The 105,897-nt window shown below is 70.9% G+C and carries 129 protein-coding genes, 2 tRNA genes, 2 pseudogenes and 1 CRISPR repeat array (2 of these 134 cut by a window edge); of the genes and pseudogenes, 97 read left to right on the forward strand and 36 right to left on the reverse strand.

Annotated elements, in window-relative coordinates; all coding sequences use genetic code 11:
- The 3 genes from ACFFF6_RS05750 to ACFFF6_RS05760 all read left to right on the forward strand — a co-directional run.
- A protein-coding gene (locus ACFFF6_RS05750) for an ATP-dependent helicase (protein ID WP_376979038.1) crosses the window boundary here: on the forward strand, positions 1–1,037 show its 3' portion. 3,721 nt of this gene lie to the left of the window's left edge; 1,037 of the gene's 4,758 nt are visible here — the last part of the coding sequence; the start codon falls outside the window, past its left edge; the stop codon is at positions 1,035–1,037.
- 2 nt (positions 1,038–1,039) lie between these two features.
- Entirely contained in the window at positions 1,040–1,906 is an 867-nt protein-coding gene (locus ACFFF6_RS05755) for a DNA-formamidopyrimidine glycosylase family protein (RefSeq protein ID WP_376979040.1), read from the forward strand.
- 28 nt (positions 1,907–1,934) lie between these two features.
- Positions 1,935–2,007: transfer RNA gene (locus ACFFF6_RS05760), tRNA-Arg, on the forward strand.
- 181 nt (positions 2,008–2,188) lie between these two features.
- Here the strand turns inward: ACFFF6_RS05760 and ACFFF6_RS05765 are convergent.
- Positions 2,189–3,571 (reverse strand): annotated as a pseudogene (locus ACFFF6_RS05765) (IS1380 family transposase); the annotation flags it as partial.
- Between the two features lie 214 nt (positions 3,572–3,785).
- Between ACFFF6_RS05765 and cas3 the strand changes: the two are divergent.
- The 6 genes from cas3 to cas6e are packed head-to-tail and all read left to right on the forward strand — an operon-like array spanning position 3,786 to position 10,527.
- Positions 3,786–6,182 (forward strand): CRISPR-associated helicase Cas3', encoded by a 2,397-nt coding sequence (cas3, locus tag ACFFF6_RS05770; protein ID WP_376979042.1) that lies wholly within the window; start codon positions 3,786–3,788, stop codon positions 6,180–6,182.
- Positions 6,183–6,190: 8 nt separating this feature from the next.
- Positions 6,191–7,645 (forward strand): type I-E CRISPR-associated protein Cse1/CasA, encoded by a 1,455-nt coding sequence (locus ACFFF6_RS05775; protein ID WP_376979044.1) that lies wholly within the window; start codon positions 6,191–6,193, stop codon positions 7,643–7,645.
- Entirely contained in the window at positions 7,642–8,184 is a 543-nt protein-coding gene (locus tag ACFFF6_RS05780) for a type I-E CRISPR-associated protein Cse2/CasB (protein ID WP_376979046.1), read from the forward strand. The genes ACFFF6_RS05775 and ACFFF6_RS05780 overlap by 4 nt, the downstream gene beginning before the upstream one ends.
- Positions 8,185–8,189: 5 nt before the next feature.
- A complete protein-coding gene (locus ACFFF6_RS05785) occupies positions 8,190–9,245 on the forward strand; it encodes a type I-E CRISPR-associated protein Cas7/Cse4/CasC (RefSeq protein ID WP_376979047.1) in 1,056 nt (351 codons plus the stop codon).
- The gene (cas5e, locus tag ACFFF6_RS05790) at positions 9,242–9,928 is read left to right on the forward strand and encodes a type I-E CRISPR-associated protein Cas5/CasD (RefSeq protein WP_376979048.1); all 687 of its coding nucleotides are present in this window, start codon (positions 9,242–9,244) and stop codon (positions 9,926–9,928) included. The genes ACFFF6_RS05785 and cas5e overlap by 4 nt, the downstream gene beginning before the upstream one ends.
- Positions 9,919–10,527 carry a type I-E CRISPR-associated protein Cas6/Cse3/CasE gene (gene cas6e, locus ACFFF6_RS05795; protein WP_376979050.1) on the forward strand — a complete coding sequence of 203 codons (609 nt, stop codon included), beginning with the start codon at positions 9,919–9,921 and terminating at the stop codon, positions 10,525–10,527. The genes cas5e and cas6e overlap by 10 nt, the downstream gene beginning before the upstream one ends.
- Before the next feature lie 107 nt (positions 10,528–10,634).
- Positions 10,635–14,568: a CRISPR direct-repeat array (repeat unit 28 nt; unit sequence CCGTTCCCCGCACACGCGGGGGTGAACC).
- Between the two features lie 78 nt (positions 14,569–14,646).
- On the opposite strand, the gene ACFFF6_RS05800 is transcribed toward cas6e, so the two are convergent.
- Positions 14,647–15,408, reverse strand: coding sequence for a hypothetical protein (locus ACFFF6_RS05800; RefSeq protein ID WP_376979052.1), 762 nt, complete (start codon positions 15,406–15,408; stop codon positions 14,647–14,649).
- Positions 15,409–15,699: 291 nt separating this feature from the next.
- Here ACFFF6_RS05800 and ACFFF6_RS05805 point away from each other — a divergent pair, with 291 nt between their 5' ends.
- Positions 15,700–16,170, forward strand: coding sequence for a hypothetical protein (locus tag ACFFF6_RS05805; RefSeq protein WP_376979054.1), 471 nt, complete (start codon positions 15,700–15,702; stop codon positions 16,168–16,170).
- Between the two features lie 71 nt (positions 16,171–16,241).
- Here the strand turns inward: ACFFF6_RS05805 and ACFFF6_RS05810 are convergent, their stop codons facing one another.
- The 5 genes from ACFFF6_RS05810 to ACFFF6_RS05830 all read right to left on the reverse strand — a co-directional run bounded on the left by ACFFF6_RS05810 (position 16,242) and on the right by ACFFF6_RS05830 (position 19,878).
- Positions 16,242–16,742 carry a mycothiol transferase gene (locus ACFFF6_RS05810; protein ID WP_376979056.1) on the reverse strand — a complete coding sequence of 167 codons (501 nt, stop codon included), beginning with the start codon at positions 16,740–16,742 and terminating at the stop codon, positions 16,242–16,244.
- Between the two features lie 7 nt (positions 16,743–16,749).
- Positions 16,750–17,430 carry an RIO1 family regulatory kinase/ATPase domain-containing protein gene (locus ACFFF6_RS05815; RefSeq protein ID WP_376979058.1) on the reverse strand — a complete coding sequence of 227 codons (681 nt, stop codon included), beginning with the start codon at positions 17,428–17,430 and terminating at the stop codon, positions 16,750–16,752.
- Positions 17,431–17,444: 14 nt separating this feature from the next.
- Complete coding sequence (locus ACFFF6_RS05820; protein WP_376979060.1) at positions 17,445–18,284, reverse strand: DUF899 family protein; 840 nt, start codon at positions 18,282–18,284, stop codon at positions 17,445–17,447.
- Positions 18,285–18,371: 87 nt separating this feature from the next.
- Entirely contained in the window at positions 18,372–19,385 is a 1,014-nt protein-coding gene (locus ACFFF6_RS05825) for an NADP-dependent oxidoreductase (protein WP_376979062.1), read from the reverse strand.
- A 106-nt stretch (positions 19,386–19,491) separates the two neighbouring features.
- Positions 19,492–19,878 (reverse strand): DUF1304 domain-containing protein, encoded by a 387-nt coding sequence (locus ACFFF6_RS05830; RefSeq protein WP_376979064.1) that lies wholly within the window; start codon positions 19,876–19,878, stop codon positions 19,492–19,494.
- Between the two features lie 100 nt (positions 19,879–19,978).
- Between ACFFF6_RS05830 and ACFFF6_RS05835 the strand changes: the two genes are divergently transcribed.
- Positions 19,979–20,647: a TetR/AcrR family transcriptional regulator gene (locus tag ACFFF6_RS05835; RefSeq protein ID WP_376979066.1), complete on the forward strand. Its 669-nt coding sequence runs from the start codon at positions 19,979–19,981 to the stop codon at positions 20,645–20,647.
- A gap of 55 nt (positions 20,648–20,702) precedes the next feature.
- On the opposite strand, the gene ACFFF6_RS05840 is transcribed toward ACFFF6_RS05835, so the two are convergent.
- The gene (locus tag ACFFF6_RS05840; protein WP_376979068.1) at positions 20,703–21,779 is read right to left on the reverse strand and encodes an acrylyl-CoA reductase family protein; all 1,077 of its coding nucleotides are present in this window, start codon (positions 21,777–21,779) and stop codon (positions 20,703–20,705) included.
- Between the two features lie 114 nt (positions 21,780–21,893).
- On the opposite strand from ACFFF6_RS05840, the gene orn reads away from it, so the two are divergent.
- Together orn and ACFFF6_RS05850 are read left to right on the forward strand one after the other, a co-directional pair.
- Positions 21,894–23,795: an oligoribonuclease gene (gene orn / locus ACFFF6_RS05845; protein WP_376979070.1), complete on the forward strand. Its 1,902-nt coding sequence runs from the start codon at positions 21,894–21,896 to the stop codon at positions 23,793–23,795.
- A gap of 197 nt (positions 23,796–23,992) precedes the next feature.
- The gene (locus ACFFF6_RS05850; RefSeq protein WP_376979329.1) at positions 23,993–25,219 is read left to right on the forward strand and encodes an MFS transporter; all 1,227 of its coding nucleotides are present in this window, start codon (positions 23,993–23,995) and stop codon (positions 25,217–25,219) included.
- Positions 25,220–25,292: 73 nt separating this feature from the next.
- Here the strand turns inward: ACFFF6_RS05850 and ACFFF6_RS05855 are convergent, their stop codons facing one another.
- A complete protein-coding gene (locus ACFFF6_RS05855) occupies positions 25,293–27,020 on the reverse strand; it encodes an MFS transporter (RefSeq protein WP_376979072.1) in 1,728 nt (575 codons plus the stop codon).
- Positions 27,021–27,150: 130 nt separating this feature from the next.
- Between ACFFF6_RS05855 and ACFFF6_RS05860 the strand changes: the two genes are divergently transcribed.
- Both ACFFF6_RS05860 and ACFFF6_RS05865 read left to right on the forward strand, forming a co-directional pair.
- Complete coding sequence (locus ACFFF6_RS05860) at positions 27,151–27,555, forward strand: ArsR/SmtB family transcription factor (protein WP_376979074.1); 405 nt, start codon at positions 27,151–27,153, stop codon at positions 27,553–27,555.
- 31 nt (positions 27,556–27,586) lie between these two features.
- Positions 27,587–28,174 (forward strand): GNAT family N-acetyltransferase, encoded by a 588-nt coding sequence (locus ACFFF6_RS05865; protein WP_376979076.1) that lies wholly within the window; start codon positions 27,587–27,589, stop codon positions 28,172–28,174.
- A gap of 57 nt (positions 28,175–28,231) precedes the next feature.
- On the opposite strand, the gene ACFFF6_RS05870 is transcribed toward ACFFF6_RS05865, so the two are convergent.
- Positions 28,232–28,579 (reverse strand): thiamine-binding protein, encoded by a 348-nt coding sequence (locus tag ACFFF6_RS05870; protein ID WP_376979078.1) that lies wholly within the window; start codon positions 28,577–28,579, stop codon positions 28,232–28,234.
- Between the two features lie 104 nt (positions 28,580–28,683).
- On the opposite strand from ACFFF6_RS05870, the gene ACFFF6_RS05875 reads away from it, so the two are divergent.
- A complete protein-coding gene (locus ACFFF6_RS05875) occupies positions 28,684–29,859 on the forward strand; it encodes an anhydro-N-acetylmuramic acid kinase (protein ID WP_376979080.1) in 1,176 nt (391 codons plus the stop codon).
- 49 nt (positions 29,860–29,908) lie between these two features.
- Here the strand turns inward: ACFFF6_RS05875 and ACFFF6_RS05880 are convergent, their stop codons facing one another.
- Positions 29,909–30,520, reverse strand: a complete 612-nt coding sequence (locus ACFFF6_RS05880) for a CueP family metal-binding protein (protein WP_376979082.1) — start codon at positions 30,518–30,520, stop codon at positions 29,909–29,911.
- A gap of 103 nt (positions 30,521–30,623) precedes the next feature.
- Between ACFFF6_RS05880 and ACFFF6_RS05885 the strand changes: the two genes are divergently transcribed.
- Entirely contained in the window at positions 30,624–31,607 is a 984-nt protein-coding gene (locus tag ACFFF6_RS05885) for a diaminopimelate dehydrogenase (RefSeq protein ID WP_376979084.1), read from the forward strand.
- Between the two features lie 39 nt (positions 31,608–31,646).
- On the opposite strand, the gene ACFFF6_RS05890 is transcribed toward ACFFF6_RS05885, so the two are convergent.
- The 3 genes from ACFFF6_RS05890 to ACFFF6_RS05900 all read right to left on the reverse strand — a co-directional run bounded on the left by ACFFF6_RS05890 (position 31,647) and on the right by ACFFF6_RS05900 (position 35,008).
- Positions 31,647–33,107 (reverse strand): chlorohydrolase family protein, encoded by a 1,461-nt coding sequence (locus ACFFF6_RS05890; RefSeq protein WP_376979086.1) that lies wholly within the window; start codon positions 33,105–33,107, stop codon positions 31,647–31,649.
- A gap of 31 nt (positions 33,108–33,138) precedes the next feature.
- Complete coding sequence (locus ACFFF6_RS05895; RefSeq protein ID WP_376979087.1) at positions 33,139–34,275, reverse strand: ring-opening amidohydrolase; 1,137 nt, start codon at positions 34,273–34,275, stop codon at positions 33,139–33,141.
- Between the two features lie 190 nt (positions 34,276–34,465).
- Positions 34,466–35,008, reverse strand: a complete 543-nt coding sequence (locus ACFFF6_RS05900; protein WP_376979089.1) for a MarR family winged helix-turn-helix transcriptional regulator — start codon at positions 35,006–35,008, stop codon at positions 34,466–34,468.
- A gap of 81 nt (positions 35,009–35,089) precedes the next feature.
- Between ACFFF6_RS05900 and ACFFF6_RS05905 the strand changes: the two genes are divergently transcribed.
- The 3 genes from ACFFF6_RS05905 (at position 35,090) to ACFFF6_RS05915 (ending at position 39,177) form a co-directional block, all read left to right on the forward strand.
- On the forward strand, positions 35,090–36,070 hold the full coding sequence (locus ACFFF6_RS05905) for a quinone oxidoreductase family protein (protein WP_376979091.1): 981 nt from the start codon (positions 35,090–35,092) through the stop codon (positions 36,068–36,070).
- 190 nt (positions 36,071–36,260) lie between these two features.
- Complete coding sequence (locus ACFFF6_RS05910; RefSeq protein ID WP_376979093.1) at positions 36,261–37,865, forward strand: ABC-F family ATP-binding cassette domain-containing protein; 1,605 nt, start codon at positions 36,261–36,263, stop codon at positions 37,863–37,865.
- 10 nt (positions 37,866–37,875) lie between these two features.
- A complete protein-coding gene (locus ACFFF6_RS05915; protein ID WP_376979095.1) occupies positions 37,876–39,177 on the forward strand; it encodes an MFS transporter in 1,302 nt (433 codons plus the stop codon).
- On the opposite strand, the gene ACFFF6_RS05920 is transcribed toward ACFFF6_RS05915, so the two are convergent.
- On the reverse strand, positions 39,165–40,139 hold the full coding sequence (locus ACFFF6_RS05920) for a zinc-dependent alcohol dehydrogenase family protein (RefSeq protein WP_376979097.1): 975 nt from the start codon (positions 40,137–40,139) through the stop codon (positions 39,165–39,167). The two genes, ACFFF6_RS05915 and ACFFF6_RS05920, sit on opposite strands and share 13 nt — an antisense overlap.
- Before the next feature lie 267 nt (positions 40,140–40,406).
- Here ACFFF6_RS05920 and ACFFF6_RS05925 point away from each other — a divergent pair, with 267 nt between their 5' ends.
- The gene (locus ACFFF6_RS05925; RefSeq protein ID WP_376979099.1) at positions 40,407–40,949 is read left to right on the forward strand and encodes a CPBP family intramembrane glutamic endopeptidase; all 543 of its coding nucleotides are present in this window, start codon (positions 40,407–40,409) and stop codon (positions 40,947–40,949) included.
- A gap of 360 nt (positions 40,950–41,309) precedes the next feature.
- Here the strand turns inward: ACFFF6_RS05925 and ACFFF6_RS05930 are convergent, their stop codons facing one another.
- A complete protein-coding gene (locus ACFFF6_RS05930) occupies positions 41,310–41,912 on the reverse strand; it encodes a histidine phosphatase family protein (protein ID WP_376979100.1) in 603 nt (200 codons plus the stop codon).
- A gap of 12 nt (positions 41,913–41,924) precedes the next feature.
- Positions 41,925–43,106, reverse strand: coding sequence for a PEP/pyruvate-binding domain-containing protein (locus ACFFF6_RS05935; RefSeq protein ID WP_376979330.1), 1,182 nt, complete (start codon positions 43,104–43,106; stop codon positions 41,925–41,927).
- An 89-nt stretch (positions 43,107–43,195) separates the two neighbouring features.
- Here ACFFF6_RS05935 and ACFFF6_RS05940 point away from each other — a divergent pair, with 89 nt between their 5' ends.
- The 4 genes from ACFFF6_RS05940 (at position 43,196) to ACFFF6_RS05955 (ending at position 45,945) form a co-directional block, all read left to right on the forward strand.
- Positions 43,196–43,609 carry a DNA-binding protein gene (locus ACFFF6_RS05940; RefSeq protein ID WP_376979102.1) on the forward strand — a complete coding sequence of 138 codons (414 nt, stop codon included), beginning with the start codon at positions 43,196–43,198 and terminating at the stop codon, positions 43,607–43,609.
- Entirely contained in the window at positions 43,606–44,244 is a 639-nt protein-coding gene (locus ACFFF6_RS05945) for a transcriptional regulator (RefSeq protein ID WP_376979104.1), read from the forward strand. Before ACFFF6_RS05940 ends, ACFFF6_RS05945 begins: the two co-directional genes overlap by 4 nt.
- A 419-nt stretch (positions 44,245–44,663) precedes the next feature.
- Positions 44,664–44,739 (forward strand) — tRNA-His (locus ACFFF6_RS05950).
- Positions 44,740–44,823: 84 nt separating this feature from the next.
- A complete protein-coding gene (locus tag ACFFF6_RS05955; RefSeq protein ID WP_376979106.1) occupies positions 44,824–45,945 on the forward strand; it encodes a tyrosine-type recombinase/integrase in 1,122 nt (373 codons plus the stop codon).
- Between the two features lie 47 nt (positions 45,946–45,992).
- Here ACFFF6_RS05955 and ACFFF6_RS05960 read toward each other — a convergent pair whose 3' ends face one another.
- The 5 genes from ACFFF6_RS05960 to ACFFF6_RS05980 are packed head-to-tail and all read right to left on the reverse strand — an operon-like array spanning position 45,993 to position 48,159.
- Positions 45,993–46,538 carry a hypothetical protein gene (locus ACFFF6_RS05960; RefSeq protein WP_376979108.1) on the reverse strand — a complete coding sequence of 182 codons (546 nt, stop codon included), beginning with the start codon at positions 46,536–46,538 and terminating at the stop codon, positions 45,993–45,995.
- 32 nt (positions 46,539–46,570) lie between these two features.
- Entirely contained in the window at positions 46,571–47,050 is a 480-nt protein-coding gene (locus ACFFF6_RS05965; protein ID WP_376979110.1) for an ImmA/IrrE family metallo-endopeptidase, read from the reverse strand.
- 31 nt (positions 47,051–47,081) lie between these two features.
- Positions 47,082–47,234 (reverse strand): hypothetical protein, encoded by a 153-nt coding sequence (locus ACFFF6_RS05970; RefSeq protein ID WP_376979112.1) that lies wholly within the window; start codon positions 47,232–47,234, stop codon positions 47,082–47,084.
- Positions 47,231–47,671 (reverse strand): hypothetical protein, encoded by a 441-nt coding sequence (locus ACFFF6_RS05975; RefSeq protein WP_376979114.1) that lies wholly within the window; start codon positions 47,669–47,671, stop codon positions 47,231–47,233. Before ACFFF6_RS05975 ends, ACFFF6_RS05970 begins: the two co-directional genes overlap by 4 nt.
- Entirely contained in the window at positions 47,668–48,159 is a 492-nt protein-coding gene (locus tag ACFFF6_RS05980) for a hypothetical protein (RefSeq protein WP_376979116.1), read from the reverse strand. Before ACFFF6_RS05980 ends, ACFFF6_RS05975 begins: the two co-directional genes overlap by 4 nt.
- Positions 48,160–48,347: 188 nt before the next feature.
- Here ACFFF6_RS05980 and ACFFF6_RS05985 point away from each other — a divergent pair, with 188 nt between their 5' ends.
- The 31 genes from ACFFF6_RS05985 to ACFFF6_RS06135 all read left to right on the forward strand — a co-directional run bounded on the left by ACFFF6_RS05985 (position 48,348) and on the right by ACFFF6_RS06135 (position 61,253).
- Positions 48,348–48,617, forward strand: a complete 270-nt coding sequence (locus ACFFF6_RS05985; protein ID WP_376979117.1) for a helix-turn-helix domain-containing protein — start codon at positions 48,348–48,350, stop codon at positions 48,615–48,617.
- A gap of 67 nt (positions 48,618–48,684) precedes the next feature.
- Positions 48,685–48,975: a hypothetical protein gene (locus ACFFF6_RS05990; RefSeq protein WP_376979119.1), complete on the forward strand. Its 291-nt coding sequence runs from the start codon at positions 48,685–48,687 to the stop codon at positions 48,973–48,975.
- Entirely contained in the window at positions 48,972–49,802 is an 831-nt protein-coding gene (locus tag ACFFF6_RS05995) for a hypothetical protein (protein WP_376979121.1), read from the forward strand. The genes ACFFF6_RS05990 and ACFFF6_RS05995 overlap by 4 nt, the downstream gene beginning before the upstream one ends.
- Complete coding sequence (locus tag ACFFF6_RS06000) at positions 49,799–50,137, forward strand: hypothetical protein (protein ID WP_376979123.1); 339 nt, start codon at positions 49,799–49,801, stop codon at positions 50,135–50,137. The genes ACFFF6_RS05995 and ACFFF6_RS06000 overlap by 4 nt, the downstream gene beginning before the upstream one ends.
- A 67-nt stretch (positions 50,138–50,204) precedes the next feature.
- A complete protein-coding gene (locus ACFFF6_RS06005) occupies positions 50,205–50,393 on the forward strand; it encodes a hypothetical protein (RefSeq protein WP_376979125.1) in 189 nt (62 codons plus the stop codon).
- Positions 50,386–50,622, forward strand: a complete 237-nt coding sequence (locus ACFFF6_RS06010; RefSeq protein ID WP_376979127.1) for a helix-turn-helix domain-containing protein — start codon at positions 50,386–50,388, stop codon at positions 50,620–50,622. Before ACFFF6_RS06005 ends, ACFFF6_RS06010 begins: the two co-directional genes overlap by 8 nt.
- Complete coding sequence (locus ACFFF6_RS06015; protein WP_376979129.1) at positions 50,619–50,744, forward strand: hypothetical protein; 126 nt, start codon at positions 50,619–50,621, stop codon at positions 50,742–50,744. Before ACFFF6_RS06010 ends, ACFFF6_RS06015 begins: the two co-directional genes overlap by 4 nt.
- Complete coding sequence (locus ACFFF6_RS06020; RefSeq protein WP_376979131.1) at positions 50,741–50,944, forward strand: hypothetical protein; 204 nt, start codon at positions 50,741–50,743, stop codon at positions 50,942–50,944. Before ACFFF6_RS06015 ends, ACFFF6_RS06020 begins: the two co-directional genes overlap by 4 nt.
- Complete coding sequence (locus tag ACFFF6_RS06025; protein WP_376979133.1) at positions 50,941–51,459, forward strand: hypothetical protein; 519 nt, start codon at positions 50,941–50,943, stop codon at positions 51,457–51,459. The genes ACFFF6_RS06020 and ACFFF6_RS06025 overlap by 4 nt, the downstream gene beginning before the upstream one ends.
- Positions 51,456–52,403, forward strand: a complete 948-nt coding sequence (locus ACFFF6_RS06030; protein ID WP_376979135.1) for an AAA family ATPase — start codon at positions 51,456–51,458, stop codon at positions 52,401–52,403. Before ACFFF6_RS06025 ends, ACFFF6_RS06030 begins: the two co-directional genes overlap by 4 nt.
- A complete protein-coding gene (locus ACFFF6_RS06035) occupies positions 52,400–52,762 on the forward strand; it encodes a hypothetical protein (RefSeq protein ID WP_376979137.1) in 363 nt (120 codons plus the stop codon). The genes ACFFF6_RS06030 and ACFFF6_RS06035 overlap by 4 nt, the downstream gene beginning before the upstream one ends.
- Positions 52,759–53,112: a hypothetical protein gene (locus ACFFF6_RS06040; protein ID WP_376979139.1), complete on the forward strand. Its 354-nt coding sequence runs from the start codon at positions 52,759–52,761 to the stop codon at positions 53,110–53,112. The genes ACFFF6_RS06035 and ACFFF6_RS06040 overlap by 4 nt, the downstream gene beginning before the upstream one ends.
- Positions 53,109–53,459, forward strand: a complete 351-nt coding sequence (locus ACFFF6_RS06045) for an HNH endonuclease (protein WP_376979140.1) — start codon at positions 53,109–53,111, stop codon at positions 53,457–53,459. The genes ACFFF6_RS06040 and ACFFF6_RS06045 overlap by 4 nt, the downstream gene beginning before the upstream one ends.
- A complete protein-coding gene (locus tag ACFFF6_RS06050; RefSeq protein ID WP_376979142.1) occupies positions 53,456–53,611 on the forward strand; it encodes a hypothetical protein in 156 nt (51 codons plus the stop codon). Before ACFFF6_RS06045 ends, ACFFF6_RS06050 begins: the two co-directional genes overlap by 4 nt.
- A gap of 2 nt (positions 53,612–53,613) precedes the next feature.
- Positions 53,614–54,168, forward strand: a complete 555-nt coding sequence (locus ACFFF6_RS06055; RefSeq protein ID WP_376979144.1) for an HNH endonuclease family protein — start codon at positions 53,614–53,616, stop codon at positions 54,166–54,168.
- Positions 54,161–54,649, forward strand: a complete 489-nt coding sequence (locus ACFFF6_RS06060) for a single-stranded DNA-binding protein (protein WP_376979146.1) — start codon at positions 54,161–54,163, stop codon at positions 54,647–54,649. The genes ACFFF6_RS06055 and ACFFF6_RS06060 overlap by 8 nt, the downstream gene beginning before the upstream one ends.
- A gap of 47 nt (positions 54,650–54,696) precedes the next feature.
- Positions 54,697–55,110: an HNH endonuclease signature motif containing protein gene (locus tag ACFFF6_RS06065; protein WP_376979147.1), complete on the forward strand. Its 414-nt coding sequence runs from the start codon at positions 54,697–54,699 to the stop codon at positions 55,108–55,110.
- Between the two features lie 265 nt (positions 55,111–55,375).
- Positions 55,376–55,600: a hypothetical protein gene (locus ACFFF6_RS06070; protein WP_376979149.1), complete on the forward strand. Its 225-nt coding sequence runs from the start codon at positions 55,376–55,378 to the stop codon at positions 55,598–55,600.
- Positions 55,601–55,766: 166 nt separating this feature from the next.
- Complete coding sequence (locus ACFFF6_RS06075; RefSeq protein WP_376979150.1) at positions 55,767–56,108, forward strand: hypothetical protein; 342 nt, start codon at positions 55,767–55,769, stop codon at positions 56,106–56,108.
- 9 nt (positions 56,109–56,117) lie between these two features.
- Positions 56,118–56,282, forward strand: coding sequence for a hypothetical protein (locus ACFFF6_RS06080; RefSeq protein ID WP_376979151.1), 165 nt, complete (start codon positions 56,118–56,120; stop codon positions 56,280–56,282).
- The gene (locus ACFFF6_RS06085; RefSeq protein ID WP_376979152.1) at positions 56,279–56,425 is read left to right on the forward strand and encodes a hypothetical protein; all 147 of its coding nucleotides are present in this window, start codon (positions 56,279–56,281) and stop codon (positions 56,423–56,425) included. The genes ACFFF6_RS06080 and ACFFF6_RS06085 overlap by 4 nt, the downstream gene beginning before the upstream one ends.
- A gap of 28 nt (positions 56,426–56,453) precedes the next feature.
- Positions 56,454–57,173: an EAL domain-containing protein gene (locus ACFFF6_RS06090; RefSeq protein ID WP_376979153.1), complete on the forward strand. Its 720-nt coding sequence runs from the start codon at positions 56,454–56,456 to the stop codon at positions 57,171–57,173.
- 70 nt (positions 57,174–57,243) lie between these two features.
- Complete coding sequence (locus ACFFF6_RS06095) at positions 57,244–57,546, forward strand: hypothetical protein (protein WP_376979154.1); 303 nt, start codon at positions 57,244–57,246, stop codon at positions 57,544–57,546.
- On the forward strand, positions 57,543–57,848 hold the full coding sequence (locus ACFFF6_RS06100; RefSeq protein ID WP_376979156.1) for a hypothetical protein: 306 nt from the start codon (positions 57,543–57,545) through the stop codon (positions 57,846–57,848). The genes ACFFF6_RS06095 and ACFFF6_RS06100 overlap by 4 nt, the downstream gene beginning before the upstream one ends.
- Before the next feature lie 187 nt (positions 57,849–58,035).
- Positions 58,036–58,437 (forward strand): hypothetical protein, encoded by a 402-nt coding sequence (locus tag ACFFF6_RS06105; RefSeq protein WP_376979158.1) that lies wholly within the window; start codon positions 58,036–58,038, stop codon positions 58,435–58,437.
- A complete protein-coding gene (locus ACFFF6_RS06110) occupies positions 58,430–58,711 on the forward strand; it encodes a hypothetical protein (protein WP_376979160.1) in 282 nt (93 codons plus the stop codon). The genes ACFFF6_RS06105 and ACFFF6_RS06110 overlap by 8 nt, the downstream gene beginning before the upstream one ends.
- Positions 58,704–59,234: a hypothetical protein gene (locus tag ACFFF6_RS06115; RefSeq protein ID WP_376979161.1), complete on the forward strand. Its 531-nt coding sequence runs from the start codon at positions 58,704–58,706 to the stop codon at positions 59,232–59,234. Before ACFFF6_RS06110 ends, ACFFF6_RS06115 begins: the two co-directional genes overlap by 8 nt.
- Positions 59,231–59,407: a hypothetical protein gene (locus ACFFF6_RS06120; protein ID WP_376979163.1), complete on the forward strand. Its 177-nt coding sequence runs from the start codon at positions 59,231–59,233 to the stop codon at positions 59,405–59,407. Before ACFFF6_RS06115 ends, ACFFF6_RS06120 begins: the two co-directional genes overlap by 4 nt.
- On the forward strand, positions 59,407–59,616 hold the full coding sequence (locus ACFFF6_RS06125; protein ID WP_376979165.1) for a hypothetical protein: 210 nt from the start codon (positions 59,407–59,409) through the stop codon (positions 59,614–59,616). Before ACFFF6_RS06120 ends, ACFFF6_RS06125 begins: the two co-directional genes overlap by 1 nt.
- Positions 59,613–60,071: a hypothetical protein gene (locus ACFFF6_RS06130; RefSeq protein WP_376979167.1), complete on the forward strand. Its 459-nt coding sequence runs from the start codon at positions 59,613–59,615 to the stop codon at positions 60,069–60,071. The genes ACFFF6_RS06125 and ACFFF6_RS06130 overlap by 4 nt, the downstream gene beginning before the upstream one ends.
- A 378-nt stretch (positions 60,072–60,449) precedes the next feature.
- Positions 60,450–61,253, forward strand: a complete 804-nt coding sequence (locus ACFFF6_RS06135; RefSeq protein WP_376979169.1) for a hypothetical protein — start codon at positions 60,450–60,452, stop codon at positions 61,251–61,253.
- Positions 61,254–61,302: 49 nt separating this feature from the next.
- Here the strand turns inward: ACFFF6_RS06135 and ACFFF6_RS06140 are convergent, their stop codons facing one another.
- The gene (locus ACFFF6_RS06140) at positions 61,303–61,515 is read right to left on the reverse strand and encodes a DUF3263 domain-containing protein (RefSeq protein ID WP_376979171.1); all 213 of its coding nucleotides are present in this window, start codon (positions 61,513–61,515) and stop codon (positions 61,303–61,305) included.
- A 78-nt stretch (positions 61,516–61,593) separates the two neighbouring features.
- Here ACFFF6_RS06140 and ACFFF6_RS06145 point away from each other — a divergent pair, with 78 nt between their 5' ends.
- The 33 genes from ACFFF6_RS06145 to ACFFF6_RS06305 all read left to right on the forward strand — a co-directional run bounded on the left by ACFFF6_RS06145 (position 61,594) and on the right by ACFFF6_RS06305 (position 87,698).
- Positions 61,594–61,968 (forward strand): hypothetical protein, encoded by a 375-nt coding sequence (locus ACFFF6_RS06145; protein WP_376979172.1) that lies wholly within the window; start codon positions 61,594–61,596, stop codon positions 61,966–61,968.
- 10 nt (positions 61,969–61,978) lie between these two features.
- Positions 61,979–62,782, forward strand: coding sequence for a phage replication protein O (locus ACFFF6_RS06150; RefSeq protein ID WP_376979173.1), 804 nt, complete (start codon positions 61,979–61,981; stop codon positions 62,780–62,782).
- The gene (locus ACFFF6_RS06155; RefSeq protein ID WP_376979175.1) at positions 62,779–63,345 is read left to right on the forward strand and encodes a hypothetical protein; all 567 of its coding nucleotides are present in this window, start codon (positions 62,779–62,781) and stop codon (positions 63,343–63,345) included. The genes ACFFF6_RS06150 and ACFFF6_RS06155 overlap by 4 nt, the downstream gene beginning before the upstream one ends.
- On the forward strand, positions 63,342–64,019 hold the full coding sequence (locus tag ACFFF6_RS06160; RefSeq protein WP_376979176.1) for a helix-turn-helix domain-containing protein: 678 nt from the start codon (positions 63,342–63,344) through the stop codon (positions 64,017–64,019). The genes ACFFF6_RS06155 and ACFFF6_RS06160 overlap by 4 nt, the downstream gene beginning before the upstream one ends.
- A 514-nt stretch (positions 64,020–64,533) precedes the next feature.
- Positions 64,534–65,067: a hypothetical protein gene (locus ACFFF6_RS06165; protein ID WP_376979177.1), complete on the forward strand. Its 534-nt coding sequence runs from the start codon at positions 64,534–64,536 to the stop codon at positions 65,065–65,067.
- A 5-nt stretch (positions 65,068–65,072) separates the two neighbouring features.
- On the forward strand, positions 65,073–66,572 hold the full coding sequence (gene terL / locus ACFFF6_RS06170) for a phage terminase large subunit (protein ID WP_376979179.1): 1,500 nt from the start codon (positions 65,073–65,075) through the stop codon (positions 66,570–66,572).
- Between the two features lie 13 nt (positions 66,573–66,585).
- Positions 66,586–66,744, forward strand: coding sequence for a hypothetical protein (locus ACFFF6_RS06175; protein WP_376979181.1), 159 nt, complete (start codon positions 66,586–66,588; stop codon positions 66,742–66,744).
- Positions 66,745–66,762: 18 nt separating this feature from the next.
- Positions 66,763–68,355 carry a hypothetical protein gene (locus tag ACFFF6_RS06180; RefSeq protein WP_376979183.1) on the forward strand — a complete coding sequence of 531 codons (1,593 nt, stop codon included), beginning with the start codon at positions 66,763–66,765 and terminating at the stop codon, positions 68,353–68,355.
- A complete protein-coding gene (locus ACFFF6_RS06185) occupies positions 68,352–69,371 on the forward strand; it encodes a phage minor head protein (RefSeq protein WP_376979184.1) in 1,020 nt (339 codons plus the stop codon). The genes ACFFF6_RS06180 and ACFFF6_RS06185 overlap by 4 nt, the downstream gene beginning before the upstream one ends.
- A complete protein-coding gene (locus ACFFF6_RS06190; RefSeq protein WP_376979185.1) occupies positions 69,371–69,520 on the forward strand; it encodes a hypothetical protein in 150 nt (49 codons plus the stop codon). The genes ACFFF6_RS06185 and ACFFF6_RS06190 overlap by 1 nt, the downstream gene beginning before the upstream one ends.
- A gap of 112 nt (positions 69,521–69,632) precedes the next feature.
- Positions 69,633–69,884, forward strand: coding sequence for a hypothetical protein (locus ACFFF6_RS06195; RefSeq protein WP_376979187.1), 252 nt, complete (start codon positions 69,633–69,635; stop codon positions 69,882–69,884).
- A complete protein-coding gene (locus ACFFF6_RS06200; RefSeq protein ID WP_376979189.1) occupies positions 69,881–71,065 on the forward strand; it encodes a hypothetical protein in 1,185 nt (394 codons plus the stop codon). Before ACFFF6_RS06195 ends, ACFFF6_RS06200 begins: the two co-directional genes overlap by 4 nt.
- A gap of 3 nt (positions 71,066–71,068) precedes the next feature.
- A complete protein-coding gene (locus ACFFF6_RS06205; RefSeq protein ID WP_376979191.1) occupies positions 71,069–71,428 on the forward strand; it encodes a capsid cement protein in 360 nt (119 codons plus the stop codon).
- A 14-nt stretch (positions 71,429–71,442) separates the two neighbouring features.
- Entirely contained in the window at positions 71,443–72,474 is a 1,032-nt protein-coding gene (locus tag ACFFF6_RS06210) for a phage major capsid protein (RefSeq protein ID WP_376979193.1), read from the forward strand.
- A gap of 59 nt (positions 72,475–72,533) precedes the next feature.
- A complete protein-coding gene (locus tag ACFFF6_RS06215) occupies positions 72,534–72,875 on the forward strand; it encodes a hypothetical protein (RefSeq protein ID WP_376979195.1) in 342 nt (113 codons plus the stop codon).
- The gene (locus ACFFF6_RS06220) at positions 72,863–73,252 is read left to right on the forward strand and encodes a DUF6093 family protein (RefSeq protein WP_376979196.1); all 390 of its coding nucleotides are present in this window, start codon (positions 72,863–72,865) and stop codon (positions 73,250–73,252) included. The genes ACFFF6_RS06215 and ACFFF6_RS06220 overlap by 13 nt, the downstream gene beginning before the upstream one ends.
- Positions 73,249–73,614: an HK97-gp10 family putative phage morphogenesis protein gene (locus ACFFF6_RS06225; RefSeq protein ID WP_376979198.1), complete on the forward strand. Its 366-nt coding sequence runs from the start codon at positions 73,249–73,251 to the stop codon at positions 73,612–73,614. Before ACFFF6_RS06220 ends, ACFFF6_RS06225 begins: the two co-directional genes overlap by 4 nt.
- The gene (locus tag ACFFF6_RS06230; protein ID WP_376979200.1) at positions 73,614–74,012 is read left to right on the forward strand and encodes a hypothetical protein; all 399 of its coding nucleotides are present in this window, start codon (positions 73,614–73,616) and stop codon (positions 74,010–74,012) included. Before ACFFF6_RS06225 ends, ACFFF6_RS06230 begins: the two co-directional genes overlap by 1 nt.
- Position 74,013: 1 nt before the next feature.
- Positions 74,014–74,274, forward strand: coding sequence for a hypothetical protein (locus tag ACFFF6_RS06235; protein WP_376979202.1), 261 nt, complete (start codon positions 74,014–74,016; stop codon positions 74,272–74,274).
- Positions 74,271–74,834 (forward strand): phage tail tube protein, encoded by a 564-nt coding sequence (locus tag ACFFF6_RS06240; RefSeq protein WP_376979204.1) that lies wholly within the window; start codon positions 74,271–74,273, stop codon positions 74,832–74,834. Before ACFFF6_RS06235 ends, ACFFF6_RS06240 begins: the two co-directional genes overlap by 4 nt.
- 67 nt (positions 74,835–74,901) lie before the next feature.
- The gene (locus ACFFF6_RS06245; RefSeq protein ID WP_376979206.1) at positions 74,902–75,432 is read left to right on the forward strand and encodes a hypothetical protein; all 531 of its coding nucleotides are present in this window, start codon (positions 74,902–74,904) and stop codon (positions 75,430–75,432) included.
- Between the two features lie 59 nt (positions 75,433–75,491).
- Complete coding sequence (locus ACFFF6_RS06250) at positions 75,492–75,731, forward strand: hypothetical protein (protein ID WP_376979208.1); 240 nt, start codon at positions 75,492–75,494, stop codon at positions 75,729–75,731.
- A gap of 13 nt (positions 75,732–75,744) precedes the next feature.
- Positions 75,745–79,089 (forward strand): phage tail tape measure protein, encoded by a 3,345-nt coding sequence (locus ACFFF6_RS06255; protein ID WP_376979210.1) that lies wholly within the window; start codon positions 75,745–75,747, stop codon positions 79,087–79,089.
- A 10-nt stretch (positions 79,090–79,099) separates the two neighbouring features.
- Positions 79,100–79,882, forward strand: coding sequence for a phage tail family protein (locus ACFFF6_RS06260; RefSeq protein WP_376979212.1), 783 nt, complete (start codon positions 79,100–79,102; stop codon positions 79,880–79,882).
- Positions 79,873–80,988 (forward strand): hypothetical protein, encoded by a 1,116-nt coding sequence (locus ACFFF6_RS06265; RefSeq protein WP_376979213.1) that lies wholly within the window; start codon positions 79,873–79,875, stop codon positions 80,986–80,988. Before ACFFF6_RS06260 ends, ACFFF6_RS06265 begins: the two co-directional genes overlap by 10 nt.
- Positions 80,989–80,992: 4 nt before the next feature.
- Positions 80,993–81,733: a hypothetical protein gene (locus ACFFF6_RS06270; protein WP_376979214.1), complete on the forward strand. Its 741-nt coding sequence runs from the start codon at positions 80,993–80,995 to the stop codon at positions 81,731–81,733.
- A gap of 43 nt (positions 81,734–81,776) precedes the next feature.
- Positions 81,777–83,942: an SGNH/GDSL hydrolase family protein gene (locus ACFFF6_RS06275; RefSeq protein WP_376979215.1), complete on the forward strand. Its 2,166-nt coding sequence runs from the start codon at positions 81,777–81,779 to the stop codon at positions 83,940–83,942.
- A gap of 2 nt (positions 83,943–83,944) precedes the next feature.
- Entirely contained in the window at positions 83,945–84,865 is a 921-nt protein-coding gene (locus ACFFF6_RS06280) for a hypothetical protein (protein ID WP_376979216.1), read from the forward strand.
- A gap of 1 nt (position 84,866) precedes the next feature.
- On the forward strand, positions 84,867–85,655 hold the full coding sequence (locus ACFFF6_RS06285; protein ID WP_376979218.1) for an SGNH/GDSL hydrolase family protein: 789 nt from the start codon (positions 84,867–84,869) through the stop codon (positions 85,653–85,655).
- Positions 85,656–85,724: 69 nt separating this feature from the next.
- On the forward strand, positions 85,725–86,624 hold the full coding sequence (locus tag ACFFF6_RS06290) for a peptidoglycan recognition protein family protein (RefSeq protein ID WP_376979219.1): 900 nt from the start codon (positions 85,725–85,727) through the stop codon (positions 86,622–86,624).
- Positions 86,621–87,037 (forward strand): hypothetical protein, encoded by a 417-nt coding sequence (locus ACFFF6_RS06295; protein ID WP_376979220.1) that lies wholly within the window; start codon positions 86,621–86,623, stop codon positions 87,035–87,037. Before ACFFF6_RS06290 ends, ACFFF6_RS06295 begins: the two co-directional genes overlap by 4 nt.
- Positions 87,034–87,435: a hypothetical protein gene (locus ACFFF6_RS06300; protein ID WP_376979222.1), complete on the forward strand. Its 402-nt coding sequence runs from the start codon at positions 87,034–87,036 to the stop codon at positions 87,433–87,435. Before ACFFF6_RS06295 ends, ACFFF6_RS06300 begins: the two co-directional genes overlap by 4 nt.
- On the forward strand, positions 87,432–87,698 hold the full coding sequence (locus ACFFF6_RS06305) for a holin (protein ID WP_376979224.1): 267 nt from the start codon (positions 87,432–87,434) through the stop codon (positions 87,696–87,698). The genes ACFFF6_RS06300 and ACFFF6_RS06305 overlap by 4 nt, the downstream gene beginning before the upstream one ends.
- A gap of 65 nt (positions 87,699–87,763) precedes the next feature.
- Here the strand turns inward: ACFFF6_RS06305 and ACFFF6_RS06310 are convergent, their stop codons facing one another.
- The 8 genes and pseudogenes from ACFFF6_RS06310 to ACFFF6_RS06345 all read right to left on the reverse strand — a co-directional run bounded on the left by ACFFF6_RS06310 (position 87,764) and on the right by ACFFF6_RS06345 (position 91,588).
- On the reverse strand, positions 87,764–88,453 hold the full coding sequence (locus ACFFF6_RS06310) for an SOS response-associated peptidase (RefSeq protein WP_376979226.1): 690 nt from the start codon (positions 88,451–88,453) through the stop codon (positions 87,764–87,766).
- Between the two features lie 41 nt (positions 88,454–88,494).
- Complete coding sequence (locus tag ACFFF6_RS06315; protein WP_376979332.1) at positions 88,495–88,620, reverse strand: hypothetical protein; 126 nt, start codon at positions 88,618–88,620, stop codon at positions 88,495–88,497.
- Between the two features lie 633 nt (positions 88,621–89,253).
- Positions 89,254–89,352: pseudogene (locus ACFFF6_RS06320) on the reverse strand (MucR family transcriptional regulator); the annotation flags it as partial.
- Entirely contained in the window at positions 89,336–89,476 is a 141-nt protein-coding gene (locus ACFFF6_RS06325; protein ID WP_376979228.1) for a hypothetical protein, read from the reverse strand. The gene ACFFF6_RS06325 and the pseudogene ACFFF6_RS06320, both read right to left, overlap by 17 nt.
- 230 nt (positions 89,477–89,706) lie before the next feature.
- Positions 89,707–90,228 carry a hypothetical protein gene (locus ACFFF6_RS06330; RefSeq protein ID WP_376979230.1) on the reverse strand — a complete coding sequence of 174 codons (522 nt, stop codon included), beginning with the start codon at positions 90,226–90,228 and terminating at the stop codon, positions 89,707–89,709.
- A gap of 59 nt (positions 90,229–90,287) precedes the next feature.
- Positions 90,288–90,635 carry a hypothetical protein gene (locus ACFFF6_RS06335; RefSeq protein WP_376979231.1) on the reverse strand — a complete coding sequence of 116 codons (348 nt, stop codon included), beginning with the start codon at positions 90,633–90,635 and terminating at the stop codon, positions 90,288–90,290.
- 57 nt (positions 90,636–90,692) lie between these two features.
- Positions 90,693–91,055 (reverse strand): hypothetical protein, encoded by a 363-nt coding sequence (locus ACFFF6_RS06340; protein ID WP_376979233.1) that lies wholly within the window; start codon positions 91,053–91,055, stop codon positions 90,693–90,695.
- Positions 91,056–91,168: 113 nt separating this feature from the next.
- On the reverse strand, positions 91,169–91,588 hold the full coding sequence (locus ACFFF6_RS06345) for a hypothetical protein (RefSeq protein WP_376979235.1): 420 nt from the start codon (positions 91,586–91,588) through the stop codon (positions 91,169–91,171).
- 428 nt (positions 91,589–92,016) lie between these two features.
- Between ACFFF6_RS06345 and ACFFF6_RS06350 the strand changes: the two genes are divergently transcribed.
- Positions 92,017–92,955, forward strand: coding sequence for an aminoglycoside phosphotransferase family protein (locus ACFFF6_RS06350; protein WP_376979237.1), 939 nt, complete (start codon positions 92,017–92,019; stop codon positions 92,953–92,955).
- A 32-nt stretch (positions 92,956–92,987) separates the two neighbouring features.
- Positions 92,988–93,614 (forward strand): hypothetical protein, encoded by a 627-nt coding sequence (locus ACFFF6_RS06355; protein ID WP_376979238.1) that lies wholly within the window; start codon positions 92,988–92,990, stop codon positions 93,612–93,614.
- Positions 93,615–93,700: 86 nt separating this feature from the next.
- On the opposite strand, the gene ACFFF6_RS06360 is transcribed toward ACFFF6_RS06355, so the two are convergent.
- Positions 93,701–94,462 carry a lytic polysaccharide monooxygenase gene (locus ACFFF6_RS06360; protein ID WP_376979239.1) on the reverse strand — a complete coding sequence of 254 codons (762 nt, stop codon included), beginning with the start codon at positions 94,460–94,462 and terminating at the stop codon, positions 93,701–93,703.
- Positions 94,463–94,690: 228 nt separating this feature from the next.
- On the opposite strand from ACFFF6_RS06360, the gene ACFFF6_RS06365 reads away from it, so the two are divergent.
- Together ACFFF6_RS06365 and ACFFF6_RS06370 are read left to right on the forward strand one after the other, a co-directional pair.
- Complete coding sequence (locus ACFFF6_RS06365) at positions 94,691–95,941, forward strand: amidohydrolase family protein (protein ID WP_376979241.1); 1,251 nt, start codon at positions 94,691–94,693, stop codon at positions 95,939–95,941.
- A complete protein-coding gene (locus tag ACFFF6_RS06370) occupies positions 95,938–97,182 on the forward strand; it encodes an amidohydrolase family protein (protein ID WP_376979242.1) in 1,245 nt (414 codons plus the stop codon). The genes ACFFF6_RS06365 and ACFFF6_RS06370 overlap by 4 nt, the downstream gene beginning before the upstream one ends.
- Positions 97,183–97,203: 21 nt before the next feature.
- Here the strand turns inward: ACFFF6_RS06370 and ACFFF6_RS06375 are convergent, their stop codons facing one another.
- Together ACFFF6_RS06375 and ACFFF6_RS06380 are read right to left on the reverse strand one after the other, a co-directional pair.
- Positions 97,204–97,830, reverse strand: coding sequence for a response regulator (locus ACFFF6_RS06375; RefSeq protein WP_376979244.1), 627 nt, complete (start codon positions 97,828–97,830; stop codon positions 97,204–97,206).
- Entirely contained in the window at positions 97,827–99,020 is a 1,194-nt protein-coding gene (locus ACFFF6_RS06380; protein ID WP_376979246.1) for a sensor histidine kinase, read from the reverse strand. The genes ACFFF6_RS06375 and ACFFF6_RS06380 overlap by 4 nt, the downstream gene beginning before the upstream one ends.
- Positions 99,021–99,167: 147 nt before the next feature.
- On the opposite strand from ACFFF6_RS06380, the gene ACFFF6_RS06385 reads away from it, so the two are divergent.
- Positions 99,168–99,755 (forward strand): DUF4822 domain-containing protein, encoded by a 588-nt coding sequence (locus ACFFF6_RS06385; RefSeq protein ID WP_376979248.1) that lies wholly within the window; start codon positions 99,168–99,170, stop codon positions 99,753–99,755.
- Positions 99,756–99,935: 180 nt separating this feature from the next.
- Entirely contained in the window at positions 99,936–102,437 is a 2,502-nt protein-coding gene (locus ACFFF6_RS06390) for a GcvT family protein (RefSeq protein WP_376979250.1), read from the forward strand.
- A gap of 22 nt (positions 102,438–102,459) precedes the next feature.
- Here the strand turns inward: ACFFF6_RS06390 and ACFFF6_RS06395 are convergent, their stop codons facing one another.
- Complete coding sequence (locus ACFFF6_RS06395; protein ID WP_376979251.1) at positions 102,460–103,260, reverse strand: IclR family transcriptional regulator; 801 nt, start codon at positions 103,258–103,260, stop codon at positions 102,460–102,462.
- A gap of 110 nt (positions 103,261–103,370) precedes the next feature.
- Between ACFFF6_RS06395 and ACFFF6_RS06400 the strand changes: the two genes are divergently transcribed.
- Together ACFFF6_RS06400 and ACFFF6_RS06405 are read left to right on the forward strand one after the other, a co-directional pair.
- Positions 103,371–104,564 carry a glycine cleavage T C-terminal barrel domain-containing protein gene (locus tag ACFFF6_RS06400; RefSeq protein ID WP_376979253.1) on the forward strand — a complete coding sequence of 398 codons (1,194 nt, stop codon included), beginning with the start codon at positions 103,371–103,373 and terminating at the stop codon, positions 104,562–104,564.
- Between the two features lie 31 nt (positions 104,565–104,595).
- Positions 104,596–105,459 carry a methylenetetrahydrofolate reductase gene (locus ACFFF6_RS06405; protein WP_376979255.1) on the forward strand — a complete coding sequence of 288 codons (864 nt, stop codon included), beginning with the start codon at positions 104,596–104,598 and terminating at the stop codon, positions 105,457–105,459.
- A gap of 18 nt (positions 105,460–105,477) precedes the next feature.
- On the opposite strand, the gene ACFFF6_RS06410 is transcribed toward ACFFF6_RS06405, so the two are convergent.
- Positions 105,478–105,897, reverse strand: the end of a protein-coding gene (locus ACFFF6_RS06410) for an NAD-dependent epimerase/dehydratase family protein (protein WP_376979257.1). Its footprint extends 477 nt past the window's final position; the window shows 420 of its 897 coding nt (coding positions 478–897); its start codon lies beyond the right edge, outside the window — the gene reads right to left on this strand; its stop codon occupies positions 105,478–105,480.

The raw sequence follows: 105,897 nt of genomic DNA on the forward strand, positions 1-105,897 counted from the left end.
TGCGCGGCTCCCCCGGTGCGCTGCGGCACACCGAGATTCTGCGGGCGCTCGCCGCCGATCCCGAGGGCGGCGGCGCCGTCGATCCGCCGCAGCTGACGGAGGCGCTGTGGGAGCTCGCGTTCTCCACGCTCATCACCAACGACTCCTTCGCCCCGCTGCGCGGCTACGCGATGGGCCCCGCCCGCTCCTCGCGGCCATCCCGCGGCCGCGGACGCGCGCGTCCGGCCACCCGGAGGGGTGCCGCCCGGCTGTCGGCGGCGATGCTCCGGGCCGGCGCCGCGCACGTCTCCGAGCTGGAAACGGGCCCGGCGGGCTCAGGCCGGTGGTCGGCGCTGCGCGTGCCGATGGTCGACGCGACCGCTCGCGCGAGCGCCCTCGCGGCCCTGCTTCTGGACCGGCACGGCGTGCTGACCCGTGGTGGCATGGGCATCGAGGACGTACCCGGGTCCTTCGCGACGATGTACCGCGTGCTGCAGACCCTCGAGGAGAACGGCGGGGCGCGCCGCGGCTACTTCATCGACGGCCTCGGGGCGGCGCAGTTCGCCCCTCCCGGAGCCGTGGACCGGCTGCGCGACCGGGATCGCGAACGGGAGGCCGCGCAGGCTCGCCGCCAGGACGGCGACGAAAGCGGGCGGGATGACGCCCTGGCGGTGCTCGCGGCGACGGATCCCGCGAACCCGTACGGCGCCGCCCTCCCCTGGCCGGATCCCGGCGTGCAGCCCCCCGAGGGAACGTCCCTGAGACCCGCACGCCGGGCCGGGTCGCTCGTGGTGCTCGACGGCGGAGAAGTCGCCGCCGTCCTCGAGCGCGGCGGAAAGTCGCTGCTGTGGTACGCGAGCCCCGTGCGCACCCCGCACACCGCCCGCGCCCTCGCGCATGCGGTGGCCGCAGAGTCGATGATCCCGGCCCTCGCGGTCGAGCGGATCAGCGGCCACGGCATCGAGTCGGAGGCCGTCGCCCACGTGGCCGCGGCTCTCGCCGAGGCCGGATGCTACCGCTCCCCGCGGGCGATCCGCCTGCGCGCCGGAGGGCGGTGAGCATGCCCGAGGGAGACACCGTCCACCGGCAGTGCCGGATCCTCCATGAGGCGCTCGCCGGGGCGACCCTCACCCGGTGCGAGCTGCGGGTGCCGCGGCTCGCGGACACCGATCTGCGCGGCTGGCGGGTGCGGGAGGTGGTGCCGCGCGGCAAGCACCTGCTGCTGCGCCTGCTCCCGCCCGCGGACGGGGCCGGCGAGCCGCTGACCCTGCACTCCCATCTCATGATGGACGGCATCTGGTTCGTCGATGACAAGCCGCTGATCAGCTCCGACACCTCCCGGGCCCGGCGTCCCGCGCATACGGCCCGCGTGATCCTCGAGGCTCGGCATGATGATGGCCGCGTCGCCCGCGCGACCGGGTACGAGATCAAGCAGGTGCATCTGCTGCGCACCGCCGAGGAGGACAGCGAGGTCGGGCATCTGGGACCGGACCTCCTCTCCCCCGCCTGGGGCCCGGCGCTGCGGGAGCAGGCGGCGGCGAACCTCGCGGCCCAGGCGGATCTGCCGCTGGGACAGGTGCTCCTGGACCAGCGCGTCATGGCAGGGGTGGGCAACATCTACCGCAGCGAGCTGTGCTTCCTGCAGCGCATCTCCCCCTTCGCCCCGGTCTCCGCCCTCTCTGATCCCGGAGCGCTCGTCGACCTCGCCCACCGTCTGCTGGACCTCAACAAGGATCGTTCGGTGCGCGTCACGACCGGCGGCATGATGGGTCGCGGCGGCGATCTGTGGGTCTACGGCCGCGCGGGCCAGCCGTGCCGTCGATGCCGCGGCCGCGTGGAGCGCCGCATGATGGCCCAGCCTGACGTCGAGGGGGCGCAGCCCCGCGTCGTCTTCGTGTGTCCGCGCTGTCAGGGCGAGTCCCGGTAGACTCCCCTCGGCGCGCCGCGGCGCGCACGCCTCCGTAGCTCAGTGGATAGAGCAACGGCCTTCTAATCCGTCGGTCGCAGGTTCGAATCCTGCCGGGGGCACCCGATCAGGTATTACGCTCGCTGTGCATGGTGCTGTTGAGCGACGGTGTCGCCGGTGTTCGAGAGCCGATTCTGGCATCTGGGGGTGACGGTCTGCCGCATGTCGATCGCGGTCGTCGGGCGTCCATTCCGGAGGTCCTTGGCGAGTGCGGTCAACGACGGCGTCGGGAGCTATCCCGCCGGGGGCGGGCAGGTCGGCGAGGCGGGCGTGGCCGGCCTGGATGATCTCGGCCCAGAGCGACCGGTCCGAGAGATGTAGGACCCGCTGACGGGCATGGCGCGCGATAGTCGCGGGGATCTGGACCAGGCGGTAACGCACGCGTTTGGGTTCCTACCTTCTGGCGGGCTGGCCTGTGTCGCCGAGCAGCCCCGTCCAGGCGGTGATCTCACTGGTCTGGGCTACGATCTGGCACCAGATCCGGTTCTGTCCGAAACTTGTCAGGGGGAGGTCCCGCAGGCCCATGCCCTTCGCGGCCCGGATCCGGTCCTCGCAGCGAGCACGCCGGCGGTGACGAACCTCGAGGTCCGCGCGCTGGCCCTTGGTGGTGTTGGTCGCGAACGCGGTGAGCCGGTAGCCCTCGACGTCATCGAACCGCAGCTGCGCGCCGGGATGAGGGCGCTCGCGACGGACGATGGCGCGCATCCCCTCCGGCCAGTCCTGGTCGAGGTCGAGCAGCCCGGTCAGTTCTGCGACGTCAGCGCCCTCTAGGGCCTAGTCGTCGGAGTTGTAGGCCGGCTCCCTAACGTGCTCAGGGACCAAGCGGGGCAGTTGCGGCGTGTTCGCAGGCAGCGTGAACCCGACCGAGTATGAGACCCTGCGCTTGACCAGTTCCTGCAGCGTCTTCTTCGTCCCGCCAGGCCCGTCGATCCGAACCAGCACCTTCTTCCCGGGCCGGGACCCCATCCCCACCTGCGCCAGCGCAGCGGCGATCGCGCTCGCGTGGTCCGCTGCGGTGTTCGAGCCAGCGTTCCCAGCACGCAGGAAACAGGCCAGCATCTCCCCGGAACCACCGGGGCCATGGTCGACGAACGCCAGCACTGGATGGAACCCGAAACCTCTCTTGAACGTGGGCCTGGCCAGTTCCTTCTCGCTGTGAGAGGTCACCAGCGACGCGTCCAGGTCGATGACCAGCGGACCCTTCGCCGTGACGCCCGCACCAGGGGCGTGCTCCCCGGCCAGCGCCCAGGTGTTCTCGCGGGCTTTGCAACGGGCGGCACTGATCGCGCTCTCGACCACGTCGACGTCAGCGGCGGGGGTCCTCAGCAACAGTGAGACCGTCGCATCCGACGCGACGGAACCATACAGTTCCGGTTCCGCTCGCAGCGTCGCGACGTCTGCCAGGCGATCCCCACCGACCGCGAGCATGACCGCCAGGTCCGCGAGGACCTTTCGCGGATCATGACGCGAGAGCTGCTTACTTCACGGCGCCAGCGCCCTGGACAGGTCCGCGGCTAGGCCCGCCGCCCGCAGCGTCTGCGTCAGCAGCACCCCGCCTACCTGACCAGCCGCAGGCACCGACGAGACATCAACACGAGGACATCGATACAACCCGGTAGCATTCACCCTGAAGGTGCTCCTTGTACTGCGACGAACTGGACTCTAGACAAGCCCTATCCTCCCAGCTCAGGAGCACCTTCACCCATCACGAACCAGCGCGCGGGCACCTCAACGACGAAAGCCCGGGGCTGATGTCGGGACTGTCGAAGAGCTCGACTGTCCGGCCCGCACCGTACCGTCACGGTCGACGGGCCCTGCTGATCTGATCGAGGGAGCGACCGTGCCGGACCGTGAGCTGTGGGGCAAGTATGACCCCGCCACGCGGACGATCCACCCCCTGGTGTGCCACCTCCTCGACGTCGCCCACGTCGCGGGCGAGCTCTACAACCACCGCGCCACCAACGCGCTGCGGGAGAGTATCCCGTGTCCTGAGTTCATGCTCGCGGCCGCTCTTCATGACATGGGAAAGGCGACTCCGCACTTCACCGGCCAGCTGCTCGACGGGAGCCTCGTCCCCGCCGACCTCCCCTTCGACCCTGCCACCCACGCCTACCGGGGCAGGTCTTTGACCCACGAAGCCCTCGGCGCCGCAATTCTCCTGCGCGACTGGGGTGTCTCCCCCAGCACGACCCTCCTGAGCCGGATCATCAACGTCGAGCGCGGCGGATACCTCGATCCCTACGCCGCAGAGTCCGCGACACCCGCCCTGGTCAGCGCCGGCCCTGCATGGGACGAGGCACAGCGGAGCCTCATCGCGCGCACCGCTGAGCTCCTCAGCGCCGACGAGAACGGGCTCCGCGCCTGGCGGCCCTCCCCGATCGTCGCTCTCGAGGCCGCGGGTCTGATCAAGATCGCCGACTGGGTCGGATCCTACCCCGGGCAGTTCCCGCTCGGCCGCACCGGCACCGACGAGGAGTACGCGAAGACCTCCGCCGGCCGTGCCGCCACCGCCGTGCGCCGCTTCGCGCTCATCGGCGACTGGAAGCCCCCGCAGCACCGCGAGACCTTCGAGGACGTCTTCGGGTTCGCGCCCCGGCCCCTGCAGGAGGCCGTGTGGGGACTGCGGCCCACCGGGCCGACGATCACGGTGCTCGAGGACGCCACCGGCGCAGGGAAGACCGCCGGCGCCTGGGCCTGCGTCCTACGACATGCCGAAGCCGGCGCACGCGGCGTCTACGTCGCGATGCCGACCCACGCGACCTCCGCCGCGATCCACCCCAGCCTGGACGCCTTCCTCCGCGCCGCCGGGATCTTCGACCGCGGCGCCATGCTCACCCACCGCAACCCCACGCTCCGCACCGCCCCCTCGGCGTGGCTCCTCGGCCGCCACCGCGCCCTCGCCTCCCCCGTCGGCGTCGGCACCGTCGACACGCTGCTCCGCGCTGTGCTCCCGACCCCATACCGGATGGTGGCCCTCGCCGGTCTCGCCGGCCGCGTTGTCGTCTTCGACGAGGTGCACGGCTACGACCCCCGGATGATGCTCGAGTTCGAGACCCTCCTGGCCTACCTCGCCGCCCTCGGATGCCCCGTCGTCGTCCTCTCGGCCACGCTCCGTCCCGGCCAGCGCCAGAAGATCATCGCCGCCTACCGCTCCGGACTCCTCGGCGCCACCGTCGAGCCCCACGAGGCCCGCGACTCCTACCCGCTGCTGACCACCGCAGACGCTAGCGGGGTCCAGGAGATCGACGTCCCCTCGACCATGCCTCCCCGCAGCGTGCAGATCGACCGCGCCGACTCCACCGCAGACGTCGACCTTCCGGACCTGCGCACTGCCCCCGGAATCATCGGCATCGTCTGCAACTCCGTCCGCGGCGCCGTCACCGCCTGGAAGTCCGTCATCGCCGCCGACCCCGGCGCCCCGGTCCTGCTGCTGCACTCCCGCCTGACCGCCCGCGACCGCGCGATCCGCGAGAAGACCCTCCTGGCCGTCGCCGGCAAGGACGGCCACGAGACCGGACGACGGCAGAAGGGCCTGATCATCATCTCCACACAGATCATCGAGGAGTCCCTCGACATCGACCTGGACCTACTGATCACCGAGCCATGCCCCGCCGACAACCTCATCCAGCGCCTGGGACGCCTCCACCGCCACGACCGCGCCGGCAACCGTCCCTCCTGGGCCACCGAGCCCCGCGTCGTCATCGCCGAGGGCAGCCAGTACGTGTACGAGCAGTCCGTCCCGCATGCGCTCTTCGCGACCCGCCGCGACCTCGCCGACGCCACGACCATCGAGATGCCCGAACAGATCGTCCCCCTCGTCCGTGCCGCCTACGGCGACCGCCCCGACCTCGCCGACGACCCCGAATACTGCGCGGCTGTCATAGCTGCCGAGAAGGTGCAGGAGAAGAGAATCCAGGACAAGATCGCGCGCTCCCCCTGGTCCTCGCTCTCCGCTGCATGGCCCACCACCGACATTGTCGAGCACATCGAGACCCGACAGGGGACCCGATCCACGATGCTCACTGTCGTTCGTGACGGGACAAGCGTCCCCTCGCATCTGCCGGTCGACAGGACGGACTGGAATGACGGCGACGTCGCCGAAGCATCGGTGCCCGTCCCCGACTACATGCTCCCCCGCCTGCAGGTCCGCGACGCGTTCGACGCCGACGGTCGCCCCGACGAGACCAGGAAGCTCATCGACGCCACCTCCTACCACCCCACCATCGGACTCGCGTGAGGACACCCATGAACGCCACCTTCAACCTGGTCGACCGCCCTTGGCTCGATGCCCTCGACGGGAACGGCCGGCCCCGCCGAATCAGCCTCCTCGATGCCTTCACAGACCCCTCTCTCAGCCGCCTCGCCATGCGGACCCGCACCGCCGAGCCGCCCGCCTACCTGCTCCTGGTGAGCATCGCCATGGATGCCATGCGACCCGATCGCGACGATCCGCCGCTCGAGCTGGACATCGACGTGATCACCTCATACCTGGGCCGCATGCACGACCGGTTCGACCTGTTCCACCCGGAGCACCCCTTCGGCCAGGCCGCCTGGCTCGGCACCATCGACAAGGCCGCCAAGGTCCCGTACCAGCTCATCCGCGAGTTCCACACCGCACCGGAGAAGGAGCAGTACCTCGGCCACTACACACCCCAGACGATGACAGGGCTCCCGTCCGCCGACGCCGCACAGCACCTCCTCCACCACATCGCCACATTTCCGGGCGGAACAACGTCCACCGGTGACCCGTCGGAGCGCAACGGCAGGTCCGCGAAGGCTGCACCGATGCGCGGCAAGATCATCCATATCCCCCACGGCCGGACCCTGCGCGAGACGATTCTGCTCTCGATGCCCGACGCCGCCATCCTCGGCCGCCCTGCGTGGCACGCCGAGGGCCCCGACGGCATGCTCGGCCTGCTCACCGCGACCGTGGCCGCCGTATTCCTCCGCAGCGAGGACGGAGGAGCGACCGTCTCTCACGCCAGCATCGGCAATGCGTACTCCCGCGAACGCGACGGTGAGCGTTACCCGGGTGGGAAGGGCTACCCCGAGAGCCCGTTCCTCGGCTACGACGAGGACAACGAGGGCGGACCCGTGTACGCCCCAGATGGCAACGACGGCGCCTTCGACCTGTGGCGGAAGATCCCCAAACTGGCCAAGGCGCGAGTCCCGATCGCCGCCTCGGCTCGCGAGCGCAGCGCTCACCTGGGGCTCCCCCGACCAGCCGTCCGTCTCTACGCGATGAACGGGGTCGGGAAAACGTCCGCAACGTCCGTCTCGGAAGATCAGATTCCTCTGGTCCCTCCCGAGCTGCGCCTGGCCGCCGCCGAGCAGCTCACGACGCTGGACACCGCGATCACCAAGATCGGCGAGCACTTGGCCATCCGCACCGGAGCCCACCGGCACAGCGACACGACAAAGCCGCAGAAGAACCACTCCGCCCAGCACCGCTTCATCCGCCAGATGGAGCCCATCATGCGCGCCGTGCTGATGGACGCGATCTCTGACCCGGACCAGGGCGTCCTCTCCACCGACCGCGCGAAGGCGGTCCGGACCGCCGCCATCGACATCTACGTCACCGCGACACCGGGGTGGGATCCCATGCGCGCGGCGGAGGGACAGCGTCGAATCCTGCAGATCATCACGCGCTTCCTCCCGATGCTCTCCACGAAGACCACCACCGAGAAGGAGACCCGATGACCAGCCAGACAGAGTCGACCGAGGCGTCCCGCGACGATCAGCTGATCGCCCGGGTCCGCGCAGCCTCCGACGACCGGCGAACGCTCCTCGCCCTGCGGAAGTCCGCGACCGACCCCCTGGGCGCACACCCCGATGCGATCGCGCTCCTCGGAGACCTCGCCCCGCACCCCGGCACGATGCATGGGCGGATCCGGTACCTCGTCGTCGCCCTCATGGCCGACCACATCTACGCCGCCGGCCACACCTCCGCCCAGGACATCCGGAGCATCGGAGCATCGGTCGCCCGCATCGCCCACCCGGCCCTCGCAGAACGCCACATCACCACCCTCACCCGGACGCCCCGCACGGCCCTGCTCGCCGAGATCCCGCGCGTCACGTCCGCCCTCGCCCGCGACCGCATCGCCGTCCCGTGGCGCCAGCTCCTCTACGACCTGGACACCCCCGACCACCGATTCGAGCAGACCCAGCGCACCTGGGCCTACCACTACACCTCCCACCAGGCCATCGGCCAGACCAAGAAGACCGAGAAGAAGGGCTGACCAACATGTTCATCGATATCCACACCCTCCAGTACATCCCGCTGTCCTGCATCAACCGCGACGACGCCGGCATGCCCAAGACCGTCACCATCTCCGGGGTCCGCCGCGCCCGCTGGTCCACCTACTCCCAGAAGCGGCTCCTCCGCATGCGTCTGCGTGAGCTCCTCCCCAAGGGCTCCACGTCGATCCGCACCCGGCGCCTTCCCGCCCTCGTCGCGGAGGAACTGAAGCAGCTCGGCGCCAGCGAGACCGTGGCCGCCGCAGCGATCGAGTCGCTGCTGACGCACTTCAAGCAGCCCGCGAAGTCGGAGAGGAGCGACGGGCTCAGCACCGCCGTCATGGTCACCATGCCCGACGGAACGCCCCGTTCGCTCGCCCGGGCCGCGATCGAGACCGGCGGCAAGCTCGACAAGGCGACGATCAAGGAGAAGCTCGAGGAGGCCGTCCCGCTGGACGTGGCCATGAGCGGCCGATTCATCGCCGAGGTCGACACGCGCACCGACGGTGCACTCTCCGTGGCCCACGCTGTCGGCACCGGCCCCGACGGCTACGTCTCCGAGTTCTGGACCTCCGTGGACGACCTCGCCGGAGAACAGGGGCACGGCGGCTCTGGAGGCATGGGCTCGCAGGGCCTGACCTCCGGGGTGCTGTACCGCTACGCGAGCATCGATCTGCGCGAACTCGACAGCCGCATGGATGCGGCCGGAACGTCTCCCACCTCGCGGGAGGAGCTGCTGCGGCTGACGATCAGCGAGTTCGCGCGGCTGCGCCCGGAGGCGATGAAGCGCTCGAGCGCGCCGTTCACCGAACCGTCCCTGGTGCAGCTGGATGTCTCCGAGGCTCCGCGCTGCCTCGTCGACGCGTTCTCGGAGCCCGTCCTCGGGCAGGACGTCATCGCGGACTCCATCACCCGCCTGATCGAGCACGCGGACACGATGAACCGCCTGTACGGCGGGCCCGCGCTCACCCGCCGCGTCAGCACCCAGGACCCGGAGTCGATCCCGTTCGCGACGGCTCTGGAGGACACCCTGGCGCACGTCGCCGGCGAGGGCAGCCGATGAGAGCGCTCGTCCTCCACTTCGATGCGCCGATGATGTCGTGGGGGACGGAGGGGCGGCTGACCAACCGCGACGCCGGCACCCGCCCCACGCTGTCCGGGATCATCGGGCTGATCGCCAACGCGCTCGGCCGCGGCCGAGACGACGACATGGCCGATCTCGCCTTCGACCTTGTCACCCGGGTGGATCGGGCCGGGCATGAGGAGCGGGACTACGTCACCATCGGCGGGGCCACCGGCATCGGCCAGGCACCCAAGGCGCCCGGAAAGCGGCCGGGCGTGTCCGATACGGGGAAGGTCTCCGTGCGGTATCTCCTCGCGGACGCGGCCATGGTCGCCGTCATCGGACAGACCGAGCAGACCATCGACCTCGACACGGTCCGCGACGCGCTGCTGCGCCCCGCCCGCACCCTGTACCTCGGCCGCCGCTGCTACCCCATCGGCGCGCCCGTCGTCCGCGGACCCGTCGTCGAGACCGACAGCCTCCAGTCCCTCCTGGAGACGATCCCGCTGGCGCCCCGGCACGACGACACCGTCTCGGTGACGACCACCAGCACCGACCCGATGGCCGAGATGCGCATGGAGCGACCCGTCCTCGGTCGCCGGGCCTTCATGCCGCGTCTGACCGAGACGGTCGCGCACCCCGCCGCCCGATTCCCCCTGCCCGAGGAGCAGTCATGTACCTGACCCACCTCAGCCTCCCTGACCGCGTCATCCCCGACGTGCACATCCTGCACACCCTCACCATGGCCGGCTTCCCGAACCTCGAACTCGGGTCCCAGGCCCGCGCGCACTTCGGGGTGCTGTTCCAGGTCGTCGGCGACCGCGACATCATGGTCCAGTCCGACGCGGAGCCCGACCCGGAGACCTGGGACGGCCTCGGGATCACCGTCACCACCCGTGTCGTGGACCGGCAGGTCGCCGCTGGCCAGCAGTTCATGCTGCGGACGGTCGTGAATCCGACCCGTTCGGTCCCTGCTGGCCCGGGGAAGCGCGGCTACCGCGTCGGCATCCACGATGACGACGCGGCGACCGAATGGGTGACCCGGCGCCTCGAGGCTGCCGGCTTCCATGTCGAGCCCAACCAGCTGCGCGTCGGCCCGGAGATCTCCATGCGCTCCCACCGCAGGCGCTCGCTGCGCGTGGACACCCGGGAGGTCACCGCCCAAGTCACTGTCTCCGATCCCGATCCGGCCCAGCAGACAATCCGGACCGGCCTCGGGCGCTCCGCCGCCTACGGGTGCGGCATGCTCCTCCTCCGCCCCGCGGCCGCCATGGCCACATGACCACATGACCACATGCCACGTCGAGAGCGTTCCGCGAGATGTCGGTCCCGCCCACCAAGTTGCACGAAAACGAGGGATGCTCGGGGGAACGCTGCAGGTCAGCAAGCCCGTTCCCCGCACACGCGGGGGTGAACCGGGGTGTCAGCTTCGGAGCTGCTCGAGGGCGAGCCGTTCCCCGCACACGCGGGGGTGAACCGCCGCGGTCATCCGTCCATGTGTGCTCCACGAGCCGTTCCCCGCACACGCGGGGGTGAACCCAGCTGGTACTCCAGCAGCGGCCTGTTCCGGCACCGTTCCCCGCACACGCGGGGGTGAACCCATCTCCCCCAAGGTCTCCAAGGCCAGCAACGCCCGTTCCCCGCACACGCGGGGGTGAACCCAGGTGGATCGCCGACTTGAACACCGGCTGGTTCCGTTCCCCGCACACGCGGGGGTGAACCCGAGACTACGAATCTACGAGAGCGCGAGATTGGCCGTTCCCCGCACACGCGGGGGTGAACCCGTGATGTCCTGGCGGATGCCGACCACGAACTTGCCGTTCCCCGCACACGCGGGGGTGAACCCCGGGAAAGAGTATCTGACGTGCAGAAACGTCGCCGTTCCCCGCACACGCGGGGGTGAACCGGAGAATGCAAACGCATGAGCATCAACGACATCCCGTTCCCCGCACACGCGGGGGTGAACCCGAGGCCGTGGTGGTGGAACCTTCTCAGCCGCGCCGTTCCCCGCACACGCGGGGGTGAACCGGGCGACTTTCTGACTGGCGGTGATCTGCTCAGCCGTTCCCCGCACACGCGGGGGTGAACCCAGTTCGCTCAGCTCGATAATCGTGTTGACTCGCCGTTCCCCGCACACGCGGGGGTGAACGCCGCGTCAAGTACTGGTCGATGACCCGGCTCGCCCGTTCCCCGCACACGCGGGGGTGAACCGGTCATCGGCTCATCCAGGTGGATCCAGTGCGGCCGTTCCCCGCACACGCGGGGGTGAACCGGCGCTCGATGATGGTCTGCATGACGCCGGCGACCGTTCCCCGCACACGCGGGGGTGAACCGAGCTGGCCATGGACCTGTCCGAGGAGGAGCGTCCGTTCCCCGCACACGCGGGGGTGAACCCTGCGTCTCGATGCGCACCATCTCGGGGGAGTACCGTTCCCCGCACACGCGGGGGTGAACCGCGGCGATGAACTCGGCGTTGGCCGCTCTCTGCCCGTTCCCCGCACACGCGGGGGTGAACCCGTGTCGGTGTTGAAGCCCATGCGCCGGTCGTACCGTTCCCCGCACACGCGGGGGTGAACCCGCCGCGGCATGTTCGTCCAGGACGATGTCGAGCCGTTCCCCGCACACGCGGGGGTGAACCGGGGGCTCGCGAAGCCTCGTGGCGATGACTCCTCCGTTCCCCGCACACGCGGGGGTGAACCCTCGACGCGGGCCGTCGTCACGAGCTTGTAGACCCGTTCCCCGCACACGCGGGGGTGAACCGACCCTGTCCCCGGGGTAGTCGAGGAGGTCGCCCCGTTCCCCGCACACGCGGGGGTGAACCCGGCATGAGCCCCCTGGACGTTCCCCTCGGCATCCGTTCCCCGCACACGCGGGGGTGAACCCACGTCGCGGGAAGCGTCGGGGGTGGCCCTCAGCCGTTCCCCGCACACGCGGGGGTGAACCGACGGGCAAAGCTTGGGCAAAGCTCGGGCTAAGCCGTTCCCCGCACACGCGGGGGTGAACCCACCTCAAAGAGCAGCCGGATCGGGGCCATGAGCCGTTCCCCGCACACGCGGGGGTGAACCGACCATCGAGTTGCGCTCGGCGATGAAGGACATCCGTTCCCCGCACACGCGGGGGTGAACCCGGCCTCAAGGTCGTCCCGCTCGCCCTCACGGTCCGTTCCCCGCACACGCGGGGGTGAACCCCGCTGGCGCGTGCACATCCGCAACATCAACCCCCGTTCCCCGCACACGCGGGGGTGAACCCTGCTTGGTCAGATTGATGATGTTCTCATCCTGCCGTTCCCCGCACACGCGGGGGTGAACCCGCGATCCGCGCGGGGGAGATGATCCCCCATGTCCGTTCCCCGCACACGCGGGGGTGAACCCTCCGACGGCGACTACTCGGTCGACTACGAGTTCCGTTCCCCGCACACGCGGGGGTGAACCTATCTAGGCGCACGCGGTACGCCCACTCCCGATCCGTTCCCCGCACACGCGGGGGTGAACCCTGCCAGACGGTCAGCTCATCGAGCCAATCTTGCCGTTCCCCGCACACGCGGGGGTGAACCCCCGTCGCGCGACAGAACCTTCACCGTCTCGGGCCGTTCCCCGCACACGCGGGGGTGAACCCATCAGGTGGGCTACGTCGGACTGCTGGTAGAACCGTTCCCCGCACACGCGGGGGTGAACCCCGCCTCGTCCTCGGGCGTGTCCGCGATCAGGCCCGTTCCCCGCACACGCGGGGGTGAACCGCTGGCGGAGGAGATCGTCCAGGCCCGCGAGCACCGTTCCCCGCACACGCGGGGGTGAACCCACACCCCACCCAAGGGTCAGCTCAGGGACGCTCCGTTCCCCGCACACGCGGGGGTGAACCGACGTACGTGATGACGGCGCGCGGCCTGTGGCGCCGTTCCCCGCACACGCGGGGGTGAACCCTCCCGGTACGCGCGCCCATCCGCGGCCCCTCCCCGTTCCCCGCACACGCGGGGGTGAACCGTCGTCTGCAAGGTTGGCGACGGCCAGTACAAGCCGTTCCCCGCACACGCGGGGGTGAACCCGAGCTTGAACTCGTTGTCCCGCCGCGTCTTGGCCGTTCCCCGCACACGCGGGGGTGAACCGGTCGCAGACAACGAAACGTCCCGCACGCTCACCCGTTCCCCGCACACGCGGGGGTGAACCCGAACATGTCAGCGGAAGAAGCGGCAACCGCACCCGTTCCCCGCACACGCGGGGGTGAACCGACCAGATCGGGGAGGCGTTCGCGTCCCGGAACCCGTTCCCCGCACACGCGGGGGTGAACCCGCCGCGGCCGCGGTCAAGGTCGATGCGACCGCCCGTTCCCCGCACACGCGGGGGTGAACCGCCCGCGCAGAAGCCGAAGCCCTCAGCTCCCGCCCGTTCCCCGCACACGCGGGGGTGAACCCTGCACCTGCATCTGCTGGGCGTTGTTGACGGCCCGTTCCCCGCACACGCGGGGGTGAACCGAAGTCTGGTACGGGCACGATTGTTAGTTTGGCGCCGTTCCCCGCACACGCGGGGGTGAACCTGTCCGGCCCCCCTGCCACCATGCCGGAGACAGCCGTTCCCCGCACACGCGGGGGTGAACCCGCCGCCTCGTGACCCCGTGGGAGCCCGTTGTGCCGTTCCCCGCACACGCGGGGGTGAACCCGGAGAAGGATCCGGGGCTGCTAGAAGCTGATGCCGTTCCCCGCACACGCGGGGGTGAACCCGTCCCGCGCCTTCGCGTAGGCCGCCTCGGCGTCCGTTCCCCGCACACGCGGGGGTGAACCCATGGCGATGACCTCGGGGCCGAGCAGCTCGCCCCGTTCCCCGCACACGCGGGGGTGAACCGGCTGGGGCGATTCCGTCGCAGACAATCTCGACCCGTTCCCCGCACACGCGGGGGTGAACCCGCGTTGACGAGCGCGTCGCCGGCCGTCTTGTACCGTTCCCCGCATACGCGGGGGTGAACCCTTCTCACCCTCGGCCGCGTCAAGCTTTGCCTGCCGTTCCCCGCACACGCGAGGGTGAACCGCGGTCAGGCCGCCGACAGTCTCCTCAATGGAACCGTTCCCCGCACACGCGGGGGTGAACCGCGCCAGGCGCGCCGCTCAGCGGCATCGGTCGACCGTTCCCCGCACACGCGGGGGTAAACCCATCACGGTCACGCGCTTCGATTGGGCGGGCTGCCGTTCCCCGCACACGCGGGGGTGAACCCACCGGGCGGGAGGCCAGCCGATGAGCGCCCAGCCGTTCCCCGCACACGCGGGGGTGAACCCTTCGGCTTCTTCCGGGGGTCATCCCAGTGGTGCCCTTCCCCGCACACGCGGGGGTGAACCCACCTTCGCGTTCCCGGGGGCCTCGGAGATGCCCCCTCCCCGCACACGCCTAAGAGCTCCAGGACGTTCCCGTCCGGGCTACGCAGAAGCTGTGGGTCCAGGCGTCGCCGACGGCACGTCCCCGCGGGCGGTGTTCCGTCGCTCCAGGGACCGCGACACCTGCCCCGCCACGACTGTGAGGATGGCCGCCACGACCAGATAGGTGAGGGTGCTCAGGATGTTGTCCATCGCCATCGGCCCCGCGGCAGGCGGGATCAGACCCGTGACCTCGTTGGCGGTGGCCAGGGCATCGATCCAGGGCACGAGGGACATGAGGCCCGTCATCGCGACCAGGAACAGGGCCAGGATCATCACCCACCAGGAGCGACGGATCGCGAGCCACACGGCCATGACCAGGAACATGAGAGGGACCAGCGGAAGGCCCGCCGCCCACGCATAGCCGAGCCCCACGGAGTAGCGCCCCTGCCCCAGCAGATACATGGACGCCAGGGTTCCCGGAAGCAGGATGCCGAGGCAGAATGCGGCGGCGCCCACCAGGAGGACCCATCGTCGCCGTCCCTCCGGCAGCGCCAGCAGTGCCAGGCACACCAGGGCGAGGACGGCGGGAGTGAAGAACCACCGCGCGAGTCCCATGGTGATGCCGACGAACAGGACGGACACGGCGAACCCGGAGAACATCCCCGCGACCAGGCCGACGCCGCCCAGCACGGCCAGCTGTGACATCACCGCGCCGAACGTGATGAAGGTCGGCGCGTCCACCACCTTCCAGTTCCCGTGGTTGTCCCGGATCGTGGTGTCGTAGGTGTACCCCGTCCTGGGGGACGTCCACAGCTTGGACACGCGGTCTCCTCTCAAAAGGCTCAAGACGCCGTCGACGAGGACCATTCTGCCCCGGACCGGGAGGAGACGGGCGGCCGGGCTCCCGCCATTCAGGGCCCGCCTTGACTTGATCATCCGCACCCGCTCCGAGGTGGACCGGAGCTGGATCCAGGGTCGGGTCCTGGGGAGATACGCTCGCGGGAAGCCCTGGGGTCGGCGAGACGCCTCGATCCTCGGGGGCGATCGGCGCACTCGCTCCCGCAGCATCGGGGCGCCGTTGATATCGGCACCCGGCGAGAGGAGGCCTGACGCATGCGGGAGAAGGACGTCCTTCGAGCATGGATCCTCGAGGAGCATCGCCTGCTCGAGCTGACCCCGCGGTTCCGCGGCGAGGTCACTCGGATCCAGGCGCAGACCCGTGAGGAGCTCGCGCAGGCGCAGTCGACCGGCGACGGGGAGATGAAAGCCCTCGCCTCCGAGATCGCGTTCCACGATGCGCGGCGTAGGATCCGCCGCGCTCGACGGACGCACAGCGCCGAGATCGCCGAGCTCGATCTGACCCGCTGGCGGGAGCTCGCAGAGACCTGCGCCCGCGGTCCTCTGCCGCTGGAGAGCGCACGGGCCGCGGCCCGTCGCGCCGTCTCCTTCTGGATGCCGACCGGCCTCGGCGCGGCGTCCGTCGCGTCACTCAGCACACACTCAACGTTCGTGCAGGCCAGGGCATCTGTGCTTGCCGCGGAACGGGACGGAGCGCGAGGACGCCACCGCCCCCACGGTTCGTGACAGCTCGGTGCAGGGCACCGCATCCATCAGCTCGTGAGGCTGCGGGGCTCCCCTGCGCGCGCCTGCAGCGATCACAGCACCAGATGCTGCCCGCCGTCGGCCAGCTCGCGGGCCACGTCCAGCTGCCCGGCGTGGATGGAGGTCTCCACCAGGTGGTGCAGCAGGATCGTACGGACGTCGGCGAAGGCTCCGCTGCTCTCCCACTCGGGTTCGGGCCGCTTCGGAGGCGCGTCGAGCGACACGGATCGGATGATCGCATCGGTCGCCGCGCACGCGGCCCGATACTCGTCGAGGACCGCCGGGCCCGTCATTCCCGCCGGCACCTGCCAGTCGCCACGGTCCCCGTCCGGCCAGTAGTCGAGCGACCCTCCGGCGACGACGACCTCGAACCAGTAGCGCTCGTCGGAGAGCGTCAGATGGCGCACCAGACCCAGCGGCGACCAGTCCGAGGGCACGTGCACGACATGACGATCCGCCTCGGCCATCGCCTCGACCTGAGAGATCACATGGTCCCGGGAGGACTGCAGCGAACGGAGGAGCTGTTCGGTCTCGGGCGCCGGATCGGAGTGCATCGGCTCATCATGTCATCGGTCCGAGCTCGGCGAACCGCTGCATGACCCAGTCCCGCCTCGTGCGCCACGAGTCGATGGCGGGAGATCCCGGGGAGCACTCGGCCACCCTGATCCCGAACGCCGACAGGAGGACATCTCGCCCTCGTCGAGGGTCGGGATCGTGACCACAGGCGCGCCAGAACGTCGGCAGGAGCGAGGCCGCATGCGGATAGTGGTAACGGACGATGAAGTCGAACCAGAAGGCGTCCAGGTCGGGGTCCGTCAGGGCCCCGCACCATTCCCAGTCGATGACACGCACACCCTCGTCCGTGACCAGCAGGTTCTGCGGACCGAAGTCGCCATGGACGACGCCGTCCCTCCCCAGGTCCTCCAGGACACGCCCGGCGCTGCGCATCAGGCCCTCGGCTTCCGTGCTCTGCGGCGCGCGGAGGATCTCCGCCCCGTTCACACCCCGGATCAGCCTGGTGACGACGCGGAGCTCGGACCGGCTGCGGTCCACCAGCTGCGGCGGGTACCCGGTCCCGGCGAACCGCTGCAGCGCCTCGACCTCGCGCGACCATCTTCGCGCTCCGGAGGGGCCGGAGAAGATCTTCTCCACCCCGGCCTTCGTCGACCTGGTGTCGTTGGTGAACCCGTGCTCCGGCGTGAAACCGCCGGTCGGCGCCGGCTCAGGGTCGGCGTCCGGCACCGGGCCCGCGGACCTCACGCTTCAGGGCCGCTGCAGCAGTCGTCATGGCGCCCCGTCGTGGTCACGGGCGTCGCCCCCGGCCGGGTCCACTGCGGCACAGGCCTGCCCGTCGGCCCCCAGGTTGGGACGCCGTCGGCGTCGGTGCGCCAGAAGACGCTGATCGGGAAGCCGTGCCCGCCGATCGGGGCGCCGGACTCGATCGGGGCAGGCCAGCCCTCGGGCACCTCCTGCCAGCCCTCCCGCCGCCCGTACGGGGTGAGGTCCATCATCGCGAGCTCGTACGCCATGAACTCGGTGCCGCGGCCGGTCATCGAGTAGGTGAGGAAGACCCGCTCCCCCACCCGCAGGAAAGAGCACAGGTGCCCCATGTCGCCGCCGATCGGCTCCGGCAGGCCGCGCACGGAGTACCAGGGCTGTGGGTAGCCCATGAAGTGCACGAATCGTTCGACCTCGTCCCAGGCCCCGGTGGTGAGGATCGCGAAGGAGATGCCGCGCGCGGCGAGGTAGACGGTCTCGCGGGTGTTCCAGGCGGTGATGGTGCAGCCCTCGCACTGCCCCTGATGGGGCGCGCCGTCGTGCCACATGTGCTTGTAGACCAGCAGCTCCTCGCGGCCGGCGAAGAGCTCCCGGAACGGCACCGGCCCGTCGGGACCGGTGACGGGGGTGTCCCCGTCGATCTCGACCATCGGCAGGCGCCGCCGGGCGGCGGCGATCGCGTCGCCCTCCCGGGTGTGGGCCTTCTCGCGGTCCAGCAGCTCGTCGCGGGCGGCCTGCCAGGTGGCGGCATCGACGACGGGCGGCCTGCCCGGAATGGTCTCGAGCGGCTCGCGGTCGTCATCGGTGACGTGGGACATGGTGACCTCCCGGCGTGGCGGTGCTCCGTGCGCCCAGTATGGCGCGCGCGGAGCACCACGGCCAGAGGCCCGCTGCTCTCCTCGAGCTCAGATGCGCACGAGCATCTTGCCGATATTGCCGCCGCGCATCATGGCGAGGAAGGCGTCGACGGTGTGCTCGATGCCCTCGACGATCGTCTCGTCGTAGACGATGCCGCCGTTCTCGAACCAGGTGGTCATGCGCTCCTGGAACTCGGTGGAGAGGTCGAGGTGGTGTCCCAGGGTGAACCCGCGCAGGGTCAGGCCCCGGGTGATCAGGTTCGCCATGTTGTCGGGCCCGGCCTGGACCTCGGTGGAGTTGTAGCCGGAGATCGCTCCGCACAGGGCGGCGCGCCCGCCGTCGCGGAAGGCATCGAGCGCGGCCTCGAGGTGGTCGCCGCCCACGTTGTCGAAGAAGACGTCGATCCCCTCCGGCGCGGCCGATGCGAGCTGCTCGCGGACGGGACCGTCGTGATAGTCGAAGGCCACGTCGTAGCCGTACTTCTCCGTGAGCAGAGCGACCTTCTCGGGAGAGCCTGCGGAGCCGATCACGCGCCCCGCCCCGAGGTGGCGAGCGATCTGACCGGCGGCGGTGCCGACGGCTCCGGCGGCCCCGGAGATGAACACGGTCTCGCCCTCGCGCAGGGAGGCGATGCGGACGAGGCCCACGTAGGCGGTCATCCCGGTCATGCCGAGCACGTGCAGGCGCACCGACAGCGGCAGCCCGGGGATGTCGGGGAGGATCCGGAACTGGGCCGCGTCGCCCTGCGCGTGGTCCGACCATCCCTGCTGATGCAGCACGAGGGTGCCGATCGGCACGGAGTCGAGGGTCGTGGCGACCACGCGGCCGATCGCGCCGCCGGTGATCTGCGCCCCGATCGCGTAGGGCGCGACGTAGCTGCGCGCATCGCTCATGCGGCCGCGCATGTAGGGGTCGACGGAGACGAACTCGTTGCGGACCCGGACCTCTCCGGGGGCGAGGTCCGCGAGAGCCGTGTGCTCGATGCGGAAGTCCTCCGCGGTCGGCCATCCCACAGGGCGGGAGGCGAGCAGGATGCGGGTCGCGGTGGGGTTCTGGGTCATGACGATGTCTCCTCCTGGATGGAGCGCGGTCGTGGGGCGAGGGCCGATGGTGCGATCTGCGCCGGGAGACGACCCGTGAACCGGGCCGACCGCTCGGCGCGCGGCGTCACAGCGTCAGGCCGAGGGCCAGGACGATGATCCCGGCGGCCGGGATCACGCCCTGCTTCAGGGCTGCGGAGCGCTTGTCGGGGCTCGAGAGCAGGAGCACGAGGGAGGCGGCGACCATAGAGCCGGCACCCATGAGCACGAGGGCGGCCCCGGCAGCCGTCTGACCGACGGCGAGGAGAACGGTTCCCACGGCCACGCCGATCGCGAGGAAGAGGTTGTAGAACCCCTGGTTGAAGGCCATCTCACGGGTCGCGGCGGCCTCCGCCTCGCCGATGCCGAAGACGCGGCGGGTCTTCGCGCTGGTCCAGGTCAGGGACTCCATCACAAAGATCAGGACGTGGATCAGCGCGCCGACGGCGGTGAGCACGAGGCCTGCAGCGACCACGGGGGCCTCCTCCCCGGCGCTGTCCGTCGCCGGTCCAATACTGTAACGATCATTCCACTATAGGATGGCTCGACCGCCGGAGGGAACAGGAGGAGAGGTGATGGCCCGGACACCGTCCTTCGACCGCGAGACCGTCGTGCGCGCCGCCCGGGGCGTGTTCTGGGACGTCGGCTACGACGCCGCCTCCATCCCCGCGCTCGAGCAGGCCACCGGACTGCGCCGGTCGAGCATCTACCACGCCTTCGGTTCCAAGCGGGGCCTGTTCGACGCCGCCGTGCAGAGCTACCTCGACGAGGTGATCCGCCCGCGTCTCGCCCCGCTCCGCGCCGACCCGGTCGCTCCCGACGCGGTCCTCGACTACCTCGACGGGCTGCACGAGGCGATCGCGGCCCCCGGCTCCGCCCCGTCCCGTCACGGCTGCCTGCTCATCAATGCCGCCGGAGCGCCCATCGGACACGACGAGACCGTGTCGGCGACCATCGCGAGCTACCGCGGCGAGCTGCGCTCCGCGATCGGCCGCGGCGTCCGGGCCCGCGCCGCCGCTCGGGACGATCGGCCCGGCACCACCATGTCCGATGACCGGAGGCACGAGGACCAGGCGCACCAGAGCCCGGTGCACCAGGACCCGGCGCACGAGGACGCGGACGATCTGCTCGCGGACGCCGTGACCGGCCTGGTCATCGCCGCCTTCGCGCTCGTGCGGGTCTCCCCTCCGGAGGCGGCGGCGAGCCTGCGCACGGCGCGCGGTCTCGTCCTCGCCGTCCGCTGAGGCTCCCCGCTCCCGTCCTCGGCGAGAACAGAAGGGTCCCGGGCGGACGGCACGCTCAGCCGCCGCTGACCCGCACCACCACGCGGCCGGTCCCACGGCCCTCGAGCAGCGCGGCCGCCTCGTCCTTCGCATTCGCCAGCGGCACGACCCGTGTGGAGGCGTCCAGCAGAGCCGGGTCCAGATCCCGTGCCAGGCGCTCCCAGGCACGGCGTCTCGCGGCGATGCCCACGCGCACCGAGTCGATGCCCAGCAGGCTCACGCCGCGCAGGATGAACGGCAGCACGCTCGCGGGGAGGTCGGTGCCGGCGGCGAGGCCGAAGGCGGCGACGGCCCCGCCCTCGCGCAGCGAGGACAGGATCGAGGCGAGGACCTGCCCGCCGGCGGCATCGACCGCACCTGCCCAGCGCTGCCGCTGCAGGGGGCGCCCCGGCTCCTCGAGCTCGGCGCGGTCCAGGATCGAGCTCGCCCCGAGACCGAGCAGGCGCTCCGCCTGCTGAGGGCGGCCGGTGGCGGCGACGACCTCGTGCCCCGCGGCCGCGAGCAGGGCGATCGCGATCCCACCGGAGCCGCCGCCCGCACCGGTTACGAGCACGGGACCCGCGCCGGGAACGAGGCCATGGTCCTCGAGGGCGTCGATCGCGAGGGCGGCCGTCAGCCCGGCGGTGCCGATCGCCGCAGCCTGCTGAGCCGTGAACACGGCGGGCACGGCGACCAGCCCGTCGCTCGCGACGTTCGCAAGCGCCGCGAGCCCGCCATGATGGTCCTCGCCCAGTCCCGCGCCGTCGAGGGTGACGAGGGTGCCGGGCGCGAGCGCGGGATCATCGGAGACCACGACCTCCCCGGTCAGATCGATGCCGGCGATCAACGGGGTCCGCCGGACCACGCCGGGACGGCCGTGCAGGGCGAGGGCGTCCTTGTAGTTCAGGCTCGAGAACTGCACCCGCACGACTGTTCCGCGATCCTCGAGGAAGGTCAGCGGCACCAGCTCGAGAGCGGCGGCGGTTCTGCGCCCCTCTCCGGCGCGCACGACCCAGGCGGGGAAGGCCGCCTGCTCGCCCGCGGGGGTCGGGTGCGCATCGGCGGCATCGGCGGCATCGGCGGCATCGGCGGCATCGGCGGCAGGATGGCTCATGGGGCTCCGTCCAGGGTGCGCGCCCGCGGGTTCGGACGCGGCACGCCCATCATGCCCCGCCGCCCCGCGCCGCGTCCCAGCGGCCCGGACCACGGGGACGATACGCTTCTGGCCGTGTCTATCTCTTCCGCCCGCGCCTCCGCCGACAAGATCATCTGGGTCGACTGCGAGATGACCGGCCTCGACCGGGACGCCGATGCCCTCGTCGAGATCGCCGTGCTCGTGACCGACGCCGACCTGAACATCCTCGGGGAGGGGGTGGATGTGGTGATCTCCCCGCCCGCCTCAGCCCTCGCGCAGATGGACGATTTCGTGCGGACGATGCACACGACCTCGGGCCTGCTCGAGGAGCTTCCCCACGGCGTCACGCTCGAGCAGGCGCAGGAGCAGTGCCTCGCCTACGTCCGCGAGCACTGCCCCGAGCCGGGGAAGGTGCCGCTGGCCGGCAACAGCGTCGGCACGGACCGCGTGTTCCTCGAGAAGGAGGTGCCGGAGTTCGCGAGCTGGCTCTCCTACCGCACCATCGACGTCTCGAGCCTCAAGGAGCTCTCGCGCCGCTGGTTCCCGCGGGTCTACTACAACACCCCCGCCAAGCACGGCGGGCATCGCGCGCTCGCGGACATCCGCGAGTCCATCCAGGAGCTCAAGTACTACCGAGAGGTGCTCTTCGTGTCCGAACCAGGCCCCACCACCGCCCAGGCCCAGGAGGCCTCCCAGCGTCACGAGCTGGGCCGGGAGCAGACCCCCGCCTCTGTCGCCCCGCCCGCGGCGGTGCCATGGCTGGACCGCCGCTCGCACCGCGAGTTCCTCGCCGAGGAGGCCGATGAGCTGCTCGTCTTCGGCTCCGAGTCGGTCCGCGAGGACGGCGGCTTCGGCTGGCTCGACGAGGACGGACAGGTCGACCTGTCCCGTCCCGCGGAGCTGTGGATCACCTGCCGCATGACCCACTCCTTCGCCCTGGGCCACCTGCTGGGCCGCCCTGACTTCGGCCGCTTCGCCGACCACGGGATCGCGTCCCTGCAGGGCGTCTTCCGCGATCGCGAGCACGGCGGCTGGTTCTCCGCCGTCGAGGGCGGGACCGTCGTCGACGACTCGAAGCAGGCCTACGCCCACGCCTTCGTGGTGCTCGCCGCCGCCTCCGCGACCGCGGCCGGCCGCCCCGGCGCGCGCGCCCTGCTCGAGGACGCCCTCGCCGTGCTCGATGAGAAGTTCTTCGACGAGGAGGCCGGGCTCAGCGTCGACACCGCGAGCCGCGACTTCTCGGAGGTCGACGAGTACCGGGGCATCAACGCCAACATGCACACCGTCGAGTGCCTGCTCGCCGCGGCCGACGTCACCGGCGACCGCCGCTGGCTGGACCGGGCCGTGGGCATGCTGACCCGTGCGATCGACGGATTCGCCCGGGACAACGACTGGGCGCTGCCCGAGCACTACGACCTGGACTGGAACCCGGTACTCGAGTACAACCGCGAGGAGCCGAACCATCCCTTCCGCCCCTACGGCGCGACCATCGGCCACTGGTTCGAATGGGCGCGCCTGGTCCTGCACGGTCGCGCGGGTCTGATCGCCGCCGGGGAGGAGGCTCCGGCCTGGATGCTCGAGGCCGCGACAGCGCTCATGGAGAAGGGCGCGGCGACCTTCGGCCTGGACGGGAAGCCCGGCTTCGTCTACACCGTCGACTGGGAGGGCCAGCCGGTGGCCCAGGCCCGCATGCACTGGGTCGCCGCGGAGGCCGTCGCCGCCGCCGCGGTCATGTACCAGGTCACGGGGGACCGGGTGTGGGCCGACCGCTACGAGCAGTGGTGGGAGTACATCTCCACCTACCTGATCGATGCCGAGGCGGGATCGTGGTTCCACGAGCTCGATGCGGACAACGAGGTCGCGGGCGAGACCTGGCCGGGCAAGCCCGACATCTACCACGCCCTGCAGGCGGTGCTCATCGCGCGTCTGCCCGCGACCCCGGTGCTCGCCGCGGCGCTGCGGGACGACCTGCTGGACGCCGATCTGCGCGCCTGAGCAGCTCGACGTCACCACGGGCCCCGGTGCGCCATCCCCGCGGATGACGCACCGGGGCCTTCGACATCAGCACGGCCAGGGCGTGAGCAGGGCGCGCCCTGCTCCCCGGCCCGGCATATCCTCGTCCCGTGCCCCGCTCCCCCGGCTCCGCCTTCCTCGACCTGCGTCCCTTCAGCGCGAGCCGCGCATTCACGAAGATGTGGATCGGCTCGACGCTGGCGGGCCTGGGCGGCCAGCTCACCGTCGTCACCGTCATGCTCCACGTCTTCGAGCTGACGGGCAGCACCTTCGCCGTGTCCATGGTCGCGGTCGCGGGCCTGGCGCCGATGATCATCGCGGGCCTGTACGGCGGGATGCTCGCCGATGCCTTCGACCGGCGCCGCCTGGCGCTCCTCGCGGCCATGATCACGTGGATCTCCACGGCGCTCCTCGCAGCGCTGACCTGGATGGGCCTGGAGACCGTCGGGTGGCTGTACCTCCTGAGCGTCGTCAACTCCGCCGCCAACTCGGTGGGGATGGCGACCCGCACCGCGATCGTGCCGCGGCTGATCCCCCGGGAGCTGCTGGCCGCCGCCTCCGCCCTGAACGGCATCACCATCGGCATCATGGTGATGGTGGGCCCCGCGCTCGCGGGCGTTCTCGTCGCCGCGACCGGCTACGGCCTCACCTACACCATCGACGTGGTGCTCATGCTCGCAATGTTCCTGGGTCTGTGGAGCCTGCCCTCGCTGAGGCCCGAGGGGACGGTGATCCGTCCCGGGCTCACGTCCCTGGTCGACGGCTGGCGATACCTGCGCCGTTCGGCGAACATCCGCACCCAGTACCTGATGGACATCATCGCGATGACGTTCGGGCAGCCGCTGACCCTCTTCCCGGCGCTCGGCACGGTGCTGCTGGGCGGCGGCGCGATCACGACCGGGGCGCTGACCGCCGCCGTCGCCGCCGGGACCTTCGGATCGAGCCTGTTCTCCGGACGAGCCGGCCGGTACCGCTGGCACGGCCGCGGCATCGAGCGGGCGATCCAGGTCTACGGCGCCGCGATCCTGGCCTTCGGAGCGATCCTGCTGGTGGGGACGTTCCTGCGCCCTGCGGACCAGGACAGCCCGAACCTGCTCCTGATCGCTGCCGCCTGCCTCGCGCTCGCCGTCTCCGGCGGGGCGGACAACATCAGCTCGATCTACCGCAACACGATGATGCAGGCCGCGGTGCCCGATGCGATGCGGGGCAGGCTCCAGGGGATCTTCATCGTCGTCGTCGCCGGTGGGCCGCGGCTCGGGGCGCTGTACGCCGGGGCACTCGCCTCGCTGACCGCCCTGTGGTTCCCGCCGCTGCTGGGCGGGATCCTGGTGATCGTCCTGGTGACCCTGCTGGCGAGGCGGGTCCCGCGGTTCCGGGACTACGATGCGGAGGCCCCGGTCGCCTGAGCACCGGCCGGACCGACCTGGAGTCCGCAGAGGACGAGAAGACCGCAGGGTCACGGGAGATGCACGGCCCGCATCAGCTCGTCACCCAGAGGGCATAGGTGCGCGACGCCGCGTCGAGCTGCGCATCGTCGAGGTCGCCGACGCCGTGCAGGAAGTGCCCGGGCCGGTACCGCATGCCGACTCGTGCGGCGGTGGTGGCGAACGGTGAGGTCAGCTCGGCCATCGAACGCCCGTAGCGCCCTCCCGGCGCGTAGTCCGCACCGCGGGACCAGGTCGACACCGCGATCGCGAGCTCCTTTCCCCGGAGGGACTCGCCCCCGGGGCCGTAGGCCCAGCCGCGTGCGAACGTGACCTCGAGCCACTCCGCCAGCAGCGCAGGCGCGCTGTACCAGTGCAGCGGGAACTGCAGGATGATCCGATCGTGCCGGGCGAGCTCCCGCTGCTCCAGGGCGGCATCGAAGCCGTCCGGGCCCCGTACCTCGGCCAGCGACCTCACCGTCACGTTTCCCTGGTCCAGCAGGGCGCGTCTCCACGCGGCGTTCACACGAGAGCGATCCAGCTCCGGATGCGCGATGAGGACGAGCGTCGCCCGCGAGCCCGATGGACGACCGTCGCCCTGCGCCTCCGTCGCATCCTGCACCATGCCCCTGTCCAGGCTGCGACGCACGCTCGGCAGAGCCACCAGGGCGACGACGCCGAGCAGGGATGCGACGGTGAGCGCTGCGGCCCGCATCCCGATGGCGTCGGCGAGGTACCCGGCCATCACGGGAACGATTCCGGCGGGAAGGTACACCGCCACCGTGAGCGCCGCCGTGGACTCGGCCCGACGCTCCGGCGCGATCCGGGTGGCGATGAGGGTCAGCCCCGCCAGCTGACCCAGGCCCTGTGCAGCACCGGCCATCAGCGCCGCGGCGGCGAACAGCTGCCAGCTCGGAAGCAGAGAGAGCGACAGCGCCAGGACCGCCATGGAGGCGAGCGCGGCGAGCGAGCTGAGCGCCAGCAGGGCACGGACGGATGCCGTCGCGGCGAGCAGCTGGACCCCCGTCGCCACGAGGAACATGGTGCAGGCGATGATGCCTGCGAGCAGGGCCGAGGCATGAGCCAGCGGGCCGGCGAGGACCGATGGGCCGAGCGCGAGCACGAAGGAGGTCGCAGTGATGCCCGGGCCGAAGGTCGCCGCGCCCCACCAGAGCTCGCGGCGCCGGTCCCGAGGGGTGCGGGGCCAGCGCAGCAGAGGGCCGTCGCTCCCGGCAGCGGCAGGCGCCGGCGCGGCCGACGGCAGACCGATGCTCACGGCGAGGGCGACGAAGGCCAGCCCGGTCACGATCGCGAAGACCGCCCGCTGCGGCGCGACCGAGCTCTGGGCGAAGACGCCGGAGAGCAGCGGGCCGAGCCCCGCGCCGAGCACCATCGACATCGACGCCACGAGTCCTGCGTGCCGCACGCGTCCCTCCGGGGCCGCGTCGATGACGGCCGCCATCCCCGCGGTCATCGCGCCTGCGACCGCGGCCCCTGCCAGCAGGCGGGCGGCGACCAGCCAGATCACCGAGCCGGCGCACAGGAACAGCACCCCGGAGACGAGCGCCGCCGCCATCGACGGGACGAGGACCGCTCGCCGCCCATACCTGTCGGCGAGCCGCCCCGCCGGCACGAGCGCGCCGATCAGGCCGATCATGTAGCTCGCGAAGACCACGGTGAGCATGCCGGAGGAGAACCCCCAGGCGCGCTGCCACCCGACGTACAGGGGCGTGGGCGCGTTGGACAGCACGAACGCCGCGACGATCGTGATCGCCGCGACCATCGATGTGCCGAGACCCTGGGAACGGCCCGCCGCCATCATCCACCTCCGATTCGATACGACCCGCACTGTACGAGTCGATTCGAACTTAGCAGATGTACGACTTTCCTCGTATTGGAGGTAGGGTCGTGCCATGCCGACGCTCGCCGCGACGTACCGCTCCCCCGCCCCCGCGGATCCGCTCCCGCAGCCTCTTCCGGAGCCGGCCGTCGAGGACATCCGCCTCGAGCAGGTCCTGGGGATGCTGTCCGAGCCGCTCCGGCTGGAGATCGTGCAGCGCCTGCTGCTGTGCTCGGAGAGCTATGACCAGACCTGCGGCTGGTTCGGCTTCGACCGTCCGAAGTCCTCGCTGACCCATCACTTCAGGGCTCTGCGCGAGGCCGGGATCATCACCCAGCGGCAGTACGGACTCGAGCGCCGCAGCCGCGTCCGGCTCGAGGATCTGGAGGCGCGGTTCCCCGGTCTCGTCGGACTGGTGCTCGACTGGAGACCTGCTGGAGGGGTCGACCGGCGCCCTGGCCGACCGGGTTCGGCCTGAGCGCCGTCCGTGCTACGAGAGGATGTCGGCCATGCAGCTGCGCCGAGCGACCGTGCCGGACCTCGACCCCGCCGCCCGCGTCCTCGCGGCCGCCTTCCACGACTACCCGTGGACCCGGCACGTGATCCCGCAGGACGAGTATCCCGAGCGGCTGCGCGAGCTCCAGCTCCTGTACCTGCGCCACGCGCATCGCCATGGAATTGTCGTCCTCGAGGCCTCCGGCGGCGTGGCCGCCCTGCTTCCCCCGGGGACCCCGGATCCCGACGAGGAGGTGCTCGCGCGCATCGTCGCCCTGCACGGGAACCGGATCGACCGCCTGCTCTCCGGGGCCGATGCGCCGGCGACCACCGCACCGTCCGCCTGGACGCTGGAGACCCTGGGGGTTCGCCCCGAGGCGCAGGGACGCGGCATCGGCTCCGCACTGCTGGACCACGCCCTGGAGGAGGCCGCTCGTGCGGGCGCGCGCGAGATCGCGCTGGAGACCTCGGACGCCCGCAACGTCCGCTTCTACGAGCGGCACGGGTTCACCGTCCTGGACGAGACGATCCCGCCGACCGCCCCGCCGGTCTGGAGGATGCTGCGCAGCGGATGCCCTGCGTATCCCGCCCCGGACTCGTGATGTCGGCGAGCCGGGGCGGTTCGGCCCGGCGCTGCGGCATCGGCTCCGCCGGGGCCCTCAGCCGTCCCGCTCGCCCAGGGCCTGCTCGAGCCGTGCCACCTTTCCCTCGAGCTCGCCCTCGTGGCCGGGGCGGATGTCCGCCTTGAGCACGAGGGAGACCCGGGACCCGTAGCGGCCCGCCTCCTGGGTCGCGCGCCGGACCACGTCCATGACCTCCTCCCAGTCCCCTTCGACCTCGGTGAACATCGAGCTGGTCCGGGTCGGCAGGCCGGAGTCGCGGACGACGCGCACGGCAGCGGCGACGGCATCGTGCACGCTCGCGGCATCTGCCCCGTCCGCGAGCCGGCGGACGATGGTCGGGTCGGAGGGCGCGCCCGTGGGCTGGACGGAGAAGGCGACGATCATGCCGACAGTGTCCGCCCCCACGAAGGCCCGCGCAATCCCGCCGAGCGGCGGCCGATGCTCCCGCGCATGCGATCCTGGGCGAGGACACGCACAGGAGGTGCAGGATGAGGATCCTCGGGCTCATCTCGGGTACGTCGCACGACGGCATCGACGGCGCAGTCGTCGACATCGACGCGGAGGGCGAGGGCCTCGCAGCCCGCACCGTCCACCGGGACACGACTCCCTACCCACCTGCGCTGCGGGCGCGTCTGGTCGCGGCGCTCCCTCCCGCGGCGACCACGCTCGCGGATCTCGCGCGGCTGGACACGGAGATCGGGCAGGCGTTCGCGGATGCCGCGGCCGCGCAGATCGCGGCCGCCGGTCCGGTCGACCTGATCGTCTCGCACGGCCAGACCGTGTTCCATTGGCTGGACGGGGCCCAGGTCCGCGGGACCCTGCAGATCGGGCAGGCGGCGTGGATCGCCGAGCGCACCGGGTCCCCGGTTCTGTCCGACGTGCGCATCCGGGACATCACCGCCGGCGGGCAGGGTGCGCCTCTCGCCTCGAGGCTCGACGCCCTGCTGCTCGCGGGCCGGGGGCGGGTCGGGGCGCTGAACATGGGCGGGATCTCCAACGTCACGCTGGTGGGGCCGGGACCCGCGGACCCGGTCCGGGCCTTCGACATCGGCCCTGCCGGGGCGCTGCTGGACGCGGTGGTCTCCGGCCGCGGCCTGCATCCGTCCGGCTACGACGAGGGCGGGGAGATCGCCGCGACCGGCACGGTCGATCGGGAGCTGCTGGATCAGCTTCTCGAGGAGCCGTTCTACCGGCAGCCGGCCCCCAAGAGCACCGGCAAGGAGCTCTTCCACGCCGAGTACGTGGCGGCGGCGCTCTCCCGGCGGGGACGGGAGGTCGAGGATGCCGACCTGGTGGCGACGCTGACGGAGCTGACCGTGCGCACCATCGTCGACGCGCTCGCGCCCGAGGAGCTCGCGGAGCTGTTCGTCTCCGGAGGAGGCGCCCGCAACGCCGTGATCATGGCCGGCATCGCCCGCGGCCTCCCGGGCACGCAGGTGCGGCTCAGCGATGCGCTGGGGATCGGCGCCGATGAGAAGGAGGCCGTGCTCATGGCGCTGCTGGGATACCTCACCTGGCACGGGATCCCCGGCTCGGTCCCCTCCGCGACCGGCGCCCGCGGGGGCCGCCTGCTGGGCACGCTCTGCCCGGGCTCCGGTCCGCTGCGCCTGCCGGATCCGGCGCCCGCTCCCACGAGGATGCGCATGCGCGGCGGCGTCGGCTGACCGATGCCGCTTGGGAGGCCACTCGCGAAGAACGACCCGCCGGGGAGGATCAGCGCAGCTGCAGCCCCGTCAGGCAGGTCGGATCCTCGGGAGAGCGGGTGGACAGCTCGGTGCGCGCACCGCCGCCCGCGTGGACGAGGCTCAGCGTCGCCTCGATGCCGCGCGGCAGCCACAGGCCCAGGAAGCCGTTCGCGAAGGTGGTCCGCTCCTCGTCGATCAGGCTCGCCCCGTCAGCTCCCCGCACGCTCACCTGCATCGGCTCGTCGGGCAGCTCCCCGAGGCAGGTGGTGAGGCTGTGGAAGAAGCAGTCGTGGGTGCCCTCCCGGTACGGGGCGACGGAGATGTAGACCCGGTCCTCCGGCAGCGGCAGGCTCGCCTCACGGCCCTGCGCATCGGACAGCAGCAGCACGTCCGTGCGGACGGAGGCGAGCAGCTCGGCCGGACGCTCCGCCGGGGCCTGGGCATCGAGCCGGTCGATGATCGCGGCCGCGTCCATGCCCTCCAGCCCGGCCTCGCGCAGCAGGTCCTCGGCGGGCGATCCCTCGGCTCCGGCATCGGCCGCAGGACCCGGGTCCGTGCAGCCCACCAGGGCGAGGGCGAGACCGAGGAACGGCAGGCTGCGCCGCCCCAGCACCGGAGCGGACGTCATGGAGGATGGCATGGCCCGACCCTAGATCACCCTGCTGACAGCGCCCTCTGCGGGATACGATCGACGTTCGGCCTCGCGGGCGCGAGGCGGCATCCAGGCACGGAGGGCACACGACATGGCACGGATCCGGGTGGGCATCGTCGGGTACGGGAACCTGGGACGCGGCGTCGAGACGGCGCTCGCGCTGCAGGAGGACATGGAGCTGGTGGGCGTGTTCACCCGACGCGATCCGGCTGCCGTGCAGACCCTGCGGCCGGGCACCGCGGTGCGCGCGATCACGGATCTCGAGACCATGCCGGGCGAGATCGACGTGCTGGTCCTGTGCGGCGGGTCGAAGTCCGATCTCGCCGAGCAGACCCCGCAGCTCGCCGGACGCTTCACGGTCGTCGACAGCTTCGACACCCACGTCCGCGTCCCCGAGCACTTCGCCCGGGTGGACGCCGCCGCGCGCGCCGCGGGGACCACGGCGATCATCTCGACCGGGTGGGACCCCGGGCTGTTCTCGATCAACCGACTGTTCGGGGAGGCGATCCTCGCCTCCGGCTCGACGTACACCTTCTGGGGCCGCGGTCTGTCCCAGGGGCATTCCGATGCGCTGCGCCGGATCGACGGAGTCGCCGCCGCCGTGCAGTACACGGTCCCGTCGGAGGAGGCCGTCGACCGGGTGCGCGCCGGGGAGCGCCCGCAGCTGAGCACCCGGGAGAAGCACACGCGCGAGTGCTTCGTGGTCCTCGAGGAGGGGGCCGACGCCGACGCCGTGCGCGAGGCGATCGTGACGATGCCCCACTATTTCGAGCCCTACGACACGACGGTCACGTTCCTCGACGCCGAGGAGCTCGCCCGCGACCATCGGGGCATGCCGCACGGCGGCTTCGTGATCCGCTCGGGCGAGTCCTCTCCCGGCACCCGGCAGACCATCGAGTACCGCCTGCAGGAGGACTCGAACCCGGAGTTCACCGCGAGCGTGCTGGTCGCCTACGCCCGAGCGGCGGTCCGGCTGGACGCCGCCGGGGACCACGGCGCCAAGACCCCCTTCGACGTGGCCCCCGGCCTGCTGTCGCCGAAGACGCCCGAGCAGCTGCGCGCCGAGCTGCTGTGAGCACGCCGCCGCCCCGGTGGAGCCGGGCGGCGGCCCCGGTCAGCCGATCGGGAAGCTGGGCGGCTGGAGCTGGGCGACGGTGCGCCGGGCGTGGTCCGAGCGGGTGTGGGAGGCGACATACTTCTCCAGGAAGCGCTGCGCCGGCTCGAGCAGCCCGTCCTCGTCGATCGTCAGGAGCCGGCGGTCCTCGACGACGGTGCGTCCGGCGACGACGACCCGCGTGATGTCGCGCCCATCGCTGTTCATGACCAGGGTGCGGATCGGATCCAGGTGCGGGCCGATGTGCCCGGCCGTGAGATCCACGACGATGTAGTCCGCCTGCGCGCCCGGGGACAGACGCCCCAGATCCTCACGCCCCAGCGCCTCGGCCGGGTCCAGAGTGGCCGAGCGGAACAGGTCCGCGGGGGCCGCCGCGGTGCGGTCGCCCGTCGCCGTCTTCATCATGATCATGGCCATGTCCATCGCCTTGATCATGTTCGGCGGGGCGGAGTCCGTGCCCAGCACGATCCGTACGCCCTGGGCGCGATAGCTGTCGTAGGTGTGCAGGGTGTGGGCGTAGTGGCCTGCGGGGATCGGGCACCACAGCACGCTCGCGCCGGAAGCCGCCATGAGGGCGATGTCCTCGCCCGTGCCGTATTTCTCCGGCATCAGAGGATGGCCCGGGACGGTCCAGGCATGCGGGATGAAGGTCTTCTCCGCGAGGAAGCCCAGGGAGTCGAGGTAGGGCAGGGACCGCATGCCGGTGCGGCGGAAGATCTGCTCCATCTCGTACAGGCCCTGGGTGGCGTGCAGGCGTACCGGGACGCCCAGCTCATCGGCGTGGCGGCGGGTCAGGCGCAGCGTCTGCTCCGTCTGGGTCTCGATGCGCGCCGGCAGCAGCGCGCCGCGGATCATGCCTCCCTGCGCGCCGTCGAAGTCCTCGATGAAGCGGACCGCCTGCGCGAGGCCGTCCAGGCCCTTGGCCTCGTCCACGTGGTGGTGCGAGGCCCTCCCATCGGTGTACGGGACGGCGGTGCGGTAGCTGGGGCCCAGGTAGGCGCGGATCCCCGCCTCGGCGACGACGCCGGCCGTGTCCGCCATGTCCTGGTAGTCCTCGCACCAGACCTTGTAGGTCTCCGCGGCGATCGGCATCATCGTCGTGATCCCGTTGCGCAGCAGCTGCGAGATCGCGAAGCGGCGCCGGAACGTCTCCTCCTCCCGTGTGAAGACGGGACCGTGGTCACGCAGGTACGCCTCGGACCAGGAGAGCCCGCGCACCAGGTCGAGGTCCTGCCAGGAGTCGAACAGCGCGTGGTCGATGTCGGCGAGCGCGTTGAGGTCCACGAAACCGGGCGCGAGGATCGCGCTGCCCGCGTCGACCTCGACGTCGACGTGCCCGGCGTAGTCGCGGCCCACGAAGAGGATCCGGTCGTCCTCGTGGACGAGCTCGGCGTCGGGGAGGATCTGGTGGTCGCCGTCGGCGTATCCGATGACGTAGGCCGCGCGGATGCGGGTGATCACGGGTGAGGGTGCCTTTCGGGTGGGCGGGCGGTCAGGAGACGTCGACGATCGCGGCGATGGTGCCGCCGCCGGGAGGGCCCTGGTGCACGGCGGAGGCCGAGATCCACAGCAGCGTGTCCTGCAGATACCCGGCGTACATGCCGGCGAGCGCGGCCTTCAGCTCGTTGACGTGGGCGGGGTTCTCGGTGACCTGGCGGCGACCGCGGAGGCGGCCGTCGGTGCTGAGGCCGTACTTCACGTAGACGGCCAGGACTCTCTCACGCTGCGCGGGTGTCAGCGGCGCGCCGCCCACGTCCAGGCCGGCGCGGACCAGGGCGCGACGTAAGGCGTCGACATCGAGATGATCGCGGATCTCCGCATGGCCCACGCGCAGCTTCCCGCCTGCCCCGGGGATGTTGCCGAAGGCGAGGACCCGGGTCCTCGGCCCCTCCTGGACGTGCAGCGGCCAGGGGTTCGCGGAGGCGGCGACCTTCGAGGAGAACAGGTCCCGGCGCACTCCGACATCCTCGCCGCGGGGCATGGGCAGACCGTCCAGGGCGACGGCGACGCCCAGTCCCGCGCTGCCGCTGCCCAGCTCGAACATCCGTCCCGGGGAGAGCTCCGGGATCTCGTGGCCGGCGTCTCGGGCCGCCGCGAGGTCGTCCTCCGTCGGGTAGAAGGCCTTCGCCACGACGTACTCGACCTCGGCGGGATCCATGCCGCCGTCCGCAGCGGCGGCGCGCACGGCCTCCGCAGTGGCCTCGATCTGGCGGGATGTCCCGATCCATGCGGGCTGCAGCACCGGCGAGCGGGCCAGGCCCAGGGCGAGCCGGGTCTCGCCGGGAGCCGCAGGCGCGGCGGGGCGGCGGGTCCACAGGACCGCGTGCGGGCTGAGCATCCCGATGCCGGAGGCGGTGAACGCCATCGGGATCCGGGCGATCTGCGCGAGTGTGCGACCGCCCTCCACGGCGAGGGCGTCCCGGACGGCCTGCTCGGTGCTCGGCCCTCGGCCCTGCCCGGGGAAGTCCCCCTCGATCTTGCCGGTGACGGCGACGACGTCGTCGGGGCGCAGCCGACCCTCGGCGATGAGGGTGCGCAGCCCCGACATGTCCCCGGGCCGCTCCGGCGTGATCCGGTGCGCTTCGACGGCGATCGCGGCCCGTGTCGGCTCGTGACTGTCCTCGATCATCGTGCTCCTCCCGTGGTCGGGGTCGCGCTGCGCGCCCTCGCGCACCGGCCCGGCAGCAGCACGGGCACCCACGGGAGGAACTATATGGGATACCAAATCTGGGCGCCAGGCACCGGGGCGGGAGCGGCACGTCCGGACCGCCCCGAGGACCGCGGCCGCGGCGTCGAGATGCCGACGGCTCCGCCCGGGCTCAGCGCGGGGCGGACGGAGGATCCAGGAGATCGGGCCGGAAGCGCAGACCGTGCCGGGGCATGCGCAGCAGGTCCTCGAGCATGCGCCGCAGCACCTCGATCTCCTCCTCGGCGTACCGGGCGAGGAACTCCTCGAGCACATGGCCCATCTCCTCGTGCAGGCTCCGGTGCGCGGCACGGATCTCCTCCCCCACCTCGGTCAGGTACAGCCGAACCTCCTTGCGGCTGCCCGGCCGCATCCCCCGCGCCACCACGCCGGCGGCGACCATCCGCTGCAGGCGCTTGGACACGGTGCCCTTGGGCATCCCGGTCGCCTCGGCGAGGCGGACGACGTTCGGCGCAGAGCCGCCCTCCGCGGCGACCGCGATCGCCTCGAGCAGGTGGAGCATCTCCACGCTCATGCTCGCCAGCGCCTCCTGTGCCGGGACGGAGCACGCGTCTCGCAGATGCGCCTGCTCCTGATCGTCATGCGCCGCCAGATGCGCCGCTGTCCGCCCCAGCAGCTCGATGACGGCCGCGATGCGGCCCGATCTCGTCTCCACAGCCGCCATTGTGCCCCTCGGGCCTTGCAGCCGCCGTGCACCACCTCTATGGTTTCGATGGAAACCATCGAGGAGGCATCCATGCGCGCCCTGATCGTCGACCAGCTCGGCACCCCGCCCGTCTGCCGCCGGATGCCGGATCCGCAGCCCGCGCCCGGACGGGTGCTCGCGCAGGTCCGCGCCGCCGCGGTCAAGAACGTCGACAGGATGCTCGCAGCCGGCACCCACTACGCCTCCTCCCGCCTGGACCTTCCCGCCCGTCTCGGCACCGACGCGGTGGTCGAGCTGCCGGACGGCACCCGCGCCTTCACCGGGGTGCAGCCGCCCGAGGGTGCGTTCGCCGAGCAGATCACCGTCGATCCCGCCCAGCTGCTCCCCCTGCCCGCCACGGTCGAGGACGCCGCGGCCGCGGCGCTGCCCAACGCAGGCGTGTCCGCCTGGCTCGCGCTCGAGCACTCCGCCCGGGTCCGCCCCGGCGCGACCGTGCTCGTCCTCGGCGCGACCGGGGTCACCGGCTCCCTCGCCGTGCAGCTCGCACGCCGTCGCTTCCGGGCAGGCCGGGTCATCGCGGCCGGACGCAGCCGCGAGCGCCTGCACCGCCTGGCCGGACAGGGAGCGGACGCGACGGTCCGGATCGGCGAGGACCCCGCCCAGCTGCGGACGGACGTCGCAGCCCTCCACGCCGAGCGCCCGATCGACGTGGTCCTCGACCTCCTGTGGGGGCCTCCCGCCGAACAGGTGCTGCAGGCGCTCGGCGGGGACGATCTGGGAGCCCCGGCCCATCGGACGCGGTACGTGCAGATCGGCGAGAGCGCGGGACCGCAGCTGCGGCTGCCCGCCGCGGTGCTGCGCAGCACCGGGCTCGAGCTGGTGGGCCAGGGCGGCGGAAGCGTCCCCGCCGCGACCCTCGCGCGGGTGCCGACCGAGATCCTGCCGGCTCTGTTCGACCTCCTGGCGCGCGGAGATCTGCAGATCGACACGATCAGCCGACCGCTCGCACAGGGGGCCGTGGCCTGGACGGCTCCCACCCCCTCCGGCACGCGGATGGTGCTGGTGCCCTGAGACGCACGGGAAAACAACTGGCGGGACCCGCAGGCGCCCGGTAGCGTCGGAGCGAACCCGCCATCCGAGCCGGAGGACGCACCATCATGCTCATCGACGACCGCTCGTCCGCGCCCACCGCGCGCTGACCGGTCGACCGCCCTCCCGGGCTCCCGCTGTCAGCGCTCTCTCCGACAGCTCAGGAGCCCCCATGGCCCACCTCACCCAGAGCGCCGTCACCCTGACCGGCCTGTCCTTCAGCTGGCCCGACGGCAGCCCTGCCCTCACCGATCTCTCCGCGACGATCGGCACCGGTCGCACCGGCCTGATCGGCGCCAACGGCACCGGAAAGACCACTCTGCTGCGGCTGATCCGCGGCGACCTCCGACCGACCTCCGGCTCGGTGAGCGTGACCGGCTCCGTCGGGCATCTGCCCCAGCAGCTCACCCTGCGCACCGGGGCGAGCGTCGCCGAGCTGCTGGGCGTCCACGAGCGCCTCGCCGCCCTGCGCGCGATCGAGGCAGGGGATGCCGACCCCGCCCGCTACACCGAGCTCGCCGAGGACTGGGACGTGGAGGCGCGCGGTCTCGCGGCCCTGGATCGGATCGGCCTGCCCGGCATCGGCCTGGACCGGCCCGTCGGCGCGCTCTCCGGCGGCGAGACGGTGCTGGCGGCGCTCGCCGGCCTGCAGCTGGCCCGGAACGACGTGGTGCTCCTGGACGAACCGACGAACAACCTCGACCGCCGCGCCCGCTGCCTCCTGCACGAGGCGGTCGCGGCATGGCGGGGCACCCTCCTCGTCGTCAGCCACGACGTGGCCCTCCTGAAGGCGATGGATGCCACCGCGGAGCTGCACGCCGGGGAGCTGACCGTGTTCGGCGGCCCCTTCGACGCCTACCAGGATCACCTCGCCACCGAGCAGGCCGCCGCGGAGCAGGCGCTGCGCGCGGCCCAGCAGCAGCTGCGCACCGAGCAGCGCCAGCGCATCGAGGCCCAGACGAAGCTCGCCCGGCGCCAGCGCTACGCCCGCACCGACTTCGAGAACAAGCGCAAGCCGAAGATCATCATGAACAACCGCAAGCAGGAGGCGCAGGTCTCCGCGGGCAAGCTCCGCGGGAGGCACGACGCCTCCGTGGACGCGGCGAAGGAGGCCGTCACCGCCTCCGAGGCGAGAATCCGCCGCACCGCCACGATCAGCATCGACCTCCCGGACCCGGCGGTCCCGGCCGGACGGCGCCTGGCGGCGCTGCATGATGCCCGGGGCACCGAGATGGTGGTCCAGGGCCCCGTGCGGATCGCGCTGACCGGGCCCAACGGCATCGGCAAGACCCGGCTCGTGCAGAGCCTGCTGCAGGCGCAGTCACCGGTCGATCTGCGCGCCTGGGCGCGGCCGTTCACCGAGCGGATCGGGATCCTTCCCCAGCGTCTGGACCATCTCGCCGAGGACGCGACGGTCCTGCAGACGGTGCGAGAGGCCGCCCCCTCGCTGCCCGATGGCGAGCTGCGCTCCCGGCTCGCCCGCTTCCTGTTCCGCGGGCAGAGCATCGAGCGACGGATCGGCGATCTGTCCGGCGGGGAGCGGTTCCGCGTCGCGATCGCGCGCCTGCTGCTGGCGGACCCGCCGCATCAGCTGATCGTGCTCGACGAGCCGACCAACAGCCTCGACCTCGACAGCGTCGACGAGCTCGTCGACGCCCTGTCCGGCTACCGCGGAGGCATGATCGTCATCAGCCATGACGACGCCTTCCTGGACCGGCTGGAGATCACCGACCGGATCGCCCTCGACGACGGCGGGCTGCGCCATGGGACCGCCTAGGATCGACCGGGTGACCGGACTGGGAGAGCTCATCGCACCGCGCCGGCTGGGACGGGACTTCCGGTGGCTCATGACCGCGGCCTGGACCAGCAACATCGGCGACGGCATCGCGCTGGCGGCCTCGCCGCTGCTGATCGCCTCGATGACCTCCTCCCCCGTCCTCGTCGCCTCCGGTGCGATGCTGCAGTTCCTGCCCTGGCTGCTGTTCGGACTGCACGCGGGGGCGATCGCGGACCGGGTCGAGCGACGGATGCTGGTGATGCTCGCGCACGGGATCCGGGCGATCATCGTGCTCGCGCTCGTGGTCTTCCTGGTGACGGGGACCGCGAACATCGGCATCGTGCTGGCGGTCTCGTTCCTGTACGGCACGGCGGAGGTCTTCGCGGACACCACCAGCGGCACGCTGCTGCCGATGATGGTGGAGCCGGCGGACCTCGGGATCGGCAACACCCGCCTGCAGGCCGGCTTCCTCGTCGCCAATCAGCTCGCCGGACCGCCGCTGGGCGCGTTCCTGTTCGCGACCGGGACCTTCTGGCCGTTCCTCGCCCAGGTCCTCGCCGTGAGCCTCGCGCTGGTGCTCATCTCCCGCATCGCCCGGCAGCCCGTGCCGCCGCGCGAGGGCGCGGCGCAGCCGGTGCGACGCGACATCGCCGAGGGGCTGCGCTGGGTCTGGAGCAACCCGCCGGTGCGCACGCTGATCGCCATCATCCTGCTGTTCAACGTCACCTGGGCCGCCCCCTGGGGAGTCCTCGTGCTGTACGCGACCGAGCACCTGGGCATGGGCGCGGTCGGCTACGGCGCGCTCACCACGGCCTCCGCGATCGGCGGGCTGGGGGCCACGCTGTTCTTCGGGCGGCTCGAGCGGGCCTTCTCCTTCGCGACGCTGATGAAGGTGTGCCTGAGCCTCGAGGTGCTCATGCACCTGGCCTTCGCGCTCGCCACGAGCGGCACGGTCGCGCTCGTGATCATGGTCGGCTTCGGCGCCTACGCCTTCGTGTGGGGCACGATCTCCACGACAGTCCGTCAGCGCCTGGTCCCGCACGGGCTGCAGGGCCGGGTCGGCTCGGTCAACATGGTGGGCGTCTTCGGCGGGCTCGTGATCGGCCAGGGCCTGGGCGGCATGATCGCGCAGACCTGGGGGCTCACCGCGCCGTGGTGGTTCGCCTTCGCCGGCTCCGCGCTCACCCTCGGGATCCTGTGGCGGCACATCGCCTCGATCGCGGCGGCGAGGCCGGCGATCGGTGAGGAGGCGGCGGCGGGCGGCGGGGACGACGAGGGAACCCCGGAGGTCGCGCCCGGTCAGCGCGGGTAGCGGATCAGGATCTTGCCGCGAGCCGGCAAGGGCTCTGCGAGCGCCTGCGGCAGCTGCGCGAGCGGGACCTCCCGTCCGATGCGGGTGCGCAGGCGCCCCTCGCGCAGGTGCGCGAACACGGGGACGAACAGCCCCGGCAGCTCCGCCCGCGGGAGGGCATGGACCTGATCGCGCAGCCGGACCAGCTGCGTGCGCCGGCCTCCCCGGCCCGAGAAGCACTCCGCGGGCAGCGGCCGCCCGGACAGGAGCCCGTAGTGGAGCAGCATTCCACCGGGGCGCAGTTCCTCCCAGAGCCGGCCGCCGAGCCGTCCGCCCACGCAGTCCAGGACGGCCGCGAGCCCTCCCGGGGCGGCCTCGCGCAGCCGGCGCTCCCAGCCGGGGGCGCTCGTGTCGATCACGGTGCTCCACAGGCCCGGGGCGGCGACCAGCGATCCGGGGCTGCCGCGGACCAGGCCGATGGGCCGGATCCCTGCGAGGGCGAGCAGCTCCGCGAGATGACCGGCGATCGCGGAGGTCGCCGCGGTGATCGCCACGGCGGAGCCCGGTGCGGTGCCGGAGCGCTCGACGAGGAGCAGGGCCGTCAGGGGGTTGATGTAGGCGAAGCAGGCCAGCGTATCGGCGATGTCCTCCGGGACGGGGATGCACCAGGAATGCTCGGTGCGCATGAGCTCCTGCCAGGTCCCGGCGGAGCCGATCGGCAGCACCCGCATCCCGAGCGCGGACCGCGGGACCCCCGGGCCGATGCGCTCGATCACCCCGACGCCCTCGAAGCCGGGGACGAAGGGGAAGACGGTGCGGGAGCCGTAGGTGCCGGACACCGTCACGGCGTCGGAATGGTTGACGGTGCTCACGTTCATCCGCACCACGACCTCGCCGTCGGCGAGCGCGTCCGGTTCAGGCACGTGCTGCAGCGCGAGCACCTCTGCGAAGGTGCCGGGGCGCTGGGCGACCACGGCCTGCATCGGCGCCCCTCCCTGGTGCTCGGCTGCTGGTGGCGGCCGGGTCTCCCGGGCCTGCGGTCGACTGTAGCGGCCGGCCGGGATCAGGCGCGATGTCGGCAGGGAAGCGTATCCGGTGCAGGGCCTTCCGGCGTGCAGACCACCCCGTCCGCGGCGATCCGCCGGGTCCGGCGCACGCCACACACCGGATCCGAACGGCGGAGGCCGCTCCGAGCAACGGGCGACCTTGGTCCGATGCGCGGGCGGATGCTGTCCCGATAGCGTCCGGCGATGGGCGAGTTCATCCTGTTCAGCTTCCCGACGCTCCTCTATCTGCTCGTGCTGACCCGTCGGCGGGAGCACACGGTCCGGGAGGCGGCGCGCCGGGCAGGGATGACGATCGGATCGCCGGCCGACTACGGCTGGGCGCTCCTCCTGGCCGTGCCGCTGCTGCTCGCGGGATGGCTGGCGATCGTGCTGATCCCTCGCGACGTGCTGAGCCTGCCGGGCGTCCAGATCGCTCAGCTGACCTCTGCCGGGGCCGTGGCCGGGGTCGTGCTGCGTGCCGCCGGCGAGGAGATCCTGTTCCGCGGCCTGCTCGGCGGGGTGCTCGTGCGGCGCCTGGGCTTCGCCCGGGGGAACGCCGTGCAGTCCCTGCTGTTCCTGGTGCCGCACCTGCCGCTGCTGGCCGTGGATCCGCGGATGCTGCCGATCCTCCCGGTCCAGTTCGCCGTCGGCTGGCTGCTGGGCTGGCTGCGCGAGCGCACCGGGACGCTCCTGCCCGGCGCGGCGGTCCACGCGCTCTCGAACCTCGCCGCGGGGCTCCTCGCCTGATCGCTCTCCCCCGGCCCGGCCCTCGCAGACCCATCCCCGGCAGACCCAGCCGACCGCCCCGGCCGATCCTCGCGGGCCGACCCGCCCCCTCCGAGACGACGGCCGCGTCCACGGCGACGCCATCCTGGAACAGAGCAAGACCGGCGAGGAATCGGCACCGCTCCACCCCGATCTGAACGACACGAACACTTCGCCGGATCCCAGAACGACATCAACACGTCGCTCGATTCCGGAACGCTGCCGATACGTCGCCTGACTCGAGTCAGATCAGCGGTGTCGGACAGGCCACCGGGGAAGGTCAGGCCGGGAGCGAGCCTGACCGGACACGCAGGTCGCGCCGCCGGTCCGCGCTCCGGGGGCTCAGACGTGCAGGCCAGCGGGGAATCCGGTCCATCGCAGCGGCTCCGGCAGGTGGCTCATGTCGTTGACCATGCGGATGCTGGGCAGGTCATCGGCGCGGTGCTCGATCACGGTCAGAGCCGCATTGGCGCTGTGCAGCCCCAGCCAGCGCACCGGCGGGGCTCCCAGGGCGTCGCGGATCAGCCAGGCGATCGGGTAGTCGTGGGTGATGAGGACCTCGTGCATGTCCGCGGGGCCCGGCGACGGTGCGGCGAAGCGCGCGACCAGTCGGCGGGCCACCGCCTGACCGGCAGCCGCCTCCCTCTCGTCGTAGCCGTCGAAGAACGGCACCCACGAGGGCGGGAGCTCGGCGGCGGAGGGGACATGGGGCACGTGGTCGACGAGCTCGGGGGCCGGGGCGACCGGGGCGGCGCCGGACAGGAGGATGTTCAGCTGTCGTGCGCTGTCCGCGGCGCGCGGCAGCGGCGAGTGCCAGACGGCGTCCAGCGGCAGATGCGCGAGCCGGCGCCCCAGCAGCCGGGCCTGCTCGGCTCCACGCTCGGTGAGCGCGCCGAAGGCATCGGCCTCACCGTGGCGTGCGATGTAGAGGTGGCGGGTGGCCATGGAGAGGTCTCCTCAGGCGAGGTCAGGGGCTGCGAGGGCGACGGTGCCGCCGGTGCCGTCCACGGTGATCCGGTCGCCGGTGCGGATCCGGCCTGCGGCGCCCTCGACGCCCAGCACGGCAGGGATCCCGTGCTCCCGGGCGACGATCGCGGAGTGGGAGAGGGCGCCCCCGCTCTCGGCGACGATCCCGCCGGCGAGGGAGAACAGCGGCGTCCACGCGGGATCCGTTCCGGGGCAGACGATGATCTCGCCGCGGCGGAGCGCACCGAAGTCCTCCGGTCCGTGCAGGATCCGCGCCGAGGCGGTCACGGTCCCGTGGGAGCCAGGCAGGCCCATCAGCGTCCGGGGCGATGGCGGGCCCGCGGCTCCGCGGAGGGACGGCAGGTCGGCGGTGATCGGGCGGGACTGCAGGATCCATGCCGTGCCGTCCGCGATCGCCCACTCCACGTCCTGCGGCGCCTCACGGAGCGCTGCGATGCGGGTGCCCAGGCGGGCGAGCTCCACGGCGGCGCGGTCCTCGAGCACCCGTGCAGCCTGCATCCCTGCGGGGACCGGGCGTCGGTGCGTGCCGCCGTGTCGCGCATCGAGGTCGACGCGCAGATGCGGTCTCCCGCTCTCGCAGCGGACGTGCCCCTCCGCGGTGACCTCGTACGAGTCGGGTGTCACGGAGCCGTCGACGACAGCGGAGCCCAAGCCCCAGCCGGCCTCGATCCGCGTGGGGCCGTCCGTCACAGCGGGCGTGAACAGCACCCCGGCGGCATCGGCCGCGACCATCCGCTGCACGAGCACGGCCATCACCGGCTCAGTCCGGGAGGCGCTGCCGCCGATCCGGCTCCGGTACCAGGCCGTGTGTGGCGCACCCGCCGAGTCCCGGCAGCGGACGACGGCTGCCACCACGGCATCGGCGCCGCGGACGCCCAGAACGCTCTCGTACTGGCCGGCGGCGGAGGTGTCCGCGGCGTCCTCGGTCGCGGCCGAGGACCGGACGGCGACCGCAGGGTCACCCCAGTCCGTGAGAATCCGGGCGATCGCCGCGCGAAGCGCCTCCGCGCCCGCGGCAGGGGCGTTCAGCGGGACGTCCCCGGGGACGACAACGGCATCGGGGACGGGCAGGCCGGCGCGATGGAGCACGGCGAGCCCGGCCGCCTTCCCTCCGCACCGATCCCGGGTCGCCTGCGACAGAGGTACCAGCATCACGTCACCTGCTTCCTCATCGGTCCGCTCACGAACCACACATCAATACTCTGTTGACAACGTAGCATTGATAGCCGGACGATGGAGCGATGGACCCAGCCCGCGATCCCGCACATCCCGACCCCACCGGGCCGCCGCCCGGCACCGCCCACGCCCAGGCGCACCGTGAGCATGCGGCACAGGAACGGCTCATGACCCAGGGGGCGGAGGACCTCGCCCCGCGACCCTGGCGCCCGGCCCCGGTGCCTCCCTCCGCGGTCGATCTCACGCAGTTCGCCCTGTGGCGATCTGCCGAGCTCGCCCCGGAGGACCTGCTCGCGGCCCTGGCGCTGATGCCGGCCGCACGGGCCGAGGTCGACGGCGTCGAGGCCGGGCTCCTCTTCACCGCGCGCGCCGCAGGCCTGACCTGGGCGCAGATCGCCGAGGCCATGGGATTCCGCTCGCCGCAGGCGTGCCAGCAGCACGCGGGCCGGCTGAACGCACGTCAGGAGGGGCGGCGATGACCCGGACCTCGGCGCCCGAGCTGCTGGTCCTCCATGCCGTGAGACGCCTCGGCTTCGCGGACGTCCCCGCCATCACCGCGACCGCGGGGACCGCCCCGGAGCAGACGGCCCGCCTGCTGAGCGAGGCTCAGCAGCAGGGCTTGCTCCGCCATACGGGGTTCGTCGGCCTGGAGGGATGGTCGCTCACGGACCGGGGCCGGATCGAGAACGAGCGGCAGCTCGCCCTCGAGCGCGAGGAGGCGGACCCGGAGGGGACGATCCGGGCGGCCCACCGCGCTTTCCTCCCGCTGAACGCCCGGCTCCTGCGCGCCGTGAGCGCCTGGCAGACGATCGGCACGGGCGAGGACCCCCTCGCCCCGAACGACCACGGCGACGCCGTGCGAGATGCACGGACGCTCGACGATCTCGCCCGGATCGGCGCGGAGCTGCGGCCCGTGAACGCACGGCTCTCCGGTGTGCTGACCCGCTTCACGGGCTACGACCTGCGCTACCTCGCGGCGCTCGGGAAGGCTCGCTCCGGGGATCCGCGCTGGGTCGACGGTTCCGATGTCGACTCGTGCCATCGCGTCTGGTTCCAGCTCCACGAGGACCTCGTGGCCACCCTCGGCATCGATCGCCGCACCGAACAGGGATGACGGTGCCGGGGCGGCAGGCGATGCGCCAATGATGGGACCGGGCGCCCGTCTCCTGGCCTCGGCACCGCACGCCCCGCCGCCGACGAGTCCGTCCGGGCGGGACCAGGGAGTCACTCTGGATCTGCTGTCCCATCAGGACGCATCTCGCGCATTCGTCACCCCAGGGAAAGAGTGTCCTGTCGACACGACGATCCTGCCCCAGGGAAGAGCCTGACCGCTTGCACCCCATGCCGTCAGGGCGGGGCGACGACACGGCCGACAAGCCGCCAGCCCACCCGGCCGCGCCGATGCCCGGCGGTCCTGCGCGCACGCGGGCCCGATGCAACGTGATTCACATCCCGCGGCCCCCGTTCCGGCTGGGACCTGCCCAGGCGAGGCGGTATATTGGTCTCTCGTTGCGGGAGATCCTCCGGCACATGGTGGTCGTAGCTCAGTTGGTAGAGCTCCTGGTTGTGGTCCAGGCGGTCGCGGGTTCAAATCCCGTCGATCACCCCAAGAAACGCCCTGGTGACAGGGCGTTTTTGCTTGTCTGTCTGACCTGCGGACTACGGTCCGGACTACAGCTACAGGAGGACTCTCATGGCATCCATCTCGCGCCGCGCCCGCAAGGACGGCACCACCGCATGGCGCGTCGCCTACCGCGACCCCGGCAACCCCACCCCCACGAGCGCGACCTTCGACACGCACGAGGCCGCCGACCGATTCGCGACCATGGTCGACCGGCTCGGAGGCCCAGCCGCGCGCCGCCAGCTCGCCCGCCTCGAGGACGGATCCGACGGGCACACCCTCGCCGAGGTGCTCGAGGACTACGCCGCCCGGCACCGCAAGCTCACGCCCGGGACGGTCGATGAGTACCGGCGGATCCTCACGCGCTCCGGGCTCGCTGAGGCCCTCGGCGGGATCCCCGTGGACCTGATCGTCGACGACGACGTGGAGGCGTGGGTCTCCGCCCGCGCCGGCACGATCTCCGAGGAGACCGGGGACCGGATCGCGCCGAAGACGATCAAGAATGAGCACGGCCTCCTGAGCACCCTGCTCGGGCACGCCGTCACGCGAGGGTGGGCGCGGTCGAACCCCGCCCGTGGGATCGAGCTCCCGGAGATCGAGCTGGCTGATCCCCTGGTCCTCACCCGCGAACAGTACGAGGCGATCCATCAGGCGATGGACCCGGACTACCAGGCGCTCGTGCAGGTCCTCGGATCCACCGGGATCCGCTGGGGCGAGGCGACGGCGCTGCAGTGGCGCGATATCACGCCCGGCACTCCCCCGCAGATGGTGGTCCGGCGGGCGTGGAAGCGCGGCCAGAAAGGCGCGTGGCGAGTCGAGGGCCTCCCGAAGTCGAAACGGTCGCGGAGGAAGTTCTCGATCCCACAGAAGCTCGTGGACACGCTCCCCGACCGTGGCGCCCCGGGCGCCTTGGTCTTCCCGAATCGGGAGGGCGGGGCGATCGCGCACTCGAACTTCCATCAGCGGAAGTGGGTGCGCGCGTGCGAGGCTGCGGGCGTCACCGACCCCCGTCCCAGGATCCACGATCTCCGGCATTACTTCGCCAGCGTGATGCTCGCCGCTGGCGTCCCCATCCATGTGGTCTCCGAGCGGATGGGCCACGACGACATCTCCACGACCGTGAAGCTGTACGCGTTCCTGACCCCCGAGGCGCAGGCCGCCGGCCTCGACGACATGGAGGCCATGCTCATCTGAAAGATCTGCGCCCCCAGCCGTGTGGCTGGGGGCGCTTCGTCATGCGCTCAGGACTCCGTCTCGGAGACCATGATCATGATGTCCAGGCCCTCGCCCGGGGAGAATGTCCACGAGTAGGTGATGTACCCGACTGTCGCGTCCTGACGCCCATCCCGCGCGGTCGTGGAGGATATGCGCTCCTGCACAGAGGCAGGGATCTGGAGCGTGTTCAGGACGCACCCCGAGTCCTCGGGATTCCAGTGGCCGGAGTCTGGCTCCGTCCCGGGGTTGTCGAGGATGATCGTCATCCCGTCATCCTTGAGCTCGTCCTCCGGTATGCCACACATCTCGATGACCGTACGGAGTGCGTCGCGAGGTCCCACGGTGTGGTTCTCATCCTTGCTCGCCGTCGTCCGTGCCGCCGTCGGCTTCGGCGCCTCGGCGGTCACCTCCTCTGCGGAAGGCTTCGGCTCGGCAGTTGTAGCGGGCTCGCTCGTTGGCGCTACCTCCGTCGCCGGACTTTCTTGTGGCCCAAGATCCAGGGTGATGCACCCTGTCAGGCCGACCGCGAGCAGTGCGGGTGCGGCGAGCAGCCGCAACGTCTTCATCATCATGGTCCCCTCTGCGTAGTCTTTCCCCCAGCGTCTCACCCACATCCTGGAGCGTCATGCTCGGGTGATCGGATCGTGACCAGGCGTGTGGCCTCTCGCCCATGCGCATCCGACACGGCCTCCCTGACGGCATGAACCTCGATGTCGGTGAGGGACTCAAGCCGCGTGTCGAGGACGTCCCGGCGCACCCACAGCTCCTCCGCGAGCTCCTCCGGATCCAAGGTCCACCGGAGCCCCCAGACCAGGAAGTCCAGCGGCAGGAGCAGGGTCGCGGTCTCCACCTCCACGGCCCGCTCTGCGGAGCCTTCGACGTGACCGTCGTGGCCGTGCTCGATGTGGATCATCTCGTGGAGGATGGTGCAGCGGCGGTCGATCTGCAGCAGCCGCTTCCTGATCTTGATCTCGCTGTGGCCGTCGGTCTCGCCGAGCAGGGGCGGAGTGAGTTCGTCGGTGAACTTCACGGTGATGTGGGGCATGCGGCGTCCCAGCTCGCGCCATGGGTGGAAGATGTGCATGCCCGGACCCTACGGGCGGGCCCGGACATGCCTACTCGTCGTCCTCGTCGTCCTTGTTCTCGGTGAGGCGGGGGTCGAGCATGATCTCGAACCGCGCGAGCGCCCCCGTCATGGACCGCCGGGAGATGATGCCCGGCACGGCGGTCATCTCCACCTCGGGTCCGTCCGGCTCCGCCTGGCTCATGATCCCCCCTCGCTGAGATACCGCTCGGCGAGCTCTGTGCGCTCCGGGCAGTCGTAGGCGACCACTAGCCGGACGACGTCGGGAGACCGGCCCTCCTCCGGGTTGTCGGCGCCGGCGCGACCTACCTGAAACTCGAATCGGTCCGGCCCACGCGCGTCCTCGTCGGTGCTGCTGTCGCACAGGTTCTCTCGGAGGTACGCCCGGTAGCTCTCGACGTCGTCCACCTCAATGCCGATGTCGGCTAGATCGGAGGCGAAGTCGCCGCTCGTCGGGTGGCCAGTGCCGTGTTCGGACGCGACCGTGCTGGCGGGGGAGCCCGCCGCGGTCGTTGCCGTGGATGCTGCCTTCGTTGGCGCGGTGTCTGCAGGCTGCTCGGCGCTGCAGGCGGCAAGGGCGACAAGTGCAGCGGCGAGTGCGGCCGCGCGCATGGGTCTCATCGGTAGTCCTCTGGGTCCTGGGATTCCTCGCCGGCGCGGTCTGCGGCGGCGTCCATCGCTTCGAGCTTGCTGGTCCCACGGTAGGCCGCGAGACGGAGATCGGAACGTCGGGTTGCGCCATCTGGCTGAGCGCGATCCTCCACGCCAGTGTCGAGAGCCTCGTTCTGGTCCAGCATGACCCGGACGACGTGACGGACAGCCTCGCGCTGCGGTCCGGTGAGCCGTGCTGACTCTGGGCCGAGATCGAACGGCTCTCCGATGCTCGGCTGACCGGCCGCCGCCGCGAGACGGTTGACGTCGACTCGGAAGACGTCCGCGAAGGCTTGCAGTGTCTCTGTCGCGGGCATCGGCGGGTGCGCCCCCCGTAGGTATCGGGCCACCGTCGCGTTGGAGAGCCGGTATCCATGACGCTCTGCCTCCCTCTCGATGCGGCGAGACGACCAGCCCTCGGTGTTGAGGCGCTGCAGGAGATCGCTCAGTCCGCTCATGAGGGCAACCTTCGAGGTCAGGGGCAGTTCTCCGCAAGGATACGTGTGCACTGCGCGTGCACAAAGCACATGGATGTAATTCCTGGTCAGGGCCTTGGCCTAAGAAAGGTCCCCGGAGGGCTTGCACTGACGCGTGCAAGTGCGTACTGTGGCTGTCACAAGCCGCACCAACTAGGAAGGAGGCGCACATGACCTACGACGAGACCCGCCGCACCCTCACTGCCCGACCGAACGTCTCCGCGATCAGGATGGCGATGAGGTTCCGGAGGATGACGAAGGCGGACCTCGCTAGGGCTTCGAAGCTCAGTAAGGGCACTGTCGGCAACGTCCTCAACGGCACGCGCAGGTCGTTCAACCCGGAGACTGCGAACGCCATTGCCGACGCCCTCGACCTCCCTGCCGGCGATCTCTTCGTGCTCGAACCGCTGCGTGTGGCAGTCACACGCAGCGTCGCCTGACCCGATCGCTCCCGCAGTACCCCCGTCTCTGGCCTATGTGCCGAGCGCAGACACCCAAGGAACAGCCATGCCCGAAACCCGATCCATCCGCACCATGAAGCGCCACGAGGTCACCGCACAGCTCCTAGCTGACGACCCGACGATGCTCCCGTCCTACGCCCACTACCTCGCCGGGAAGATGAAGCGGCTCGTGCAGCGCCGCGATCTCGGCTGGTACGCGGCGCTCCGCATCCTCGGGATGACCGCGGATCCCACCGCGGCCGAGGCCGTCATGCCGCGCACGGAGCCGACGAGGCACGTGTCTGGGCGGCGCCCGCTCGAGTCCCTCGGTCTCGTCCGAGCGGAGGCGGCGGCATGACCATCACGGCGATCTCTTCGACCACCGGCTCACCCTTCGACCATATTCGCCAGACCCGCGCGGACGGCACCGGGTACTGGTCTGCCCGCGACCTGATGCCGCTCCTCGGCTACGGCGCGGAATGGCGGAACTTCACCGCGGCGATCGACCGCGCCAAGCTCACCGCGCAGAACCAGGGTCTCGACCCCGAGACCCTTTTCGGTGGCGTCACCGAGAAGTCCGGAGGTCGCCCCCGCGAGGACTTCCACCTCTCCCGGTACGCCGCGTACCTCGTCGCGATGAACGGCGACCCGCGCAAGCCCGAGGTCGCCGCCGCGCAGTCGTACTTCGCGATCCGCACCCGCGAGGCCGAGGTGACTGCCCGCCCGAAGACGATCGAGGAGATGACCCTCGAGGTCGTCGGACACCTCACGAAGACCGTCGAGGATCAGCAGCGGCAGCTCGAGGCCGCGAAGCCCCTCGCCGCTCACGCGATCACCTACTCCGCCAGTGCCCGGGACATCGGTCGGCAGGAGTTCGCCCGCGAGGTCTGCAAGATGCTCCGCGAGCAGCTGGCCATCGACGCGAAGTTCGCGCAGGTCTACGACTTCCTCGGTCGGAAGCTGGGTCTGTTCATCGTCGGCGCCCGTCGCGACAGCGGCCAGGCCACCGCACACGGCGAGAAGCACGGCTACTCCGTGACGGAGAAGGGCACCACGGAGGAGGGCCGGAACTACGCGACGGGGAAGCTCACCCCGCGAGGCCAGGACTACGCCTGGAAGCGCATCTACGACTACGCCGCCGAGCACGGCACGATCGCTCTGCCCGTGAAGGAGAACGCCGCATGACCACGTACCTGTACCGCCCCGTCGCGACCGAGACGGTCGAGATCTTCGACACGTCGATTGGGGAGGTGACCGTCATCGAGCCGGGAGACAACCTCGGTGGACGCCGAGGCGGCTACCTCTCTCGCTCTTCGGCCGTCGCGCACGGCAAGGACTCAGGGGTCCCATTCCGCATCGAGCGGTCCGCCCCAGTCACCTTCGGGACGCAGCGGCCCACGGCCGGGCATCGTGCGGCCGAGCGCCGGGCGCGCCTCGGGGACGCCCTCGCCGACCTCGTCCTCGCCGGGAACACCTCGGCCGCTCTGGCTGTGGCGCGAGAGATCTCCGCCCGGTCCTGACCCGCATCACCCCCGCGAGCCCCGTGCCGTCCTGGCCGGGGCTTTTCACATGCCCAGGAGGCACCCCATGGCCCAGCCCCCCACCCCGAACGTCATGCCGCCCCGCCGTGACGGGATCAGCGTCCCGCTCAAGGATCCCGAGGCCGATGAGCGGTGGCGCGTGATCCTCTCCATCCTCCCGCTCGCCCGTGACCGCGCCGAGACCATCGCGGAGTGGGTCATCTACGGCCCCGAGGAGGAGGACGACGATGCGTGACACGACTGTCCGCCGGTTCCTCTCCCCCACCGAGGTCGCGGCCGAGTTCGGGCTCTCGGCGCAGACGATCCGGAACTACTGCCGCGCCGGGCTTTTCCCGGGTGCGGTGAAGCCGTCCCGGGGCTCGTCGTGGCTGATCCCCGTCTCTTCCGTCCGATCGTTCGGGCAGCAGCCGGAGCCGGTGCTCACCCGCTCGTCCCGGTCCCGGGCAAGGGGGCGTGCCGCATGATCGCCCTCGCTCTCGCGGACGGCGTCGTCCGCCTCGCGCTCGTCGGTGTGCTCGTGGCTGGTGCACGGCTCGGTGCGGTGCTGCTGGTCGAGCAGGCCCGGATGATCCGGAGGCCCCGATGACCGACGACACGATCCGTGCCCTGTGGGACGCGATCGAGGCGCGCACCAGTGACCCGGTCGAGCAGCTGGAGCTGGCACGGCAGGAGCGGATCCGCGCATCCCGCCGTCTCCCTGACCACCTGGATTACCGAGACCCGGCCCTGTCCGTGCCGGGTCGTATCGACGCTGAGCGTCGCCGACCACGAAGGAGAACCCCATGAACCTGCGATCCCTGAACCTGCAGTACGCCGCGCTCAAGCGCATCGAGGCCGTCGTCAAGGAGGGCATGGCCTGGGTGAAGGAACGCCACCTCGAGGCGCTGCTCGCCGACACCGAGCAGTCCGGTGGCCGGCAGTGGGCCGTCGATGTCGAGGGCGAGAAGGTCGCGACCCTCTCTCTCTCGGGCGGAAAGTCGAAGCCGGTGATCGTGTCCGAGTCGGAGCTGATCGCGTGGGCGCTCGAGCACCGCCCGGACATGGTCGAGACCGCGCCTCGGCTGACGGAGCAGGCGAAGCGGTCCACGCTCCCGGCCCTGGTCGCGGACTACATCGACGGCACCCCGGTCACGGAGGACGGCGAGGTGATCCCCGGTGTCGAGGAGGGGCACGGGTCCGTGTACCAGTCACTGCGCTGGACGGCCACGAAGTCGCTCGACGGCAAGGGCGTGATGGACGCGTTCATCACGGAGCTCGGTGTGGCCGGGCTGATCGAGGACATCACGAAGGAGGCGGCATGAATCTGAGGACGAGGAAGCCGACGGGGCGGCCGCCGTGGCCGACCCTGCTGCTCGCCGGGGCGTCGAAGGCCGGGAAGACGTACGCGTGCGCGGAGGCGTCCGCGTCCGAGCTGGTCCCGCGCACGTACTGGCTCGGCATCGGGGAGCCTGACCCCGACATGTACGGCGCCATCCCGAATGCGTCATTCGAGATTGTGGAGCACGACGGGTCCTGGCGCGGTATCGGCCAGGCCCTCGCGGCGATCAACGCCCAGGGCGAGTCCCTGCTCGTCGTCGACTCGATGACGCGCCTGTGGGACCTGCTCAAGGACGAGGCCCAGGCCCTCGCCACGATCCGGGCTCGCGAGAAGAACCGCCGCAACCCGGACGAGGCGAAGATCGACATGGACCTGTGGAACAGGGCGAAGGAGCGGCACGCCGCGGTCGTCACCACGATCCAGCAGCACCAAGGCCCCGTCCTCATGACCGCACGCCTCGACGTGGTCACGGCGATGGACGACCGCGGCCAGCCCACCCGCGACAAGGACCTCAAGATCCAGACGGAGAAGAACCTCCCCTACGAGGTCGACGGCGTGATCCTCATGCCGGAGCGGGGGAAGGCCCGCATCGACGGGCTCCGCTCGATGGTGTGGCAGATCGACAGGCCCACGGACATGCCGGGCTTCACGCTCGACGGGCTGTGGCGCCGCCTGGGCCTGGGTGAGCAGCAGACCGCCCCGGCCGTGCATCGCATGGTGCGGGGTGCGGAGTCGGCGACCGACCAGTCCCCGGCCGACCGTGCTCGGGACGAGCTGCGGATCGCCCTGCGCGGCGACCGCGATCTCATGGCCGCGGCAGTCCAGAGGTTCGCGGAGATGACGGGCGGCGACTCCCTCAAGGAGACGACCGATGACCAGGCGGTGCGTGACCTGATCGCCGCGATGACCGAGCAGGTGGCCGCATGACCCTCTACCACTACACGCATCCGGAGGCAGCGGAGAAGATCGCCGCCTCCGGGCTGGTGCTCCCTGGCCGCGACGTCGGCATGATCTCGCCGCTCTCGTGGTTCACCGACATGGAGATCCCGGACCGGAACGCGCTCGGGCTGACGATGCACTTCCTCACGATCGACCGGACGGCGCGCAGATTCCGGGTCGTAGACGACACATGGGTGAAACCGTGGCGTGACCTGCGGAGGAAGTTCCCGCCCAGGTACCTCGACCAGCTCGAGGCGTCGCCGGGGGCGCTGCTCATGCACTGGTGGGTCGCCGCCCGTCCGATCCCGGTGGTGCCTGACCCTCGCCCAGAGGAGCCGACCGGATGATGCCCGATCAGGAGGACGTCGTCGCCGAGCTTCAACGCATCGGCCGGGAGCTCGACGCACTGTCGAAGGGCATCGCGAAGCTCGACCGTGCCGCCGTGGATGCGTGGTCCGCTCACCGGAAGGCGTACGCGTCCGCGTACTTGGGCGGGAAGGGCCCGATCAAGGACCGGGAGCAGGCGGCGGTCCTCGAGGTCGAGGCGACACGGCTGGCCGCCGAGATTGCCGACCAGGTGTTGCGCGCTTCGAAGGAGCGGATCCGTGTTCTGCGGGATCGCCTCGAGATCGGGCGCAGCGTCGGCGCGGCGCGCAGGTCGCAGTTCGCTGCCGAGGCGACAGGCCAGCCGGCATGACCCGCGATCGCGCGTACGCGCAAGCTCGGGAGGCCGTGTGGATCCGAGACGGCGGCCTCTGCGTCATCTGCGGCCGCACGGGAGAGTCGGTGCACCACCGGCAAGGCCGCGGCGGGAAGAACCCGCATCGCCTGTCGAACCTGCTCCTCGTGTGCGGGGACGGTGTTCGCGGGCATCACGGGGAGATCCACGCGAACCCGGCCGCGGCCTATGCCCTCGGTCGCATGGTCCCGCGTCTCGGGATCCTCACGACGGAGGAGGCACCCGTCCTGACCCGGTCGGGATGGGTGCTCCTCGACAACCACGGCGGGAAGACCGCCACCCAACCAATCAAGGAAACCGCATGAAGCCCATGTCCGAATACCAGCTGGCGATCCTGATGGCCCTGCAGGCCAAGCCCATCTACGCGGGCACGGTCCCGCGCGAGGTCCTCGCGCGTCGTCACCGGAGGAACAAGGCCGCTCGCATCGCGCGCCGCGCTCACCGAAAGGGGAACTGACCATGGCCGGAGACACCGTCATCACCGTGATCGGCAAGCGCCGATGCACGGCCCAGAGCCCAGACCCCCAATACACCGATGCCGTGTCCGTGTCTCGGTTCTGGCGTCTCGTCGACGTCCGCTCGGAATCGGAGTGCTGGCCCTGGCGGGGCGACACCGACCGGAACGGCTACGGCGTGTTCGTCTTCCACGGACGGAAGGCCGGCGCGCACGAGCTGGCGCTGTCTTTCACCACAGGAGAGCGCCGCCTCGACGACCTCGAGACCTGCCACTCCTGCGACAACCCTCCGTGCTGCAACCCCCTGCACCTCCGCTTCGACACCCGCGCAGGGAACGTCCGCGACATGCACGAGCGGGGGAGGGCGCGAAACGGCAGCGCACTCACCGTCTCGGACGTGGTGCTCATCCGTGAGCGCCGCGCCGCCGGGGCGCGACAGCAGGATTTGGCCGACCAGTTCGGTCTCACAGACGGGGCGGTCTCGATGATCGTCCGCGGCCTTCGCTGGCCCAACGCTGGCGGACCCATTCAGACCGGGAGGAAGTACATCCGTGGCTAACGACACCGTGATCACCATCGTGGGGAACCTCGTGGCTGATCCAGAACTCAGGTGGACCCAGTCGGGCATGGCGGTCGCCAACTTCACGCTCGCGTCCACTCCCCGCACGTTCGACCGTCAGGCCAACGAGTGGAAGGACGGCGAGGCTCTGTTTCTGCGCTGCTCGATCTGGCGCGACGCGGCCGAGAACGTCGCGGAGTCCCTTGAGAAGGGGGCTCGCGTGATCGTCCAGGGTCGTCTCAAGCAGCGTTCCTACCAGGACCGCGAGGGGAACCAGCGCACCTCCATCGAGCTCGATGTCGAGGAGGTCGGTCCCTCGCTGCGCTACGCGACGGCGCGGCCTCAGAAGGTCGACCGTCGTCAGGGAGGGCAGCGCGCGCCCCAGCAGCAGGGGTACGGCCAGGGTCAGCCCCAGCAGGGTCAGCATGCGGGCTGGACGGACCAGCAGGGCGGGTACGACGACACCCCGCCTCCCTTCTAATGAGGAGCGCACACCGCCCGAGAGAGCGGATCATCATCCCGGAGCGGGTGGCTGCACGAGCGGCCACCCGCTTCATCGTTGATGAGCACGGATGCCACATCAGCACCTACTCCGTCGCCTCTCACGGCTACGCGCAGGTCGGGTGGCACACCGACGGACGCAGGTACGGGTCGACCGCGCACCGAGCCGCATGGACCTATGCCCACGGGCAGATTCCCGAGGGCATGACCATCGACCACCTGTGCAAGCAGCGACGGTGCGTCAACATCGAGCACCTCCGCATGTTGGAGAACTTCGAGAACGCGCGCCGCACCTCCGGTCGGGACTGGCCCCTCGGCCAGTGCATCAACGGGCACCCCGACTCCGAGCTCGTCCACTGGGGCGGGAAGTGGAAGTGCCGCCCCTGCACCCTTGACGTCCAGCGTCGCTACCGGGCTCGGAAGGCCGCACGCGCCGCCTGACCCACCAGCAGTACCGCACCACTGAGGCCTCCGCATTCGCGGGGGCCTTTCGCATGCCGAGCGCATGCAGCCCCGGATGGCGTAGCGCGGATCGTCCCCGCGCCGGGGCACTCCACCCACCAATCGAAGGAGAACTCATGGCTATCACTCCTGCCCCGTTCGGTCGTCGTGCCGGGCACCCCCAACCCCTGACCCGGGAGGTGCTCACGGTGCTGAGGCGCTGGGCTGAGGCGCGTCCTGGTCCCACGAATCGTGGAGCGCGGCGATGAGCGCCGGAATCCCGACCCGCGCCGCCACCGGGGCCCCGTTCCTCGAGGATGGCGACCTCGTGGAGCTGGACCTCTGCATCGTGACCCAGGCGGTCGTCCATGCCGCAGGGGATGTGGGCCGGGGGCGTGCTGGTGGGGCTCTTGCGCAGCTCCGGAATGCTCGTGCCGCCCTGGATCGGGCGGAGAGGATCCTCGCCCGCTACGCCGAGGAGGACCGATGATCCCGCAGGCGTGTGCTCACCTCGCGTGCCGTCGCCGCTCGTGGCTGTGGGGAGTGTGCCACCAGCATCTGAGCGAGGCTCTCGCCGCCGGGCGGCGCGCGGCGGAGGGTGTCGCCGGGATCCGGCGGCGGGAAGCCCTCGCGGACCGGTACGGGAGGACGGCGTGATGGACCTGTCCACGATCCCCGTCCCTGAGAAGACCTGCACCGTCACCGTCGTCTCCCACACCCAGGCATACCCGACCGTTCCCGGCTGCACGTCCGGGATCGTCGAGTACTCGGAGGGGCGGGCGACGGTCCAGTGCGCGGTCTGTCTCCGCACCGCGACCGGGCGGCGGGTGCATGACCCGATCGTTCATGCGCACTGGGACCACGCCGGCGACGACTACGACGTCCTCACGGGCCCACGGAACCCGCACACCCCGTACAAGCGCTGCCCGGACTGCAAGGCCGCGCGCCGCCATCCGCCTGAGCAGCTCGACCTGCTGTCCCATCTCGCCACCCTCTAGGAGGACCCCATGACCACCGTTCAGCACCAGGCCAGGCAGCGGACCAGCCGCTACGACTCCGGCTCCGTCACCTACCAGCTCGTGTGCTCGTGCGGCTGGGTCTCGCCCGAGCGTACGAGGCCGTCAGCGATGCGAGCTGACCTGACCCAGCACCTCAAGGAGGCCCAGCGATGACCCTGCCTGAGACCACGACCTACGCCGACCTCGGCGTCCTGGCCCCGGAGCCTGTGTGCCGGGTCTGTGGGGGCGAAGGATGCCCCCGCTGCGATGACCTCGGCTTCGACTACGGCGTCGACGACCGTCCCGAGTCCGATTGACCACCCCATGACCAGCAAGGAGAACACCATGACCAGAAAGACCATCCGCATCGCTGAGGGCAGGCTCGAGCTGCACGCCCAGCCTGACGGCCATGTCCTCGTCCGTTTCCGTCATCCGCTGCCGCAGGGCTTCTCGCCCGCGACGTCCGTGCCCGCCGCTGTTGAGCGGGCCCGGGCGTCGCTGCGAATGGACGGCTGGACGGTCGAGGAAGGCAGCGAGTCCCTCGCCCGCGCAATCCGCGCCGCCCTCGCGGTCGGTCCTGTGCCCGCCCCGGCCGAGGCCACGGACGCTGCTCACGCCACCGACTGGCAGGCGATCGCCGAGCAGCACGAGAGCACGATCGAGACCCTGCAGGACGAGCTCGACCGCGTGCGCACGGACCTGGACTCGTGGCTCAACCTCACGCCCCGCGACCTGCTGGACCAGGCGTGGGAGGCAGCGCACGTGCCCGAGGACGGGATGATCCCGGCAGGGAGCGTGTACATCACGCACGCTGAGAAGGTCGGGATCTACGTCTGCGCGAGCGAGGGCTCCCCGATCCCCGCGGAAGACGACTCCCAGGGCATCGAGCGTCGCCTCCTGGACCCGCCGCCTCCCCGTCCCGACTGGATGGACGAGGCCGAGCGGATCCAGGAGATCCTCACCGACCTCGGCGATGCCGGATTCAGGCACGATCCCGTCCTCCTGTCCCGGCACATCGCAGAGCGCCTGGCCGAGGGCGTGCGCGTGGGAGGTGGCGAGGGATGACGGAGACCGTGGTTCTTCTGCTGGCCGGGGCGCTGTGTGTCGCCATCGGGATGATCGCGGGGCGTAGGCGATGAGCGATTTCGAGGAAGCCGCCCGCAAGGCTGGCCCGAAGGACTGGCCGGCCGTCAACGCCGCGTTCGTGGACGGCGCGCTCTGGGGTCGCGCACGGATGTTCCCCGAGGAGATCACGGACGGAGAGCTGGACGCGATGCGGGAGGCGACCCAGACCCACCTCCCGCGCTGGGTGCCGGCAGCCGACCGTCACGAGTGCCGGTGTGGATTCACGGGGACGCGCGACGCGGCCCAAGAGCACCAGTTCAGGGAGGCGGCATCTGCAATGCGCGCCGCAGCACGAAAGGAGCAGACCCGATGAGCGCCTTCGAGGCCGCCGCCCGCGCAGAGGCCGAGCGATACGCCCACACCCCGCGCATGAACGTCGGCACCGTGACCGACCGCCTCGCGGAGGCGTACATGGCCGGTGCCGCCGCGACTCGCGACCACCTGGCCGCGCAGGAGCCGAGCGAAGAGGAAGTTGAGGTGGCGGCAAGGGCGCTGTGGGAGCGCATCTCGCCTGCCCTCGCATGGGACGACGCGACCGAGGCGTACCGCGATGCGTGCCGCATGGACGCCCGCGCCGCTCTCCGTGCCGCTGCGGCAGTGAGGAGGCAGGGATGAGCGCGTACCGGTTCTGGACGCTCACCTGCGACGGGTGCGGCGAAATCTGGGACTACGGCATCGCCACCACGGTACGCGAGGCGAAAGCCTCTGCGCGCCGCAACGGGTGGAGCACAGGACGCACCAAGCAGGACCCCGACCATTGCCCCGTATGTGCTCGGGGCCTCACATCGAAGGAGACGAACCGATGACCACCCCCGACACCCTGCGCGAGCAGATCGCGCGGACGATGACAGAGGCCATGTGCGAGAGGCACGTGGACCAGGGCATGTGCATGACGTGCGACAGCTCCATGGTCACATGCTCGCATCCGCCGTACATGTACTGCGAGACGCACGATGAGGCTACGGATGCGGGAGACCCGTGTCCGGTGGCGGCGAAGGGCGCAGACGCGGTTCTCGCCGTGGTCGAGCCTCTCCTCGCGGTGGAGCGGGAGGCCGGGGCACGCGAGGCGCTCGAGGCCCTGCAGGCGGTCGAGCTCGCGATGATCCCCGACGACGCCGACCACGATGACCCGATCCGGATCGAGAAGCAGGCTCTCGCATACCGGATCCAGCGACGAATCGAGAAGGAGAAGACCCATGGCTGAGTACACGCCCACCGATGAGCAGATTCGGGCCGCGTACTGCGCGGGGAGCAATCTCCGCCGAGAGACGCTCCGACAGCACTACATGGGAGAGCCAGCGACCGACTACGGCGCGGAGTTCGACCGTTGGCTGGCCCGTGTCCGCGCCGAGGCGTGGGACGAGGGCGCGGAGTCGGCGTGGAGACGTTCCACCCCCGAGGTGAACGGCCAGGCGTACCACTGGCGCAGGAGCGGAGAGCCCTACAACCCCTACCGACAGGAGGCCCCCGATGCCTGAGCACGTGACCGACGAGCAGCTGATCGCCTGGCAGGTCCTCGCGGACAGGGCATCTGGCGACCCCTGGGACACAGTCTTGTCGAGCGACGGAGTCTGCGTCTCCGCCGACGACGGCCGGGACGGGATCGCGGGGCACCTCCTGGTGGACGACGCCCGTTTCATCGCCGTATCCCGCACGGCCGTTCCTGCCCTGATCGCCGCGGTGCGGGAAGCACGGGCCGAGCGGGACGCGGCCGTGACCCGCGAGAAGAGGTCGCTCCTGATCGCCCGCAACGCGGTGCGGGACGCACGGGCCGAGCGGGACCGGGCGCGTAGGGCACGGGACGTGCTGACCGCCGCACAACAGGCCCCGATCCGACGCGCGGACAAGGCCATAGCCGAGCGGGATGCCCTGGCCCGCCGCATCGAGGCCGTGCGGGGTATGGTCGCCCACTTCGAGGCCGAGTTCCACGACGGCCAGGAATGCCCCGGTTGCATGTGCGAGCAGATCAGGGACGCCCTGGACGGGGAGGAGGAGCCGTGAGCGCCGACGACCACCTCCCGACGCAGCTGTTCCCCATCATGACGCCCATCGCCTGCACCGAGTGCGGCAAGACCATGCCCGTCAAGACGATCGCGTGGATCCCCGGGTGGGGTCAGATCGCGCACTGGGACCCTGCCTGCCCCGAGGCAGGCGACGACTGGGAGGACGCGTGATGGACCTCTTCGGCACCCCGGAGGGGAAGCGCACCGTCCGGGAGGAGTGGCGGCTGGTGATCGTCACGCCTCTCTACAAGGACATCCGCGGGGTATTTCCCGATCGGGAATCGGCGGAGGTCCGCGCCACTCAGTACGCCCCCTGGGTCCGCCGGCACATCGAGCGGCGGACCGTCACCACCTACGAAACCCCTTGGGAGACCCCATGACCCGCCGTACGATCTACCCCGCCTGGTTCGACAAGACCAGAGTCATCGAGGCCGAGCAGTGGGCGAAGGCACCGACCGTCGCGACGCAGATCCTCGAGCAGGTCGAGGCGCACGACGGCGACCTGCCCGACCCGGCCCGCGTCCACGGCTGGCGCTGGCTGCTGGCCCGTCCGCTCTACCGCCTCGGCGACATGATCCTCGGGGCAGGATCCCCGACCATCCTGCGGCTGGCGGAGATCGGCGTCGCCATCGTCGAGGCGGGGCCCGATCCCGCGTTCCCGCGGGACGAGCTCGTCGCCGACCTTCAGGAGAGGCTGGTGCAGCAGGACGAGGAGCTCGACTCGTTCAGCCAGCAGCTCGCGAAGACCCAGAACGCGGCGGCGGCTGGCCGGAATCTCGCCCGCGCGCTGCGCCGCGTGGACGCGACGATCGACGAGATGGGCCACGACCGATGAGGCTGTTCCGGGAGGTCTTGATCGAGTCCCAGTCCCAGGCCGACACCCTCCCCGACGGGACGATCGCCACCATGCCTGGACGCTGGCCCCGGATCCTGCTGAGGGACGAGACGGGGCAGCACTGGGCTGCTGGGGACGCGGGGGGCATCGCCCCGGACATGGCCGGGTGGACCGCGCTCGTGCCTGTTGAGGCGGTGGAAGAGACGACCAGGCCCGTGCAGCTCTACGCGACGGTCGCTCACGTGGCCCCACACTCCATGGCCGACACCCCATCCCGTCGTCTCGTGACCAGTTGGGAGCCGGTTCCCTGACCTCACCCACGGACCTAATTCCTTCGAACCAGCCCCAGACATGAACCACTAACCACAGGATGGAACCATGACAGAGAACACCTCCGCAGGACAGGCCCTGTACACCCTCGGCACACAGGTCACTACAAGGATCGGAGAGCTCCGCCAACCCGCCGCGGGGTCCGAGCTCGAGCACCTTCATTCCCTTCACCCAGACTCACCGATTACTGCCGCAACATCCATCGCGGCCGCCATCACAACAGCAGCGGCTGCAGCATCCGCTACCGGATTCCTCGTCGAAGTTGAGGATTCCCCGGCCGACGAGACAGTCCTCGGCGGCCTCGCCCGGCAGCTTCTGATCGGTGTCTACACAGCGAGCTATGTGCTCGGCCCCAAGGACCCGGCGGTGAGGGAGGAGCGAGCCCGCACTCTCGTCACGCTTGAGTACAAGAGCTACCGGCAGGCAGCCTCCCGGGTAGCGAACTTCAAAGGTCCAGAGATGTCGGATGCACGCGAGTTGGCTGTCGAACGACTCACTGAAATCGCGAAGGCAAAAGAGTTGAACGGAATCGGCTCTGCGGAACTAGGCACTGGAAAGCTCCTATCTGAGGGGGCGAAGGAGTTCGCGGAATTCCAACTCGATAGCTTCCGTCGTGAAGATGGCGCCGACGTGGAACTCCTGGACAGAATCGCGTTGAACGTGCATGAGTCAGCGGAATGGCTATGGCAGACGTCGAGTGGATTCGCCCACGGGTACGACTGGCCGATGATGCTCGTGGGAGAGGAGGATGCGCCAAACCAGTCCTCGCAGCTCTTCCATGCACTCACCGCCGCGTGCAAGCTGAGCTGGCAGGCGGCGGAACTGGATCGGGCATCGTTCCGCTCCGAATGACAGGCCGGTTGCCGGCACGCGCGGAAGTGTGACTAGCGGGCCCCGTTGGTCACACTTCCGTGCGCTGGCGGAGCCCGCGGAGCCGGTTCACGACCGTGGGACGGTACTCGAGCGCCTCCCTCGACTCGAGCAGCCGGTTCAGCCGCACGAAGTACGCCGTCGGCGTCAGGCCCGTCTGCTCGCGGATCACCCGCTCCTTCACCCCCACCGAGCGGAACGTCCTCGCCTCGACGTCCAGAATCCGCCGATCAAGATCATCCATCCGGGCACCGTACCGCCCACCACCGACACCCGAGGGCCCCGCAACGGCGGGGCCCTTCCTCTATGCCCAGGAGGCCCCATGTCCCGCACCCACGCATCCGCGCGCGCTGCTGGCACCCGCCACGAGACCGCCATCGCCACCTACCTCGCCACCGTCCTCGAGGACGACCGGATCGAGCGGCGTGCCCGCTCCGGAGCGAAGGACCGTGGCGACATCGCCGGGATCCGTGCCCGCGGCCGCCGGATCGTCATCGAAGCGAAGAACACCACCCGCACCGAGCTCGCGCGGTGGATCCGTGAGGCCCACCTCGAGGCCGGTAACGATGATGCCGCGATCGGGGTGGTCGTCGCGAAGCGGCACGGTGTCGCGGACCCGGCCCGGCAATGGGTCCACATGACCCTCGCTGATCTCGCGTGGCTCCTCGGGGGCGACGCACCAACCTACGACGACTGAGGAGGACCCCTTGGCATGGTTCAAGGCCGACGACCAGCTGCCCTTCCATCCGAAGGTTCTGGCCGCCGGAAACGCCGCGATGGGCCTGTGGATCCGAGCGGGAACCTGGTCATCGTCCCAGCTCACAGACGGGTTCATACCAAGTGCCATAGCAAATGCCATGGCAAACGAATGCGATGCCGATGCGCTGGTCGATGCGGGGTTGTGGGATCGCGTCGAAGGGCAGGGGTACCGCTTCCACGACTGGTCGGACTTCCAGCCCTCCGCGGAGCAGGAGCGGGAGAAGCGGGAGAAGCGCAAACGTGCAGGCCAGAAGGGTGCTGCCGCCCGCTGGGGTAGCAACCCGGATAGCAAATCGCATAGCAAACCGCATGACACGACGGATGACGCATCGCATGGCAAAGCCGATGGCAAAACGATGCCCCGATCCCGACCCCGATCCCATGTGTCTCCTACGGAGACACGTCCCGACGTCGAGCAGGTCTGTGAGCTCCTCGCCGACCTCTGCCAGCAGACCGCCTCCAACGGCCGCCGCCCCACGATCACGAAGGCCTGGCGCGACGAGGCGCGCCGCCTCATCGACCTCGACAGCCGCACCGTCACCGAGATCGAGCGCATCGCCCGCTGGGCACTCGGAGACCCGTTCTGGGTCGGGAACATCCGGTCGATGCCGAAGCTGCGCGCCCAGTTCGAGCAGCTCTCCCAGCAGGCCCAGCGCCCCACCCGTCAACAACAACCCCGCCCGAACCGGGACGTCACGTCCGGGCGGTCCCTCGTCGAAGCCCACCAACGACTCTTCGGAGAGAACCCATGACCGATATCCAGTCCGTCACCACAGTTGCGCAGGAGCTTGCCCTCGCTCGCACCGAGGCCCCCTCGGAGGTCATCGTCGCCCCGGACGGTAGCCAGCACGTGATCCAGTGGCAGGGAACGCCCGCGCCCCGCCATTGGGTGACCAGCTTCCTCGACGGTCTCGTCACGGCCCGTCTGATCGAGCCGTTCCCCGACATCCCGGCGGGCCTGTCGGAGGCGGAGACGGTCATCGCCCAGCGGCGCCTGGACGACCGGCTGAACGAATGGCACAAGGTCCTCGCCGGCATGCCGCTCGAGCTGCTGACAGCGGCGGGGCAGCACTTCCGACTCAACGGCGTCCCCGACGGTCGATGGGGCTACCTCCGCCCCTCGGACCTCTCCCGCTGGATCCGGCCCCGGCTCCGCCGCCGCATCCCCCCGGCCGACGAGTGCACCAGCCACCCCGGGCACTGGGCGGACCGGTGCGGGCAGTGCGCGGAGAACCGCCGGACCAGCCGCACGAAGACCTCGAGCATCCTCGCGGGTATCCGCCGCGAGCTCGCCCAGCGAAAGGACCCCGCATGACCGACCACGCCCGCCGGATCATCGACCAAGCCGAGGACGCCTGGTTCATCCTTCAAGGCATGGCCCGAGCCCAGACCCAGGCCGCGGGCCCGAAGGTCCAGACCTCCACCACCCCGGCGGCACCGCTGAATCTCACGATGCACGACCTCGCCGTCGACATCGCGACGATCCTCCGAGACCTCGCCCTCGACATCGCCGACACCACCGGGGAATGGCCCGACGGCCTCGACGCCACCGGGGCCGCAGCTTTCGCCCGGGCCCGCACGGAGCACATCATCGGCCACGAGGGTCGAGAGGAGACCATCGCGACCCTCGCGGACCGGCATCGCACCGCCACCGGGATCCTCGGCATGCTCCCACGCCGCACCCGCGTCCCGGAGCCCTGCGAGTGCGGCGCCCAGCAGCACGTGTACCACGAGCATGTCGCGTACGTCCGCTGCGAGGACGGGCACCTCGCTTCCCTCGCCGATCACGCCTACGCCGCCGGGGCGGGTCACTTCACGATCGGCCAGGCCGCCCGCATCCTCGGCGTCTCGGACCGCACCATCGGCCGGCTCCTCGAGCGCGGTGACCTGTGGGGTTCCCGCGGATCCTCGGGCCGTCGCGGCTTCGTCGACGCCGCATCGGTGACCGCGTTCCGGCACGGACTTGCGCGCCGGGCCCATGCCGGATAGGTTGTGAATGAATCGCCGTAGTGTCCCCGAAGGGCCCTACGCGCACGAAGCCCCGATCACGGTCGGGGCTTTTCCTGTGCCTGCCGACGTTCTCCCGGCACCGGCACAGAGCCCGCGGCCCCCTGGACAAGGCACGGCGGGCACACGCCATGCGCGCTAGGCGCACCCTGGTCTCCAAAGCCGGGGGTGCGGGGTGCGATCCCTCGGCATGGTGCCACCACAGACAGCCCCCGGGGATAGGCAGACGTGCCCGCGACCCCGGTGCGCCGAAGCCCACAAGAAGCCCCAGACCCCCTGCTCGCACACCCCGGGGCCGGCCACAAGCCGCCAGCCCGCCGCGCGCAGAGCGGGCACCCACAACAACCCCGAGGCCCCAGTGACCACACCCTGGGGGATACGGGGCCCCAACCACCACCATCCATCAACCATCCGTGAGGGGGTGCCATCCATGAAGTGCACTGCTCACAAGACGGATGGCAGTCCCTGTGGCGCGTGGGCGATCAAGGGTGCGACGGTGTGTCGTGTGCATGGTGGGTCGATCCCGGCGGTGCGTGCGGCGGCGGCGCGTCGTGTCGCGGAGGGGAAGGCCGCGAAGGCGATGCGGCTGTTCGCCGAGCCGGTCGACATCGACCCGGCGCAGGCCCTGCTCGAGCTGGTGCAGTGGACGGCCGGGGAGGTCCGGTACTGGAGGGCCGAGGTTGCTGCGATCGCTGAGACGAAGCCGGCGTCCCTGACGTGGGGGAAGACGAAGGCTGAGAAGGGCGTGGGTCCGCAGGGTCCTGTGGACACGGAGACTCATGAGGCGGTCCGTCCGGTGGCGTACGCGATGCTGACGGATGCGCAGGATCGCCTGGCCCGGTATGCGGCGGCTGCGCTCAAGGCCGGTGTCGAGGAACGGCGCGTGAAGCTCGCTGAGGATCAGGGGGCGCTGGTCGCTCAGGTGATCCGCCGGATCCTGGACCGTCTGGACCTGTCGAAGTGGCAGGCGGAGATGGTGGGCACGGTCGTGCCGGAGGAGCTCCGGGCGCTCGCGGCGAGCGTGGGCTGATCCCCGTGTCCGCCCTGGATTGGGCGGAGGCCGCGGCGCGGATGTTCGAGCCCGCAGCTGCACCGCGCCGCTGGGATACGCCCGGCGACATGGCCCGTGCCCTCGACCCGCGGACCGTGCAGACGCCGGCTCTCGACATGATCGACGCCGCCCTCGTGGACCTGCTCGATACTCCCGATGGTCGGCTCATCATCTCGATGCCCCCGCAGGAGGGCAAGAGCCAGCGGACGTCGCGGCGGTTCCCGCTGTGGGCGCTGACCCAGCGGCCCGACCTCCGTGTCGCCATCGCCTCGTACGCCCATGACGTCGCCCGCAGGTGGGGCCGCACGATCCGCGACGACATCACCCAGCACACCGACCTCCTCCGCCTCAAGATTCGCTCGGACCTGTCGGCTCAGCATGAGTGGCAGCTCGAGGGCCATGAGGGCGGCGTGTTCTCCGTCGGCATCGGCGGCGGCCTCACCGGCCGCCCCGTCGACCTCGCGATCATCGACGACCCGATCAAGGACCGCGAGCAGGCCGACTCCCCGACCTACAGGGAGCGGACATGGGCATGGTGGACAGATGTCATGTCGACCCGCCTCGCACCTGGCGCCCCCGTCGTCCTGATCCTGACCCGCTGGCACCACGACGATCTCGCTGGCCGGCTCCTGGCCGCGGAGGACGGGCATCGCTGGCAGGTCATCAACATTCCCGCGCAGGCCGACCACGACCCGGTGAAGGGCGAGACCGATCCTCTCGGACGAGCCCCCGGCGAGTACATGCGATCCGCGCGCGGCACCACCACCGTCCAGTGGGATGCGAAGCGGATCCAGTCCGGGCCCCGCACGTGGGCGTCCCTGTTCCAGGGCCGTCCGTCGCCGGAGTCTGGTGGGATCTTCCCAGCGGACTGGCCGCGCTACACCCTGCCCCCGTGGGTGGAGCAGCCTGACGGGTCGCGTCGTCTCCTCGACGACTTCGACACCGTGATCCAGTCGTGGGACCTGACGTTCAAGGACACCGCCTCATCCGACTATGTCGTGGGGCAGGTGTGGGGGCGACGCGGTCATGAGGCCTGGCTGCTCGACATGGTCCGTGGGCGCATGGACTTCACGGCCACCATCCAGGCCGTGAAGGACATGCGCGCCCGCTGGCCGCAGGCCCGGGCTGTGTTCATCGAGGACAAGGCCAACGGCCCCGCGGTCATCGCGTCGCTGTCCCAGTCCGTGCCGGGCATCGTCCCCGTCGAGCCCGACGGCGGGAAGTACGTCCGCGCCGTCGCGATCCAGCCGTTCACCGCGGCCGGGAACGTGAAGCTCCCCGACTCGCAGCTCCTCCCCTCGGTCGTGCACCTCACGACGGAGGCTGATGACTTCCCGAATGGGAAGCACGACGACACGGTCGACGCTCTCACGCAGGCGCTCAACCAGTTGTATCTGCAGCCGATCCTCGCCGGTGACGGTGGCCTGCTCACGGCCGAGGATCTTCTCGATCTCGATGACGTCGAGGACCTCGGCGACTACTGATCCCGGAGGGCTCATGTGTGACGTCACTGACTGGCTGTGGAGCCTCGCTCCGACCGTCATCGCGCTTGGTGCCGTGTGCCTGTGGCCCGCCGACAGCGCGAGCGAGCCGCTGCTGCGGATCGAGACCAACGACGTGACGTGCATTGAGCTCCTCCTGTCCGATGACGACTGACCGAGAGGAGTACTCCTGATGGGCATCCTGTCCAGGATCCTCGGCCCGCGTACCACCCACGATCCGATGACGGAGTTCCTCGCGGAGGAGGTCGAGTCGCTGCGGTCCCTGGCCCGTGAGGACCGGGGCTGGTCGCATCTCGGCTCCGACGACGACCTGGGTCCCACCCGGGAGGCTCTGGTGGAGGCGGCGAAGTCGGGGCGGGCTCTCGCGGTCGCGCATCCGCTGGTGCGGCGTGGACTGTCGCTGCGGACCAGCTACGTGCATGGCAACGGTGGCCCGCAGCTGTCCGTCGCGGACGAGGACTCGTCGCAGGATGTCGCGAAGGTCGTCCTGGACTGGTGGACGGCGCGAGAGAACGAAGCGGCGCTCACCGGCCCGGAGGCTCGCGCCCGCCTCGAGCGGTCCCTGTCCACTGACGGGAACGTGTTCCTCGCCAGCTTCACCAACCCCCGCACCGGCGCGATGACGGTCCGCACCATCCCGTTCGAGCAGATCACCGCGATCCACACCGATCCTGAGGACCGCATGAAGGTGTGGTTCTTCGAGCGCACCTACACGCGACGCACGGAGGCGTTCTCCACCGCCACGGAGACCATCACGGTCCTCCACCCCGAGCTGACGTACGCCCCGTCGCTGCGCCCGAAGGCGATCCGGGGGAACCCGGTCCTGTGGGACCAGCCGATCCGGCACGTCAAGGTCAACGACCTCGACGGCTGGCAGTACGGCATCGGCGACACGTACGCGATCGCCCCTTATGCACGCGGCTACCGGGACTTCCTGAACGACTGGCTCCGCCTCATGCGGTCCCTGTCGCAGTTCGCGTGGCAGGCCACTGCCGAGGGCAACCGGGCGAAGCGCGCACGCCAGGCCCTCGCCCGCGTCCCCGCGAACACGGCCCCCGGCAACGAAGGAGGCGCCGGATCCACCTACGTCAGTGCGCCCGGGGAGAAGCTCGAGGCCATCCCGAAGACGGGAGCGACCATCGACGCGGACTCCGGCCGCCCGATCCTCGCGATGATCGCGGCCGGACTCGACGTCCCCGTGACCATGCTGTCCACGGACCCTGGTGTGACGGGTGCGCGTGCGACGGCGGAGACGCTCGACGAGCCGATGTACCTGGCGATGGCTGCGCGCCGCGACGTGTGGACCGCGGTCTACCGTGACCTCGCGGAGGCGGCGATCGAAGCCGCCGTGCGTGCCCCGCAGGGCCCGCTGCAGGGCACGATCGAGCGGGACCCGTGGACGAACACGGACCGTGCGATCCTCGGCGGCGCGACCCCGAGCATCCTCGTGGACTGGCCCGACCTCTCCACAGCCACCGTGGACCAGGCCGTCGCCGCGATCAAGGACGCCGACTCGACGGGAAAGCTGCCGCCGAAGGTCATCGCCCGCCTGCTCCTCACCGCGCTCGGTGTCGACGACATCGACGACATCCTCGAGGAGCTGACCGACGACGAGGGCAACTGGCGCGACCCCTACAAGACGGCCGGCGACGCGCTCGTCTCGGCGTTCAACCGGGGTGAGGACCCCGCGCAGGCCCTCGGCCAGTACGCCCGCTTCCCCCGTGACGCGGCCGCGGCTGAGTCCCTGATCCGGGGCGAGTCGTGACGATCACGCAGCGCGTCATCGACATCGAGACCGCGATGCAGACCATCCTCGATACCCACCTCGATGACCACACCCGCACCCTCACCACGGCGTGGGTGCGGGCATGGGAGGACACGCGGGCCGAGCTTGAGGCCGCGGTGCTGGGGAAGGTCGCGCCCGGGAACGTCTCCATGGCGGACCCGATCGATCCGCGTCGCCTTGATCGGGCTCTCGACTCGCTCGCTCAGTCCCTCGGCGAGCTTGTGGACTTGTCAGACGAGACGATCCGTGCCTCCGTCGCCGACATCGTCCGCCTCGGCGTCGACGGGGAGACCGCGATGATCGGCACCCAGCTGCCCGATGGGGCAGTGCCCCTTCGCGCGGACGCGGGCCAGATCACTGCGATGATCGCCCGATCCACGGAGCAGATCACCGCGGCACACCTGCCGATCAGCGCGGACGCGGATGCGGCGATGCGCCGCCGTCTCGTCCGCGGGATCACCGTTGGCGACAATCCCCGCCTGGTCGCGGACCAGATCATGGCCGACGTCCACCAGGACTTCAACGGCGGTCTCGCCCGCGCCCTCAACATCTCCCGCACGGAGATGCTGGATGCCATGCGGCAGGGACAGAAGGCCGCGGACGCCCGGAACCAGGCGGTCCTGGGCGGCTGGGTGTGGGGGGCGCACCTCGACTCGAAAACGTGCAGGTCCTGCATCGCGATGCACGGCACCGAGCACACCATCGACGAGGAAGGCCCAATCGACCACCACTCCGGCCGGTGTGCGCGAATCCCGAAGACGAAGACGTGGGCTGAGCTGGGGTTCCCCGGCATCGAAGAACCACCCCCCGCGCTCCCCGATGCGGAGACGTGGTTCGAGGGGCTGACGGAGCAGGAGCAGCGCCGCCTCCTCACCTCATCGGGGTACGAGGCGTGGAAGCGCGGCGACTACTCGATCAGCGACTGGGCGGCCCGGAAGTCCAACGGCTCATGGCGCGACTCGATGGTCCCGTCGACCCCACCGAAGGAGGCGTGATGGACCCGGAGATCGAGGAGTGCTTGCGGGCTCTGGCCGAGAGCGTCGCCGCCTGGGGTATCACCACCGAGGAACTGCTCGAGCGCCTGCCCCTCGTGTACCAGGCGGGCGAGTCCCTGCCCGTCCTGTCCGAGGCGGTGGAGGCGTGATGGTCCGCTGCCGAACCTGCCAGGCCGGGGCCGTCCCGTCGACGCTCCTGCCGTCCCGTGCCGAACGACACCGCGCCTGGCACGTCCTCTGGACCCGATGGAAGGACCGCCGATGATCGAGAACCCGCCTACCAACGTCCAGATCTCCCGGAACGTCGACGGCGGCGTGCAGATCCTCCTCGACGGCCGCGACCTCGCGATGTACGTCGAGGACTGGTCCATCAACCCCGACGGGTACGGGGCCGGCGACCCGATGCTCACCCTCACTATCCGATGCGACCACCTCGAGATGGACCTCCCCGACGCGTCCGTCCGCCCCACCCTCACGGGTCCGTCCCCTGATGTCCGAGGAGGCTGCGCATGACCACCCAGACGATCACCGAGGCCCTCGGCACCGCGACCCCCCGGTCGGGCCGGATGCTGATTCAGATCATCACCCCCGGCATCGGCTCCTCGGGCGTGTACCCGCGGGAGGTCCTCGAGGCCGCCGCCGGCGCACGCGTCTTTCCCGCCGGGACGCAGATGTTCGCCGATCATCCCAGCGCCAGCGAGGCGCAGGACCGGCCGGAGCGATCCATCCGCGACCTCGCGGGGGTCCTCACCCAGGACGCCTACTGGGACGGGACCGCTCTCGTGGCCGAGGCGAAGACGTACGCGCCGTGGTCGGAGGTGCTCGCGCAGATGCACGGCGACATCGGCGTCTCCATCCGCGCCTCGGCCCGTGTCGAGGAGTCCGATGAGCAGGGTCGCCCGATCATCGCCGAGCTGGTCGAGGCGATGTCCGTGGACTTCGTGACTCGTGCGGGCCGGGGCGGCCGGGTTCTGCAGCTCCTCGAGTCCGCCGTGCAGGAAACCCTGCCGGGCGGACTCGTGGCCGGGGATCTCGAGCAGCGGATCGATGACGCGCTCGGCCCCGACCTGTGGGCCCGCGACTGGACCGACGACTGGGTCGTCTACGACCAGCACACCGACACCGGCCGTCAGCTGGTCCGGCAGGCCTACGAGGTGGGCCCGGACGGTCGCATCACCCTCACCGGGGACGCCATCCCGGTCGCCCGCCGCGTCACCTACGACGCCCTGAACCCCCCGTCCAGCCCGGCCGGGGTCGCAATGGAATCCACCCAGAAGGGAGAGCCTGTCATGGCTCAGATCCAGATCGACGAGGCCGAGCACAAGCGCCTCACCGAGGCCGCCGAGAAGGTGGCCGCCGCGGAGGCCGAGAAGTCTGCCGCGATCAAGCGTGCCGAGGAGGCGGAGGCGCAGATCACCGCCGCGAACGAGGCCGCCGACGCCGCTGCCGCGGACCGCATCATCACGGCCGCGGGCGGGTTCACCGCTCTCGAGGAGAAGGGCCTCCGAGCCGACATGCCCATGAGCGACGGTCGTCTCGACGTGCCCGCGTTCGAGCGGCTCGTGAACGAGGCCGCGGCGGAGAAGGCCGAGGCCAACGGTGCAGGCCGCCCCACCGGTGTCGGCGTCACCGAGTCCACCAGCTACACCGAGACCGACCTTGATGCGGTCCTCGGCATCACGAAGGGAGCCTGACCCATGGCCCGCAACGAGCAGTTCCGCCACGCCAACCACATCTCCCTGCCCGTGCCCGCCGGGACTGCCTCCGGGGATCCGGTGCGCGTCGGCATCCTCAACGGCGTCGCACAGACGAACGTCGCCACCGCCGACGACTGGGCTGGGGGGAACGCCCTGGGCCACGCGACCGTGTGGCTCGACGGTTCCCACGTCCTCCCCGTCGCGGGGGCTGTGACCGAGGTCGGCGCACCGATCTACATCGCCGACGGGTCCCTGTCCGCGACGGCCGGGGGCGCGCTCTACGGGGCCGCGCTCGCGACCCAGGCCGCGGACGGGTCGATCCCGGTCCGCATCATCCCCGCCACCCCCGACGCTGCCTGAGAAGGAGCCCCACCATGACCACCACGAACCTCCGCGCGATCGGGGAGGCATACAACCTGTTCGAGCGCGCCATGAACGGCGATCTCCGCGCCAAGGCCGAGGTCCGCGAGTCCCTGACCACGAGCGATTTCCCGATCCTCCTCGGCCAGGGCTACCAGCGGAAGCTCCTCGCGCAGTACGCGACGATCGACCCCGTGTGGGCGCAGTACTCCATGCGTTCGACCGTCCCGAACTTCAAGCGCCAGCGCCTCGTCGACATCCTCGGCGGCCGTCGCGGCCTGACCCGCATCCCCGAGGGCACCGAGTACCCGGCCCGCGACCTCGACGAGAACGAGTACGACTTCTCCGTCGCCAAGTACGGTGACCGTTTCCCGCTCACGTGGGAGATGGTCATCAACGACGAGCTCGGCGCGTTCCGCGGCCTCGATCAGGTCCTCGCCGCCGATGCCCGGTACACGGAGGGCACTGTCACCGCGGACGCCCTCCTGAATCAGGACCACACCGACCTGAACACCGGGTTCTTCGGGACCGTGGTGAACACGCCGCTGACCGCGGACTCCCTGCAGGCCGCGATCGAGGGCCTGTCCTCGAAGCGGAACGCCGAGGGACAGACCATGGTCCGCCCCGAGCTGCGGCTCGTCGTCGCCCCCGGCCTGGAGTTCCTCGCGAAGCAGCTCGTCGCCGCTGTCGAGGTCCGCCTCACCAACGGAAACCGCACCACCGTCATGAACAACCCGCTCGCGGGCATGGTGCAGGTCGTCGTGGAGCCGAACCTGCTCCGCAACACCAACGCGAAGGCCAACACCACCTGGATGCTGCTGCCCGCCCCGGGCGCGGCTCGTCCCGCGATCGTGACCGGATTCCTCGCCGGCCACGAGGCCCCGGACCTGCGGGTGAAGAACGACCAGGGCGTCCGTCCCGGCGGCGGCTCCATCGGCGCGTCCGAGGGCAGCTTCGACGACGACACGATCCAGTACCGGGTCCGTCACGTCGTCGGCGCGGCAACGATCGACAACACCTTCACGTACGCGTCCCGCGGCGCGTGACCAGCGGAGGACCGCACCCGCACATGGGTGCGGTCCTCCCTCGTCCAGAGGAGACCATCGTGGAAGACCTCGAGCGGCTCCGCCGCATCACCGGCATCACCGCCGACCAGATCCCGGACGCCGACATGCTCGCGATCATCGCCGAGCATCCCGGGCAGATCTGGTGTGCCGCCGCAGCGGCCGCGGAGATTCTCGCGACCCGGCATGCCGGCGGGTCGGGGGTCACCGCGGTGGAGGACATCGCGATCGATCGGCGCCGCCCGCTGACGGCGTGGCTCGACCTCGCCGACAGGTGGCGCCGACGCTGCGAAGACGAATCGGACGAAGGACCGTACGTGATCGAGTTCCAGCCCTGTGGGCCTCGTGGCGTGGAGGCGGTGGAATCTCCGTGGATGATCTGACCGCCATGCTCGCCGAGGCCCGCGACATCCAGGGCCTGGCGATGATCGACACCGTCCGCATCGACCGATCCACCGGCCGTCACCAGGACCGGGAGACCGGGAAGGAGACGGAGGGGTGGGAGCGCGTTTGGGAGGGCGAGGCCCGTCTCCCGCGTGCTGACGCCGTGGGCCGGGTCGTCGTGACGGGGGAAACCATCACGCCCGCCCAGCCGGTCGTTCTGATCCCGTGGCATGTCGCTGGGGTCCGGCCCGATGACCGGGTGACCTGTGTCGAGTCGGTGTCGCCTGCGATGGTGGGCCGGATCCTCTGGGTCACTGACGCCAGCCCACGGACGTTCCAGTCCGCCGTCCACCTGACGTGCAGGGAGGTGCGATGACCACCGACGGATCCGCAGAGTTCGAGATCGCCGCCCGACAATTCGGGGCCGCGGCCCGCGAGGTCATGCCCCGGGCCCGCGAGGCCATGAAGAAGGCCCTCAATGACATCCGGGCTGGCGCGCAGGCCCGCGCACCCGTGGACACGGGCGCTCTCCGCAACAGCATCACCACGGCCACGCAGGGTAACCAGGACTACGCGATCGGTGAGGTCGGACCGACCGTGAACTATGGCGGCTTCGTCGAGAACGGCGCCTCCCAGCAGCGAGCCCAGCCGTACCTGCGGCCAGCCACGGATGCCGTGATCCCCGGGTATGAGGCGGCTCTGACGCGGCTCGGTGCCGAGATCATCGGAGGCAGCTGATGGACGCCCTCGATCTTCGTGACTCCTGCATCGCTGCTCTGCAGCATCTCGACGTCGACGTCACGGACGACGGTGTCGAGAAGGACTCTGACGGCCGTGTGCGACGGACCGTGATCCTCGGCGTCACCGCCGGTGTAGCCGGGAACCGTCGCGCAGCCGGCGGATCCGTGGACCGCACCGGCACCGTGAACGCCCTCGTCGTCACTGCCTCAAGGGATTCGTGCCTGTGGCTGGTCCAGCGGGTCCGTGACGCTCTCGCCGATCTTCCACTCGGCTCCCCGCACGGGCGGCTCACCGACGCCTCCTATGACGCCGAGCCTCAGCCCGAGCCCGGCACCACCCCTGCCAGATGGTCGCAGGCCCTGGCATTCACGATCACCAGGAAGAGAGGCCACTGAAATGGCTACCCGACGCGCAGCTGACCGAGACCCCGAGCTCGACGCCACGCCCGCCCCGCCGGATCCGGCACCGGACCCGCTCAAGTCCGGCCGCCCCGGGGACTACGTCCGAGTCCGGCACCCCGACACCGGCGATCACTACACCACCACCCGGATGCTCGCGAGCATCCAGGGAGCCACCCTCCTGCCCGGACATGAGGCCGTCGACCGGCTCGGCCACCCCCTCCCGCGCAAGCGGAACATCTCGAAGGAGACCCGATGAGCACCCCGATCTTCTCCCCGACCGGCGTCGATGGCGTCATCGCGTCCGGCAACGTCCCTACCTGGATCATCCAGGAGGAGTCGATCCCGACGCCGCTGACGAAGGAGTCGACGACCATCCCGCTGGCCGCGTTCAACGCGGCCACCACCGTGAAGGCGGACTGTCATCACGACATGGGTGACGTGTCCTTCACCCGCACGGCCACCACCCGGGACCGGAAGCGCGCCTGTGAGACCGTCACCGTCACGGTGAAGACGGGCGAGACCATCGAGGGAACCGTCTCCGCGGTCTACGACCAGCAGCAGCTGGCCGACGCCGCCGCGATCATCAACGCTGTCTACCAGGCCGTCCCCGAGGGGAAGACGGTCTACGTCGCGATGGCGTTCGGCTGGGACTCCCACAAGCCGATCGACGCCACGACCATCGTCGACGTGTACCGCGGCACCGTCCAGATGCGGTCCAAGAACACGCCCGTCGACGGCGAGGACCTCAAGTTCACGTCCACCCTCGCCACGGACCTCTACATCGAGGACGTCGAGATCACCGGCACCGCCGGCTGACCCCACCTCACCCCGAGAGCCCCCAGGACAACCCTGGGGGCTCTCGCCGTCCCCAAGGAGAACCCCCGTGGTCGCCCACACGCACGAGATCCTGACCGTCCCCGACCTCGCCGAGCAGTGGCGCCGCATCGCCGGAGACGAGCGGGCGCACACCCTGATCGCGAACCGCTCCGAGGATCAGCGAATCGCGGCCGACGCCCGGGAGAAGGCCGACGCCCTCACCGCGCAGCGGGAGGAGCTCGAGGCCGAGATGGCTGCCGCGGTCCGGGTCATCACCGTGGAGCGGATCCACCCGAAGACGTGGGGCCGCATCGTCGCAGAGCATCCTGCCCGCGCCGATGACCCGTACGACCGACGCATGGGCTTCAACACCGACACTTTCGATGCCGCGCTCATGACGGAAGCGATCAGCAGCGTCGTCGACGGCCGTGGCGAGCCCGTCGAATGGGACTGGCGAGAGCTCGCCGACGCGATGTCGCCGGGGAAGTTCGAGGAGATCGTCTCCGACACCCTGCGCATGCACATGGACCGTGATGCCGTCCCTTTCTCGCTGGCCGTCTGGCGCGAGAACCAGGCCTCCGAGCCGAGCTCGAAGTAGCCCGCGCCCACGGCATCCCCCACTCCAAGTTCCTTTCCTGGACCCGGCACGACCAGGAGATGGCCCTCGCCCTCCACTCGATCGAGCAGGAGGACGAGGCGAACCGGTGCCCCGTCTGCGGCGGCGACAAGCGCACCTGCCAAGACCCGAAGAACCAGCGCGCCTACGAGGCCGGGTTCAAGCGCTGCTACGCGTCCCGCGCCGTCGGCTGGGCCATGAAGGCCCGTGGTGACGACGCCGACGCCCGCGCGCTCGTCGCGTACACGACCTTCCACCCCGAGCGGGTGAAGCCCGACTGATAGGAGGCTGCCCGTGGCCGGTGAGACCCGCACCATCCGCACCGTCCTCGAGCTGAACGCCTCCCGGTACGTCGCCGGCGCTGCTGCCGCTTCCGCCGCGTCGAAGAGCCTGAGCCGCGAGCTCGGCCAGATCACCAAGAACCACTCCGCCTTCCAGAAGGACTGGGACCGGACGTCGTCCGCTCTGCTGACCGGTGGCGCCGCCATGGCTACCGGTCTCGGCCTGGTCGCGAAGTCCGCGATGGACTGGGAGTCCGCGTGGGCTGGCGTGCTCAAGACCGTCGACGGCACCCCGGAGCAGCTGCAGGCCGTCGAAGACGGGCTCCGCGGCCTCACCAAGGAGCTCCCCGCGTCCCACGCGGAGATCGCGGCGGTCGCCGAGGCCGCCGGGCAGCTCGGCATCGAGACAGACAGCGTCGTCGAGTTCACGCGCACCATGATCAACCTCGGCGAGACCACCAACCTTTCCGCGGACGAGGCGGCGACGGCGCTCGCGCGGTTCTCCAACATCATGGGCACCAGCCAGGATGACATCGACCGCGTCGGCGCGTCCCTGGTCGGGCTGGGCAACAACTTCGCCACCACCGAGGGCGAGATCCTCGCGATGTCGATGCGCCTCGCCGGTGTCGGCGCGCAGCTCGGCCTGACGGAGGGCGACGTTCTCGGCCTCGCCACCGCCATGTCCTCTGTGGGCATCGAGGCGGAGGCCGGCGGCACCGCCATGACGATGGGCATGAAGAAGATCCAGTCCGCTGTCGACGAGGGCGGCGAGTCCCTCGCCGGGTTCGCTGAGGTTGCGGGCATGTCCAGTGAGGAGTTCGCGAAGCTCTGGAACGAAGACTCCGCCGCTGGCCTCGATGCGTTCGTGCACGGACTCGCGGACGCGGGCGCCGAGGGCCAGAACATGTCCGCCATCCTCGACGACCTGGGCATCAAGGGGATCCGCGAGAGTGACACGTTCCTGCGCCTCGCCGCGGACGCGGACGGCCTCACGGACGCTCTGCGGCTCGGCAACGACGAGTACGCGAAGAACATCGCCCTCGTCGCCGAGGCAGAGAAGCGGTACGCGACGACCGAGTCGAAGCTCAAGATCGCACTGAACTCCCTCGTCGACTCCGGCATCGACCTCGGCGCTGTCGTCCTCCCCGCCCTCGCGGGCGTCGCCGATGGTGTCGTCTCCATCACCTCCGCGTTCGACCAGCTCCCCGCATCGGTGAAGACCAGCGTCACCGTCCTCGGCGCGGCCGCGGGCGCGACCGGCCTCCTCGCTGGCGGGCTGATGAAGGTCGTCCCGGCAGCGCTCGAGACCATCGACAGTTTCCGGCGGATCCGCCGCGAGGCCCCGGGAGTCACCAGCGTGGTCACGAAGCTGGGCCTCGCGCTCGGTTCGCTGACCGTCGCGTCCGCGATCGTGCTCCCGCACGTGTCCACCGGTGAAGTCACGTCGATGGATGAGTACGCGGCCGCGCTCATGCGGATCGCAGACGGCCAGACCGTCGAGGGAGTCTCCCAGCTGAACGGCTACCTCTCCGACTCGGACTGGTTCGCTGGCCTGGATGTTAAGGGCCTCGGTGATGTGTATTCCATCATCACCGATCCGACGTTTGCGCAGTCCGCCGACAACGTCGTCTCCTCGATCCTGTCCCTCGGGCAGCGCGGATCCTCCGACATGGAGTTCGCTAACCGGGAATGGGCGAAGCTCGACCAGACCATCGCCGCGATGGCGTCGTCCGGTGACCTCGAGCAGGTCGACACGCTCCTCAAGGCCATCTCCGATGAGATCTACGCCCGCACCGGGGAGCGTCCTACCATCGAGCAGCTCCGGGACGCTCTCCCGGAGACGAACGGGGCGCTCGAGCTCGTCGCCGCGACCGCGGAAACCGCTGGTGGCGCGCAGGGAGAGTTCGCGGACGCGACCGGCGACGCGACCGGCGAGGTAGAGGACCAGTCCGAGGCTCTCCGTGAACTGCAGGACCTCCTGCAGGGCACCGCTGACATCCTGCTGTCCACGCGGTCGGCGACCCGTGAGTGGGAGGCTGCGCTCGATGACGCGCAGGCTGCTCTCAAGGAGAACGGCAAGACCCTCGACACGAGCACGGAGAAGGGCCGCGCGAACGAGGCCGCGCTCGACGGCATCGCCTCGTCGACCCTGGCTCTCCTCGACTCGCAGGTCGAGCTGGGCGCCTCCACCGAGGAGCTCGACGCGACCATGGAGGAGGGGCGGAAGCGGTTCATCGACATGGCCGTCGCGATGGGGATGCCGCGGGAAGAGGCGGAATCCCTCGCGAATGAGCTGCAGCTCATTCCCGGCACGTACACCGCCGAGATCGAGGTGCAGGGCGCGTGGGAGGCCACGATCGCCGCCGCGGAGGCTGCGATCACGAGCATGACCGCGGAGCCGCACACCGTGACGGTCGACGCCGACACGATTCCGGCTGAGGAGTCGGTGTACGGCTTCGAGGCCGTGATGGACGGCGCGACCGCACCCCGGGATGTGGTCGTGTCCGCGGATACGACGTGGGGCGAGGACGAGCTGCGGAAGTTCGAGTCCCAGATCCAGGAATCCGGCGGCACCGTCGAGATCAACGGTGAGACGCTGAACGGCCAGCAGGCCCTGGATGTCCTGATCGAGGAGATCAACAACGGCGAGGGCTATGTCGTCATCAACGGCACCCCCACCACCGCGTACTCCGCGCTCGCGCAACTGACCGATGTCATCAATGCGTCGGGTGGAGTCGTCAAGATCGACGGCAACAACGCTCCGGCGCTCGGTGCCACGGACCGGGCCGTCGGTCACGCGGACTCGTCCACGGGCACGATCGACGTTGACGCGTCCACGGGCGGCGCGGAGCGGGACATCAGCCGCACGGCCCGTGACCGGGACGCGGATATCACCGCTCGTGCCCGCACCGGCGGTGCCGAGGCCGCACTCGATGCTGTCGCCCGGGCCCGCACCGCGATCATCAACGTTGTCACCAGCGTGTCCGGGCGCGCGGAGGGCGGCTGGGTCACTCCCGGTCTCTCCGCGGGCGGCTGGGTCCCCGGACCGTACCCGGGCCCTGGCGTCGACAACATCATGTGGCCGCTGGCAGGCAAGGCCGGCGGCGGCATGCTCACCCAGCCCCTCGCCGGCACGGAGTTCGTCGTCAACGGGGAGTCGTCCCGCCAGTGGGGGCCCGCGCTCGAGGCCATCAACTCGGGTCTGACCCCGAAGGACCTGGCTGCGGCGATGTCCACCACGATCCGTGGCGGGGTCACGTACGCGCCGTCGTTCACGGGCCTGGACGCGGCAGAGGCGGCCGTGGAGTTCGATGCCCGCGCCCGTCACCTGATCCGGGATCAGGCCATCACCATGTGAGGAGGAGCCTGTGAGCATCTGCGGATGGGACCACCAGGACCCGTGCATCATCGTCACGATCGGTGATGTGGAGGCCGTGTCGAACGGCCCCCAGTACGGGTACGGGCTCTCGGCTCTGATCGACGGGTGGGAAGGTGGTGCGCCCGCGACCGGTGGTCCGGTCGAGTTCGAGCGCGGCGACGGCGCGGTCCGCGGCGACGTCCACTATGCGCCCCGGTCCCTGATCGTGGAGGGCGATATCCGCGCCCGCGATCACGAGGATCTGACGGAGAAGATCGCGGCCCTGTCCGCGCTCGGCCGGTACGAGACCCTGACGGTCGATGAGGCGGTGCACACGGGGCTGGTCCGGCAGGTCGATGTGGCGCGCCTCCGGCCCGTGCAGGTCACCACCGACGGGCCGGAGTACGCGCTGTGGACGATGACCCTGCAGACCGTGGACTGGCGCCGCGTCGATGTGGATCAGCAGTCCGTCGTAGTCCCCGCGGGCGGGGCGGGTCTGCAGAACCTGGGAACCGCTCCGGCGGCGCTGACGCTGCGCCTGGTCGGCCCGCTCACCAACCCCGGCATCTCGTGGCCTGGTGGTGCGTGGCAGTACTCCGGGACGGTCGCATCGGGTCAGACGATCCTGGTGGATCTTGAGCGGCGCGTGGTCCGTGACCCAGCAACGACCGCGCATTCCCGGCGGCTGGCGTCGGGGACATGGCTGCAGCTCCCGCCCGGCACCACGACCGTCTCCCGGACCGGGTCCGGTGCGGGGTCGGTCACCGCATCGTGGAGGTCATCGTGGGCCTGACACCGACCTGGTACGTCGCCGACTTCATGACCGGTGATCTCATTGACACGTTCCCGCTCGAGGGCGTGCAGCTCGAGTCGTCCCTCCGCCCCGGGATGTTCTCCGCGTCCCTGGATCTCCGGAAGACGGGCAGGTCGATGGGTGAGGCCCGCGAGCTTCTCGACCTCCTCAAGAACGGGAAGGGAACGCTGGTCCCGGTTCTTGAGGGCCTGTCGAATGGGGCGGGGAATCCGCCGATCTCGCGGGAGCTTGGGGAGTGGTGGATCGGCCAGGTGGCCGGCACCTACCGGTCCCCGATCGTGCAGATCAGCGGCCCGGAGTTCTCGGGCTATGCCCGGGAGGTCCTCCTCGCCGAGGATTTCAAGGGCACCCTTGACCCCGTCAAGACGGCACGGGAGATGCTCGCCCTCCTCTACTCCCGCAGCCAGACGGTCGCGGTGGATCTCCAGGGCTGGGTCTCGCACACCGGGGCGCGGGTGGAGGTGGATGCCCGGAAGATCCGCGACACCTACTGGGACCACATCAGCGATCTCCAGGAAGCGGAGGGCGGCCCGTTCGAGTGGATGATCCGCTCCGGCCTGGTCACGACGGGCTGGGTTCCGCAGCGGGTGACCCGCACCCTCGAGATCGGCCAGCCGACCCTCGCATTTTCGAGGCCGGACATCACCCTTGAAGTGACTGGTCCCGGGTCTCAGCCGGCGTCGCTGCTGGATGCGGGCTGGGGCTGGGACGAACGCGCCTCCGCATCCACCGTGTATGGCTGGGGTGCGGGCGCGGGGGCGGATCAGGTCGGTGAGGCGTTCGCGTCCCGGAGCCGCGAGCCGGGCGAGCCGGTGAAGAACCGCCTGGTCACGGACCCGGCCGCGATGACCATGGACCGACTCCGCCGCACCACCCGCGCCGCTCTGCGCCGCTTCTCCCCGGAGGAGCGGACCTTCACCGCGACCATGCCCACCGACCGGTACACCCCCCGCACCGGAGAGGTGTACCAGTGGCGAAGCGATCCGACGTGGACCCGCCCCGGCGAGACGGGGACGGTCCGCTGCGTCGGCTGGTCCTGGTCCAGCTCCCACCCGGACGACTACACGCTCGACCTCGTGAGGTGACCTGATGCCCAGCTTCCCCCAGGAGGTCGCGGACAATCTCCGATCACTGCAGCGGCAGATCAACGCGATCGTCGCCGCACGTCCAGGCCCCATGTCGTGGGGACCCGATGACGGCGGTGCCCGATTCGAGGCCGCGGACGGCCGCACCGTCTTCGGGGCGGACCACACTGGCGCATCGGTCGAGTCCCGCGGGACCCTGACCGGCCTGACCCCGCTCCTGGACTCGATCCGCGACAAGAACGACGACCAGGACGATCACCTCGGCCGCCATGACGCGGACGTGGCCCGCATCGATGCGAAGAACGTCCAGCAGGACGGGCGGCTCACGGGCGCCGAGGGCCGCCTCACCTCCGCGGAAGGGCGCCTCGGAACGGCCGAGGGCCGCCTCGACAGCCATGACGGGACCCTCGCATCACACGGGACCAGGATCGGCAACGCCGAGGGGCGCCTGAACGGGCACGACTCCACCCTCTCGTCGCACAACACCCGGATCAACACGGCGCAGACCACCGCGAACGGTGCGGTGTCCGTGAACGGCACGCAGGCGACACAGATCAGCAACCTGCAATCCGCCATGAACGACAAGGCATCGAACAGCGACGTGCAGGCCGTGCAGTCGGCCGTCAACGAGCTGGCCTCCGCGATCAACGGCCTGCGCGGATGGCTGGCCTCGAACACCCCGTACTCCGGATCCATCCACCCGGACGCCAGGTACTTCCTGGAGCACGGGCAGCTCCCACCGTGACCGCCGCGTGCCCAGCATCCCCATCTCATAGAGGAGGTCCCTCGTGACCAGCATCATCGTCCCCCCGGTCGACCTTGCCCCGGGCCTCCCCTCCCGAGTCGTGACCATCTCCGCGACCGACGTCACCGAGGGCGGTACGTCGATGGCGGGCGCGACGGTGGCGTTCGCGCTGTCGAGCACGCTGGATGCCTCGGGCGGCGTCGTCGTCGCCCGCACGTCCGCGCTGATCACCCTGGATGCGCAGGGGAAGGGACAGATCCGCCTCCCGGTCTACGACACCGCGGCGTCGCAGACCTGGTGCAACGACGACAACTGGGCGATCATCGTCTCCACCAGCTGGGGCGACCGCAAGGCCGTCCGGGTCCCCGCCGGCACGACCAGCATCCCTCTCTCCTCCCTGCCCCCGGTCCGGCCGCTGCGGGGCCGGGAGCTGCAGTGGGCGATCACCGGTGTGTCCGTCTCGGTGACCGAGGGCGCCCAGTGGGACGCATCCGTCTCCCTCTCCGGCGGGGTCCTGGACTTCGATTTCATCGTCCCCCCGGGCGGAACGGCGTTCTGGAAGGGGTCCCTGGACCCGTCCGTCGACCTCGATACGGTCACCACCCCCGGCCTGTACGGGGTGTGGTCGGGGTCCCCGAACGCGCCCGGGTCCGGTCTGCTCCTGGTCTCCGAGGTCCGCACCACAGGCGGCGTCGTGTCCCAGGTCAACCACGTCTTCTACCTCACTGGTTCGAGCCCGCAGATCATGATGCGGTTCCGTGGCTCGGTCTGGGCGGCGTGGACGTGGGTCGGTGGCAAGGACGCGATGCGCGTCCAGCAGTGGGGCAACACCGGCGACCTGAATGACGCGACGGCCCCGGGCGTGTATCCCTACTGGTCCGGGACGGCCAACGCTCCCGGCGGCTCTGGAGTCGTCGTGACGTCGGAGCTGCGCACCAACGCCGGCACCCTGTCTCAGGTCCAGCAGATCGCGTTCACGACCGGATCAAACCCCGAGATTCATATGCGGTTCCGTGGCTCGGTCTGGGCGGCGTGGACGCGCATGGACGCGGGCGCCATTGTCATCCCGCCCTCCGAGGGTGGGGGTGGTGCGGCGTTCCGTCGCGTCCCGCTGGCCCTGACGACGGCGACCGCGACGGGCGAGGAGTCCGTGGGCGGCGGGGCGATCCGCTTCCCGCTCGACTATGCGCCGCGTGTCGGCCGGTGGCGGCTGCACATCCGAAACCACAACTACGCCTCCAACACCAGCTACCAGAGCGGCGGGCAGGTGACGGGCGTGTGGATCGGCCCCGGCTGGGGAGGCGCGTTCACCACCGCACCCTCGCAGGTGTCCGGGGCGCTGACCATCCCCACCGATGGGTCAGAGGTCGTCACCCCGTGGATCAACGCCCCGTTCGGAGACGGCGTACAGCAGATGCTTTCCGTGGGATGGTCCGCGCCGACGGACACCCCGCACGTCCTCGTGCCCGGCGGCGGCTGGCGGTCCACGTCCGCGGCCTCCGCCTCTGCGGCGTCCGGGGCAGGGTTCTCGGCGACGGCGTGGATCCCGTTCGACTGGTGGATCGAAGCCGAGGCCGCGCCCGACGTCCCGACGAAGGCGGGCTGGGGCAACTCGATCACGGCCGGCACCGGGACGACCCTCATAGTCAACGACTCGTGGCTCTCGCAGCACTGCCGAGCCACCGGGGCCCTGCCGATCCACTGGGCCTACCCCGGATCGGGGATGTCCCTGTGGATGAACCCGCAGGATCCGAAATGGTCCCGGTGGGCGGACTTCCCGAAGGCGGACGTCGTGATCCACGCGATGGGCCAGAACGACCTCGGCACCGCCGCATCGGCGCAGGTGATGCGGGACCGGTTCGAGACCACGCTCCCCATGGTGCGGGAGCACATCTCCCCGACGGTGGTGGTCTCCACGATCACCCCGCACGCCGGGAAGACGGAGGCGCAGAACGCGATCCGCCGCCAGCACGCGACCTACCTCAAGTCCCTGCCGCTCGGGGTCCGGGATTGCTTCGACTTCGCCGCCGCCGTCTCCAACGACGACGTGGCCCTGCGCCCGGAGTTCCGGGGAGGCCCGGCGGGCACGGACGAGCTGCACCCCAACACCGCCGGTGCCGCGGCGATGGCCGCGGCGATCACCCGCCCGATCGTCGCATCCCCCGCGGCGGACGCCCTGGCCGCCTACGAGTCCGCGATCGGAGCCTGACCATGACCAGCATCATCGACCTCGCGCGCAGGATCGGCGAGGACATCCACGCCCTCGCCGTCCGTGTCCCGATCTTCGAGACCCTCTCGGAGGCGAAGGCCTGGGAGACCGCAAACCCCGGAAGGACCGCTCTCACGATCGAAGCACCCCCGGACCCGGGAGCGTGGCACGCGACCGCGCCCACCTTCGACACGACAGCTCGCACGTACACCATCCCCACCGACACCGGGGCGACGTACACGGTCGGCGGGACCGCGAGAGCCGCGGGCACGTACACGGTCGGGAACGCCGCAACCACCGTTTCGGTCGCTGCGGTCGCGAAGCCCGGCTACACCCTCGCGGGCGTCACGTCGTGGTCGCGCACCTACTCGGACGCCTCCCTGGTCGGCACCGTCATCATGACGGACACCGTCACCTCCGCAGCCGCTGAGACGGGGCAGACCTACTATGATCCGGCCCGCCGGGACACCGCGAACGGGTACATCCAGGTGGCGTCAAATCAGCACACGGGCACCCAGCCGCAAACGGCATTCATGCCGAATCAGGATATCGAGTTCGACTACACAATGACAGTGGACGGCGGAATCGTCGTCTACTTCTGGGGACTCAACTCCGACACCGGGGAACGCCGCGGACTCTACCTGCGAGCCGCATCCCTCGACGCATTCGGAGGCACCGGAAACCCGACCGTGCAGACGATCACCTCCACGACACGGACGGTCGGGACCACGGCGAGGATCAAGATCCAGATCCGAGGCCTGGTCGCAACCATCTCCCAGAACGACGTGGAGGCGATCAGGATCACGTACACGCAGGCCCAGCTCGACGCCTGCACCTCCCCGACGTGGCTGCAGCTCCGCTCCTACAACGGAACGCACCGGATCGACAACATCCAGGTCACGCGATTCGACTGGGTGGGATGACATGGAGGTGTACCGCTCAACAGGGGCCCCTGCAGTGCTGTATCGCACGGACGGCACCCCGGTCAGCGAGGGTGGCGGGCCGGTCGATCCTCCCGGGCCGCTGACGGCCTGGCGGGCACTCCTCGCCGCCGCGGATACCACGCACGCGGTGATGGTCGCGGCCGGGGATTCGCTCACCGACATGGACGCGACCAGCATCGATTCGACGGGCTGGACAGCGAACCTCGCCCGCCAACTCACTTCGCACACCCCGGGGACGGTGGATTTCCATGACGTGGGTGCTCTACCCGGCTGGGCCCCTGCGTGGGGTGCGGCGGGTGTGCATATCGTGAATGTCGCGATCTCGGGTCGCACCTCGTACAACTATGTTCACGCGACGGAGACGATCCCGCAGATCGTCGCGGCCGGGCCGACCATCGTCACCCATATGATCGGAATGAATGACTACAATTTCAGTCTTCGTACCCCGGTCCAGGTCGCGGATGAGATCGTCACCCGAATGGGAATGATCGACACGGCGCTCACGGACGTGGGGAAGGATCTCCCCGCCCACGTGGTCATGGTCGAGCCCCGGGATGCCTCGCTCCGTCCGGAGCAGCCCTTCGACTGGTGGGACTCGTACGGCACCGAGCTCGCCCGGATCGTGAACGCGGACCGGACACGCCGCATCCTCGTGAACATCGATCAGGCGTTCGGGGACACGCCGGGTCTGCGTGGCCCCGACGACATCCACCTCACGACCGCCGGATACCAGGTCGTCGCGGACACGATGCTGAGCGCGCTCATCTGACCCCCACCCCCCCCCGTGAAGGCCCCCGGTATCCCCCGGGGGCCTTTCCCATGCCCGAGGAGGCACCCCATGGCACTCGCCATCGACACCAGCAAGACCAGCCCCAACCGCTCCCGGTCCAAGCTGCGGCCGCAGGGCATCGTGATCCACCACTGGGACGACCCCCGCAAGCACCCGACCTTCGGCGGCGTCGTCTCGTGGTTCATGAACTCGCGCGCCAAGGTCTCCGCGCACTACGTCGTCGAGTCCGGCAGGGTCGCGCGCATGGTCCCGGAGGATCAGCGAGCCTGGCACGCCAAGGGCGGCAACTCGAAGTACCTCGGAATCGAGTGCAACCCTCGCCAGTCCGATGCCGACTACGAGACCATCGGCGCGCTGGTCGCGGACATCTGGCGTCGCCATGGTGTGCTCCCGCTGATCCGGCACCGCGCCGTCAAGGGGTCCTCCACGGACTGCCCCGGCACCTACGACCTCGCCAGGATCGAGGCGATCGCGCGCCGTCACCTCGGGGGCGGGTCCGGCACCAGCGCCCCCGGCGGATCGGCCGTGAAGCCGTCCGGCGGGAAGGTCGCGGTCGACGACCGCTACGGCCGCGAGACGCACTCGGAGGTGCAGCGCCGCCTCGGCCAGCCCGTCGATGGCCGCCTCGGGAAGGGCGATCTCGCCGCGCTCTGCCGCTACCTCGGGCTCCCCGTCTACACGGAGATCTCCGATCAGCCCCGCACGGCCGCGCAGATCGGCAACGCGATCGTCCCTGCGATCTGGGATTACGATCCGGCGCACACGGGGCCGCGCTCGAAGATCGTCCGCCACCTCGAGGCGGTCGCGGGCGCGACTGTGGACCGCGGCGGCTGGGGGCCCGGCCTGACCGGCGCGATCCAGCGGTCCCTGAACGCCGACTCGAAGTTCCTGACTGCGGGAGGGCGGCCCGCGGCACTCGCTCGCATCAAGGCCGCGGGCCTGCTGTGATCGCCACGTACCCGCCGCTCCGGTCCTGGCGTGCCGCCCAGATCCTCGGGTGGCTCGTCGGGGCCGGGGCCGGGACCTGGGTCCTCACCGCCCCACCCCAGTCCTACCAGGGCATCGGCCTGCTGCTCACCCTCGCATGGGGCGGAATGCTGCTCCTCGGCTCGATCGTCGCTCTCGCCGGGATCCTCACGCGCAGGTACCGCATCGAGCTCCCCGGTCTCACGATGACCCTCGGCGGCCTCGGCGTCTACTGCTACCTGTCCTGGGAGCAGACCCTCACCACCGCCCCCGGGTCAGGGCCCCGCACCCTGCTGCTGATGCTGCTGATCGGCGTCGTCGCGAGCCGGGTCTGCATCCTCCTCCACGCCGCGCGCGAGGCCCGGCGTCTAGCCGCGAGGGAGCCGCCCGCATGAGCCCCGAGCTGATCGTCTCCCTGATCGTGGCCCTCGGCGGCGGCGCGACGGTCAAGCTCATCGTCGACGCGATCAAGGATCGCCGGCGCGGAATCACGTCAGCAGCGATCGAGCAGGAGCAGAACGCGCTCCAGGGCTACAAGGACCTCGCCGCCGAGTACAAGGCCGATCTCGCGGCACTCAAGACGGAGATGCGGGAGACGCAGGCAGCGAACGCGGAGCGCTTCTCCCGGATCGAGACTGAGCTCGCGGTGGAGCGGTCCACGCGCTGGGCGGCGGTGCAGTACGCCCGCGAGCTCGTCGCGCTGATCGTCCGGCTCCTGCCGGGCACGACCGTGCCTGAGCCGCCCGAATCTCTCGCTGACCACATCATCATTCCCAGGAAGGACCTCCCATGAGCATCCTGACCAACCCTGCGTTCTATCTCGCGACCGCGGAACGTGCCGTGAAGACGACCGCGCAGTCCGCCGTCGCGATCCTCACCACCGACATCACCGGGATCCTCGAGGTCGACGCCGTCCAGGCCCTCTCGGTGATCGGGCTCGCGACCCTCGTGTCGGTGGCAACGAGCTTCGCCTCCATCCCGATCTCCGGCAGCGGCCCGTCGCTGACGTCGGCGGAGCAGGTCGACCGAGTCCCGACCCATCGCGCCGACACCTGACCCCCGCACAGTGAACCGCCCCCACCTGGCTACGGCCGGGCGGGGGCGGTTTCGTGCGTCCGGGGTCAGTCGAGCGGCCGGGTCAGCTCGGGCCCGTCTCCGCGCAGCGGCATCACGGGGTGGAACTGCAGCGCCTCGATCGCGGGGGTCGACGCCGCGACCATCGCATCCACGAGCCCCTGGCTCCCCTCCGTCCCGGGGTCGAGCCATTCCGCCTGCGCGTCCTCGGGGAGGATCAGGGGCGCGCGGTCATGCAGCTCGGCCGCTGGGCCCGTCGCAGCCCGGGTGAGGATGGTCGCGGTGAGGAGCCACGGATCCTCGGAGCCCTGCGGCCGCCACCAGCTGTACAGACCCGCCGCCATGATCGGGCCCTCGCCGTGGATCCAGTGCGGCACCCGCGAGCCCTTCGCTCCGGACCATTCGTAGTAGCCGGCCATCGGCACGAGGGCGCGGCTGCTGCGCAGAGGCCCCTTCCAGGTCCGCTTCGTCGCGAGCTCCTCGCTGCGGGCGTTGAAGGTCGGGAACCGACTCGCGAGCTCGGTTGCCCAGGGCGGCACGAGCGACCACCGCGCGCTGGCGACCCGGCGGGTCACCTCACCATCGTCCAGGGTCTCGAGCAGCACCGGGATCTGCTGGGTGGGCTTGATGTTCCAGGAAGTCCAGGGCTCCCACTCCCGCCAGGACCGGCCCGTGGCCTCCACCCACCTCGTGATCTCAGCATTCACGGCGTCGTCGATCGCGAATCTCCCACACATGCGCGCCTCCTTCATCGGGGTTCGGCCATCGTAGCGGCGGTTCAGCGGGGCTTGACGTCGTACGGATCATCGGGGCGGCGGAGGTAGGCGCGGAGCCAGTCGTCGACCGCCGCGAATGTCCGCCCGATCCTGGCGGCGCGCTGCTCGATCGTGATGCTGGTGTCCATCGCGATCTCAGCTTCCCACTGCTCCCAGGGCCGTCCGGACCGCGATGCGCCGGGGAGGGTGCGGGCCTGCCGCTCAGCGGAGGCGGCCGCCTCGGCCGCGCTACAGGCTGCGCACCGGCAACCCTGACTGTACGCGAGCCGGGATCCGTGCTCAGCCGTGATCCGCTCCCGTGCGATGCGACGGAGCCGATCGAGACGCTTGTACTCCGACCGGGCCTCGAGGCAGGTCTCGCACCGGCAGCCGTGGTGCTGCCATGCGGAGGGTGTTCCGTGGGGAATCTCCCGAGGCGGGGCCGTGACGCCTGCCTTGCGGAGCGCGCGGCTGACCGCGTCCTCCCCGATCCCGACCTCGGCGGCGATGGCCGAGTACGGCGCTCCGGCGCGTCGCATCTCGATCATCCGCGGCATCGCGGCCGCGAGCTGCGCCCGCGTGGTCACCCGGCCAGGAGGTTTGTCGTCGGGGATGCCGAGTCTGCGACGGGCGCGGTGCATCGAGCACAGGCCGCGCGCGCGATGCGGCCGATCGCATCCCTCGACGGTGCAGACGAGCCGGGTCGGGTGACTCATCCTCTCCCGCGTCGCGTCCGAGGTCAGCGGGGTGTCCGCGGGCAGGCCGTGCCGCTCACGGTACGCCTCCTGTGTGATCCCGTGCGCGCGGCGGATGTGCACGGCGAGGGAGCGGTACGTCTGCCCACAGTCGAGGCAGGTGAGGCGGTCACCGTCGGCGGACATCGTGGGCGAGGTCCTCGGCGGTCGGGGAGTCTTCGTCGGGGACTGTCGGGACAGGACCGTCGATGATGTAGGCGACGCCGTCGTGGGTGTGGGTGATGGTCGCGGAGAAGCTACGGGTGTCCATCGGGAGGTCCTTTCCTGGTAGGGTCCCTCGTAGAGGACCCAGGTTATGTGGACGTGCCCCGCTTTTGCGGGGATGAGCCGTTGCTGACGGCCAGAGGGACCATACGCCCTGCGTAGCAGGGATGAGCCGGAGTCGCATGGCCGAGATTCGACGGACGTACGATCGGCCGCAGCACTGCCCCGCGCAGCGGGGATAGAGCGCCCCACCATGCAGGTGGGGCGCTTCTGGTCTCAGCGCTTCTCGATCTTGGACGCGGCGGCCTCGGAGATCCCCAGCAGCGCTGCGGCACGCTGGTTGGTGCACTTCTCGGCACGGACGGCGGCACGGGCGGTGCGTCGACGGCCTACCAGCTGTGCGCGCTTCTCCTCGAGCGCCTGGAGCGCGAGGTGCGAGGCGACGAGCTCACGCTCCGCGTCGGTGCGCGGGATGGCCCTGCGGAGAGGTGCGCTGGTCGCCTCGGTGCCGGTGACGTGCCGGACGGGTCCGCCGGCGGCGCGGGCGAGGCTCCCCAGGTTCATGTCGAGGATGTTGGTCGCGAGGCCGAGCGTGCGGGCGTCGTCGCGGTCGATCGCCCAGCTGCCGTCCTTGGGGCGGAAGGTGCGGGCGATGATCCGGCCGTCCTCGGCGACGATCACGCCAGCGGTACCGGCTTGGTCGGGGTCGAGGGAGCGGGCCCATTCGACGGTGGGGTCGGTGATGGTGGGGTCGGTGGTCTCGAGCGCGGCCTGCACGCGAGGGGTGATGCGGTCCATGGATGGCTCCTGGGGCGTGGGGCGGGGCCGTGGTGGCCCCGCACGGGGCGGTCAACGGGTCAGGCGGTCTCGCGGCGGGCGAGGACCCTCTCGATCGCGTCGGCGAGAGGCTCCTCGGGGCCGGTCCCACCCTCGACGGCAGCGAGCTGCCGCCCGATCTCCTCGCGGTCTCGCTCCCAGCGGGTCCCACTGACGTGGTACGCGCCGCGGTCCTCGGGGCCGTAGATCGCGTCGGCCACCTCGTACCCGCGGGCCTCGAGCTGTGCAGTGATCCACGGCGTGCACTCGTCGACCACGGCCTGCTTCTCGTCGTCGGTGAGCTGATGGTCGTCGTCGTAGAACATGAAGGTGGCCACTCCCTCGGTGTTGAGGATGTCGTCGAGGGTGCCCAGGTAGATGGTGTCCATGGTGTGCTCCTTGGTGGCGTGGCGGGCGGGGCCACCACGGCCCCGCCTGGGGGTGGGTCAGGCGTTGCGCTTGAGCTGGTCGATGTACCAGGAGGCGTCGGACTTGGTCATCCGGTGCAGCGGGGGGATGGCCACCGAGCCCTCGAGGTTCTGCGGGATGCCGTGCTGGCGCTCGAGCTTCACGATGAGGGCCTTCTGAGCGTCGGACGCGGCGTCCGCGCCGTGGCGGTTGTACCGGCCGGCCTCCGTGGCGGTGAGCCCGAGCTCGAGCCCGGCGACGAAGTTCTCGGCGTCCTCGCGGCGGGCCATTCCGGTGGTGCGAGTGACGCCCTCCTCGGTCCAGGTGATGTAGTAGCCGTCAAGCTCCTCGCGGCCGGTGAGGGGGTTGATCCAGGTCCGGGTCTCGATCGTGGCGGTCATGTCTGCTGTGCTCCCCTGGTGGTGTCCGACTTGATGGAACAAGATTAACCCCCGTTAAGACCTTTGCGCAACCCCCGTTAAGGTTGGTGTGACGACCGTTACCTCACCGTGACCTACCAGGGGTTCGCCTCCCGCCACCTGGCACTCCACCACGGATCCGTCCGCCGTCGGCCCGTGACCAGCCGAGTCCCCCTCAGCGTGACGTGCTCGAGAAGCCATGCGCGCACACGCTCGCGCAGCTCCTCCTGTCGGCCCTCCCACTCCATCGAGTCGATCAGCAGCTCGTGATCGCTGACCGTCAGTCGGTGCACGCCCTCCGGCAGCGACCGATCCCGGGTTCGGTCGACGGTGTCGACGTGCGGCCCCTGCACGGTCAGCTGTAGCCCGATCGCGACGCCGTTGATGACGACGGCCGCGTCCTGGTGGGCCTGGTAAGCGCGCATCTCCGGGCTGCGCGCGGCCATCTCCGCCCGCATCTCCGCCCACTCCTCGTGAGTGGGGGTCCCCATGCCAAGGTCGCGGGAGTCGCTCATGCCGACACCTCGCAGTGCTCGGTGCGGGTCAGCCAGGGATCGGGGTCGGGGATCGTGATGATGAGAGGTGCCATGCCCCTATGGTCCACCCGGGGTCTGACATCCGTAGTCCTGTCTACACCGGGCGCACATGCATGCAGGTCAGAACGTCGCTACTTTTGAGGCTACGATGGATGCCTACCGCGCGTCTCCGCAGGTCAGGGCTAGAAAAGGACTAGATCCGGAGCGGGTTCAAATCCCGTCGATCACCCCAAGAAACGCCCTGGTGACAGGGCGTTTTTGCGTTTTTTCATGCCCGCCCGCCGTCCGCCCGCCGTCCGGACGACGGCGCCGTTGGCGCCTCCCGGAGCTCGGCGCCCTCGAGGCCGCCACAACCCCCGCTGGAAAAGACGTGGTGGCGGGAACAGGGAGCCGCTACGGTCACCGGCATGGACCCCTCCGGCCCGGACATCTGGCAGCTCCCCGCCTCATACCTCCCCCATGCGGCGGAATGGCCCGATGCCGAGCGCTGGCTCCCCGCCCTTCCCGTGATCGCCGCCCGGCGGGCCCGGGAGTGGGGTCTCGCCGCGGACGGTCCGGCCATGCACGGGTGGACCGGCGTGGTCTGGCCGGTCCGGACGCGCGAGGGCCGCCGCGCGGTGATGAAGGTGTCGCCACCGGTCGACGGGACGGCCTTGGAGATCACCGCCCTGCGGGCCTTCGCCGCCGACATCGGGGAGACACCGGTGCCGATGATCGCTCCCCTCGCCGTCGACGAGGAGGACCGCGCGATCCTGCTCCCGCGCCTGGATTCCGGGCGCTCGCTCGAGGACCACGCCGACATCGACGAGGCGGTCACGGTGATCGCCTCGCTGCTCGCGGGGATCGCCGACGTCCCCGCCCCGACCGCCGGACTCCCGCGGCTCTCCGACGAGCTCGACGAGATCGAGCCGCAGCTGCGACCCGGCGGCGAGGTCGATCCCGCCGGAGCCGACCGCGCCCGCGGGCGCCTCACGGAGCTCCGCGCCCTCGCCGAGAACCCGGCCCGGCAACGGCTGCTCCACGGTGACGCGCATTTCCTCAACGTGCTCCATACGCGGATCGACGAGCCCGCGGCCTGGGTCGGCATCGATCCGTCGCCGCTGTCCGGCATCATCGAGTGGGAGCCCGTGCCGCTCCTGCGCAACCGGTGGGCCGATGCCTCTGCGAGCGGCGATCCCGACCGCGCTCTGCGTCGTCGGGTCGACCAGATCTGCGAGGCCACCGGCGGCGACCGCGCGCTGGTCCGCGCCTGTGCCCAGGTGCAGGCGGTCCAGGCCGTGGCGGGGTGGGGGCTGTCCCCGGCGCACATGCACCATCCGCCCTACGCGATCATGTCCCGCTGGTGAGGCCGGCCGCTCGAACGCGGTACTCTCGCCGCATGGACGCCGTCGTCCCCCGCCCGCCGCTGCGGCGTGCTGCCGCCGTGCTGCTCGCCGCCGTCATGCTGATGATCCCTGCCTGCACGACGCTTCCCGTCCCCGGCGGCCCCTCGTCCCCGTCGGCCCCCTCCCCCTCGGAGCGGAGCATCGATCTCGAGTCCCTGTCGCAGCTCTGCGGCGTCGAGGACTACGCACCGGGCGGACAGCCCGCGTTCGCCGCCCATGCGAGTCCGCTCGCGCCTGCCGCCGGGGGCATGAGCATCGCTGTCGACCTCGAGGTGGATCTCGCCTCCGGGCACGGACGGCACACGGCGGATCCGTCTCTCCTGCACGGCGCCGTGCTCGACGGCGCCGGGACGGCGGTCGGATTCGTGCGCGAGGTCCGCGTGGACGGCGTCGAGGTCGTCCCCGGCGAAGGCGCCTCCGCTCACGTGGAGGCGGATCTGGGCGCCTGCGCGATCCACGGCACCGAGCTGGGCGGCCCTCTGCCCGATGGTGACTATCGACTGCTGCTGTCCGGCTATGTCCGACCTGAGGACCACAACCACGGGCAGGCCGAGATCTGGGTCGTGGAGCCGCTTCCGCTCGTCGTCGCCGAGGGTTCGGCCCAGCTCTCCAGTTCCTAGTCCGGACGCCGCGGAGGGACCGGACGGCAGGAGGAGGCCGGGTGACGGGAGACATGGATCCCATCCCGCCACCCGGCTCGCATGCCTCAGGCGCAGTCGCCGACGGCCTTCCAGACGCCCCATGTCCCGGTGGTGCCCGGCTCCTCGCCGCGGGTCCACCAGTCGGCGCGGTAGGTGGCACCGTCATGGCTGACGGTGTCGCCGCCCCAATAGGTCGCCCGGGGATCCCAGGCCGCACCGCAGGTTCCGGGCTCCTCGGGCGTAGTCGGCTCCTCCGGGTCGGTGCTCCCGCCGGATCCGCCGCCGGTCTCGCCCTCACCGCCGCTTCCGCCGGCGCCGACGGTCACGTCGATGCAGCTGTAGAAGGCGTTGGCCGTATCGGCGATGTTCCACCGAGCCAGGATGGTGTGCTCCCCCTCGGGGAGGTTGTCGAGCGTATGCGTCACCGACTTGGGCGGCAGCTGCCCGCCCTCGTCGAAGGTCCGCCACGGCTGCCCGTCGACGAAGTACTCCCAGGTGCTGGTGCGGTGCTGGGCGGTGATGCTCCAGGTGAGGTCGAGGCTCGAGGAGACCTCGGTGCGCGGCCAGTCCTTCGACTCGTCGTCGAGGATCGCGAAGGCCGCGTTGCCGCCGCTGCACTTCATCGAGCCCTGCGGAGCCTCCACGCTCTGCGGCTCGTACTGGATCGCGCCGCAGTCGAAGGCGGTGGTGCCGCTGGCGCAGTGATCCTGGCGGCTGGGTGCGTCGGTCACCCAGCCATGGGCGCTGGCGGCGCCCGCACCGCCGAGAGCGAGCACGGCTCCTGCTCCCAGAGCGAGCAGACCGCTGTACATGGTTTTACGCTTCATCCGTGAAGGTCCTTCCCTTCGGGTCCGGCATCGGGTCCGCCCGATGCCGGAGGAAAGACAAGCAGGAACCCCCGCGGGCGGCGCGAGCCGTCTCATCGGCTTTGCCGACCGATGACGACCTCATGACCGGATTCTCGCCTGACAGGATCCTCGGCGGGCACGACCGTGTGCTCGTGCGCCCACGGCGACCACGAATGGTATACCGTTTCGGGTGATCGGAGGTGAGCGATGACGCATTCCCCGGACCCGGCCGCTCCCACATCATGGTGGCTCGACGACGTCCTGCTCGAGACGGCCCTCGTCCCCGGCGACGACGGCGAGCGCACCGAGACCCGGCGAGCCGCCGTCCTCATCGAGAGCGGCGCCATCGCCAGGGTCGTCCCTGCGCGCCCAGGCGTCCAGGAGCTCGACGGCCTCCCCGTGCACGACGGCCGCGGGCTGCTCATGATCCCCACGCTGCACGACGCCCACCTGCACCTGGACAAGACGTTCTACGGCGGCCCCTGGCAGGCGCCCGTGCCGGGAAGGTCCTGGCTCGCCGAGGAGGAGCGCCTGCTGCCCGGGATGTCCCGGGACATCCCCCGTCGCAGCAACGCCATCTGCGACCTGATCGTCGCGCATGGCACGACCCGCGTCACCGCCCACTGCAACGTCGACCACGTGGTCGGCACCCGCAGCGCAGAGCGGCTGCTGGAGGTGCTCGCCGGCCGCGACGATCTGGATGCGGAGGTCGTGGCCTACCCGCAGCACGGCATGCGCGGCGGCGAGATGCTGCCGCTCCTGGCCGCAGCGCTGCGGGCCGGCGCCGACGTGGTGGGCGGCCTGGACCCGGGATCGCGCGAGCGCGACATCGAGGGCACCCTCGACGCCCTGTTCGACCTGGCGCTCGAGCACGACGCCGGACTGGACTTCCACATCCACGACGGCGGGACGCTGGGCCTCTACGAGATCGAGAAGATCACCGACCGCACCCTGGAGTCAGGCCGCCAGGGCCGGGTCATGCTCTCGAACGCCTCCGCCCTCGGCGGTGTCGACCCGGGCGCCGCCCGTGCCTGTGCCGACCGTCTCGCGGCGGCGAGGATCGGCGTGGTCGCCACCGTCGGCGTGGGCGGTCTCCCGATCCCGGTGCCGATGCTCGACGCGGCCGGGGTCCGCGTCCGCCTCGGCAGCGACTCGATCACCGACATCCTCACGCCGTTCGGGCAGGGCGACATCCTCGAGCAGGTGTGGATGCTCGCCCAGCATCTGGGCTGGTCCGACGAGCGACGCCTGGCCGCGGCGCTCGTCTTCGGCGCCGGGGAGGCTGGCCGGTGGACGTCCCAGGGCACCAGGGCCTGGCCGTCCCCGGGCGCGCAGGCCAGCTTCCAGCTGGTCGACGCCCAGTGCACGGCGCAGGCGGTGGCCCGCCGCGCGCGGCGGGAGCTCGTGGTCCACCGGGGCCGCATCACCCACGACCGACGAGAGAAGGACCGAGCATGAACGTCCCCCATCCCCAGGACGACGCGGATCTGCTGATCACCGGCGCTCACGTGCGCGGACACGGCCCGGCCGACGTGGAGGTGCGCGACGGGCGCATCCGCCGCATCTCCCCTGCGGCGGCTGAGCCGGCCCCTGCGGCCGTACCGGTGCTCGACGGCCACGGGCAGGTGCTGCTCCCGGCCTTCGTCGATGCGCATTCCCACCTCGACAAGTCCCTCCTGGGAATGCCGTGGTACGACCGCGTCCCGGGCCGGGATCTGCGGCGCATGGTCTCCGACGAGCGGGAGCTGCGGCTGCGGGAGGACTGGGACTACGTCCGCCAGATCAGCCGCAACCTCGAGGTGATGATCGCCGCCGGGACGACCCGCACCCGCGCCTTCGCGGATGTCGACCTCGATGCCGGGATCGCGGGCGTCGAGGCGATGCTCGAGGTCAAGGACCGGTACGCCCATGCAGTGGAGATCCAGGTCATCGCCTTCCCGCAGAGCGGCATCCACGCGCATCCCGGGACGGAGGCGCTGCTCGAGCAGGCGCTCGAGCGCGGCGCCGATGTCCTCGGCGGGATCGATCCGTCGATGCTCGAGCGCGACCCCGTCCGGAACCTGGACCTTCTCTTCGCGATGGCGCAGCGGCACGGCGCCGGGATTGACGTGCACCTCCACGAGCCCGGCCCGCTGGGCGCCTTCAGCGCGGAGCTCATCATCGAGCGGACCCTGCGGGACGGCATGAGCGGACGCGTCACGATCAGCCACCCGGACTTCCTGGGAGGTGTCGACCACGGCCGGGCCAGGGACCTGATCGGACGGATGGCGGAGGCCGGCATCGGCCTGACCACGAACGTCCCCTCCGGCGGGCCGCTGCCCCCGCTGCAGGAGATGCTCGCGGCCGGGCTGCTCGTCGGCTCCGGCTGCGACGGGGCGCTGGACTCCTGGGGTCCTCTGAACCGCTCGGACATGCTGCTCAAGGGCTACCAGATGGCGGGACGATACGGGCTGGGGACCGACGCGCAGCTGGACACCGTCTACGACGTGATCGCCACCGGGGGCGCCGCGCTGATGGGCATCGAGGACCACCGGATCCGCGTCGGAGCCGAGGCGGACCTCGTGCTCATGCCCGGCGAGGTCCCGGTCGAGCCGATCGTCTCCCTGCCGCGGCAGCGCACCGTCCTGCGTCGCGGCCGGATCATCGCCCGCGACGGCCTGATGCTCCCGCCCGGGGCGGCGGAGCCCTCCCGCCGCTGAGGCGCCCCCGCCCGCGGCGGGTCATCCCCGGATGATCCGCCGCTCCATCGCCGCCGCGACCGCGCCGGAGCGGGTGTCGACGCCGAGCTTCGCGTAGATGTGGGACAGGTGGGACTTCACGGTCGCCTCGGACACGAACAGCTCGCGCGCGAGCTCGCGGTTGCCGAGCCCGCGCGCGAGCAGCTCGAGGACCTCGACCTCGCGCTCGGTGATCGCGTCGGCCGGACGGGATGTGCGCCGCACGAGGGTCGCGGCGACGGCGGGGGCGAGCACGGCATCGCCGCGCGCCGTCGCCCGGACGGCGGCGAACAGGTCCGCCGGCGGCGCGTCCTTGAGCAGATATCCCCGCGCCCCCGCCTCGAGCGCCCGGAGAATGTCCGACTCGGTGTCGTACGTGGTCAGGACCAGGATCTCCGGTGGGCTCTGCAGGTCGCGCAGCCGCGCGGCGATCTCCGCCCCACCCGGGGAGCCCGTCCCGAGGTTGAGATCCATGAGGACCACCTCCGGGGCGTGGGCGCGCACCGCGGCCAGCGCGGCCTCCAGGCCGTCCGCCTCCGCCACGACGCGCAGATCCTCCTGCCCCTCGAGCAGGGCGCGCACCCCGGCGCGGACGACAGGATGGTCATCGACCAGGACGATGCGGATCACGGGACCTCCAGAGGAAAGCGGACGGAGACGGTGGTGCCCTCGCCCGGGGCGGATTCGACGTCGGCGCGGCCGCCGAGCGCGGCGGCGCGATCGGCGATGCCCCGCAACCCGTGGCCGCGTCCCGGTCGCGACGGCTCGGAGCCGACGGCATCGGCGTCGAAACCCCGACCGTCGTCGCGCACGTCGAGGATGACCTGATCCTGATCGTAGGTGACGGTGAGCGCGGCGCGGCTCGCCTCCGCGTGCTCGAGGATGTTCGCGACCGCGCCGCGGGCCGTGGCGACCAGCGCCGCCGCCGCCCGCGGCGACAGGGTCGCCGGGGCGCCGTGCACCCGGACCGTGAGATCGAGGCCCGGCGCGGCCGCGGCGATCCTCTCGAGCTGAGCGACGAGCTCCTCCCCCGCGGGGTCCGGAACCGCGGGCGCGAGGTCCGCCACGACGCGGCGGACGTCCTCGAGGCCCTCGCGGGCGGCACCCGCCGCGGAGCGCATGTGACCGCGGGCTGCCTCGGGCTGCGTCGTCCATTCCTGCTCCGCGGCGCCCAGCAGCAGCGTGATGCTCGAGAGCCCCTGCCCCACGGAGTCGTGGATCTCCCGCGAGAGGCGGGCGCGCTCGGCGAGCGCCCCCGTGCGTCGCTGTTCGAGGACGAGCTCCGCCTGCGCCTCGCGCAGCTCGTCCAGCAGCCGCTGGCGCTCCTGGGACTGCCGGTCCAGCGCCTGATAGGACATGACCGTCACCAGCGCGATCCCGAGCGGGCCGACGATGAGGGTGGGATCGCTCAGGTCCGTGATCCGCATCCAGGAGACGCCGACCACGAGCGTCATGAGCACGACCGCCGCGAGCGCCGCCTCGATCCGCAGCACCCGCAGGACCGCGAAGGCCACCGGTACGGCGCACCACGCGAAGGAGGGCGCCACGATCGTCAGGGCGCCCCACAGCACGACGACCACGACGACCCATGCGGCCGGATAGGCGCCTCGCTGAGGGAGCAGCGGCCGCAGCGAGTGGACGATCGCGAGGCCCAGCGCACCCGTCAGCACGAGGATCCCGGTCGCATCGGTGCCGTGCCGCATGAGGTAGCGGGCCGCACAGGTCGCCACGAGCACCAGGAAGACCAGGTGCAGGACGCGGTCCAGGCGCGCGACCGGGGCGAGGATGCCGCGAGCGCCGCTCTCCGGGGTGCTGGTCATCCCATGAGGGTATCGAGCCGGCGATCCGACCTGCGACGGCGCCACGGCCCGCCCGGCGCTGTCACGACGCCTCCGTCCCGGCATCGTCCGATCGGCTGAGGATCCGCGCCCGCCTGCCCGATGGACCGAGGACCGGGCCCGGGAAGCATGGATCCCACACCACCGCACCGGGCCCCGGCCCGCCGAGCAGAACGGAAGATCCTCATGTCCCTGCGCCGCACCCCGCTGACGTCCACCTTCGCCGCCGCCACCGCGATCGCCGCGATCGGCCTCCTCGCCGCCTGCGGCGCCTCCGGCTCCCCGGAGGAGACCGCGCCCGAGGCCGTCGCGAGCGAGGCCACCGCCGCGGAGCAGACCCCCTCGGACATCCTGGCCTCGACCGCCTGGGAGACGACCGGCGCGACCGATGAGGACGGCGAGGCCGTCGCGCTCGAGGACGAGGACGTCGCGATGTTCGTGGGCTACGCCTACTTCGATGCCGACGGCACCTTCACGATGTACGACCTCGCCGACGCCCCGAAGATGCAGGGCGACTGGACCGTCGACGACGCCGGCACCACCCGGCACATCGTGGCGAAGGACGATGCCGGCGCGGTGCAGTTCGAGCGCGACTCCGACATCGTCACCCTCACGGACTCCGAGTTCACCTACCGCGTGTTCCCGGACCCGGAGAACACCGCGGACTACTACGACATCATCCATACCCCGACCGATCACGCCGAGCCCGCCGCGTGACCTCCGCCCGAGCACGGCCGGGCCGGGCTCCCCGCGGGGAGCCCGGCCCGGCTCTTCCCGTCGGCGCCGCGCTGGGCTAGGGTCAGCGGACCAGCGGACGAATCAGACAGCTCGGGCATCCTGCGCCAGGGCGGACCCCGCACCCTTGCCAGGATCCCCGGCTCCGGTCGGGAGGACGTCATGGCCACCACACCCACCACCGCGGACGTCGTCGTCATCGGCGCGGGGATCGCCGGCAACGCCGTCGTGCATCACCTCGCGCGTCTCGGATGGCGCCGCATCGTGCAGCTCGACAAGGGGCCCCTGCCCGATCCGGGCGGCTCGACCGGCCATGCCTCGAACTTCGTGTTCCCCGTGGACCACTCCAAGGAGGTCACCGACCTCACCCTCGACTCGCTGCGCCAGTACGAGGAGCAGGGCGTCGTCACCACCTGCGGCGGCATCGAGGTCGCCCGCAGCGCCGAGCGGATGCAGGAGCTCACCCGGCGCATGTCCTCGGCACGCTCCTGGGGCGTGGAGGCCCACCTGCTCTCCCCGGCGGAGGTGCAGGAGCTCGTCCCGTACTGCGATGCGGGGCTCCTCGTCGGCGGGTTCCACACCCCGACCGGAGCGGTCGTCGACCCGATCGCCGCAGGCGCCCGCTTCCGGGAGTCCGCGGCGGCGAGCGGGGAGCTGACCACCCTCGCCGGCTGCGAGGTCCACGATCTCCTCACCCGGAACGGACGCATTCGGGCGGTCGTCACCGACCACGGCACGATCGAGACGGGGCAGGTGGTCATCGCCTGCGGCGTGTGGAGCCCGCAGATCGCGGCGCTGGCCGGGGCAAGCCTCCCGCTGACCCCCGCGGTCCACCAGATGATGGACGTGGGCCCGATCCCGGAGCTCGCCGCGACCGGGGAGTGGATCAGCTTCCCCCTGCTGCGCGACATGGACGAGAAGATGTACGAGCGCCAGCGCGGGGCCGACCTCGAGATCGGCTCCTACGCGCATCGGGCCCTGCTGCATCGCCCGCGGGAGATCCCGCCCGTCGGCGCCCCGGGGCAGGCCTCCCCCACGAGCTTCCCGTTCACACCCGAGGACTTCGCCGAGCAGCTGGGCCATGCCCGCGAGATGTTCCCGGGGCTGCTGACCGATCCGGAGCCGGAGCAGCGCGCGGCCATCAACGGGCTGCTGTCGCTGACCCCGGACGGCGGGGCGCTCATCGGCGAGCTTCCGGAGGTCCGCGGCCTGTGGACCGCCTCGGCGGTGTGGATCAAGGAGGCGGCCGGTGCGGCGCGGATGCTCGCCGAGCTCATGAGCGCCGGGGCCAGCGAGATCGACCCGCACGGCTCGGACCCGGCGCGCTTCGCCCCCCACGAGCGGACCGAGCGGCACGTCCGAGCCCGTGCCGCGGAGGGCTTCCCGAAGATCTACGGGATCTCCCATCCGCGCGAGCAATGGGAGTCCGAGCGCCCCCTGCGCACGAGCCCGATGCACCCGCGCACCCGGGCGCTGGAAGCGGTCTGCTTCGAGACCGCGGGCTGGGAGCGACCGCAGTGGTACGCCGCCAACGAGGCCCTGCTCGAGCGGTACGCCGACCGCATCCCCCGGCGCACCCATGAATGGGATGCCCGCTGGTGGTCGCCGATCATCGAGGCGGAGCACCTCGCCCTGCGCGAGGGCGTCGCCCTCGTGGATCTGGGCGCCTTCACGATCCTCGACGTCCGCGGCCCCGGGGCGACGGCGCTCCTGGAGCGTCTCGCGGTCGCGCGGATCGACGTGCCGGTGGGCCGCGTCGTCTACACGCCGCTGCTGACGCCCGCCGGAGGCTTCCGCAGCGACCTGACGATCGTGCGGCGCGGGGAGCAGGACTTCCGGGTGATCACCGGTGCGGCCGACGGCGGCCGCGATCTCGCCTGGCTGCGCGCCCATCTGCCCGACGACGGCAGCGTGCAGCTGACCGATGCGACGAGCGCGGTGACGACCATCGGCGTCTGGGGCCCTCGGGCTCGGGCGCTGCTCTCCCCGCTCGCGGACCAGGACCTGTCCGATGCCGCCTTCGGCTTCGGCACCGCCCGCGACGTGCTGCTGGGCTCGGTCCCCGTGTCCATGCTGCGGATCTCCTATGTCGGCGAGCTGGGCTGGGAGGTCCACGTCGCATCCGAGCTCGGCCTCGCCCTGTGGGACCTGCTGTGGGATGCGGGCGGCGAGCACGGCGTGATCGCCGCGGGGATCGGCGTGTACGGCACCACGGGCCGGCTCGAGAAGGCCTACCGTCTGATGGGCGCGGAGCTGACCGGCGAGCACGACCCCGTCGAGGCGGGGCTCGCGCTGCCGAAGATCAAGGCCGCCGGATTCATCGGCCGGGAGGCGTATCTGGTGGCCCGGGCGTCGGCTCCGGCGGCGCAGCTGTGCACGCTCGCGCTGACGGAGGCGTCCCGCTTCCCCACCGGCGGGGAGCCGGTGCTCACCGCGGGCGGGGAGCCGATCCGGGACGCGCGGGGGCGGGCCTCGTACGTGACCTCCGCCGGTCCCGCCCCGAGCCTCGGCCGGTACCTGCTGATGGCCTATCTCCCGCCGGAGCAGGCCCGGCCCGGTGCGCCGCTGGAGATCGAGTACCTCGGCGAACGCCTGGCCGCGCAGGTGCTGACCGTGGGACGGAGCGCCCCCTTCGATCCGCGCGACCAGCGCATGCGCGGCTGAGCACGGCTGCCGTCGCGGGAGCTCACCGCGGGGCGAGCCGGCGGCTGATGTCCTCCGCTCCGGCGACGAGCTCCGCGGCGATGCCCTGGAGGCGGCCGGGCGCCATCCGGTAGGCCGGACCGGCGATCGACAGGGCGCCGATGGTCTCCTGTCCGTCCTCGCCCCGGCGGAGGATCGGCACCGCCACGGCGTTCAGACCCGGTTCGAACTCCTCGACGGCCGTGGCCCAGCCGCGCTCCCGGACGAGCGCGAGCTCGGCGAGCAGGGCGTCCGGATCCGTCGACGTGGCCGGGGTGAAGCGCTCGAGCGGGACCGCCAGCAGCGCCTCCGCCTCGGCGGAGGGAAGCTGGGCCAGCAGCACCTTGCCGCTCGAGGTCGCATGCAGGACGGTGCGGTCCCCCACCCAGTTGTGCATCGCCACCGAGCTGGGTCCCTGCGCCTGGAACAGGTTCACCGCGGCGCCCTCGCGCAGCACCGCCACGTTGACGGTCTCCCCCAGGCGTGCGGCGAGCTCCTCGCACACCGCGGCGCTGCGGGAGGCCAGGTCCCTGGGCAGGCGCGCCGCATCGGCGAGGCGCAGCAGCCCGGCTCCCAGCTGCAGCCCGCCCGCGCCCGCGCCCCGGGAGACCAGCTCATGGGCCTCCAGCGCGGCCGCCAGGCGGGTGATCGTCGAGCCGTGGACGCCGAGCTCGCGGGCGATCGCCCCGGAGGAGGCCTCGCCCTCCCGCGCGAGGATCTCCAGCAGCCGTGCCGCCCGCTCGACCGACTGCACGCTCCCGCCGCCCCTGCCCGATGCCGCCGGTTCCGTTCTCGCTCCTGTCATGACCTCACCCTACGCCACTCTGACCAGCCCTGTTGCGGAGGGTGCAGACCGTTGCGTCCTGCGCAGGACCGTGGGAGAGTGGGGTACGGACACGATTCCCGGAGGCCACGATGACTGTGAACCCGAATCCTCAGATCCTGCTGTACCCGCGGATCCGCAAGTCCCCCTTCTTCTACGCCTCCCGGCGTCACGGGGTCGCGATGTACAGCGTCTACAACCACACCTACCATCCCCGCCACTACGGCGATCCGGTCGCCGAGTACTGGGCCCTGCTCGAGGGCGTCACCCTGTGGGACGTCGGCGTCGAACGGCAGATCGAGATCTCCGGCCCCGACGCCTTCGACTTCACCAACCTGCTGGTCACCCGGGACCTGCACAGGTGCGCAGTCGGCCAGTGCAAGTACGTCTTCCTCACCGACCAGCACGGCGGGATCATCAACGACCCCGTCCTGCTGCGTCTCGAGGAGAACCGCTTCTGGCTCTCCCTCGCCGACTCCGACGTCCTGCTCTGGGCCCGGGGCATCGCCGCCTTCGCCCGCATGGACGTCGAGATCCACGAGATCGACGTCGCCCCCGTCCAGGTCCAGGGCCCGAAGTCCTACGCGGTCATGCGCGACCTGTTCGGCGACGGCATCGCCGACATCCCCTACTACTACCTGCGCGACTTCACCGTCGAGGGGATCGACGTGACGGTCTCCCGGACCGGGTACACCGGGGAGATCGGCTACGAGATCTACGTCCACAACGCCTCGCGCGACGCCGAGCGGCTGTGGGACCTCGTCTGGGAGGCGGGGCGACCGCACGACCTGCGCGTGATCGGTCCGTGCCACATCCGCCGGATCGAGGGCGGCATGCTCGCCCACGGCGCGGACACGGACATCGACACCAACCCCTTCGAGGTCGGGATGGGCTACGACTGGATGGTCGACCTCGACCAGGAGGCGGACTTCCTGGGCAAGCAGGCGCTCACCACCATCAAGGAGGAGGGGCCGTGGCGGATGCTCGCCGGCGTCGAGATCGGCGGGGCGCCACTGGGAAGCTACAACGACGGCTCGATGATCGACGTCTTCCCGGTGCTGAGCGACGGCGTCCGGATCGGCCACGTGTCCTCCGCCTGCTACTCGCCCCGGCTCGAGAAGAACATCGGGTACGCGATGGTGCCGACGGAGCTCGCCGAGCTCGGCACCCGCCTCACCGTCGACACCGGGGCCGCGACGGTGGATGCGCTCGTCGTGCCGAAGCCGTTCATCGACCCAGGCAAGGAGCAGCCCAAGAGCGACGTCACCGCGGACGCCGCCGGGTAGCCGTCACCGGGGAGAAGGAGGACGCCGAACGATGAGCGTGGACGCATCGGAGGAACCGGCCCGCATCGCGCAGGCCTCACCGCGTCCCGGACCTCGGGACGCCCTTCCCGGCCGCGCCCAGTTCGAGGTGATCCCTCTGCCGGGAACTCTCGAGTCGGTGATCGCGCACCTTCCCCGCGGCGCCCGGGTGAGCGTCACCTCCTCCCCCGCCCAGGGGCAGGAGGCGACGCTCGCCCTGAGCATCGATCTCGCCCGCGCCGGCTTCACGCCGATCCCGCACCTCGCGGCCCGCCGTATCACCGGATCGCGCCAGGCACAGGAGATCGCGGCCCGGCTCGGGGAGGTCGGCATCGGCGAGGCCTTCGTCATCGCGGGCGATCCGGCACGACCCGCAGGTCCGTTCAGCGGCGCCCTGGAGCTGCTCGAGGCCCTGCACTCCGCCGATCCCGGGCTCGCCCTCGGGGTCGGCGGCTACCCCGAGGGCCACCCCTATCTCACCCCGGGTCGGGAGCGCGAGCTGCTGCGCCGGAAGGCCGAGCATGCCGGCTACGCGGTCACGCAGATGTGCTTCGAGGCCGAGCACGTGCTCCGGTGGGTGCGCAGCCTGCGCGAGGCCGGGATCGATCTGCAGGTGCGTCCCGGGGTCGCCGGGCCGGTGAGCCGGACGCGCCTGCTGAAGGTCGGACGCCGCGTGGGAGTCGGCGCCTCCCTGCGCATGCTGCACCGCCATGGGAGCGGCATGCGGCACCTCGCCGGGCCGGGGGCATGGCACCCCGATGCCCTGCTGGACGAGCTGGGCCGCCATCGCGGTGACCCTCGGCTGGGACTGCTCGCGCCGCACGTGTACACCTTCAACGCCCTCGAGGAGACCGCTGCCTGGTGGACCGGCCGCTGAGCGTCCGCACCGCGCAGATCACATGCGGGACCACCCCGGACTGGAGGGGCCGATGGTGGGACGCCAGCCGGTCTCCGACATGAACCGCAGCGAGGAGACGCGCAGCGAACGACGCTGCACGTCCAGACGCGTGCCGACGATCGCCTGGGTCAGGTCCGGGAAGAACTTCGCCGGCCCCTTCGCCCCGGCCTCCGCGCCGAGATCCTTCGCCCAGCGGCGCCGCGTGATCGGCTCGCCGCCCACGTTGTAGAAGCCGCTCCCGGCCTGCAGGGCGGCGACGAAGGCGCGCCCCGCATCGCGATGGTGCAGGAGGGTCACGTAGTTCTCCGGCTTGCCCAGCAGGATCGCCTGGCCCTCGCGGGTCGCCTTCAGCGCATGGGTGGTCTGCGGGTCACGGCCGAACAGCTGTCCCAGCCGCAGGATCACGGCGGTGCGACC

The sequence above is a fragment of the Brachybacterium hainanense genome (assembly GCF_042434575.1).
GTDB lineage: Bacteria > Actinomycetota > Actinomycetes > Actinomycetales > Dermabacteraceae > Brachybacterium > Brachybacterium hainanense.

What these genes read in the sequence shown, in the direction of transcription:
- ACFFF6_RS05755 (WP_376979040.1), top strand. Translation starts at nt 1,040, where the DNA reads ATGCCCGAGGGAGACACCGTCCACCGGCAGTGCCGGATCCTCCATGAG.
- ACFFF6_RS05775 (WP_376979044.1), top strand. Translation starts at nt 6,191, where the DNA reads ATGAACGCCACCTTCAACCTGGTCGACCGCCCTTGGCTCGATGCCCTC.
- ACFFF6_RS05780 (WP_376979046.1), top strand. Translation starts at nt 7,642, where the DNA reads ATGACCAGCCAGACAGAGTCGACCGAGGCGTCCCGCGACGATCAGCTG.
- ACFFF6_RS05785 (WP_376979047.1), top strand. Translation starts at nt 8,190, where the DNA reads ATGTTCATCGATATCCACACCCTCCAGTACATCCCGCTGTCCTGCATC.
- cas5e (WP_376979048.1), top strand. Translation starts at nt 9,242, where the DNA reads ATGAGAGCGCTCGTCCTCCACTTCGATGCGCCGATGATGTCGTGGGGG.
- cas6e (WP_376979050.1), top strand. Translation starts at nt 9,919, where the DNA reads ATGTACCTGACCCACCTCAGCCTCCCTGACCGCGTCATCCCCGACGTG.
- ACFFF6_RS05805 (WP_376979054.1), top strand. Translation starts at nt 15,700, where the DNA reads ATGCGGGAGAAGGACGTCCTTCGAGCATGGATCCTCGAGGAGCATCGC.
- ACFFF6_RS05810 (WP_376979056.1), bottom strand. Translation starts at nt 16,742, where the DNA reads ATGCACTCCGATCCGGCGCCCGAGACCGAACAGCTCCTCCGTTCGCTG.
- ACFFF6_RS05820 (WP_376979060.1), bottom strand. Translation starts at nt 18,284, where the DNA reads ATGTCCCACGTCACCGATGACGACCGCGAGCCGCTCGAGACCATTCCG.
- ACFFF6_RS05825 (WP_376979062.1), bottom strand. Translation starts at nt 19,385, where the DNA reads ATGACCCAGAACCCCACCGCGACCCGCATCCTGCTCGCCTCCCGCCCT.
- ACFFF6_RS05835 (WP_376979066.1), top strand. Translation starts at nt 19,979, where the DNA reads ATGGCCCGGACACCGTCCTTCGACCGCGAGACCGTCGTGCGCGCCGCC.
- ACFFF6_RS05840 (WP_376979068.1), bottom strand. Translation starts at nt 21,779, where the DNA reads ATGAGCCATCCTGCCGCCGATGCCGCCGATGCCGCCGATGCCGCCGAT.
- ACFFF6_RS05850 (WP_376979329.1), top strand. Translation starts at nt 23,993, where the DNA reads ATGTGGATCGGCTCGACGCTGGCGGGCCTGGGCGGCCAGCTCACCGTC.
- ACFFF6_RS05855 (WP_376979072.1), bottom strand. Translation starts at nt 27,020, where the DNA reads ATGGTCGCGGCGATCACGATCGTCGCGGCGTTCGTGCTGTCCAACGCG.
- ACFFF6_RS05860 (WP_376979074.1), top strand. Translation starts at nt 27,151, where the DNA reads ATGCCGACGCTCGCCGCGACGTACCGCTCCCCCGCCCCCGCGGATCCG.
- ACFFF6_RS05865 (WP_376979076.1), top strand. Translation starts at nt 27,587, where the DNA reads ATGCAGCTGCGCCGAGCGACCGTGCCGGACCTCGACCCCGCCGCCCGC.
- ACFFF6_RS05870 (WP_376979078.1), bottom strand. Translation starts at nt 28,579, where the DNA reads ATGATCGTCGCCTTCTCCGTCCAGCCCACGGGCGCGCCCTCCGACCCG.
- ACFFF6_RS05875 (WP_376979080.1), top strand. Translation starts at nt 28,684, where the DNA reads ATGAGGATCCTCGGGCTCATCTCGGGTACGTCGCACGACGGCATCGAC.
- ACFFF6_RS05880 (WP_376979082.1), bottom strand. Translation starts at nt 30,520, where the DNA reads ATGCCATCCTCCATGACGTCCGCTCCGGTGCTGGGGCGGCGCAGCCTG.
- ACFFF6_RS05885 (WP_376979084.1), top strand. Translation starts at nt 30,624, where the DNA reads ATGGCACGGATCCGGGTGGGCATCGTCGGGTACGGGAACCTGGGACGC.
- ACFFF6_RS05895 (WP_376979087.1), bottom strand. Translation starts at nt 34,275, where the DNA reads ATGATCGAGGACAGTCACGAGCCGACACGGGCCGCGATCGCCGTCGAA.
- ACFFF6_RS05905 (WP_376979091.1), top strand. Translation starts at nt 35,090, where the DNA reads ATGCGCGCCCTGATCGTCGACCAGCTCGGCACCCCGCCCGTCTGCCGC.
- ACFFF6_RS05910 (WP_376979093.1), top strand. Translation starts at nt 36,261, where the DNA reads ATGGCCCACCTCACCCAGAGCGCCGTCACCCTGACCGGCCTGTCCTTC.
- ACFFF6_RS05920 (WP_376979097.1), bottom strand. Translation starts at nt 40,139, where the DNA reads ATGCAGGCCGTGGTCGCCCAGCGCCCCGGCACCTTCGCAGAGGTGCTC.
- ACFFF6_RS05925 (WP_376979099.1), top strand. Translation starts at nt 40,407, where the DNA reads ATGGGCGAGTTCATCCTGTTCAGCTTCCCGACGCTCCTCTATCTGCTC.
- ACFFF6_RS05930 (WP_376979100.1), bottom strand. Translation starts at nt 41,912, where the DNA reads ATGGCCACCCGCCACCTCTACATCGCACGCCACGGTGAGGCCGATGCC.
- ACFFF6_RS05935 (WP_376979330.1), bottom strand. Translation starts at nt 43,106, where the DNA reads ATGCTGGTACCTCTGTCGCAGGCGACCCGGGATCGGTGCGGAGGGAAG.
- ACFFF6_RS05940 (WP_376979102.1), top strand. Translation starts at nt 43,196, where the DNA reads ATGGACCCAGCCCGCGATCCCGCACATCCCGACCCCACCGGGCCGCCG.
- ACFFF6_RS05945 (WP_376979104.1), top strand. Translation starts at nt 43,606, where the DNA reads ATGACCCGGACCTCGGCGCCCGAGCTGCTGGTCCTCCATGCCGTGAGA.
- ACFFF6_RS05955 (WP_376979106.1), top strand. Translation starts at nt 44,824, where the DNA reads ATGGCATCCATCTCGCGCCGCGCCCGCAAGGACGGCACCACCGCATGG.
- ACFFF6_RS05960 (WP_376979108.1), bottom strand. Translation starts at nt 46,538, where the DNA reads ATGATGATGAAGACGTTGCGGCTGCTCGCCGCACCCGCACTGCTCGCG.
- ACFFF6_RS05965 (WP_376979110.1), bottom strand. Translation starts at nt 47,050, where the DNA reads ATGCACATCTTCCACCCATGGCGCGAGCTGGGACGCCGCATGCCCCAC.
- ACFFF6_RS05970 (WP_376979112.1), bottom strand. Translation starts at nt 47,234, where the DNA reads ATGAGCCAGGCGGAGCCGGACGGACCCGAGGTGGAGATGACCGCCGTG.
- ACFFF6_RS05975 (WP_376979114.1), bottom strand. Translation starts at nt 47,671, where the DNA reads ATGAGACCCATGCGCGCGGCCGCACTCGCCGCTGCACTTGTCGCCCTT.
- ACFFF6_RS05980 (WP_376979116.1), bottom strand. Translation starts at nt 48,159, where the DNA reads ATGAGCGGACTGAGCGATCTCCTGCAGCGCCTCAACACCGAGGGCTGG.
- ACFFF6_RS05985 (WP_376979117.1), top strand. Translation starts at nt 48,348, where the DNA reads ATGACCTACGACGAGACCCGCCGCACCCTCACTGCCCGACCGAACGTC.
- ACFFF6_RS05990 (WP_376979119.1), top strand. Translation starts at nt 48,685, where the DNA reads ATGCCCGAAACCCGATCCATCCGCACCATGAAGCGCCACGAGGTCACC.
- ACFFF6_RS05995 (WP_376979121.1), top strand. Translation starts at nt 48,972, where the DNA reads ATGACCATCACGGCGATCTCTTCGACCACCGGCTCACCCTTCGACCAT.
- ACFFF6_RS06000 (WP_376979123.1), top strand. Translation starts at nt 49,799, where the DNA reads ATGACCACGTACCTGTACCGCCCCGTCGCGACCGAGACGGTCGAGATC.
- ACFFF6_RS06005 (WP_376979125.1), top strand. Translation starts at nt 50,205, where the DNA reads ATGGCCCAGCCCCCCACCCCGAACGTCATGCCGCCCCGCCGTGACGGG.
- ACFFF6_RS06010 (WP_376979127.1), top strand. Translation starts at nt 50,386, where the DNA reads ATGCGTGACACGACTGTCCGCCGGTTCCTCTCCCCCACCGAGGTCGCG.
- ACFFF6_RS06015 (WP_376979129.1), top strand. Translation starts at nt 50,619, where the DNA reads ATGATCGCCCTCGCTCTCGCGGACGGCGTCGTCCGCCTCGCGCTCGTC.
- ACFFF6_RS06020 (WP_376979131.1), top strand. Translation starts at nt 50,741, where the DNA reads ATGACCGACGACACGATCCGTGCCCTGTGGGACGCGATCGAGGCGCGC.
- ACFFF6_RS06025 (WP_376979133.1), top strand. Translation starts at nt 50,941, where the DNA reads ATGAACCTGCGATCCCTGAACCTGCAGTACGCCGCGCTCAAGCGCATC.
- ACFFF6_RS06030 (WP_376979135.1), top strand. Translation starts at nt 51,456, where the DNA reads ATGAATCTGAGGACGAGGAAGCCGACGGGGCGGCCGCCGTGGCCGACC.
- ACFFF6_RS06035 (WP_376979137.1), top strand. Translation starts at nt 52,400, where the DNA reads ATGACCCTCTACCACTACACGCATCCGGAGGCAGCGGAGAAGATCGCC.
- ACFFF6_RS06040 (WP_376979139.1), top strand. Translation starts at nt 52,759, where the DNA reads ATGATGCCCGATCAGGAGGACGTCGTCGCCGAGCTTCAACGCATCGGC.
- ACFFF6_RS06045 (WP_376979140.1), top strand. Translation starts at nt 53,109, where the DNA reads ATGACCCGCGATCGCGCGTACGCGCAAGCTCGGGAGGCCGTGTGGATC.
- ACFFF6_RS06050 (WP_376979142.1), top strand. Translation starts at nt 53,456, where the DNA reads ATGAAGCCCATGTCCGAATACCAGCTGGCGATCCTGATGGCCCTGCAG.
- ACFFF6_RS06055 (WP_376979144.1), top strand. Translation starts at nt 53,614, where the DNA reads ATGGCCGGAGACACCGTCATCACCGTGATCGGCAAGCGCCGATGCACG.
- ACFFF6_RS06070 (WP_376979149.1), top strand. Translation starts at nt 55,376, where the DNA reads ATGAGCGCCGGAATCCCGACCCGCGCCGCCACCGGGGCCCCGTTCCTC.
- ACFFF6_RS06075 (WP_376979150.1), top strand. Translation starts at nt 55,767, where the DNA reads ATGGACCTGTCCACGATCCCCGTCCCTGAGAAGACCTGCACCGTCACC.
- ACFFF6_RS06080 (WP_376979151.1), top strand. Translation starts at nt 56,118, where the DNA reads ATGACCACCGTTCAGCACCAGGCCAGGCAGCGGACCAGCCGCTACGAC.
- ACFFF6_RS06085 (WP_376979152.1), top strand. Translation starts at nt 56,279, where the DNA reads ATGACCCTGCCTGAGACCACGACCTACGCCGACCTCGGCGTCCTGGCC.
- ACFFF6_RS06090 (WP_376979153.1), top strand. Translation starts at nt 56,454, where the DNA reads ATGACCAGAAAGACCATCCGCATCGCTGAGGGCAGGCTCGAGCTGCAC.
- ACFFF6_RS06095 (WP_376979154.1), top strand. Translation starts at nt 57,244, where the DNA reads ATGAGCGATTTCGAGGAAGCCGCCCGCAAGGCTGGCCCGAAGGACTGG.
- ACFFF6_RS06100 (WP_376979156.1), top strand. Translation starts at nt 57,543, where the DNA reads ATGAGCGCCTTCGAGGCCGCCGCCCGCGCAGAGGCCGAGCGATACGCC.
- ACFFF6_RS06105 (WP_376979158.1), top strand. Translation starts at nt 58,036, where the DNA reads ATGACCACCCCCGACACCCTGCGCGAGCAGATCGCGCGGACGATGACA.
- ACFFF6_RS06110 (WP_376979160.1), top strand. Translation starts at nt 58,430, where the DNA reads ATGGCTGAGTACACGCCCACCGATGAGCAGATTCGGGCCGCGTACTGC.
- ACFFF6_RS06115 (WP_376979161.1), top strand. Translation starts at nt 58,704, where the DNA reads ATGCCTGAGCACGTGACCGACGAGCAGCTGATCGCCTGGCAGGTCCTC.
- ACFFF6_RS06125 (WP_376979165.1), top strand. Translation starts at nt 59,407, where the DNA reads ATGGACCTCTTCGGCACCCCGGAGGGGAAGCGCACCGTCCGGGAGGAG.
- ACFFF6_RS06130 (WP_376979167.1), top strand. Translation starts at nt 59,613, where the DNA reads ATGACCCGCCGTACGATCTACCCCGCCTGGTTCGACAAGACCAGAGTC.
- ACFFF6_RS06135 (WP_376979169.1), top strand. Translation starts at nt 60,450, where the DNA reads ATGACAGAGAACACCTCCGCAGGACAGGCCCTGTACACCCTCGGCACA.
- ACFFF6_RS06140 (WP_376979171.1), bottom strand. Translation starts at nt 61,515, where the DNA reads ATGGATGATCTTGATCGGCGGATTCTGGACGTCGAGGCGAGGACGTTC.
- ACFFF6_RS06145 (WP_376979172.1), top strand. Translation starts at nt 61,594, where the DNA reads ATGTCCCGCACCCACGCATCCGCGCGCGCTGCTGGCACCCGCCACGAG.
- ACFFF6_RS06155 (WP_376979175.1), top strand. Translation starts at nt 62,779, where the DNA reads ATGACCGATATCCAGTCCGTCACCACAGTTGCGCAGGAGCTTGCCCTC.
- ACFFF6_RS06160 (WP_376979176.1), top strand. Translation starts at nt 63,342, where the DNA reads ATGACCGACCACGCCCGCCGGATCATCGACCAAGCCGAGGACGCCTGG.
- ACFFF6_RS06175 (WP_376979181.1), top strand. Translation starts at nt 66,586, where the DNA reads ATGTGTGACGTCACTGACTGGCTGTGGAGCCTCGCTCCGACCGTCATC.
- ACFFF6_RS06180 (WP_376979183.1), top strand. Translation starts at nt 66,763, where the DNA reads ATGGGCATCCTGTCCAGGATCCTCGGCCCGCGTACCACCCACGATCCG.
- ACFFF6_RS06190 (WP_376979185.1), top strand. Translation starts at nt 69,371, where the DNA reads ATGGACCCGGAGATCGAGGAGTGCTTGCGGGCTCTGGCCGAGAGCGTC.
- ACFFF6_RS06195 (WP_376979187.1), top strand. Translation starts at nt 69,633, where the DNA reads ATGATCGAGAACCCGCCTACCAACGTCCAGATCTCCCGGAACGTCGAC.
- ACFFF6_RS06200 (WP_376979189.1), top strand. Translation starts at nt 69,881, where the DNA reads ATGACCACCCAGACGATCACCGAGGCCCTCGGCACCGCGACCCCCCGG.
- ACFFF6_RS06205 (WP_376979191.1), top strand. Translation starts at nt 71,069, where the DNA reads ATGGCCCGCAACGAGCAGTTCCGCCACGCCAACCACATCTCCCTGCCC.
- ACFFF6_RS06210 (WP_376979193.1), top strand. Translation starts at nt 71,443, where the DNA reads ATGACCACCACGAACCTCCGCGCGATCGGGGAGGCATACAACCTGTTC.
- ACFFF6_RS06225 (WP_376979198.1), top strand. Translation starts at nt 73,249, where the DNA reads ATGACCACCGACGGATCCGCAGAGTTCGAGATCGCCGCCCGACAATTC.
- ACFFF6_RS06230 (WP_376979200.1), top strand. Translation starts at nt 73,614, where the DNA reads ATGGACGCCCTCGATCTTCGTGACTCCTGCATCGCTGCTCTGCAGCAT.
- ACFFF6_RS06235 (WP_376979202.1), top strand. Translation starts at nt 74,014, where the DNA reads ATGGCTACCCGACGCGCAGCTGACCGAGACCCCGAGCTCGACGCCACG.
- ACFFF6_RS06240 (WP_376979204.1), top strand. Translation starts at nt 74,271, where the DNA reads ATGAGCACCCCGATCTTCTCCCCGACCGGCGTCGATGGCGTCATCGCG.
- ACFFF6_RS06250 (WP_376979208.1), top strand. Translation starts at nt 75,492, where the DNA reads ATGGCCCTCGCCCTCCACTCGATCGAGCAGGAGGACGAGGCGAACCGG.
- ACFFF6_RS06270 (WP_376979214.1), top strand. Translation starts at nt 80,993, where the DNA reads ATGCCCAGCTTCCCCCAGGAGGTCGCGGACAATCTCCGATCACTGCAG.
- ACFFF6_RS06280 (WP_376979216.1), top strand. Translation starts at nt 83,945, where the DNA reads ATGACCAGCATCATCGACCTCGCGCGCAGGATCGGCGAGGACATCCAC.
- ACFFF6_RS06285 (WP_376979218.1), top strand. Translation starts at nt 84,867, where the DNA reads ATGGAGGTGTACCGCTCAACAGGGGCCCCTGCAGTGCTGTATCGCACG.
- ACFFF6_RS06290 (WP_376979219.1), top strand. Translation starts at nt 85,725, where the DNA reads ATGGCACTCGCCATCGACACCAGCAAGACCAGCCCCAACCGCTCCCGG.
- ACFFF6_RS06300 (WP_376979222.1), top strand. Translation starts at nt 87,034, where the DNA reads ATGAGCCCCGAGCTGATCGTCTCCCTGATCGTGGCCCTCGGCGGCGGC.
- ACFFF6_RS06305 (WP_376979224.1), top strand. Translation starts at nt 87,432, where the DNA reads ATGAGCATCCTGACCAACCCTGCGTTCTATCTCGCGACCGCGGAACGT.
- ACFFF6_RS06310 (WP_376979226.1), bottom strand. Translation starts at nt 88,453, where the DNA reads ATGTGTGGGAGATTCGCGATCGACGACGCCGTGAATGCTGAGATCACG.
- ACFFF6_RS06315 (WP_376979332.1), bottom strand. Translation starts at nt 88,620, where the DNA reads ATGGACACCAGCATCACGATCGAGCAGCGCGCCGCCAGGATCGGGCGG.
- ACFFF6_RS06325 (WP_376979228.1), bottom strand. Translation starts at nt 89,476, where the DNA reads ATGGACACCCGTAGCTTCTCCGCGACCATCACCCACACCCACGACGGC.
- ACFFF6_RS06330 (WP_376979230.1), bottom strand. Translation starts at nt 90,228, where the DNA reads ATGGACCGCATCACCCCTCGCGTGCAGGCCGCGCTCGAGACCACCGAC.
- ACFFF6_RS06335 (WP_376979231.1), bottom strand. Translation starts at nt 90,635, where the DNA reads ATGGACACCATCTACCTGGGCACCCTCGACGACATCCTCAACACCGAG.
- ACFFF6_RS06340 (WP_376979233.1), bottom strand. Translation starts at nt 91,055, where the DNA reads ATGACCGCCACGATCGAGACCCGGACCTGGATCAACCCCCTCACCGGC.
- ACFFF6_RS06345 (WP_376979235.1), bottom strand. Translation starts at nt 91,588, where the DNA reads ATGAGCGACTCCCGCGACCTTGGCATGGGGACCCCCACTCACGAGGAG.
- ACFFF6_RS06350 (WP_376979237.1), top strand. Translation starts at nt 92,017, where the DNA reads ATGGACCCCTCCGGCCCGGACATCTGGCAGCTCCCCGCCTCATACCTC.
- ACFFF6_RS06355 (WP_376979238.1), top strand. Translation starts at nt 92,988, where the DNA reads ATGGACGCCGTCGTCCCCCGCCCGCCGCTGCGGCGTGCTGCCGCCGTG.
- ACFFF6_RS06360 (WP_376979239.1), bottom strand. Translation starts at nt 94,462, where the DNA reads ATGAAGCGTAAAACCATGTACAGCGGTCTGCTCGCTCTGGGAGCAGGA.
- ACFFF6_RS06365 (WP_376979241.1), top strand. Translation starts at nt 94,691, where the DNA reads ATGACGCATTCCCCGGACCCGGCCGCTCCCACATCATGGTGGCTCGAC.
- ACFFF6_RS06370 (WP_376979242.1), top strand. Translation starts at nt 95,938, where the DNA reads ATGAACGTCCCCCATCCCCAGGACGACGCGGATCTGCTGATCACCGGC.
- ACFFF6_RS06380 (WP_376979246.1), bottom strand. Translation starts at nt 99,020, where the DNA reads ATGACCAGCACCCCGGAGAGCGGCGCTCGCGGCATCCTCGCCCCGGTC.
- ACFFF6_RS06385 (WP_376979248.1), top strand. Translation starts at nt 99,168, where the DNA reads ATGGATCCCACACCACCGCACCGGGCCCCGGCCCGCCGAGCAGAACGG.
- ACFFF6_RS06390 (WP_376979250.1), top strand. Translation starts at nt 99,936, where the DNA reads ATGGCCACCACACCCACCACCGCGGACGTCGTCGTCATCGGCGCGGGG.
- ACFFF6_RS06395 (WP_376979251.1), bottom strand. Translation starts at nt 103,260, where the DNA reads ATGACAGGAGCGAGAACGGAACCGGCGGCATCGGGCAGGGGCGGCGGG.
- ACFFF6_RS06400 (WP_376979253.1), top strand. Translation starts at nt 103,371, where the DNA reads ATGACTGTGAACCCGAATCCTCAGATCCTGCTGTACCCGCGGATCCGC.
- ACFFF6_RS06405 (WP_376979255.1), top strand. Translation starts at nt 104,596, where the DNA reads ATGAGCGTGGACGCATCGGAGGAACCGGCCCGCATCGCGCAGGCCTCA.